This is a genomic window from Glaciimonas immobilis (assembly GCF_011947285.1).
GTDB lineage: Bacteria > Pseudomonadota > Gammaproteobacteria > Burkholderiales > Burkholderiaceae_D > Glaciimonas > Glaciimonas immobilis.
The window spans coordinates 402,547-501,746 of sequence record NZ_JAAOZT010000001.1; the positions used below are offsets into that span (position 1 = coordinate 402,547).

A 99,200-nucleotide genomic window follows, 5' to 3' on the forward strand; every position below is an offset into this window, starting at 1 on the left:
TGCGGCACAATGTTCGATGGATGAATTGCGTACCTTGACCAGCCAATTACAAAGGCTACGCGCCGCGATGGCGGAGAACGTTTAATCTCCTGCGACTTGCGTGGAACGGTGGTTTATGTTGCAATAAAACAGTTATTTTAATTGCACACAATTTTATTGTGTAAAACAAATTTATTTGGAAGCATGTGGTTTTGTCATTGTAATGTAACGAATTTAGACTATTTTTATCCGAGCTATTCAGTAAGGCCGACTGATCGGTTCAGCAGGATTCTTAGGCGGCCATTTATTAATTTATATAGAGGAACTCACCATGTCAGTCGAAACCATTCTGTTTACAGCATCAGCCACAGCAACCGGCGGTCGTGACGGTCGTGCAACATCAGCCGACGGCATTATTGACGTAAAACTAACCACACCAAAAGAACTCGGCGGCGCAGGCGCAGCCGGTAGCAATCCAGAGCAATTGTTCGCAGCTGGCTATTCAGCTTGCTTTATCGGCGCAATGAAATTCGTTGCATCGCAAGACAAAATTACTTTGCCAGCAGACACTTCCATTACCGGCCTGGTCGGTATCGGCCAAATCCCAGGCGGCTTCGGAATTGAAGTAGAACTGAAAATTTCACTCCCCGGCATGGACAAAGCGGCAGCACAGACTCTAGTCAACAAAGCGCACCAAGTGTGTCCATATTCAAACGCGACGCGCGGCAACGTTGACGTTACGTTGACGCTGGTTTAAACAATCCCCAATAATTTGTTGTGATGTCGCGGCGCGGGCCGACTTTTTCCGGCGTTGCCCGCCACACGCACTGCGTAGCAACGGGCGCCATGCATTGCATCCGGCCAAGTGCGCCGTCTATTCACTATAAATTGTTGAGGGCTAACTAATGTTGTAATGTAGTTTTTGTTTAAGGCCAATTATTTATTTAAAAATGGTCTGAGGCGGAAACAAAATGAAGCGCGCTACGGAATCCGTGACGCGCTTTTTCTCATGGAGTCGAGGATATAAAGCGCGGAATCCATGACGGATTTTTGAAAAAAATACAAGAAATATGACGATAATGAATTTTTCAAAGAGTATCTTCTAAAAATAATTTAGCGCCTGCATCAACACAGATTCTTTTGACCATCGTTGGCACCGTTTAGAAAAATACGCTGGCCCGAACATTAAAGCGGTGCGACAAAGCTTTAATCTGATGCATATGCATATTCAATGCGTGCTTGCCTTGTAATGCACCGCATCCTCTGAGCACCGGTCTTTGGCAGGGTAGATGGGCGCAACCGATGGTGCGCTGATCATTCGGTACTTGTTACCGCAGATACGCAACTGACGCCCGCTCGTTGCAGATGGTGAACGGATTTTAATGGGTATCAGGTCTCAAAGCGCTGATCCAGTAGCGCATCAACAAGTGTGCACCCGAGTACCGACTTAATGGCTTCGAGCGGGGTATCGCCATAGCCGCGCAAGCCTACTTTTTTAGCTTGCAGCCACTTAATGGCCGCTTCCTTATTTCCAAATTCAATAACAGTTCGACGTACAATCGCCTCCGTCCGATTCCGGTCCTCGAATTTGACCTCTCTTATTGCCGAACTGGTTGCCGAACTGGTTGCAGAACTGATTGCAGAATCGATTTTGCAATCGCTCGGCTCGGCCGCAGAAACAGTATCACCGATAGAATCACGATCATAATTTGCACGCGTTTTGGTGTGGCATCTCCTGGATGAGCATCGCCAAAAAGCTTCCCCGGTACGCGCATTGTTACGATTTGGCATATGGCATCCACAATCGCACCTGACGGCCGTTTCAGCCACAGAATCCCGTGTTCTTTTGGGCGCAACGATAAAACGAATAAGCGCGTTCGGGACATCACCATTTACACCCCATCCGCCCTTTATAAGGTCAAGCGTCGCCCCATGGGCCTTAGCAAACGCCATCATGGCAGGAGGAAAAATTAATGCAGTTCGCTGTATTGTCATCACTAATTCTCATCCGCCTCGAAGATTGAAATGCTCTTCACGAAAGCTTAATAATTAATAACAAGTTCAGCATTCATATTTCGAACAAGGAAAATTCAACAATATATTTTTCGTATTCTGGTAGCTTTGGGGCGCTGCCCACAGAAGGCTATCTATAAGGGTTTTGCGAAAGTTGTGCATCCTCGTTTACTTTTATTAATGAAGTTTATTTCCGATTTGCCGCGCTACATTCCTGCCTTGATCGTCGCTGGCCAAAGCAAACAGGAACAAACAGGAACAAACAGCGCCCGTCGCTGGATTGCTCCCAACGATGTCCGACCTGTTTTTTTCGTGCGAATCATCGTTAGATTCGTATGGCTGCCTTTACATTCGATGGCCAATACTGGGCCCTCAGCTAGCTCTGCGACAAAGTCCGGACAGAAGTAATCGGCGGAGGTGGGTAACTCAAATGAAAATTTCCCCTGCCGTTCTATGTTGCGCACCCATTGCTTGACCCGGCGTTGGCGTGGAGGGTCGCACCATGCAGATAGTACTTAAAACGTACTTACTATGTAAGTACATTAATGTTAGGGTAGATCATGCTAAAAGAAGTAGTTTTCACTACGAAACTGGAGTGGGATTTACGCGCCGATTTTATGGCCGAAGCGGATGCTGCCCACCGCTCAGCATCGCAGGTTCTTCGGGAGCTGATGCGTGAATTTATTCAACGGCAACGCGTAGCGCGGGATTACGATGAATTTCTGCGCACTAAGGTGGAGGCCGGCCGTGCTTCGAAGCGTGCCAGCGTTGGTCGATCAATTGAAGAGGTTGAAGCCGAATTCGCCGCACGACGCGCGCTAAAGAGGGGGCCTGAATGCGAATGTCAATTGGACACCAGAAGCAGTGCAAGACCGGACTGATATATGGAATAACATTTCGGAAGACAGCCCACGTGCGGCAGCTCGAATGAATGAACTCTTCAGTGACGCAGGCAGCAGACTTGTCACCCATCCACAACTAGGAAAGTCGGGAGCTATACGAGGAACGCGCGAGCTAATCGCTCATGAGAATAATCAATTGCCATTGAGCAATGCGATTTGCTATCTATTAAAGTTGCCATATCCAGTGCCGGTGCTTTTTCCGGAATGCTTCGTTGGCATCTAAAAACGCGTTCTCAGACGTTTTTACCGACGTTTTGTGCAATCTCAATACTCCAGCGGTTGAATCCCAACCCTCGTCCAGCGTTTAAGCATTCGCAATGCATCGATGCTAACAAAGGGGCAAATGTTTACTTGATCGCAGTTCGCACTATTAACATAGTCCGCTCTGCGGCGATTTTGTGCTTCTAAGTTCTTCAAGTTCCATACTCGATAACATTCTTGCTACGCCTCTCTGCGTTAAAGCGCTCTTAACAAATAAAATCAAACGTGAATGTTTCAGATTATTATCGGTCAAGATATTCTTCGATACTTTGCCTGATTCTTTTGCTTGTCTCAGTCTTGATAAGGTATCTTGTTTACGACTTGTGAGACATTCGAAGCCAAAGCCGAATTGCTCAGTCCACCACTGTTCGATGTTTCCATGTTTCCTAATTCGTTTAAATGCGCGACATTCTGGGTCAGGAACACAAAATAGGGCTTTCCTGTTAACGCGGTTGGCCAATGACATTTCCGCCTTGAGCCAGAATATGTCCACGTAAATTTGCAACGGTACCACCTTGTCCGATAAAATCATCAACGATGACGTATGCGTTTCCGGGCTGGATTGTTCCTTCAAATACAGCCTGCCTTGCAAGTCGAGAAAATTCTGATGCCCCAGTGTGATTTACCACATTGGCTTGAACAACCAGGCGCTCTATTTCCCATTCTAAACTGTAAGACAGAATATCAGCCATAATCTCTGGTATTGCATTTACCCCTATCGCCTCTTCCGCGTGCACACTAATCAGTATGGGTGATTCGGAACCGGAACCGAAATGCTCTAGCATTGACAGCACAACTTGATCATCAAGTGTTTCAAGCACTAATTCCGCTGCTGACTCGACATCCCCTGTCTTTGCTGCCAAATAGGCTGGATGCTTTTTCACAGTTTCTTCGCTGGCATGAATGAAGACATCTGGGAATCCATCCCAAGCAAACCTGAAAGGTTTCACCATACTATTGCCATCGTTGTAATCTTTCGTATTACCTGCGAGGCAGTAACTATCGCTAGTTACTCTACGATATACCGCCAAAGAGGCGAGTATATCAATCATTCATTTTTTGCTGACATGCACCAAAAGCAAAAAAATGATGTTGGAAAAGAAGGTTTAGGGAAGGTTTGCACCTTACTTATGGCATTCTTCAATTTCAGCTCTAATGTTGGCCTATTTCGTTGGCTCCACTTACTTGCCACGCTGTTGACGCACGTAGTGCGTGGTCATTGTCGGCGTTACGCGACCAAGTTGATCTTGCGCAGCGGAAATGCCGCCGCTCTCTTCTTTGTCGGTCCCTGCATTGGCACGAAGATCGCGGAACTGAAACCCTTTTATCTTTTCCGCAAGAGCGGGTAGGTGACGATAGCCATTTCTCTTGCCCGGCCAAATGCACCTCATAATTTTCCTGCGCTCATGGGATAACCGTGTTTATTGTTGAGTAAATTAAGGTTGGTCACTTTACAGTTATCCAATAAAAAAAGGGTCACAAGCCGCAGCCCGTAACCCTTTGATTTTCCAACCTAGCGCCAGAGAGAAAAGTTAAATCGTTCAACCAATGGATTTTTTACGTAAATGGCATGTCATTATCAAAGGATTAATTTTAGAGCAGGCTGAAATCGACTTTGTTCCCGAGCAATCAGGTTTTCGTATGATAAAAGGTTGATTGGTGTTGATGCGCGTAACGTTACGCACTACAATAGCGTATGATTAAGACATTCCAGCACAAGGGCTTGAAGGCCTTTTTCGAAACCGGGAGCATGGCTTGCATTCAAGCGACGCACGCCCCGCGACTGGCCGCCATGCTGCGCCGTCTGAATGAATTGCCCGATGCGTCAGGTATGAATTTGCCGGGCTGGGGATTGCACCCATTACGAGGCGACCTTAAGGGCCATTTTTCGGTAAAGGTTAACGCAAACTGGCGCATGACATTCAAGTTTGATGGGACGGACGCCGTACTGGTCGATTATCAAGACTATCACTGAGGAGAATTTACTATGGCACGCATGTTTAATCCGCCACATCCCGGACTAACTTTACGCGATGACGTATTACCGGCGCTGGGTTTGTCGGTGACTGAGGCCGCGCAACAACTCGACGTAAACCGCGTCTCACTCTCCCGCGTGCTCAATGGGCGCGCTGCAATTTCGCCAGAGATGGCCTTACGTATTGAGGCATGGCTTGGAGTGGACCGTGGTGGTGATGCCCGCATATGGCTGGCAGAACAAAGCGCCTATGACATGTGGCAAGCTGAGCAGCGGTTTAAGGCTGTACCGATGCATGTTCAGCCTGCACCGGCGATAAGCATGCCTGACGCCGCCTGACGGTAGGCAAACAGTTTAAAGCGCCCGACTATCCTGAAAGAGAGAAAAACAGTGAGCCTTCAGCAGCCCGTCTGGTGTCCCACTTTATGAAGACTGACACCAGAAGGGGTGTGAATGGAACTTCCAACAAGTGCGTCTGTAAGCGCGGTGCCTTAGCCGAAAAACTATGGCATGTTGTTGGGCGGCTTAGGGCTGATAGGCCTTATGGTTCGTCGTGGCGAGTTCTCATAGATCTCAGCCTAGAATGGTAACGTCATGTTTCAAAATATACGCCCCGTAAGGGGCTTTTTCACGCCTAGCGCTACGACGTTGAAAAATAGGGGTAGATTAAAAGAGTAACGAATGTTAATTCAGCCACTTTGTTAGAAAAACTCCTGCGGCTGCGGCTATAAGTGCCACAAATATTGCGCTTATAATTTTCTTAAAATAATTTCCCCGGTCCATTTTCTCCGTTACGGACATCTTTCCAGCGATGTTGTCTATGGCTACGAAGTTACTGATATTTGTTACTATCGCCATTTTTTCTTCACTCGTCTTATTTTCTTTTAGAGTAACGTCGTTTGAGTCTTTTATTTCGAACATAGCCATATCATAATTTCTTTATTTTGCAAAGCGTAGTCGCAGCAAGATAACGAGTGGTTTTAAGTTTAAATTGTGATCTAACGATTTAAAGTGATTATTTCCAAGAGCTTTCAATCCATTAACTCTAGCTGCTTGTACAGGAAGACGCACATTTCTGAAATTGTTGTCGGCTATAGTTGCTCCCTCTACATTTTCTAACTGTATTCCAATGTCGGCTCCAATTATGGTTACGTCATTTACTTTAACATTTAGGCAGTGACTGAAGCAAATCGCTGACGACATTTCTTCTCCTTAATATTTACATAATGGAAATCCGTTGATTCTACTCATAATTTTGTTTTGTTAAGCAATTCATTAGGAGGATCAGGGGGGCAATTGTTGGCATGGACACGAGTCCTCTGTGATTAGGCGAAGTCGTTGCAGTTTGCGGAGCAAGTTGTTAAATGCGTAGCATGAATTAAAAAAGGGTTACAGGAATAATCCTGTAACCCTTTGATTTTCCTACCTAATTCTGGTGGCCCCCCGCAGAGTCGAACTGCGCACCAACGGATTATGAGTCCGCTGCTCTAACCAAGCATGAGCTAGGGGGCCATTTCCTGCATAAACAAATTTTGCCGCCGATGTTTTATGGCAACACAGTTATGTAAGTGGATCAGCATTGTAGAAGAAATTGGCCCTTGAAAGCAACTATTGTCGTAGTTTGCTTCGCAAGAGCCTTAATGCAGGCCCGTTAAAGAATATTAGTTTCCCTCAAGGAAACTTTTTAGCTTGTCGGAGCGTGATGGATGACGCAGTTTGCGCAATGCCTTGGCTTCTATTTGGCGTATGCGCTCGCGCGTTACGTCAAACTGTTTGCCGACTTCTTCTAAGGTGTGATCTGTTGACATTTCGATACCGAAACGCATGCGCAGCACTTTGGCTTCGCGCGGTGTCAGTGAGTCAAGGATGTCTTTGACCACGCCGCGCATTGATGCGTGCAGCGCAGCGTCGGCAGGTGCCAGCGTGTTGTTATCCTCGATAAAGTCGCCTAAATGGGAGTCGTCGTCGTCACCGATCGGCGTTTCCATTGAAATTGGCTCTTTGGCGATCTTCATGATCTTGCGGATCTTGTCTTCTGGCATTTCCATCTTGATCGCCAAGGTTGCCGGATCTGGTTCTGCGCCGGTTTCCTGCAAAATCTGACGAGAAATACGGTTCATTTTGTTGATCGTTTCGATCATGTGAACCGGAATTCGGATGGTGCGCGCCTGGTCGGCGATCGAACGTGTGATAGCCTGACGTATCCACCATGTGGCGTACGTCGAGAATTTATAGCCGCGACGGTATTCAAACTTGTCGACTGCCTTCATCAGGCCAATATTGCCTTCCTGAATCAGATCCAAAAATTGCAGACCGCGATTGGTGTATTTCTTCGCGATAGAAATGACCAGACGCAGGTTGGCCTCGGTCATCTCACGCTTGGCCATACGCGCTTTTTTCTCTCCTGCACCCATCTTTTTGTTGATACCGCGCAGATCAGGCAACGGCAATACGACGCGCGCTTGCAGGTCTATCAGACGTTGCTGCAGTTCTTTGACGGCAGGAACGTTACGGCTCAGTACAACACTGTAAGGATGGTTGCCGTTAACTTCGCCATCGACCCAGTCAAGATTGGTTTCGTTGCCAGGGAATACTTTGATGAAGTGCAGACGTGGCATGTCGCATTTATTGACTGCAACGTCCAGAATTTGACGCTCAATCTTGCGGACCTCATCTACCTGACCACGCAACGTATCGCACAATTTCTCAACAACTTTAGCAGTGAAGCGAATCCCGAGCAGTTCATTCGAGATGATTTCTTGCGCTTTGGTGTAGGATTTTGAGCTGTAGCCTTCTTTTTCAAAGGCTTTACGCATTTTGTCGAATTGGGTCGAGATTGTTTCGAACTTGACCAGCGCATCGCGTTTTAATTGCTCAAGCTGCTCCGCCGAGAATCCTGCAGCACCGGAGTTGCTGTTGGCTTCTTCCTCTTCCGCTTCTTCTTCCTCTTCTTCTTCTTCGTCCTCTTCGCTGTCGTCTTCCGACGCGGCTGCGACGCTGGTATTTACCGCTTCGTCAGTGGCGTTCAAGTCGACTAAACCGTCAACTATTTCGTCGATCTTGATTTCGTCTTTGGAGATTCTCTCTGCGGCAAGGATGATCTCGGCGATCGTTGTTGGGCATGCCGAAATTGCCTGAATCATGTCTTTCAGGCCATCTTCGATGCGTTTGGCGATTTCGATTTCGCCTTCGCGAGTGAGCAACTCAACCGAACCCATTTCACGCATGTACATGCGGACCGGGTCAGTGGTACGACCAAAGTCGGAGTCAACGGTGGAGAGGGCGGCTTCGGCCGCTGCTTCTGCCTCATCATCGCTGGTGACGGTCGCGACGTTATCGGACAAGAGCAACGTTTCTGCATCGGGTGCATGTTCGGACACGGCGATACCCATGTCGCTGAACGTGCCGATGATGCCTTCGATCGCTTCTGGATCGATGATATTTTCGGGCAAGTGATCGTTGATTTCAGAATAGGTCAGGAAGCCACGTTCCTTACCCATTTTAATCAGTGTCTTGAGCTTTTGACGACGTGCTTCGAGTTCTTCTTCGGATGCTTCCGTGTCAGAAGAGAATGCGTCTTTGAGCAAGGCTTTTTCTTTGGCTTTACGATCTTTGGCCTTGGCCTTGTCGACAGCTTTTAGTTCGGCGCGCTCAACCGCGTTCAACGCAGCGATTTCGTCATTCTCTGGCTGAAATTCTTTCGGCTTGCGACCACGCCGACCTGGCACTTTAACCGAAGGCAAAATGTAGCTGGAGGTATCGATCGCTGCAAGAGTCGCGGCATCGGTAGTCTGGCTGACGCCGGACCCGATCATCACGCTCATGTCCTTGGGGACCACTACTTCAGCAGCGATATTTTTAGGCGACTTGACGACTTTGAGTAAAGGTTTCTTGTTTGTCACAGGGGCTTTCGATTTCACAGATACTGGCTTCGCAACAGTACTTGATGCACTTTTTTTCGTGGGCGTTGCAGCCGCCTTGGAAACTGCCTTGGGAGCAGCGTTGACGGCTACTTTAGGCGCTAATTTTGTAGTACCGGGCCTGATAACATTCGGGCTCGGCGTTTTTCCTGCCGTTTTACTAAGCGACTGGATAGCGGTCGTTTCGGTGGGCTGGACAGTTGAAGAGTGTGCGGACAATTTCGTCGCCGTCGGCTTCACTTTTTTGGTTGAACTTGTCTGGGGTTTCGCGGGTTTCTTCATTGCGGTCGCCATGGAATCATTTACCAAACTGGTTACACTACACTACACTGCGCGATGCTCTATGATGCCTTGCTTGGTTCCAGTCAACATTCAACTTATACGCATCTGTCAGCTTCAAATAAGTTGCTATTGAATTTCCCGTAGGCAACCTGCGCATTATCTTTTAACTTTGGTTTAACTTTTTCTTAATCCCTTAAAGCGGTTTCAAAACGCTTCGTCTTTATAGATCCGTGTCTGCTATTATCCGCTAAGACACTGAATACAAAGCCTTCTAGTATAACATATGGTGGGTCAGTTCTCCATTTCAAGAGTAACTTCACGTCATTAGAGTTTTGATGGTTTTTGGTGCATAACGTTCCATCCAGCGTATCGGGGGCAGTGGGCTAGCATCGCTAGCGTTGCGCCATTTCTGCTTCGGCCTGCCTTCTTAGGTATTCTTGTTGCGATATGAGCTCGCGATAACGATTGCGGGCGTCATCGGTGCCCATCCCGGTGGCTGCCAGTTGGGCTAACTCTACCTTCAGGCTTTCCATTTTGGTCTTGCGTATAGCGTCGGTTAATTCCATTCTGGCAGTCTCAATGTCCGACTCTGCCTGCGCGGCAATTTCGGCAATTAAAGATTCAAACTCTGCGCCACCTTCTCTTAAATGCTCTGCCAGTGAGGCAAAATTGGCTTGCGCACCCATGGTTCGGCTGGCTTCAATCAATTGCGCCAACATTTCCGCACGGTCCGGGGCAAAATTAGCCACTGCCGCCAATGCCGCGTCATCGAGCTCGGAGGTCAATGACGGATGCGCCACCATCAATCGAATAATCTGCCTTTCAATCCCCACCGGGGCAGGGCGATTACCGCGCGGTGGTGCTAAACGGGCACGGGCAATCGGCTTAACCAGTTCAAATAACGATTCGATTTCTGCTGCGGTTGACTGCGTTAATTGTGCAAGACCCCGGACAATCTGGAGTCGTAACGACGATGGCGGCATGATTTGCAGCAACGGCTTGGCATCGAACTGTGCCCGTGCGCGCCCCTCGGATGTGTTCAAATCCGCTTCAGCGGTGACCTCGTTGAGCAAAAATTGGGATAAAGGCATGGCGTCATGAATCTGGCGTTCAAATGCTTCTGCACCAAGTTCGCGCACAAAACTGTCGGGGTCGTGCTCTTTGGGCAAAAATAAAAATTTGATGATCTTATTGTCGCCAGCATGCGGCAGGCAGGCGTCCAGTGCGCGTCGCGCTGCCCGACGACCAGCGCCATCGCCGTCGAAACTAAAGATGACCTGATCGGTTTGACGCAGCAATTTGTGAACATGGGTCGCCGTACAGGCAGTACCCAAAGTAGCGACCGCTTGCGGAAACCCTAGTTGCGCTAATGCCACAACGTCCATATATCCTTCTGTTACCAGCACATAACCGGCGTCACGAATCGCCTGTCGCGCCTCGAATAAGCCATATAACTCGTTACCCTTTTGAAATAAGGGTGTTTCTGGCGAATTCAAGTATTTAGGCTCGCCGTTACCCATGACCCGCCCCCCAAAGCCGATTACCTGACCTTTGGTATTGCGAATAGGAAACATGATCCGATCGCGAAAGCGGTCGTAGCGTTTGCGGTTGTTGCCCTCTTCATCGGTGCGGTCAATGACAAGGCCAGATTCAACCAGCGCTGTGGCTTCATAATCAGGAAAAACAGTGCGCAAGCTATCCCAGTTGTCGACTGAATAGCCTAGGCCGAACTTCGCGGCCACTTCGCCCGTGAGTCCGCGACTTTTTAAATAGGCGACTGCGTCGGGAGCATTGCGCAAGTTCTGGCGATAAAAGTCGCAGGCAATGGTCATTGCCTCGGACAAGGCCAGGCTTTGCGCCTGGTAGGCTGCGCGTTGTGCGGGCGGAATTTTGTCGTCGTTTTCAGGGACGACCATACCCACATTTTGAGCAAGATCTTTGACTGCTTCGACGAATCCGACTCCGGAATACTCGATCAAAAATCCAATCGCTGTCCCGTGTGCGCCACAGCCAAAGCAGTGATAAAACTGTTTGGTCGGACTGACGGTAAAACTAGGGGACTTTTCGTTATGAAACGGACACAAACCCATGAAGTTTGCGCCGCCCTTTTTCAGGGGTACATAGCGACCCACCACGTCGACAATGTCAACGCGGGTGAGTAGATCCTGGATAAAAGATTGTGGAATCACAATGTATTTGCTGAGCGGGTCAGTGGGTTATCGAAGTTGATCAGGGTCGATTATACCTTTGGCGCTAAGGCGACCTTTACCAATACGGACACTGCTGTGAGATCGGCGCGTCCTGCCAGTTTTGGCTTAAGAATGGCCATTACTTTGCCCATGTCTTGTGGTCCAAGAGCGCCACTTGCGCTAACTGCGGCAGTGATCTCTGCGTTAATTTCTGCGTCGGACAATCCTGCTGGCATGTAAGCCGTCAGAACGACTAGTTCTGCTTTTTCGATATCGGCGAGGTCCTGGCGATTTCCGGCTTCAAACTGCGTGATTGAATCTTTACGCTGTTTGATCATTTTTTCAATGATGGCGAGGACTTGCGTGTCGGTGACTGTAATCCGCTCATCGACTTCTTTTTGCTTGATTGCGGACGTGATCAGACGAATAGTGTTTAATTTCGCCGCTTCTTTGGCGCGCATTGCGCTCTTCATGTCTTCGGTTATTTGATCTTTAAGGCTCATGTGATTCTCCGTGATGAAGTCGATAGACTTTGTTTTAGAATCTGCCGCGTATCATGTCATGCCCACTGCGGTGCACGCTGTATGCATCTTCCGGGCGGCGGCGCTACGAGCGCTTGCCTTCAAGACGCTTGCTGCGACTCCGAAAAATGGATAAACAATGTCTAATGAGTAGCTTATTAAATAAAAAAGCTTAGAAATGGGAAAACCCGCTGCGGAACAACACCGGAGCGGGTTTGTAATTCTTATCTTTCACCGCAATAAGCGCGGCGTAGAATTAGTACAGCTTTTTCGGCAATTGCTGGCTGCGGATGCGTTTGTAATGACGCTTCACTGCAGCTGCTAGCTTACGCTTACGTTCAGCTGTCGGCTTCTCGTAAAACTCGCGCGCGCGCAACTCGGTCAACAGACCTGTTTTTTCGATGGTGCGCTTGAAGCGACGCATTGCGACTTCGAACGGCTCGTTTTCTTTAAGACGAATTGTGGTCATGTAAATTCAAACCATGGTTAAATTGGGAAGAGAGCGATTATAGCAGGCGAAAACAATAAAGGGAAGCTATCTGATTGGCCGAGATGAAATGTTGCGGCAAATGGATCACATTCATACTCAACCCACACAGATACCAATTACTTTACGCGGCTTTTCTCGCGTCGATCAGCCAGTAGGGCAAGCATCCCCCCAAGTATTGCACCCGTAAATATCCCCAGTGCAAGAAACAGCGACAGTTTAGGGAAGTACGCATTATTCGGCACGTAGATGTTATCAATCACAGAGGTCGGATAGGTGTTGGAGGACAACAAAATATCTGCTAATACTGTGCGCTCGACCGTCAAAATGTGGATTTGCTCATCTTGCTTGGCTAATAAATCTAGAGCGACCACATGAGGGGCAAATGGGCTTGCCGGAGACTCGCCAATTGTTTTTAGTGTTCCTTGCAAACGGCTACGTTGTGCTTTTGCCTCGTTTAGTTCTGCTGCGTTGGTCTGGGCTTGTGCATTAATGTTTTTAAGTGCCGGTGCCATACGCTGGTTGTGTGCAGCAATTAGCGACAATATGACGGCGTTCAGAAATTTCTTGCCCTCTTCACGTGAGTAGGCGGCAAGGCTGATTTCAACGAAATTGGTGTTTTTGACCACAGTCCCTTTGAGGGATTTACGAAACAACAAAATGCTTTTGTTTTCTTCGTCTTGTGTCGGTAGCCCCACTGATACCAGTGCCTTATCTTCAAGGTCGCGTTGATTCAACCGTTCAACGGTTTGCGCTGGTGGTTCGATTAATGCGATCTGAAACCCTTGCGTGTTGATTGGCATCTGGCCAATTTGCAGGATCGCGGTCGCGTGCCATTTTTTCGGGAAAATCGACCATAGTACAACTGCGCCTGCAATCCCAAGCAAAATGCAGATAGATACAATCATCCGATAGCGCTTAATAGTGCTCCAGATCTGGGCCAGGTCGATAAACTCAGCTTCCGGGATTTTGGCGGATGTCTGGGTTACGGCAGGCTCAGGCTTTAATAGGGTATTCGACATAAATGCGGATCCTTCACATGCGATAAGAGTAATAGCGTAAACGGTAGCGATAATAATGGCTACCAAAATGTTTTATTTTTGACATCAATTTAGAAGGACATGGCCGCAGCAGTGCCAGACGCCCATGCCCATTGAAAGTTGTAACCTCCGAGCCAGCCTGTGACGTCTACCGCTTCGCCGATAAAATGCAAACCCGGCACTTTATTGACCATCATGCTTTGCTGCGACAGTTCGCGGGTATCGACGCCACCAAGCGTTACTTCGGCTTTGCGATAGCCTTCTGAGCCGCTGGGTGCGATGGCCCATCGATTGATCGCGTCGCTTAAGGTACGCAAAACGCGATCAGGCGTATCAGCTACGCGTGCGGCTGGATCAATTCCGTTGGCTTCGAGAAGTCCGAGCGCCAGACGATTCGGTAGCCATTGGGAAAATAGATTACCGAAATTTTTCTTAATAGAAGTTTTGCCTTCAATTAATGTTTGCGCGATATCGATTTCTGGCAGTAAGTTTACGCTAAGTGGTTGGCCCGGCTGCCAAAAACTTGAAATCTGTAAAATGGCAGGGCCGGACAACCCCCTGTGAGTAAACAATAAATCTTCTTTGAAAAACCCACGCAATTTCTTCTCGCCAGCCTCCACCTCAACCGGCAAGGCAATTCCGGCTAACGGCAAGAATGGTTGCCAGCCAGCGGCATCGAAGGTCAGAGGGACTAATCCCGCCCGTGGCGCGATCATTTTGAGACCGAATTGTTGTGCAATACGGTAGGCAAAATCGGTCGCACCAATTTTTGGGATAGATAAACCGCCGGTGGCGATAACCACATTTTCGGCTATGACCTCACCCGCGTTGGTATCAATCCGGAACAAATTTCCTTCCTTGCCGACACTTGCCACGCTGCAAGGCATGCGCCATTGTACGTTACCCAGTTCGCACTCAGCCTTCAGCATGTTGATAATTTGCTCAGCGGAGTCATCGCAAAATAGCTGGCCTTTATGTTTTTCGTGAAAGCTAATTCGGTAGCGTTTGACCAAATTTATAAAGTCTTGAGGGCTGTAGCGTGACAACGCACTCTTACAGAAATGCGGATTTTGGGAAAGATAATGTTGTGGTGCGGCGGCTGCGTTCGTAAAGTTGCAGCGGCCGCCTCCTGAAATACGAATTTTTTCTGCTAGCTTGGTGGCGTGATCAATGAGGATGACTTTTTTGCCTCGTTGACCGGCTACCGCAGCGCACATCATGCCAGCGGCACCCGCGCCGATGACTGCGACATCAAATTGTTTGGCCATTACTGTTATGTTGGTTGGATAGAATAATTGTGAATCAAATCGTAGTTAAGAATCTTTAGGCATGCCCTTGCGAACATCTTTGCTAATACTTTTACGCACTGACGCCATAGTGAGGCATTTGGACCAGAGCAGTTGGCTAAATATGCATTGCGATGGCTCTAGGGAGAGACCAGCGCCGCGTAGCGGATGAATACCGGAGTGTAGTGAATAAACAGGCTTGGTATAAATGCTCAGACGTTATTGAAAATACGGCGGAGGTGCCTGCCCCATCCACAATTCTGAGGAGAGTCGCATCATGTCATTTAACGTGCCACGCTCGGCGAATGTTTTGCGCAACCATCCTGCATCGCTCAGGCGTTCGTTCGCTATGTTATTCAAACGTTTAAGGGATGTGCGTTCGGCGTCGTTCTGCGTATAGCGCTCCAGATCTTTTAGGTGCGTCAACAAATGGGAATGAATCGATTGTTTGGAAGAGCCGGCCACCGTATCGCCATGGATGGCATAGGAACCGTGCAAACCATAGCGACTTGCCTCAAAGCGATTGAATTGGTAGAGTAAATAAAAATCCTCACTGATGACAAAGGGGCGTTCCGTTAATATCCAGCGCGCCAGTAATTGCGCGTAACAGCCCAAATGTGCGGCGTGTTCGATGGTCAGCGGCGTGTCGCACACGCGAATTTCAACCGTGCCATATTCCGGCTTGGGACGGATATCCCAATAAAAATCTTTGATGCTGTCAACAATGCCCATTTGTAGCAGCTCATCATAATATTTCTCAAATTCCGCCCAGCGATGCGTAACCGGTGCGGTTCCTGATAACGGGAAGGCCCTGACCACGTTGCTACGTGAAGACTCAAACTGTGTGTCTGCGCCCTGATAAAACGGCGATGCGGCTGACAGTGCAATAAAATGCGGGACAAAGCGAGAAAAAGCATGTGTCAAATACATGGCATCATCGCCATTTGGAACGCCGATGTGGATATGCTGACCAAAGACCGTAAAAGACTTGGCTAAATAGCCATATTTTTCGTGCACGTGATTAAAGCGTTCGCTGGGCGTGATGCGTTGCTCGTTCCAATGCTGGAAGGGATGCACACCGCCACCGGAAATATCGATATTCAGATATTGCGCGCCCTTGTTGAGCGCAGCGCGCAGGACCTTGAGTTCTTCAATCAGCGTATCGACGCTGGTATGTATGTCGGAATTAAGCTCAATCATGCCCTGCGTCATTTCCAGCTTGATTTGTTTTTGTAAGTTGCGCGGCTCAATCCAGGTCAGCAGGTCAACTGCATCACTCGCCAGATTATAGTTACGGCGATTAACTAGTTGCAGCTCAAGTTCAATGCCCATCGTAAATGGTTTCGACGGGGTGAAAGGCAAAATTTCTAGGCTTGCCGGGGTGCCTTTAGTGTCGGATTCAGCCATGTAAATTCTCCATTGGCCATTGACGGCCAACCATTGTTTAATATGTCGCTAGGGGCACTAATTAGTTGTTATGTGGTTGAAAACCAATTTAAGTCAGTGTGCGGCGCAGTGTTAAGCGCAGTATTCAACGTAGTATTCATGCAGTATTCATGCAGTATTCAACTCTCTCGCCCACTTTCCCCTGATTTGATTAATGCAAATTGGGTCGCTATCGGGCCGAATAACTCAAGCACAATCAGGCAGCCAGCCAGCAGCGGCAGAACGTCTGCAGTGGTGTGAGGATATAGATAGGAAATTGTTTGCATTAAGCCCAGTCCCGCTTCGGTCATCGGCAAAGTGGCGAGAGTAATTAGCCCGGCTTGCTTCCATTTCATTTTAGCGAAATGGGCAAACGTGAACACACCGCAAGCCATTGCCACAAAGCGCGCGCCGATTAATACCGCTACCGAGGCGCCAACCATCGACAGGTCGGTCAGGCGGATTGAAGCACCCACGGTGACGAATAACATTACGATAAATAATTCGTTGGCGATACCGAATTCCAACTCCATCAAATCGTATTGATGGTCTAGATTTTTAGACATAATGGCGAAAGCCAGCATGGTTAGCAAAACCGGCAACTGAAACGCGTGGGCGGCACCGATGGCCAGCGAAATCACCGCGATGACCAAAACAAACTGCCGACTAGGCTGGCGTCCCAATAAGCGCGCCAAAGGAATCATCAAACGGTAAGTCACATAGGCCAACAGTATTGAGCCGATAAGTGAATAACCGGTATGCGCAAATAACGTAAAGAATGGGGTGGATCCTTCATGCGCAATGATCGGCAGTAAAGCGTACGCGACCAGAATGGCAACAAAGTTATTCAGTGCGGTCATTGCTGCGAGACGCCGCGTTACCTGTCCTTCAGCCTTCAGGTCCCTGAGCACCACGATGATGACCGCGGGCGCAGTAGCAATGGCGAGGACGCCGCCCAACATCGCGACGACAGTCGATGTGCCAATCCAGATAAGCGCGCTACTGACAAATGTAAAACATAGCGTCGCGCTCAGCAGGACAGTTGCCAGCAGCCATTTTTCGCGACGAAGCCAGCCTATATCAACGTAGCGGCCAAGTTGATATACCACCAGTGCAACCGCGATATCGGCAAAAATGCTGGCAAGTTTAAGAACATCTCCAGAGAGAAGATTTAGTCCGCCGACGCCAAGGATAAAGCCCACTACCAAATAGCCGGTAATGCGAGGAACCCACGAGGTTTTTGTTGCAATATAACCGCCCAGCAACCCGAATAGCAGCAAGCTGCCAAACAGCAACAGTGCATTCCACTGTATCGGGTCTGCTAAGGCAAAGGACGGTAGAGCCCAATCCATAGATACTCCCGTAGTTAATTTGACTTCTTTCGGCATCTGAGGCGTCTGGCGGACAGTGCAAACCGCAGCGCATCTGCACTGCTGCACTCCTTTACCTGCCGTTCACAGTCTTCATCCTCTGAAAAGCATCCCATTTGCTGCCGATCGTGCACCTGTACTGCGCGTTGTAACGACGCTCGCATCGGTTCAGAAAGAAGTCTGTTGTGTTGAACCTGCTGTCCCGCGGACGGTCATTGCCGTTGCCGCCTTAACGGTGGCACAAGAAGCAGATTTGAGAAGAAAATAATTTAAGTACAATCAAACTCCATTCGGATCTTGCCATGGTTGCTTGCCGCACGCACTGTCTGCGGCGTCTGCGGCGGTACGCTTAACCTGAAACGCTTTTTGTTCGCACCTGGCAAAAAAGAAATGAGAATTTACTATGAGATGAACTTATCGGGGGGCTTGGAAATAATGGGGGAGCTCCAGATGTTCCCCGCGATGGCAGAGGTAATCGGGGTAAGTCTTGGGGTGGATTTTTGTTGAATGCGCCGCATCGGCTTGCTCCTTAGATCGTACAAAAGACCCCCCATAATTGACACTGCATGACAGACTATATCCGTTAAATTAATGAATGTAGGCAGTTTTCGGCCCATTAAGTTCCACAGTCAAAAAGTTTGGCTGGTGATAAAGCCTGAAGAGACCCTGAAGTTTGCCTGAGTTTAAGCATTTTGCAAACCTCTTTACAATGCGCTACCTGTTCTACTATGGGTTTGGGTATGGCGACATGACCTTTCAATACTTGCTTTACCCAGCGTGCGGTGACGTCGGCATCACGGTCTTCCGGTAACGCAGGAATTGCTTCGGCGACATTTTGTTTCTCTACCAAAGTGGTATGGTTGCCCAGATGAAACCACTCTATTTGTTGCGCTCGTTTGGCATTGGCAACGGTTTCGCCTTCTGTGCCGCGCATCAGAAAGACGTCTCCGCGTTCGGCCGCAGCAGTAGTTTTAAAATAGGTGCCGAGCATAGCCAGATATTCGGGGTGCGTATAGGAACACAAACGTAGCGCGGGGACACTGAACGGTTGCATAATTTTAACCAAAGTGTGGGTCGAATTTCGCACCCCCAGAATCCGCCGCATTGCCAGCAAGCGCGCCATCTTCGGTGCCAGCGCCGCAATCGGCATGAAAGCAGGCTGAAGCAGGCCGAATTGTTGCCGGGCTTGCTCGACGCTGTTGCAGTGCGCGTGTCCAAGTGCGGTAAAAATTTCTGCGGTGGTGACTCTGCCCGGATCCGTCAGCACACCATGCACCAACACCGGAATGCCTTCGCGGGCCAGCAATAACGCAAGTAACGGTGTCAAATTAGCCATGTGACGCGCGCCGTTGTAACTAGGGATCACCACTGGTGCGTAAATGGAGGATCCAGCCAGGTCGTCGCGTTGTTCGGCATGACTGGACGCCGGAAGTGGTGTAAACGATGCTTCGGCGGCCTCCAGAAAGCCGGCGATTTCTTCCACTGACTCTCCTTTTATGCGCATTGCCAGCAAAATACCGCCCAATTCAAGGTCGGAAACCCGACCATCGAGCATCGCGGCGTATAAATCGCGTGCGTCGCCGCGCGAGAGGCTACGAGCGCCATCTTTGCCGCGCCCGATTTCCTTAATAAAACGTGCCGCTTTAAACGGTTCTTCCGATGGGATATTTTGCATGTGGCAGTGTGGTGAGGAATTGATAAATACTTTGGTTATTAACAGTTGTAGCCCAGAGTGGCAGCGACTAAGGTTCGTCATCTTAGCGTCTTAGCGGTATTATCATGGTGATATTATCGCGGTGTGAGGTCTTTTGCTGCGGGTGAATCTGGTGAATCGGGCGGATCGTGAGGATAAGCATAGCGCCATTCGCCACAAGGCGGTGTGTCGATTTTTATTAATTGCGGACTGATTAGCGCAACTTTAACGTATCATTTCTGGACCAGACATGGCAATTGACCCTCGCGATCTTAACGCGCTACGCACCCCCTTGTTACGATTCGCGCATTTACAGTTACGCAACACGAGTTTGGCAGAAGATGCGGTTTCCGAGACTATACTCGCCGTGATGGAACACCCAGATCGATTCCATCAGCAATCCTCTCTTAAGACATACGTTATTGGTATCCTCAAGCACAAGTTAATTGATCAATTGCGACGAGGGAAGCGCGAGATGCGCCTTACCGACGATCCGTATGATGAGCGCAGCGACGCCGCTATGGTGGAGGCGTTGTTTGATAGCAAAGATCATGCGATTGGCGTACAACCCGACTGGGGTGATCCCGTCCAAACGCTTGAACGCAAAGAGTTTTTTGATGTTTTGCAATTATGTATCGATAAGCTGCCAGCGAAGACCGGACGTATTTTTATGATGCGCGAATGGCTAGAAATGGATACAGACGCGATCTGTAAAGAATTGGACATCACCAGCGCTAACGCCTGGGTGATGTTGTATCGGGCGCGCACCCGTCTCCGCGAGTGTTTGCAAATAAGTTGGTTTGCGCAGGTGCCTTCGTAGACGTTTTTAGTATTAATGCATAGCGGTGGCGGTAGTTGCTGAACGGATAGCAGGAAACGGACTTCGCAAAGAATGGATTACACGTATCAACCTGTTAACTTAAAAGAACGCAAAATCACGATTTTTAAGCGATCACGGCGATCAGGATGTAGCAGACCGACTTTTCTACAATTTCTTTAATTTCTTAGATATTAGGTGGAATAACAAATATATGCCGCGTCAACGCCTGTTTCCCACCTGCCGAGAAACCCAGAGCCTGCTGTCTGAAGCCCAGGATCATACGTTGCCGCCGCTGCATCGCGCGCGGGTAAAAGTACATCTGTGGACATGTACTGCATGTAGCCGTTTTTCGCGTCAGATACACCTCATCAGAGATGCGATGCGACAACTTGGGAAAGACTAAAGATCGTATGTATGCTGAACATTCGCGGTAGTCAACATATCTCACTTTCTCACTTTGGTTGCCTGCCCAAGTATCCAAGCGAAGTATTCAAACAGTCGCATTCATCGCACCACAGGCCAATTCTCATTGTCCCAGATTATAATTAGCGCCCGTTAATATAATTAGCGCCCGTTAACATCCTGTCGTATAGCGCTGCTGGCGCTTTCCATTACAATGCAACATTGTAAAATTTACCCTTAATTTACTATTATCATGATTGTTCTCGGCATTGAATCATCCTGTGATGAAACCGGCATTGCGCTATATGATACGCAACGCGGATTGCTCTCTCACGCCTTGTACTCGCAAGTCGCGATGCATGAGCAATACGGCGGTGTCGTGCCAGAACTAGCGTCGCGGGACCACATTCGCCGCGCGATTCCCTTACTGCAGCAGGTAATGACAGAGGGCAACACGCAACTCAATGCTATCGATGCGATCGCTTATACTCAGGGGCCTGGCCTCGCTGGCGCTTTGCTGGTCGGGGCGTCCGTCGCCTGCGGCTTGGGATTGGCGTTGGATAAGCCGATGCTGGGTGTGCACCATTTAGAAGGTCATCTGTTATCCCCGTTGTTGGCGAGCAACCCACCGAATTTTCCCTTTGTAGCGTTGCTGGTATCGGGCGGCCATACCCAGTTAATGCGGGTAGACGGGGTTGGGCAATATGAATTGTTGGGTGAAACGCTGGATGACGCTGCGGGGGAGGCATTCGACAAATCAGCAAAATTGCTCGGTCTGGGGTATCCGGGCGGCCCCGCAATCTCCCGTCTTGCCGAGTTTGGCGATCCTTCAGTGTATTTGTTGCCAAGACCGATGCTGCACTCCAAAAATCTGAATTTCAGCTTTTCAGGGCTTAAAACAGCAGTGTTGACCTTGGTAAAAAAGCAGACAACGAATATTTGCGAGCAGGATAAAGCGAATATCGCGCGCGCATTTGTGGATGCATTGGTAGAGGTGCTGTTGGTCAAATGTTTGGCGGCACTAAAACAAACTGGTCTCAATCGTTTAGTGATCGCGGGGGGCGTCGGTGCCAACCAACAATTGCGGGCGGCCTTAAATGCGGCGGCGACCAAAAGGCGCTTTAAGGTGTTTTATCCCGAGTTAGAGTTCTGCACCGACAATGGCGCCATGATTGCCTTCGCCGGCGCCATGCGGCTACAACTCAAACCAGAGGCGGCGCAACGTGACTATGCGTTCACTGTACGACCGCGTTGGCCGCTAGATCAGCTAGGGATATGAACAGACGTGAAGAAAACGGGCGGCTAGGCGTATAATGCTGGACTGTAACGCAAAAGTGTGCTGATCTTAAGACAGTTACACACCCTTATCGCATCATCTTGGAAACAGTCAAACGGTTGTTTGCAGCACCTTTGGCGTGATATAAAAGTTGACACGAAATCACGAATTCATTGAAAGCAATAGTGCCTTGGGACGAACGTAAATTCGTCATCACCGCGTCTATATTCTCAACAGAGTTCTTTAGGAACCGTAGCCAAGCGTCGTGGATTCAAAACGCACAAGACGCAGATGGTGTACACACCGCAGCAACCGGAATGGTCTTTAAACCTGACGATTGTTAGCGCCGCCTGTTTAATGTCTGCGACAGTATTCCCAAGGCGCAGCAGGTTCCAAAAGAAGTCAGATAGCGATATAGCGTGGAAGGCCGCAAATAAATATGCCTGACACTCAGTCTGAAAAGCAAGAAATTATTATCGTAGCCGATGCTGAAGCATTGGCGCCATCTATCCGTTTTTCGGATTTTGGATTATCGCCCGACATCCTGCGCGCGCTCAACGATCAGGGGTATATCAATCCGACGCCGATTCAGGCGGAGGCGATCCCGATCGTCCTGCAAGGCCGCGATGTCATGGGCGCTGCCCAAACTGGAACCGGCAAAACGGCCGGTTTTGCGCTACCGATTATTCAGTTGCTACTGGCGCATGCCAACACCAGCGCGTCGCCTGCGCGGCATCCGGTGCGCGCCCTGATTCTGACGCCCACCCGTGAGTTGGCAGATCAGGTCGCTGAAAACGTTAAAGCCTATTGTCGTCACACGGCACTGCGCGCTACGGTAGTTTTTGGCGGTATCGATATGGCACCGCAAACGGCAGCATTGCGATCAGGTATTGAGATCGTGATCGCAACGCCCGGTCGTTTGCTGGATCATGTGCAGCAAAAAACCATCAGCTTGTCCCAGACCCAGATTCTGGTAATGGACGAAGCTGACCGTATGCTGGACATGGGCTTTCTGCCTGATCTGCAGCGGATTCTCAATCTTCTGCCTAAAGAACGTCAAAGCCTGATGTTCTCCGCGACCTTCTCGGCCGAGATTAAAAAGCTCGCAGGTAGCTTCCTTAAAAATCCCGTCACCATCGAAGTTGCGCGTAGCAATGCGACGGCTGATAACGTCACGCAGACGATGTATCGGATTGATGATCAGGCCAAGCTGGACGCGGTTTCTTTTATCATCCGCGAACGCAATCTAAAGCAGGTCATTGTGTTTTCAAACACGAAAATCGGTGCTTCACGTTTGGCCAAGCATCTGGAAAGTGAAGGCGTTAATGCTTCAGCGATTCATGGTGACAAGAGCCAGAATGAGCGGATGGCCGCCCTGGAGGCTTTTAAACAAGGCGCGATTGAAGTGTTGGTCGCGACCGATGTAGCCGCACGTGGTCTTGATATCGCTGAGTTGCCGTGCGTGATTAATTTCGACTTGCCGTATAACGCCGAGGATTATGTCCATCGGATTGGGCGTACTGGCCGTGCCGGTGCGTCAGGCGACGCCATTTCTCTGTGCACAGAGAAAGATGAGCGCCTGCTGGTCGATATCGAAAAAATGATCAAGCACAAGTTTGTTCGGGCTGAACTGGTTGGTTTTGTAGCGAAAGTGCGGACTTCAGAGCGTGAACGCGCACCTCGCCGCGAGGACGGCGAAAATCGCGCTGAAGCACGCGGCGGGCGTACGGAATCTCGCTCAGATTCAAGAAGTGATTCGCGTAGCGCATCATCAGATCGCAGCAATCAACATACCCGTAGCGCGTACGCATCGTTGCCGCGTAAGGAAAAAATTGATCCGTGGTTTTTGAAGCCTTACGAACCCACGCCATCGGCGATCGAGAGCGCACAAAATAGCCAGACCGCGCAAACCAAACCGAAGGGCAAGCTTGCCGCCTTGCTGGGTGGTATGCCTAAGCGTTAAGGGTTAGGTATTAGGCATCAAGAGTATCAAGAGTATTAAGCATAAACGCTAACTTTGCGCCCGTTGGCTTGCAGCATCGCAGATATTCAATCAGGCCAATTATGGCAGCCAGCGCTCCGGTCTTTCAACGGCGATCCAGCCGTTGATTGGCCCAAGCCGCGATCGCAAGCGGCCAAAACGCTTCAACAGAATCAATCTTCCCGATTTCCAGTCCCAAAAACCAGGCGGCTTTAACCAGCGTTTGGTATGGTTGCGTTAAATCTAGCGGCGGTGCATCGTTCTGTTTCGATAACTTTTCACCATTGGCGTTGGTGATAACCGGCACATGCAAGTAACTTGGGGTGAGGTACTGAAGCTGGCGTTGCAGATAAATTTGTCTTGGAGTGGAATCTAACAGGTCCGCGCCGCGTACAACATGCGTGACGCCCTGATTTGCATCATCGACTATTACGGCAAGCTGATAAGTCCAAAAACCGTCCACACGTTTCAAGACAAAATCCCCGACTTCGATAGCTAGATGTTGTTGCGTCATCCCTTGCCATCTATCTTCAAACCGTATCAGTTCTGCTGCTTGTCCGATTTCTGGAACCAGCAATCTGTAAGAGCGGGTCGGCTTGCCTACTGGCAGTCCGTTTCTGCAAGTGCCGGGATAGACGGCGGCACCGTCGGACGCCACGCCAATGTGAGAGTCAACGATTTCGCGCCGGGTACAGCCGCAGGGATAGGCCAGTCGTCCCAGCCTGTCAAATGCCGCCTGATACAAATCGCCGCGATGACTTTGGTATACCACCTTGCCGTCCCAATGCATCTGTAGCGCCGACAATGCATGTAAAATTGCCTCGGCCGCCCCGTGCGCCGTGCGTGCCTCATCTACATCTTCCATGCGTACCAGCCAGCTGCCGTGATGCGCTTTGGCATCCAGATAACTTGCCATCGCAGCAACCAGCGCACCATCATGCAATGGGCCGGTCGGGGAGGGGGCGAAACGTCCGATGTAATGCGTTGCGTCAGGCATAATTAGGCATATTTAGGCAACTTGATAAAGTGATGATCTGTTCAACATCAACTGGGCGTTGGGGTTAAGGCCATTGAATTAAATGACGCGCGGTTTCCGGATCGTTTAATTGTTGAATAACCCATTTGAGCGATTTCCCTAACGCTGGCGCACGCCAGGCAATCTTCATCTTCACTCCCGGCTTTTCTTCAAGCGTTTGTTTTTCTATTAATGCACCGGACAAAAAATAAGGTTCTGCGGTACGCCGCGGTAAATGCCCGCACCCCAATCCATTAAGCTGGGCCTGCAACTTTGCAGACATTGTAGGCACCGTTAAAATATCCTGTCCTATGAGTAATCCGGAGGTGATGCTGGGCAGTACGCGTCCGGTGTCGCCGACCGCGATAGCGCGGTATTGCTGAATGATATTGGCAGTTAGTGGCTCCGCCGCAAGTGCGAGTGGATGCTGGGGGGCCACGGCGAAGGCCCATTCAGTCGTACCCAGATGACGCGTCTGAAAATCACCGCTCATGCGGATGTAATCGGGACCGTCGTGCGGCGCGCCAATCGCCAGATCGGCACGATCATTGATCAGTGCCTCCCATACGCCGGAAAGCGCCTCGTGAAAGATGCGTAATCGTGTCCCTGCATTCTCACGATCAAAGGCGGCAATCAGCGGCATCAATGCTTCGAATGGGACAATACTGTCTAAAACAATGCGCAGCTCAACTTCCCAGCCTGTGGCGGTGCGTTTTACCCGCCGTTCCAACTCTTGTGCCGCTTGCAGCAAATGCCTGCCTTCGGTCAATAACTCCAGACCGGCACCTGTCAATCTGGCGCGATGACCGGTGCGATCAAACAGCAATACATCGAGGTCTTCTTCAAGCTTGCGGATGCTGTATGTGAGCGCCGATGGCACCCGATCCAATGCAATAGCTGCTGCGCCAAAGCTCCCCTTACGGTCGATGGTATCGAGGATTTGTAATGCCTCCAGCGTTAAATTCATAGTCTTAGTGTTGCGAAAATAATAAAATTTAACGACTTATAACATCATATAGCGAAAATCGTGGCTGATATAAATGATTGTTAAAAAAATCATATTATTTCCCTGCGAGGGCTGACATTGCCTTCTTCGTAACATCTATGTAACTTGCTTATTAACGATATCACTCAAGGGTTTGCAAAAAAATAAGTCACGGAACTGGCGTCGGTTCCTGCGGTGCAACATCCAGCGAGGAGGCCTTTTTTACGCGATTCACCGCGCAATGCGGGCAAGATATACCGATCACGTATTCGGGCGATAGCTGTTCACGGGGAGTGACAACCGTGCGACAAATGAAACACTGCGAAGTTGCGGTTTCCTGTAGTTGCGGATTGAGCGACGTTCTATAGTCGAAAACAAAGCAATCGCCTTTGTAATGCGCACCGCCGCACTCTTCAAAATACTTGAGTATTCCACCGTCAAGTTGGTAGACGCTATCAAAGCCGATTTCTTGCATATGAATCGCGGCTTTTTCGCAGCGGATGCCGCCGGTGCAGAATGTGACGACGGTTTTATCGATCAGTGCGTCCTTATTGGCAGCGATCACTTCCGGAAATTCACTAAACTTGTCGATCCGATAATCCACCGTATTGGCAAACGTGCCAACATCCACTTCGAATCCATTCCGCGTGTCGACCATCACAACTGGACGACCGTTATCGTCATGTCCCTGATCTAGCCAGCGCTTCAGGGTTTTAGGCGCAACCGATGGCGCGCGACCTAGCTCCGGCTTGATCAGTGGGTGTTTCATGGTGATGATTTCGGCCTTCAGCTTGACCAGCATGCGGGTGAAGGGCTGCTTTTCGGAATAGCTTTCTTTTACTTCCATATCAGCGAAGCGCGTATCGGACCGAAGCCAGATCAAAAATTGATCGATTTGCTCACGAAGGCCCGCCAAAAACATGTTAATGCCTTCGGGGCTAAGAAGTATCGTACCTTTTAACTGGAGTTGGATACACGTTGTGAGGAATTCCGCACGTTTGTCGGCGGTATCGTCAAAAGTGATAAATTTATAGGCTGCAATATTAACGTAAGTAGGTGTGGACGACATAAGCGTGATTTTCTGAGGGGGTTCTCTACCGTGAGGGCAGATTCTGTAAGTCATTGATTTAACAGTATTATAAACGCCGCAGGACTTTTCATCGTGATTTGCGCTGCGAAAGCTGATTCCGGGGAGGTAGCGGGGTAAAATACGGGCTATGACGACACCGCAATTTACACATCTCCGCCTGCATTCCGAATACTCGATCGTCGATGGCTTAGTGCGCATCGATGACGTAATTAAAGCTGCTGCCGATGACCAGCAAGCGGCTTTAGGTATATCCGATCTTGCCAATCTGTTTGGAATGGTCAAATTTTATAAGGCTGCACGCAGTAAAGGCGTCAAGCCGATTATCGGCTGCGACGTCTGGATTACCAATACCGACGCACGCGATAAACCGTCACGTTTATTATTACTGGCCAAGGATCGGGTTGGCTATCTCCAGTTGTGCGAATTGTTATCCAAGGCATGGATCGAAAATCTGCACCGCGGTCGTGCCGAGATTCGCCCAGAGTGGTTAGAAGATCTTCAGCACCAAAGCGGTGGTAACGGTCTGATCGCCCTTTCCGGCGCCCATTTTGGTGATGTCGGTATAGCAATTGATAATGGCAATGTGGCAGCGGCCAAGCGTTGTGCGCAACGCTGGATGACAATCTTTCCGGATAGCTTTTACATTGAAGTTCAGCGCGCCGACCAGCCCAACATGGAGGCAAACGTGCGCCATGCGGTGGCTCTGGCTGCGGAGCTGCAACTACCGGTGGTGGCAACCCATCCGATTCAATTTCTTAACAAAGAAGAATTTATTGCCCATGAGGCGCGCACTTGTATTTCTGAAGGCGAGATGCTGGCAAACGCGCGCCGGGTTCGTCGCTTCAATGATCAGCAGTGTTTTAAAACCCAGGCCGAGATGGCGGCATTGTTTGCCGACATGCCCGCGGCTTTACAAAACTCGGTAGAAATCGCCAAACGCTGCAATTTATCGCTACAACTAGGCAAGCCGCAACTGCCGGATTTTCCGACGCCGAATGGTATGTCGATTGGCGAGTTTCTGGACGAGCAGTCGAAGGAAGGGCTGGCGATGCGCATGGTGCATCTGTTTCCGGATGAAGAAAAGCGCGAACAGAATCGTCAGCGTTATCAGGATCGGTTGAAGTTTGAAATCGATACGATCGTCAAGATGGGCTTTCCCGGTTATTTTTTGATCGTTGCGGAATTTATCCGATGGGCCAAAGAGAATGGCGTACCTGTTGGGCCGGGTCGTGGCTCTGGCGCAGGCTCACTGGTGGCGTATTCGCTCCAGATTACCGATTTGGATCCGCTGCGATACAACCTCCTGTTCGAGCGGTTTCTCAATCCTGAACGGGTATCAATGCCCGATTTCGATATCGATTTTTGTCAGGAAGGCCGTGACCGCGTCATTCAACACGTGAAGGATTTGTACGGCAAAGAGGCGGTGTCGCAGATTGCTACCTTCGGTACCATGGCCGCTAAAGGAGCGATTCGCGATGTCGGTCGGGTCCTCGATTTTGGCTATAACTTCTGCGACGGTATTTCCAAACTGATTCCGTTCAAGCCCGGTAAACACGTGACGATTGCCGATGCAATCAAAGAAGAACCGATGCTGGCCGAGCGACTGGAGAACGAAGAAGAGGTCAAGCAGTTATTAAACCTTGCGCAGCAGGTCGAAGGTATTGCCCGCAACATCGGTATGCATGCGGGTGGTGTTTTGATCGCACCGGGCAAGCTCACCGATTTTTGCCCACTCTACACGCAAGGCGGCGATGCTGGTGTTGTGTCGCAATACGACAAAGACGATGTAGAGGCCGTCGGTCTGGTGAAGTTCGACTTTTTGGGTTTGACCACGCTGACCATTCTCGACCGTGCAGTGCGTTACATCAAACAACTTGATCCGGCGATGGCAGATTTTAGTCTGGAAAAACTGCCGCTCAACGACCGCGCGTCTTATCAATTGCTGACCGCGGCTAAAACAGTCGCCGTATTCCAGCTCGAAAGCCGCGGCATGCAAGGCATGTTGAAAGATGCGCGTCCCGATCGTTTTGAAGACATCATCGCACTGGTGGCGCTGTATCGTCCGGGTCCGATGGATTTGATTCCTGACTTTTGCAAACGTAAGCACGGCGAACGTTTCGATTATCCCGATCCGCGTACCGAAGGCATTTTGTCCGAAACCTACGGCATCATGGTCTATCAGGAGCAGGTAATGCAGATGGCGCAGGTCGTCGGCGGTTACTCGCTCGGTGGTGCCGATTTGCTACGTCGTGCGATGGGTAAGAAAAAAGCGGAAGAGATGGCGGAACATCGTCAGATATTCCGTGATGGTGCTGCCAAGGATGGACTGAGCCAAGCTAAAGCTGACGAAATTTTCGATTTGATGGAAAAGTTCGCAGGCTATGGTTTTAATAAATCGCATGCTGCGGCATACGCGTTGTTGTCGTACCACACCGCTTATTTAAAAGCGCATCATCCGGCGGCATTCATGGCTGCCAACTTGTCGCTGGCGATGGATGACACCGAAAAAGTCAAAATTCTGGTCGAAGACTCGCTGGATATTTGCAAGCTGACCTTGTTGCCGCCGAATATTAATTTGTCCGATTATCGGTTCACGCCAGAAGCCGAGCCGGGCAAAAAAGCGACCTTCATTCGTTATGGACTAGGCGCAGTAAAGGGCTCCGGTCAGAATGCCATTGAGGCCATCGTGGCCGCACGCAACGTTAAGCCTTTCGTTGATTTATTCGATTTCTGTGTACGGGTGGACAAGCGCCAGATTAACCGCCGCACGATCGAATCGCTGATCAGGGCAGGGGCGTTCGATTGCTTTAACGTGGATCGTGGCATCTTGTTGGCCTCCGTTCCGCTAGCGATGGAAGCCGCCGATCAGAAACTGGCAGCAGTCAACCAGGTCAGCCTGTTTGGCGGCGATGACAGCGATCTGGAGCCACCTCCCGAGTATGTCAAGGCGACCCCGTGGACCGACAAGCAAAAACTGACAGAAGAAAAATTGGCACTGGGCTTTTATTTATCCGGCCATCTGTTCGAAGCTTACGCGCCAGAAGCACGGCGTTTTGCGAGGACGCCTTTAGGCAATCTGGAGCCGTCGCGCGACCCGCGTACCTTGGCGGGGATCATCACCGGCTTGCGGACTCAAATGACGCAGCGCGGCAAAATGATTATTGTGACGCTCGATGACGGTAGTGCCACGGTAGACGTCACGGTTTACAGTGAACAATTTGAACCTAATAAAGCATTCTTCAAAGAAGACGAATTTCTGGTCGTTCAGGGCAAGGTCTCGGAGGATCGCTTTAACGGCGGATTGCGCGTATCGGCCGAGAAGGTCATGGACATTGCCACGGCACGGATTCATTATGGCCGTCAGTTTGTGTTGTCACTGACAACGCCTAAACAGCAAATTGGTGTCAAAGAACTGAAAGACCTGTTGTCGTCGCATCGTTCTGACGCGGGTTTGCCGCTGACCGTACGCTACATGGGTGGCGGCATCGGTTGTGAGATATTGCTGGGCAACGCCTGGCGTGTATCGCCTAGTGATGGTTTGCAGAGCGGTCTGGCGGCCCGATTAGGTGAAGATGCGGTGGCGATAGAGTACTAACACCGCGTGATGATGTGGCTAGTCAACTGCCGCCTCCGACTTTACATGAAGAGGCGGAATCCTTTCTTCCCAGGACCAATTAATAAAACGTGCGCCGCTGATCGTGATCAGATAGCGCCATCCGCATACTTTTAATGTGCGCATTACGGAGCAATAATTTGTCTTATAAAACATGGCCGATATTCGTGGTCATTATGCTTTTTCCTGTCTTATCTTTAGCACTTCATAACGCTGGGAATATTTGTCTTTTTCTGTTGTTGATTTTTAGTATCGTCGCAGCGGTGACGCGCTTTAAACCGATGCAGCTAAGTTTTGCACAGGTTGTCAAAGATTATTGGCCATTTCATCTGGCAATGGTGTCGCAGGTTATCGCGGTCGTGCTAAATCAGATTTCTTCGGGCGACTTCGCCTTTAAATATTATGATTCGGCGTTGCGTATTGCGCTATTTGTGCCGGTCTTCTGGATCCTGATGGCGGTGCCACTGGACTATATCAAAAAGATTCAGTGGGCTTTTCTGGCGGGGGCGTTTATCGCCTTAGGTAAGGTGTATTACCTTACTCAGGGCGGCAGTATTCGTCCTCCGAACATGGGTTTTTTGGCGACGATACCTTTTTCCGCGATGGCGTTAATATTTAGCGCAGTGATTGTTGTCTCCATCGGCTGGACGGAGCGCCAAGCAAAATGGATCAACGGACTTAAAATCGCGGCCGGTTTAGCTGGGATATATGTCACTGTTTTGACTCAGACCAGAGGTAGTTGGGTCGCCATCCCATTTTTTATCACGGGCGTCTTCTTTTTTGCACAGAGTATTCGTTGGCGATACCGCTTAATTATAGGTATCCTTGCTTTGGCTGGATTAGTGCTTGCTGGTACATATAGTAGCGTTGTTGAAGATAGGGTGGCCGCGGCCAAATCGGACATAGCGCTGTATGTCAATGGCGAGAACGAAGATACCTCGGTCGGCGTCAGATTGCAGCTTTGGGAGGCATCGTGGAAATTGTTTGCGGCGCACCCCGTTTTTGGTGTCGGCAGAGAGAATTTCAAACGCGAACTAGGAGCGCTTTCTGAGCGGAAGGTGATAACGCCGTTGACCGCCTCATTTTCGCATTCTCATAACGAGATTTTATTCAATATGGCGATTCTCGGAGTGTTTGGATTGCTGGGGATACTGGCCATTTATTTTGTCCCGGCATATTACTTTGCCCGCGAACTTCGCCATTCTGACCGGGCGTTGAGAGCCGCAGCCGGAATGGGATTAAGCGTATGCATGGGATTTTTTCTTATGGGTCTCACGGATATGATGTTTTTTTGGAATGTGACTGGCGGCATTTATAGTATGAGCCTGGCGACATTTTTGGTCTGTGTCGTTAAACGAAAAAAAGAACTTGAACGGATTGTGTCATGACAGCTTCATCGTATTCAGGCTATTTCCGGCGGCTGGCAGTCCTGCATCGCCCTTATAAAAAACGGCTGGCGCTGGCCTTTTTTGGGATGGCAGTTACCGCCGCGACGGAACCGCTGGTTGCTTACATCTTCAAGGTGCTGCTGGACCACGGCTTTGTTGAAAAGCCTACGTTCCCGTTATGGCTGGTCCCGGTGGCAGTGATCGGGGCTTTTGTGGCCCGCGGCGCTTCAACCTTTTTGACCACGTATATGATGAACTGGGTATCGACGCGCGTGCTAAATACTTTGCGGCGACAAATGTTTAGCAGGATGTTAGGCGTATCGATCGACTTTCACGCGACCCATACCGTCGGGCGCGTCATCAATTCGATTATGTTCGAGGTCCAGCAGATCATTGAAATGATCACCAAATTATTTACCTCTATCGTCCGGTGTTCATTGACCGTAATGGGATTACTCGGATATATGTTGTATATCAGCTGGAAATTGACGCTGGTGGCTTTTGTCCTGATGCCCCTGATGATGATTGTGGTGCGCCTGACCGCCAAACGCCTGAAGAAGCTGAACAAGGATGCACTCGCCGTCAATGCGGAACTGACGCAGGTTATTGAAGAAACTACGCGGGCGCAGCAGGTCGTCAAAATTTTTGGCGGTCAGGATTACGAGAAGAGCCGGTTTGAAGATCGGGCCGACCACATCCGCAGTTACAGCATGCGTTTGACCAGCACCTTCGCCGCCACTGTTCCCGTGACGCAAATCATGACCGCGTGTGCGATGTCTGTAATGATTGTGATGGCGCTGATTCAATCCAGTCACAATCAAATCACGGTTGGCGGTTTTATTTCATTCTTCACGGCCATGATCGCTTTACTCGCGCCATTAAAGCAATTAGCCGAGGTCAACGGTCCGCTACAACGCGGAATGGCCGCCGCCGAAGCCGTATTTGCGCTGATCGACACACCGGTCGAACGCACCACCGGTAAACAACTAGATCAGCGTGCGCGCGGGAAAATAACCTTTGAAGGCGTAAATTTTACTTATCCAGGTGCAGACAAACCTGCGCTCCAGAATATTAACCTGGCCGTAGAACCAGGTGAAACCATTGCGTTCGTAGGCATGTCGGGCGGCGGAAAATCGACACTGGTGAACTTGATCCCCGATTTTTACTCGGCTACCAGCGGTCGTATTTTGTTAGATGACCAGCCCATTGAAGACATTGCGCTAACCAGCCTGCGAGCGCAAATAGCGATGGTGAGTCAGCATGTCGTTTTGTTTAATGACACGATTGCCGCGAATATTGCGTACGGTGACAAGTTTCCGGATCGCCAGCGAATCGCAGCGGCGGCCAGCGCAGCGTACCTGACCGAGATGATCGCGGGCTTGCCCGGAGGTTTGGACGCGCCCGTCGGCGACAATGGATCGCGTTTATCTGGCGGTCAACGTCAGCGTCTGGCGATGGCCCGCGCCATCTATAAGGACGCGCCGGTACTGATCCTCGACGAGGCGACATCCGCTCTGGATAGCGAGTCGGAACGCGCCGTGCAAGCAGCGCTAGACACGTTGATGCAAGGCCGGACCACGTTTGTGATTGCGCACAGGCTTTCCACCATTGAACGCGCGAGCCGGATCGCCGTCCTGTCTAACGGCAAGATCGTTGAAATCGGGACCCATCATCAATTGCTCGAGAAAAATGGCGCGTATGCGAACCTATATCACCTGCAGTTTTCCAAAAATACGTTTAACGTGGAATTGTAAAGACAAATCATCGCCATCTATTTGCGAGATGGCAGTCTCTTTATCGTATAGCGCCATTTACGGTCTGGACTGCGGTATTAGTTTGTTGCATTATTCTCCAGCCTTGCCCACTTATCTTTTTAAATATTGCTCATGGCGACACAACTCGTTCCTGCTGATGTTCTAAAAAAAGCCGATAAAATACTATTTATCGCCCATCTTGCTCTAGGTGATTTTACTTACCTTCAAAATTGTTTTAAGGCGTTTTCCGAGGCCTATCCGTCTATAAAAATTCACATTTGGGTGGACGAGGTGCGCCGCACCACCAACGCTGCTAATTGGGTACATCTTAAAAAATATGCGCTATATGACTGGCTTGCCGAGTGTCCGTTTATCGAAAAGGTTTATAACCAAACCTATAGTCCGGCACTTTTTCAGCAATCGATAGGCGAGGCGCAACAGCAAAATTATCCGTTAGTCGTTTCTTTGTCGACGTTAAGGCCGCCGATGTATGCGGCGCTTGCGCGGCAGATATCGCCACACGGCTTTGTCGTCGGTATGAAAAAATCGGCCGGGCTGCTAGCGTTCAAAAAGCGTTCCGACTATCGTAAGTTAGACGCCGACCTGAATCCTGACGGGAACTTAAAGCCGGGCATGCACATCAGCGATGTTTATGCTGGCTGGTTTGAGCAATTGTTTGGGACTGTCGGCGATGCGCCTTCAAGATTTCCATTTGTAACAATTCCCCCGGATTGGCAGCGAGAGGCTAAAGCGCAGTTACAGTTATGGGGTTTTGACGACCGCTCGCCAGTGCGATCGTCCTCTGGCAAGCTATTGTTCATTAATCCGTATGCCAAAAATAATAAACGTTGCTGGCCGTTAGAGCGCGTAGTGGAACTGGTCGAGGCATTACAAAGCAGTGATAAATGGCGCGGAACCCGTTGTATTGTCAATGTGGTGCCAGAAGAAATGGCGGTCGCAAAGCAGTTTTTTGCCAGATACGCGATGGAGCAGGTGCGCTTGTTTAGCGCCGAAGAAAACTTTTTTGAGTTACCCGCAATGTTAAAAGAATGTGATCTGATTGTGTCCGTGGAGACTGCGGTGATGCATTTGGCAAACGCGGTGCATGTGCCGGTTGTTGCTTTAATGCGTCAAAAAAATCCGGAATGGATTCCTATCGATAAGGAGAATAGTATCGTTATAACTACATCCAACAGGCGCCATTGGGTTAAGGCAATAACCGTTGCACAGGTGATGACAGTACTGATAAACCGATAGGGTATTTATGATTACACGCGTAATGGACAATACTGGTCCTGTCGATGCCGGTCCTATTTTTCATGTCGCGTTCGGGGTTGACGCTAACTATTTTCTTGGTATGGGCGTGGCGATTGTTTCGGTGTTGGAAAACAACCGTTCTCAGTCGTTTGTGTTTCATATTTTTACCGCGTCGATCATGGATGATCACAGCGCGCAGTTACGTGAAATCGAAAAAAAGTACCGGACCGTCATTCTGGTGAAATTGATCGACCCGACCATCTTCGACGAGTTCGCTGATTTTACGAGTATTTCCCAATACTCCGCGGCGATATTCATGCGACTTTTAATCGCGGGCAGTCTGAAGGGCATCGCCGATAGGGTCCTTTATCTCGATGCCGATATCGTCTGTCAAGGCGATCTCACGGAGCTAATGTCAATTGAGCTAGGGGATAATATTGCCGCTGTTGTCGGGGACGTGGGCAGCATTGCAGAAATGCAGGTTGCCAAGCTCGGTCTCACAGGTGGACGGTATTTCAATTCAGGGATGCTTTATATCGATGTTAATAGGTGGTGTGCCGAGAATATCTGGCACAAAGCGGTTCAGGCCATTTTATCCAGCGATAAAAGTTTTTTATTCCCCGATCAGGACGCGCTCAACAAAGTCATGGATGGCAGGGTCAAGTTTATCGACGCCAAATTTAATTGGCTGTACGACCTGTTTGCAGAGACCGCCAGCAAAAATAACCCCCCCCCAAATGCGGTTTTCATACACTTTGTGGGTCGACTCAAGCCTTGGCATAGCTGGTGCTGCAATAGTGCAAAGGATATCTTCTTGAAATATCAAGCACTGTCGCCTTGGGCGAACGCGCCCCTATATGGCCCGAAAAACTATAAAGAAATACGCATGTTTGCGCAGGGGTTATTGAGAACTGGCAACAGGATGCAAGGAATCTTATGGTACATTAAATTTATTATTAATAAATTTTTCCACATCTAGCCAAAAAATTTTGGCCCCTGGGACGAGCAATCAACTGTACTGTAAATACGCGTCCCAATTATCACCCCCGTAGTCTGCCCGGCCTTCCTTGAATTACCTTGTCATTGATCTTTCTTATCATTGATCCAGCCTAGTACATACTTCGCTACCGTCGTTGCAAGTATTTTGCGCATGCAATCGCAGGTCAATGCATTTTTGGTTTTGCAGCCCGGACATTCTTTTTCGGGTGAAATTGAGCGCGCACGCGTGCCTAATGCGCCCCAACGATTTGGATTCATTGGACGGGCAGCCGGAAACAGGCCTATTGTTCGCTGCCCAAATGCGGCAGACATATGTAGCGGTCCGGTCCCACTGGCGATTAGCCCGTCAGCGGCCTGAATAAAAGAGGCTAACTGCTGAAGGGTGAATTTGCCGCAGACGTTGTGCACGTTCGGCATGCCCAATAATCCGGGTGCATGTTCAGTGATCCAGTCTCCTTCCCCTGCACTTCCGGTGATCCACAGCGCAATTTGCGGATTGATGCTCAGTAGTTCGGCTAGCGCGGTATAGTTTGAAATGGGCCATTCCCGACCGTGGCCGTTTGATTTGGGATGGAGGATCAAATTGAATTGATCGGGGCGTAATAGTCGCCGTACGGATTGATCGTCGGGAATGTTGAATTGATATAGCGCGGCAATGGCACTGCGCTCTGGACTGTAACGTATTCCCAGCGGGCTAAGATATTTAAAATTGGACTGCGCTTCGTGTACTTCTGACCGGCCTTTTGTAAAGTGCAAACGCCGATTGCAATGGATCCAGTTGAACAGTCCCCGATGGACATTACCAATCCGGTTGGGGACCCCGGCTTTGTGTGCCGCAATTGCCAGCGCTTTTTCCGGCTGGGCAAAGATGACCGTGTCGATATCAGCGCTTTTAAAAAATGCGACCGGATCGGTCAAACTTTCAAGTTCGATAACTTGATCCACCGTGCTGCAATAGGCGACTACCGGCGCGGCGTATGCGCGGCATAAAAAACTGATCTTGATGCCCGGGAACTGCTGCTTCAGATAGGCGGTCACCGGTAACGTCAATATGACATCTCCGATGTTATCCGTGCGACTTATCAATACGTGAGAGCTATTTGATACCATTATTTACCGTAAAAGGTGTAAAGCATGCGCCCATAATCTACAGGTAATGCAACAATTATCAGCATTGACGCGCTTTTGAATAATTTGTTACATTGCTTTGGTTGGGCTATTTTGTGGAACAAATTTTTCGGCTTGGGCTTCATTAGCCAAAGTCGCAAGACCGCATATCTCAACGCGCGGCAAGATATTTCATGTACCACCGGAAGCTGTTGAAGACTTCACCGCGTTTCATTAAAAACCGCGAAAACATACGCATCTCTTTATAATTTCTAGGTGCCGGATCGAGCGCGATATCGGCCCACGGAGAGCGCTTGTGATATTTGATGAACAGGTCTGTAGACGCGTGCAGACACCAATCGTTCCATGGTTTAACTGCACCCGCAAAGTGAATGAAGCCCACCGGACCAATATCGCGCATTTGCCTGTGGTCTTTTTCCAGATCGTGGATCAAGTCGTATAGAAAATTCCATTTTCTATTGATGTACTGTATTTTGCCCTCCAGTACGACGTTTAGCGCATCCTGATCCGGAAATCTGTAATTTTTCCCGTTCTCCAAAATGGAGAGGATGGTCTTTTCAGTTATTTCCTGCGCCATCCAGCTAGTAACATTCATGTACATCACGCCGGAATTAAAATAGCGTTGCGATGACAATTGCAGCGCCGCACAACGTCGGCGCGTGGTCTCATCCGCGTCCGGTACGACAATCGCCGCACTGCCGCCAAAATCCAGTTGCATCAACTCAGCGATGCTGCCCATGCAGAGGATGTCTGCATCCAGATAAAGTACTTTGTCGGTAATCCCTTGTAAGGTCGATGGGATCAAAAGACGCGTGAAGATGGTCGGCGAATAGTATGAAAATTGCGAGATATGTGCAAATGGCTTGAAGATCGCAGGATCGATAATATGGAGTTGCGTCGTTACGCCGTACTGAATGGATAACTGATCGAAGCGGCGACGGTTATCGTCCGAAATAGCAAACGCAAATACATGAAACGTGAATGCAACGCCAGGATTATGGTCGATGATCGACGTGATCGTCGCCCCCATGCTGCGGCAATAATGGTCATCGACACAAAACGCAATGTGAAAAGATGGGTCGTGTATCGATGATGAAGTAAAGTCTTTTAAAGAGGATTGCATTGAACTGTCCTGATCAACTACATCAAAATAATATCGTACTGCTCTTGCGGATACATCGTTTCAACCTGCAATGAAATTGGCTTGGAAATGAAATCGCCCAGCATCGCAAGATGTTGTGATTCTTCCTCCAGAAACAAGTCGACCACTGCTTGCGACGCCAGAATTCTGAACTCTCGCGGGTTAAATTGTTTGGCTTCGCGCAGAACTTCGCGCAGGATTTCGTAGCAAAGTGTGCGGGCAGTTTTGACCTGACCTTTGCCATCGCATACGGCGCAGGTTTCACACAAAATGTGTGCCAGCGATTCACGCGTGCGTTTGCGGGTCATCTCGACCAGACCGAGTGCAGAAAATTCTGATACTGATTTTTTGGTCCGGTCGCGCAACAGTGCTTTATTCAGCTCGGATAGTACTGCTGTCTTGTGTTCGACATTTTCCATGTCGATGAAGTCCAGAATAATAATACCGCCAAGATTACGCAATCTAAGCTGGCGGGCGATAGCGTGCGCGGCCTCCAGGTTAGTCTTGAAAATAGTGTCGTCAAAATTACGGCCATTCACAAAACTGCCGGTATTGACGTCGATGGTCGTCATGGCTTCGGTCTGATCGACGATTAAATAGCCGCCAGATTTTAGCGGCACACGCCGACTCAATGCGTTGAGGATTTCCGCCTCCACACCATACAGATCGAATAGTGGCCGCTCGCCAGTGTAGTGCAGTAAGCGCGCGTTGACGGATGGCGTGTAGGTGGCGGCAAACTCCTGAAGCTTCTGGAAGTTCTCGCGTGAGTCCACCTGAATACTGGTGGTTTTGTCGTCTACAAAGTCACGTAACACGCGTTGCGCCAGATTCAGATCCTGATGCAATAAGGTCGGTGCAGGGCGACTTTTGGCTAGCAGCGTTATCGAAGACCAGGTTTTGCGCAGGTATTCGATATCCATTTGCAGATCGGTGTCAGAGGCATCTTCTGCCATTGTCCGGATGATGAAGCCGCCTTTTTCTTCCGGTGGAAGCAGTTGCTGTACTTTTGACCGTAATAACTCCCGCTCGGCTTCGTTTTCGATTCTCTGCGAGATACCAATATGGTTATCTTGCGGTAAATATACGAGCATCCGGCCAGCAATAGAAATTTGGGTGGACAGTCGCGCGCCTTTGGTGCCGATGGGGTCTTTAACCACTTGCACCATCAACGGTTGTCCGTCGAACAGTAATTTTTCAATCGGCGTCGGAATCGCTTGCTGATTTTCGGCCGCGGACAGTCCACGCACACGGGCTTCCCATATATCTGCGACGTGCAAAAAAGCTGCTCGTTCAAGTCCGATATCGATAAACGCCGATTGCATGCCGGGCAACACCCGCACGACTTTACCGAGATAGACGTTACCTGCCAGGCCGCGCGATAAGGTCCGTTCGATGTGTAATTCTTGCACTGCGCCCTGAAAAATCAATGCGACGCGCGTTTCTTGCGGGGTGATGTTGACGAGAATGTCTTCGCTCATAGAATATCTATCCCTGCCTGTTGTAGTAGTTGAGCGGTTTCATAGAGGGGCAAGCCCATAATGCCGGAATGGCTTCCATTAATACATTTGACGAATAGCGCGGCGACGCCTTGAATGCCATAACCACCGGCTTTGTCATACGGTTCGGTTGAGGCGCAGTAGGCACGTACCATGTTTTCGCTCAGGGTTTGAAACACTACTTCTGAGGTTTGGGTAATTTGCCAGGACTGTCCTTGATACACGACAACAACGCTGGTTAGTACGTGATGGGTGCGGCCTGATAATCGTAGTAACATGTCGCGAGCTTGCGCACGGTCCGCGGGCTTGCCCAGTATCTGGCCGTCAATGGTGACTGTGGTGTCGGCTGCAAGAATAGGGCGAACCGGTAATTTGCGCCATTGCATGGTATCGAAAGCGAAAGCGGCTTTCTCCAGCGTTACGCGCTCTACATAGGCGACCGGGTGCTCGTGCGGCAATGCCGCTTCGCTGACATCGGGGCCGCGCGGGGCCTGGTCACGCAATAAAAGCAGTTCAAAATCGACACCGATTTGCCGTAGCAGCTCGCGTCGGCGAGAACTTTTCGATGCGAGATAAATTTTCTGATTCCAGATTTTCATTGCTCGAACATGTGAGGGTTACCAGGTTAACTGCCAGGTTATCGACAAGTTCTCGGCAAGTTAAGGTGGTCTAATTTACCTCAATTTGAGCCGATTCGATACACGGCGAATTATAGACGGGGAATGCTATCAGAGGACTTTATACGGTGCATTATATTCATTTGAATATCGCCTGCTGTCAGGCTTTGCAAGCTGCGCCTTGCGGATAGCGTTCTATTGATGAAACCGGCGACTATATACGATGATAAGGATGATTCTGGGTGATGGACCAGGCGCGATAAAGTTGTTCTGCGAGAAGCACCCGTACCATGCCATGCGGTAGCGTTAAGCTTGAAATTCGCAGTAATGTGTCGGCCTTAGCCTTAAAGGCCGGATCAAGTCCGTCCGCACCACCGATGATAAAGGCTACGTCGCGACCATCCTGCTGCCATTGGGTCAGATGCTGCGATAGCTGCACCGACGTGAGGTCTTTGCCATGCTCATCCAGCGCAACGATGCGTACGCCTTTTGGCAAGACGGCTTCTATGCGCCCTCGTTCGAGTGCCATAGCAGTTTCTGCGGTCTTGCTACTGGAACGTTCTACGGGCTTGATTTCTTTGAGGACGATCCTGCAATCCGGCGGCATGCGCTTGGCATACTCGCCGAATCCAGTCTCAATCCAGGCCGGCATCTTGTGGCCGACCGCAGCGATAATGAGCTGCACGATAACCTTAAGTTACGCTTCTTCTTTAGGTTTGGCTGGCGCGCGCTTGGTTGTGGCCGGCGCTTTTCTGACTGGCGCTTTTTTCGGCGTCGTAGCAGCTTTATGCGCCGCATTCTTGGTCGTCACGCTTTTAGAAGAGGCGACCTTGATGGTTTTGCCGACTGCTTTTTTAGTGCCATCGGATTTTACCCGCGGTTTACGCAGCGCTTTTATTGGCGCATCGACTTCCGGTGCCAACGCTTGCGATGTCGTCAGATGGCGGGATACTTTTTTGGCAGCAGCGCCTTCTTCGGCGTCCGGTGCCGTACGAGAAACCCGTTTGGCAGCGCCCAGCTTGACTTCTTTTTCGCCCCAGATTTCTTCCAGACGGTAATAAGCGCGAATCGCCGGTTGCATGATGTGTACGACCATATCGCCCAAATCGACCAGTACCCACTCGCCCGTGCCTTCGCCTTCGACGCTCAGAATATTGCCGCCGTTTTCTTTGACCTTGTCGCGTACCGATGCGGCCAGCGCTTTGGTTTGACGATTTGAGGTACCGGAGGCGACCACAATGCGATCAAACAGGCTGGTCAGATGAGATGTATCAAAGACGCGGATTTCTTGCGCTTTAACGTCTTCGAGAGCGTCAATCACGAGGCTTTGCAGTTTTTTAATTTCCATTTAATTCTTATAAAGATGGTGTTGTTCAATATAGTCTAGCACTACCGCCGGTATCAGCGAATCTGGTCTGTTGCCAGAGTGCAATGCAGCACGAATTTTTGTTGCTGATATGTCTACAAATAAGTTTTCCGCCAGATAGGTCAACCCGTGCGGACTCTGGCGAATCTGCTCCGGGGTCGCTGCGCGGCGCGTAAATTCGCGCGTGACTTCGGGCGGTACCTGTGATGCATCCAGCGCAAAGCCGGGCCGGGAAGCTACTCCCAGATGCGCATAATTGAACAGTTTGTCCCAACCCTGCCAAGTATTCAGATGTTGCAACTGGTCAGCGCCCATTAAAAAGATGATAGATGCGTCTGGACCCAGTTCAGTCCGTAACGATTGCAACGTATCGATGGTAAAAGTCGCCGTTTGTCGCTCGATTTCTTGCTGGTCGATGAGGACCGCAACGGCTTGGTCGTTGAAGGCCCGGCGGACCATTTCTACCCGATCCGCTGCGCCTGCCTCCAATCCGTGCTTTTGCCAGGGGTTACCTGCGGGTATGACGCGCAACATGTCAGGTGCCAGTAACGTCACAAAATAGTGCCCCAGCGCCACATGTCCGTTGTGAACCGGATCAAAACTACCGCCTAAAACGGCGATGCAGCGGCGCGGTGGTTGTTCTGGCCGCATATCAGACCCAATCTCGATGGATCAGGAAGTCGGTATAAAGCCGGGCTTCCGGACTGCCTGCAAGGGGTTCCCAGTTGTAGCGCCATTTGACGACGGGCGGCATCGACATCAGGATGGATTCGGTACGACCACCGGATTGCAAGCCGAACAAAGTGCCGCGATCATACACTAGATTGAATTCAACATAACGTCCGCGGCGATATGCCTGAAAATCGCGTTGCTGTTCTGTAAATGGCACTTCTTTGTTTTTTGCTAAAATCGGCACATAGGCAGGAATAAATGCATTGCCGACACTTTGCATCAATGCGAAGCTTTCGTCAAATCCAAGGCGATTAAAATCGTCAAAGAAAATGCCGCCAACGCCGCGCGGTTCCTGCCGGTGCTTTAAATAAAAATAGTCGTCACACCATTTTTTGAAGCGTGGATACAACGCCTGATCGGTATTTTTTTCGGTATCGATATCAAACGGGGCCAGCGCGTCCCGGCAAGTACGATGAAAATGGCGCGTATCTTCTTCCGAGCCATAATAAGGCGTCAGGTCCAGTCCTCCGCCAAACCACCAGATTGGCTCCTGACCCTCTGCGGTCGCCGTAAAAAAGCGTACATTCATATGGATCGTCGGCGCATGCGGATTGCGCGGATGCATCACCAGCGACACCCCCATTGCTTCCCACTGGCGTCCGGCTAGTTCAGGCCGACTGGCCGATGCTGACGGGGGCAGTGTTTTGCCCGTGACGTGAGAAAATCCGACGCCGCCGCGTTCAAATACGTTGCCTTCTTCGATAACACGGGAAATACCGCCGCCGCCTTCTGCACGCTCCCAGCTATCGGTACCGAACGGTTTGCCGTCCTGTTGTTCTAATGCGGCGACAATGCGCGCCTGCAGGTCCAGCAGGAACGACTTAACCGCTGTGGCGGACGGAATATTTGATGTCATTAAATTAGCGGACAAAGAACGCACAAATTAAAAAAAAACGCGCATCGGTGCGCGCGGATCACTGAAATCACGGGATAAAGGGATTGTACATTGCCACGACGGGCAAAGGACGGTTGTCTCATGCTTTATGTCATTTTCGGATAATAGTGTGGCGGTGATCCACTGCTGAGAGGAGCAGTCGCGGTAATATCGTTATGATCAGTGGTTATTCACGGCTGATTTATTATGAATAATTATTAATATTATTAGTAAATATTGATAATAAAGCAATTTATTAAAATTTAAATAATGAATCTTCTTTTGTGAGGTCGATTCTCTCGTTTTGGGAAAGAAAATATTTTACACCTCCCACATGTGAATCTACGTGACGTTGTTTCACCGACGCATGCCACAAAACGATAAGCAATCCCGCAGTCCCATCATTACTAACTTGGTAATTCGAACGTTGTAAAAGATTGATGAAAATTAATGCGATCATTTACCCCGTTCGATCTCTGACCCCGTTAGCCCGGACGCTTGATTGCGCGCCATCCAATGTCACGCCGAAATTGCGCGCCGCTGAAATGGATAGTATCGACAATGTTGTAGGCGTGCTTTTGCGCTACCTTGACGCTGTCACCCAAGCCGACTACGCAAAGGACGCGCCCGCCGGATGTCGTGAGTCGGGTGCCTGTCAGCGTGGTGCCTGCGTGGAAGGTGATCGCGTCGGCGGTTTCGGGCGGAATGCCGGAAATCAGATCGTCGTTGCGGGGGGCATCCGGGTAACCGGCCGCGGCCATGACTACACCTAACGCGGTGCGGCGGTCCCATTCAAGTTCGATGGTGTCGAGCGTGTTGTTGACCGCATGTTCCATCACCATCAGCAAATCGGTTTTCAGGCGCGCCATGATCGGCTGCGTCTCGGGATCACCCATGCGGCAGTTGAACTCGATAGTTTTTGGATTGCCTTTTTCGTCGATCATGAGACCGGCATACAGGAAGCCGGTAAAGGGATTTCCTTCCTTCGCCATGCCCTGAATGGTGGGTGTAATAATGTCACGCATAACGCGCGCATGGACCGCCGGGGTCACGATAGGCGCGGGTGAATAAGCACCCATGCCGCCTGTATTCGGTCCCTGATCGCCGTCTTTCAGGCGTTTGTGATCCTGGCTGGTCGCCAGCGCCAGTATATTTCTACCATCCACCATGACGATAAAACTGGCTTCTTCACCAGTCAAAAAGTCTTCAATCACCACGCTCGATCCGGCTGCACCAAACTTGTTGTCGGCTAGCATCATATCGACGGCGGCGTGCGCTTCTTCGGGTGTCATCGCAACCACCACGCCTTTACCTGCAGCCAGACCATCAGCCTTGATGACGATCGGCGCACCCTTTTGGTCCAGATAGCGGTGGGCCGCGTCTACGTCGGTGAAGGTCTGGTAATCGGCGGTTGGAATGTTGTGGCGCTGCATGAAGGCTTTGGCAAAATCCTTGGAGCTTTCTAGCTGCGCGGCTTCTTTGGTTGGACCAAAAATCTTCAGGCCGCGGTCGCGGAAGACGTTCACGATACCGCCCGCAAGCGGTGTCTCCGGACCGACTACCGTCAGCGCAATGCGCTCTTTTTCAACAAAATCTGCCAGCTCCGAATAGTCGGTAATGTTGACGTTTTCTAAGCGTGAGTCAAGTGCGGTGCCACCATTGCCGGGAGCAAGATAGACGGTCTGAATACGGGGCGACTGGGCGATTTTCCATGCGAGCGCATGTTCCCGACCACCAGAGCCAACGACTAGAATTTTCATGGGATGTCCGCTCTTTTACTGAACTATGGCAATCAATATGATTGCACTGTGAGGATTGAATAAATTAGGTAACACTAGACACTATTTAGTCTTCGATAATCGCGTTGCTAAATACTTCTTGCACGTCATCCAGATTTTCGAGAGCATCCAGTAGTTTTTGCATTTTGACGGCATCTTCTCCGGCGAATACAGTTTCTGTCGCAGGCTTCATGATGATTTCAGCCACTTCAGCTTTAAAGCCGGATTTTTCAAGTGCAGACTTAACCGCTGAAAACTCGAACGGCGCGCACAATACTTCGATGCCGCCTTCATCATCGGTGACAACGTCATCTGCGCCGGCTTCCAGCGCCGCCTCCATTAACGCGTCTTCATTAGTGCCTGGGGCAAACAGCAATTGGCCGCAATGCTTGAACATAAAGGCAACAGAGCCTTCGGTGCCCATGTTGCCGCCGTTCTTTAAAAACGCATGGCGGACTTCCGCCACGGTACGGATTTTGTTGTCAGTCATACATTCAACGATGATGGCGGCGCCGTGAATGCCATAACCTTCATAGCGGACCTCTTCATAATTGACGCCATCCAACTCGCCTGCGCCGCGTTGGGTCGCGCGGATAACGTTATCCTTGGGCATATTGGCGTCACCGGCCTTATCTACAGCAAGGCGCAGGCGAGGATTGGTGTCCGGGTCGCTGCCGCCCATGCGGGCTGCAACGGTGATTTCTTTGATCAAGCGGGTCCAGATTTTGCCGCGTTTGGCATCTGTGGCAGCCTTTTTATGCTTGATATTGGCCCACTTACTATGTCCTGCCATGATGGTTCTTTCTTGCTGTAGTTAGCTATAGTCAGGTTGGCATTTTATCATAGTGCGTCCTCTCAAAAATCCGCATATCCACCTCGTCTTACCAAAAATAACGTGGTGCATACAACGCATTAACAGCATGAATGCGAAGGTTGCATCGAAACAGCGTTGTGCCGCAGGTAATCTGCGCAAGATATTTGTTATATTGACGACCGCGATGTGGATTTACGCAGGACTTTCATAAATTCTTCCATCGGCGTTGCGCTCGCGTTGCCACAATGGCGTAGGGTTTGAGTCCGCGCGCGTTGATGGGGCGGTTTTGCGTACGTTTTGGTGCATAAAATAGTAAGCCAACGTTGTCCCAGTAAAGGTTCATTGGCCTGCTGTTATGCGCAAATCACTCAATCAAAAACGTAATCCATGCATACCCTTTACAATTCTCTATGACATTTTTATCGCCGCCGTCCGTTGCACGCAAAATTTATCTCACCGGGCTGGCCATCGGGGTTGTCGGTGCCGTTCTGTTTTCTGCCAAAGCCATCGTCGCCAAGCTGATTTATCGGTACGACGTTGACGCGGTGACGCTCATCATGTTTCGCATGCTATTTTCGTTTCCTTTGTTTGCAGCAGTGGCGCTATGGAAGGCGAGAACCGAAAAGCCGCTTGAAAAGGGCGACCGTATTCGGATCGTCGTTTTAGGACTAACAGGCTATTACCTGTCAAGTTTTCTGGATTTTTTAGGCCTGCAATATATATCCGCGGGTTTGGAGCGGCTGATTTTATTTTTGACGCCATCGTTTGTTTTGGTGCTGTCGTTTTTCTTTTATGGTCGTCGCGTGACATGGCTGGAGTGGGGCGCACTGGTGCTTTCTTACTTGGGGGCCCTACTGGTTTTTATACATGACGTCCGTTTAGGTGGACCGAATATCGGATTGGGAAGTGCGCTGGTTTTAGGGGCTGCAATAAGTTATTCGTTGTATTTGCTGTTGTCCGGGTCCTTGGTAACGCGAGTGGGCGCGTTGCGGTTGGTGGCTTACGCAATGTGTATTTCGTGCGTGGCCTGTATGTCGCAATTTCTTTTTCTGCGTCCTGTATCGATGTTTGTGCAGCCTCCAGCTGTGTACGGTTTGTCATTGATTAATGCAGTTTTGTGCACAGTATTACCAGTGTATATGACCATGGTCGCGGTCGCACGGATTGGCGCTGCCAGTTCTGCACAGGCAGGCATGGTTGGGCCGGTGTCTACGCTATTTTTAGGTGCGATTATTCTCAATGAAGCGATTACCGGCATTCAACTAACCGGAACCGCGCTCGTGTTAACCGGCATTTATTTGATTTCAAAAAAGAAGGTTTAAAATGGATCTGGGAATTCGTGGCAAGCAGGCGCTAGTCTGTGGTGCAAGCAAAGGACTAGGGCGCGGATGTGCAGAAGCGCTGGCAGCAGACGGCGTTAATCTCACGCTGGTGGCGCGGACTGCGGACACTTTGGAGCAGACAGCGCAACATTTACGCGACAGCTATGGCATTAATGTTATTGCGCTTGCCTGCGACATCACCACGTCAGAAGGCCGGGCGCTTGCATTGGCCGCTTGCCCGCAACCGGATATTTTGGTGACCAACGCCGGTGGTCCGCCGATGGGTGATTTTCGTGACTGGGAGCGGGATGATTGGATCAAGGCACTTGATGCCAATATGCTGACCCCGATTGCTCTTATTAAAGCGACCGTGGACGGCATGATCGCGCGGCGCTTTGGTCGCATCGTTAATATCACATCCAGTTCCGTGAAAGCGCCAATTGATGTGCTTGGTTTATCGAACGGTGCGCGTGCAGGTCTAACCGGATTTGTTGCCGGTTTGGCGCGCAAAACGGTAGCGCATAACGTAACGATTAATAATTTGTTGCCGGGTGCGTTTGACACCGACCGTTTAAGATCGATGCAAGCCGCGGCGGCGGCGGCCAGTGGCACCAGCATTGAAAGCGTGCAACAGGCGCGTGCAGCACAAATACCGGCCCGGCGGTTTGGTAACGCTGCCGAGTTTGGCGCAATGTGTGCATTTATGTGTAGCGCTCATGCCGGTTATCTGACCGGGCAAAATATTTTGCTCGACGGCGGTGCCTATCCCGGCACTTTTTAACGGGGACCACCCTCTTTTGTGGAAGTTTTGTAAACAAGCACTTCTTTAAAGCGAGAAAATTATGGTAAAAGCAATTGTAATACGCAAGACCGGCGGCCCTGAAGTAATGGAGTATGTGGACGTTGAAGTGGGCGATCCTGGGCCGGGCGAGGTCAGAATTCGGCACGCGGCATGCGGTCTCAATTTTATCGATATTTATTTTCGCATTGGGTTGTATCCGCAGCCTTTACCTGGTGGCCTGGGCCAGGAGGCCTCAGGTGTGATTGAGGCGATTGGACCCGGCGTAGTGGGCTTTAAGGCGGGCGATCGGGTTGCCTACGCGGGACGTCCGAACGGCGCTTACTCAGAAGCGCGGGTTATGCCTGCGGCGATCCTGGTTAAACTGCCGGATGCGATTTCATTTGATACTGCGGCAGCGGCGATGTTGCAGGGCTTGACAGTTGAATACTTGTTTGGGCGGACAATTCCGCTAAAAGGCGGCGAAACCATTTTGTTTCATGCCGCGGCGGGAGGTGTAGGTTTGATCGCGGCACAATGGGCTCGCGCGCTGGGAGTGACGATGATCGGAACGGTCAGTTCGGACGAGAAGGGCGCGTTGGCATTAGCGGCAGGCTGTACGCACGTGATTAATTCGAAGACCGAAAATATAGTGGAGCGGGTCAAAGAGATCACTCACGGTAAAGGCGTACCAGCGGTATTTGATTCGATCGGTAAGGACACTTTTATCGATTCACTGGACTGCTTGTCGCCTTTAGGGACTATGGTTAGTTTTGGTAGTGCGTCCGGTCCTGTCCCGCCCTTTAGCCTGAACGAACTGGTCTCACGCGGTTCGCTATACATCACCAGACCGTCGTTACCGAACTACGTTTCAACCCGCGCCGATCTGGACGCTGCCTCAGCTAATTTGTTCGAGATGATCGCTAGCAAAAAGGTTAATATTGAGATCAATCAACGCTATGCTCTGAAAGACGTGGCGCAAGCGCACGCGGATTTAGAGGCGCGTAAAACTACCGGATCAACGATCCTGATTCCTTAATTTTTTCGGAATGATGCAAGCTATGAACGACAACAAGCAACAGCATGGGATTGAGGATAAATTTGCGGATAGCAACGTTGACAATAACACCGCCGATGAAGATAATCCAATGGGCCATCCGGAAGAGCAGCCAACCGGCACCGATGGCACACCGAAATTTGGGCGTCTGTTAATAGTCTTGATACTGATGGTAATCGTGATTGGTTTTATTACTTTCGCCAGCGAGTGGTTTTATTCCTGAACGTAACGAGATAAGCCGGAGGCGGCGCAGCGAATGACGATCCAAAAAGGGCCAATTACATGGAATAACTGTGTAATTAGCCCTTTTTTATATTCAAAAATCATATTTTTGATCGCATTTAGTCGGCATGCATATGGCTTCATTTATACCAATATCAGCAGCGCCTTGGGTCCCACCTGATCGAACGTCAACACGGGCAGCATCATTGTTGCTGCCGGTTTTTATGAGTCATCAATCGTTATTGATCATTTCTTATTTTTAGCTTGACCTGACGCGGAACGCCGCTTTTCCCGGGGAAGTCGCTAAAGGCGCTTTGTATCAGGTAGGGCATAACCATCGGCAATGAACTTATTCTTCCTTCGCTGACCACGGTTACGTCATACAATTTTTTGCCGTCGCCGGTGCGCGCGATACGTACGTTCATATGCCGGGTGAAGACCAGATAATTGAATTCGCGCTGCACAACAATTGGAGGGGCATACCAGAAAGGTCCATTGAGCGGGCCATAGAACCCTCGATAACCCAAGCCGGAGGCATAGAACGGCGAGCCGTAAATACCGGGATCTATTTCTACAGGCTCTATGGTATGGACGTCGCGTGCTCTCACACCGTACGATAAGGTGACGTTGAGCGTGGCTTTCGCATTAACGGATTGCGTGAAGCCCAACTGCTGAAGCGCGTGGCTGACCTGAGCCTCGTAGCTACGATATTCCAGATCGTTTTCTTGTTCCGCCGTGTGAATAAAGCTGAAGGATTTGTCGGGTAAATTGGCCGGCCATTCGTTGAAGGCAATAACGTCGCTACGAATGACCGACGCGCAACCTGATAACAGCAAACACAGCGCTGCAATGCAAAGTGCTAAATAGCGTTTCATGATGTTTCCTCGTTGTGACTATATGGAGATTTATTAGTCGACGACTCAGCGGCGATTAAGGGGGATTAATGGCGTCGATGCAGCATTGGAGTCGGATATGAAGCTAGAGTTCACTTGCCGCAGAGGAACTTTGTCGCGAAAATATCGTCAATCTCTGCTGCGGCTACCGGCGTGTGTTTTTGCTTGATTCTGTTCGTTTGGCGCTTTCGTTTGGTCTGTCAGACCACAAGATTCCGTTTAGTTGCTGATCGACTTCCGGGACCATGTCACCGGGGACATGGCAAACCTCTCATTTTTAAAATTGCAACCAACCATACGTGGCTTCTGGTCGTCTTCGGGCGCGATGCTGCACTAGCCCGGCGTTCAATATTCCATTGCTCATATGTATTTATTGCGTAAAAAAAATATCCGTATCAAAGTCCTGCGTATCATCATCATCGGAATTGCTCTTTTGATAATTTTTGTGACGACTAAGATATTTCTGTTTCCGACTAAGAAAATTCCTACCTATCTCACCGCGCCGGTTGTCAAAGGCGACATCCAGGACATCGTTCTGGCGAGCGGAACGCTTCAGGCGCTGAATCAGGTGAATGTCGGCGCGCAGGCAACCGGGCAGTTGAAATCTTTAAAAGTGGCGCTTGGAGACGATGTAAAAAAAGGACAACTGGTGGCAGAAATCGACTCGATGACGCAGCAAAATGCACTGCGAATCAAGAAGGCTGAGCTTGAACGGATCAGGGCAGAGTTACGCTCGCAACGTGCAACACTGCGCTTGAACCAGCTTAAGTTTGCGCGCCAGCAGCGCATATTGCTCAACGACGCCGGATCACAAGAGGACTACGAAACCGCCGATGCTGCGCTGGAAACCACGCGGGCTGACATCAGTGGTTTAGTGGCGCAAATAGCACAGGCAAAAATCGCCGTAGAAACCGCCGTGGTCAATCTGGGCTATACCAAAATCATTGCGCCGATAGACGGAAAAGTGGTGGCGATTGTGACAAAGGAAGGGCAAACCCTGAATGCATTACAAAGTGCGCCAACGATATTAATCGTGGCACAACTTGATACGATTACCGTGAAATCGCAAATTTCTGAGGCCGATGTCACCCGTGTCGCGCCCGGCCAAAACGTACACTTTACGATTCTGGGAGATCCGGATCACCGCTATCGCGCGACGTTGCGCAGCATTGAGCCGGCTCCTGATTCGATCATTGCCGATATCAACAGTAATGTCGGCAAAACAGATGCAACGTCCAAGGCGGTCTATTACAACGGCCTTTTCGATATTCCCAACCCAGGCAATAAGCTGCGGATTGGCATGACAGCGCAGGTATCGATCGTGTTACAGGATGCCCAAAATGCGTTAATTATTCCTTCGGTGGCATTGGGGAAAAAATCCGAAAATGGCAGCTATGCGGTACGGGTAGTTGCACATAAAAATCAGCTTGCGGTCATACGTCAGGTCCAGATTGGTATCAACAATAATGCGCACGCGCAAGTGCTCAAAGGCTTGCAGATCAGCCAGCAGGTGGTGGTCGGTGAAGCCCATAGTGGGGATGCGGACGCTCATGACCAAGCCGGGGCCGCGTCGTGACCGATGCGCCACAAGAAGTAAAAGCCCTGCTTGAAATTACCGGTTTGTACCGAAAATTTCCTTCTGGCGATGACAGCGTGACCGTGTTGAGTAACATTAATTTGCGCATCGATGCGGGCGAAATGGTGGCGCTGGTCGGTGCCTCGGGTTCTGGCAAATCCACCTTGATGAATATTCTCGGTTGCCTGGATCGCCCCACTGAAGGCAGCTATAAAGTCGCAGGTCGGGAGACCGGAAAAATGCTGCCGGATACGCTGGCGCAATTACGCCGCGAATATTTTGGATTCATTTTTCAGCGGTATCACTTGCTACCCGATCTGGACGCCGTTGCCAACGTTGAAATTCCGGCGATATATGCAGGAAAGGACCGGACCGCGCGTCGCCAACGCGCCTATGCGTTGCTGGCGCAGCTTGGATTGGGCGAGCGCAGCCATCATCGTCCCAGTCAGCTATCGGGCGGTCAGCAACAGCGCGTCAGTATTGCCCGCTCGTTAATGAACGGGGGCGAAGTCATTCTGGCCGATGAACCAACCGGCGCGCTGGACAGGCATAGCGGTGCGGAAGTCATCAAAATTCTGCAAGCGTTGCATGCCGAGGGCCACACCGTCATCATCGTCACGCACGACATGCACGTGGCCCAACATGCCCAGCGCATCATAGAAATCAGTGATGGCGTCATCATTTCTGACCGGCCCTCAGGCGGGGCTAGCGAAGTTCCCCCGCAGTTATCGGCCGGTATCAATCACGATTTGCCTGCCACTCCCAAGCCTCGACAGCGCCCGGAGGTGTTGCATAACATAGCTTCCTGGCGGGCCAGCAAAGATATGCTAACAGAGGCGTTTAAGATGGCGGTATTGTCGATGGTGACGCATCGTCTGCGAAGTTTTTTGACGATGCTGGGGATTATTATCGGGATTGCCTCCGTGGTCTCGGTAGTGGCTTTGGGCCAGGGTTCGCAGGTAAAAATTATTGAGGATATTAGTGCAATCGGTACTAATACCATCACTATCTATCCGGGCGACGAGAGCGGCGATGAAAAGGCGGCATTGGTACGCACTTTAGTACCCGCAGACGCGGACGCGTTAGCTAATCAGGTGTATGTAGATAGTGCCACGCCGGTGGTTACCTATAATTCTCATGCACGTTATAAAAATATTTCAGCCAGCGCAATAATTTCTGGCGTCGGTCCCCAGTTCTTCAGGGTGCATGACATGCAGATGGCCGAAGGCATGGCCTTTAATGCCGCGAGCGTACAGCATCATTTGCAGGAAGTTGTCATCGACCACAATACGCGCAAAAAATTTTTTAAAGCGCAAGACGATCCCATTGGGCAGGTGATCATGCTGAGTAATGTCCCGGTCCGCGTGATTGGCGTATCCAAAGAAAAAAAATCGCGATGGATAGCAGGCGACAGGTTGCAGTTCTGGCTTCCTTATACCACCGTAATTGCACGCATCACAGGCGCGCCCAATCTGCAATCGATTATCGTACGCATTGGCGATGCGGTGCCAAGCGCGACGGCAGAGGACAGTATCGCCAAACTGATGACGCAACGTCATGGCGTTAAAGATTTCTACCTGTTCAATTTTGACAGTATTAAGGACAGTATCGAACGCACGACAGCGACCATGACGTTGCTGGTATCGCTGATCGCACTCATTGCACTGGTCGTCGGTGGTATTGGGGTGATGAATATCATGCTGGTATCGGTGACCGAAAGGACCCAGGAAATTGGTGTCAGGATGGCCGTTGGAGCGCGTCAGGCAGATATTTTGCGGCAATTTCTACTTGAGGCGATATTAGTTTGCCTGTCAGGTGGTCTGCTTGGGGTATTACTGGCATTGGGTTTTGGCGTGGTATTCAAAATGGTAATGGGCGGAGAGGGTAGTTTTCAAATGTTGTATTCAACCGGGTCCATCGTGGCAGCATTTAGTTGCTCGACGCTGATCGGCGTGATCTTCGGATTTCTGCCTGCACGCAACGCCGCCCGGCTTAATCCAATTGATGCGTTAGCGCGCGAGTGAGGAATAGGTGAACACGACCGACCAATTAAAAGTAGCTGTGGCTAAAGCAAATCTGGCGGTGCGAGGTTTGCTGTTAAGTGTTGCGCTCACCGTGACCGGATGCGCAAATAACGCAACGCCGTATGTCCGGCCAGCCATCGTATTGCCAGACGTCTGGAAAAATTATGGTGCATCTGATGAGGTACGTAATTCTCTGAAGCCCGAAAAACAGTCGTTTAAAGCCGCCAAAATAGTATCGCAGGATCACTGGTGGCATCAGTTTCATGATCCGCAACTCGATCAGCTCATAGGGAAGGTGCTAGCGCAGAATAATAACCTGGCTATCGCCGCGCTAACTGTCCAGCGCGCGCAACTATTGGCGGGTTTGGTAGATATCAACGCTATACCGAGGCTAGGCCTGACGGCTGCGTCAATCCAGCGCAACAGGACAGGTCCATCGACTAGCGGCTCACATCGCAGCATGCAGCAGTCGCTGAATCTGTCGGCAAGTTACGAGTTGGACCTCTGGGGCAGGTTGTCGTCAGAGCGCGATGCGGCGCGTTGGGAAGCGTTGGCTACCGAGGAGGATCGTGCAAGTGCGGCGCTGGCGTTGATCGGTACTACCGCGACGCTTTATTGGAAGCTCGCTTACCTCAATCAAAGCATCCGGTTAAATAACCAAAATATTGCTACCGCAACCAGAGTCCGCGACTTGATAAAAGTGCGACATCAAGCAGGCGCCGAATCCGCGCTGGATGGTCTACAAGCCGAACAAACGCTGGCGACGCAACAAGCCGCTCAGTCACAATTGGTGCAACAACGCACAGTAGTGAGAAACGCTTTAGCGGTATTGTTCGATGGTGCTAAAGACCGCACATATACGGAACCAACCGCGCTACCGGAGGGCAAACTACCCGTGATCGATACAGGGCTGCCATTCCAGATTATCAGTCGTCGTCCCGACCTGCGTGGCGCAGAATTGCGCTTGCGTAAGTTGTTGGCGGATACAGATATCGCGCGCGCGCGCTTTTATCCAGATATAACGCTGTCTGCGGCGTTGAATGGCAGCGCCGGTGGCTGGATGCAGGTACTGCAAAATCCGGTTGGCACGCTGGCGGCAAATATGGTACTTCCTTTTGTCGAGTGGGATAAAGTAGAACGCAATAGCAAACTGTCGCAGGCTGACTATGACGCCGCAATAATCGATTTTCGTCAAAAGATTGCCGCTGCTTTAGCGGATGTCGAAAACGCTTTATCAGCCCGTCATCAGTTAAAGGTTCAGGCGAATAAGTCCGGGCGGGCGCTGACTGCTGCCCAAGCAGTCGAACGTATTTATCAGGCGCGTTATCAAGCCGGGGCAACACCGCTTAAAGCATGGCTTGATGCACAAATTATCCGGCGCTCCGCGCAGAGTGCTTTAATTGAAAGCCACTTCGATCGGTTGATCAATCAGGTCGACATTTATAAAGCATTGGGCGGCGATGCGGTCCGATAACACAGGTTTGGGAAAAGTGGGGTCTGAACGAATTAACAACTGAAGTCCCAGTTATAACGCCGGCGATCAAGGTAGCCTTGGTAACAGACAACCCGCGATACTGCCGGCATGCAATAGCGCGCAGCACTAATTTTTTTTTAAAAATCGCTGTTTCAACGCGCTGCCACGATGTTTAATGCGGACACATTCTGCGTTTAGCAACATCCCCGTAGCGCCTCTCCCTCTATAACGCCACTGTGGCAAATACATGCGGAACTGGCCTGCGCGGCAGAAACGCATGTGGTTTTTCCGGTTGCTTGGTAGAATCGAGGTTTCTATCACTTCCCAGGCGATTACATCCTATGCGTAATGATCCGGCAGCAACCCCCTCCACGATTTACCGTAAAGATTACATTGCACCTTCTTATCTGGTTGATACCGTAGAAATGGGCTTCGACCTTGATCCAGTATCCACGCGTGTTGCCACACGGATTGTGATGCGGCGTAACCCTGCCAGCCTCGCAAAGGGGATTGTATTACTGGGTGAAGAACTGGAACTGGTAACGTTGCGGCTGAACGGCAAAAGATTAAAACCTGCGCAATATCTTCTTGATGGTGGCATGTTGCGCATTCCGCTCGCTCCCGCCAAAGTGATACTGGAGATTGAAACTCTGACACAGCCAGAGAAAAATACATCCTTGATGGGACTGTATGTTTCCAATGGCAACTTTTTTACGCAATGTGAAGCGGAAGGTTTTCGTAAAATTACTTACTTCCCGGATCGGCCAGACGTGATGGCCAAGTACACAGTCATGCTGCGGGCTGACAGGAAGAAATACCCGGTCTTGTTGTCGAACGGAAATTTGATCGAAAAGGGTGATCTGGGTGATGGTCGTCATTATGCAAAATGGGAAGATCCATTCAAGAAGCCATCTTATTTATTCGCGCTGGTTGCCGGCAAACTGGTGTGCCAGCAAGAAAAATATATGCTTAAATCAGGCCGCAAAGTCTTGTTGCAAGTGTGGGTAGAAAAAGGCAACCTCGACAAAACCCAGCATGCCATGGATTCTCTGAAAAATAGTATCCGCTGGGACGAAGAGCGCTTTGGCCTGGAGTTGGATCTGGACCGTTTTATGATCGTTGCAGTTGGTGACTTTAACATGGGAGCGATGGAAAATAAGGGGTTGAATATTTTCAACACCAAATTTGTCCTCGCCAATCCAGAGCTTGCCACCGACGTTGACTATGCCAATATCGAAGCGGTAGTTGGCCACGAATATTTCCACAACTGGACCGGCAACCGCGTCACCTGCCGCGACTGGTTTCAGTTGTCGCTAAAAGAAGGTTTGACCGTATTCCGCGATCAGGAATTCTCAGCTGACATGGTCGGCACCGATAGTGGCCGCGCAGTAAAGCGTATCGATGACGTGCGGGTCTTGCGTCAGGCGCAGTTCCCCGAAGATGCCGGTCCGATGGCACATTCTGTGCGTCCGGATGCGTATGTCGAAATCAACAATTTCTACACCGTGACCATTTATGAGAAGGGTGCTGAAGTTGTTCGCATGTACCAGACGTTGTTGGGACGCGACGGGTTTAGAAAAGGCATGGATTTGTACTTCAAGCGCCACGATGGCCAAGCCGTTGCCTGCGATGATTTTCGCGCTGCGATGGTGGATGCCAATGGTCGCGATCTGTCTCAGTTTGAACGCTGGTACAGTCAAGCCGGAACGCCGAAGTTGCAAGTAACAACGCATTACGACGCGCTCAAAAAAACCTATGATGTGACGATGGTCCAGTCTTGCCAGACTACACCGGGTCAGAAGAAGAAGCTGCCATTTCATATTCCGGTTGCGGTGGGTCTGCTGGACCAGCACGGGTTCGACATGCCTTTGCGATTAAAGAGCGAGGCAATAAATCCGGCACAGGATCCGGCGCTCGGCATTACCCGCGTTTTAGAGTTGACCAAAGCCAAGCAGACCTTCCGTTTCATTGACGTTGCAGAGAAACCGGTACCATCAATTTTACGCAATTTTTCGGCCCCGGTCGTTATGGACATCGACTATACCGATGCCGAACTCGCGTTCTTGCTGGCGCACGATAGCGACCCATTTAATCGCTGGGAAGCGGGACAGCGACTGGCTACGCGTAGTTTAATCGTATTGACCAATGCCGCGAAGAATGTAATTGGAACCGCCGACGGCACTGCTAGAAAAACTGCAATGACTGCTGCCATGAACAGTGCAGTGTCTAATAGCGCTGCGCTGGCAGAAGCGTTCCGCATCATTTTGTTCGATGGGACGCTGGATGCGGCTTTTCAGGAATTAGCTGTTACCTTGCCTTCGGAGTCGGTGCTTGCAGAGCAATCCGACGTCATCGATCCTCAAGCCATTCATGCGGCACGGCATTATTTACGGTCCAAGTTGGCGCACGTGCTAAACGAAGATTTGTGGGTGGTTTACTACGCCAACGAAACGCCTGGCGACTATAGTCCCGATGCACTAGCCGCAGGCAAGCGCGCGTTAAAAAACGTTGCATTATCCTATTTGATGGATGGCGACGACGCAGACTCGCACATATTAGCGCAGCACCAATACGATGGCGCCACCAACATGACCGATCGTTTTGCCGCGTTAGTCGCGTTGACGAACAGCAGTGCGCCCGGCAAAGCTGATGCGCTGTCGCAGTTTTATGCTGATTTTGCAAAAGAACCCCTGGTCATTGATAAATGGTTTGCGTTGCAAGGCATGGCGCGCACTAGCGATGTAGCCGCCGTGCGTCAATTGATGCAGCATCCCGCATTTACGCTGAATAATCCTAATCGAGCACGCAGTCTGATTTTTAGTTTTTGTAATAATAATCCGGCTAACTTCCACGCCGCTGACGGCAGTGGCTATACATTTTGGGCCGATCAGGTGATCGCACTCGATAACGTCAATCCACAAGTCGCGGCACGCCTGGCGCGGGCGCTGGATCGGTGGCGTAAATACGGATCAGGCCTGCAAGATCAAATGCGCAGCGCATTACAGCGTGTCGCGGCAACCCCGGATTTGTCAAAAGATGTGCAGGAAGTCATCACCAAAGCGCTTGCCTATTAATATTTAACGGAAAAATCTTATGAAACGTATCAGCCTCACACAACATCTCATTGAACAACAACGTCTGCACAACAGCATTCCTTCCGAGTTGCGCCTGCTGATCGAAGTCGTTGGTCGTGCCTGCAAAACCATCAGTCATGCAGTCGGTAAAGGCGCGTTAGGGGAAGTACTTGGCAGCGCCGAAAGCGAAAACGTGCAAGGCGAAGTACAAAAAAAGCTGGATATTATTTCCAATGAAATCCTGCTTGAAGCGAATGAGTGGGGTGGCCACCTGGCTGCGATGGCCTCGGAAGAAATGGAATCGATTCATCCGATTCCCAATCGCTATCCACAAGGCGAGTACTTACTTTTGTTCGATCCGCTTGATGGCTCCAGCAATATCGATGTCAACGTTTCCATCGGCACGATATTTTCGGTGCTGAAAGCGCCGGAGGGGATGGCTGCGCCGACCGAGCAGGACTTCATGCAAGCGGGTCGCCGGCAAGTCGCTGCCGGTTATGCTGTCTATGGCCCGCAAACAATGCTGGTCCTCACTACCGGCAATGGCGTTCATTGTTTTACGCTCGACCGCGAAATGGGCGCTTGGGTATTGACGCAAGCCGACATGCAAATTCCTGCTGAGACCAAAGAGTTTTCCATCAATGCCTCAAATATGCGTCACTGGTTCCCCCCGGTGACACGCTATGTTGATGAAATGCTGGAAGGGTGTACCGGGCCATTGAAGAAGGATTTCAATATGCGTTGGGTGGCGTCGATGGTCGCTGATGTTCATCGCATCTTAAGCCGTGGCGGGATCTTTATGTACCCAGCCGATTCACGCGATCTGAGCATGCCGGGTAAATTGCGGCTGATGTACGAAGCCAACCCGATGGCAATGATCGTCGAGCAAGCGGGCGGTGCCGCCACCGACGGCAAACAGTCGATCCTGGATATTACACCGCACAAGCTGCATCAGCGTGTGCCGGTATTTCTGGGGTCAAAATCCGAAGTAGAGCGGATAACGCGCTACCATACCGAATAGCGTGGTTGAGGTGGGCGGCCCGGACGCTATTTGATAGCGTGTTGGTCCGCTTCACATTTTTTCCTCCAACCTACTGCTCGATTTAGTTTGATGCACTGCTGTGCAGGTTTGCACCGGAAGCGTCTTCAGTTACCGCTTTGGTGGCCCGTCGTGGTCTCAGACGGACCTATCCGGTTGTCTTTATTTACGCTCATATAGTGCGCGGGCGTCAGGCTGGCAGGATTAGTGCCGCGCATTTGGTTTGGTAATGCCCCGCGCCGTTTGGCTTGCTGCATTTGTTGAACCCGCCGCAAGTTCGGACACCTATCTCGAAAAAATGTAAATGAGTCATATTGATGAAATTATCCGCAGTTAAAATCGGCGGTTTAATGTAAGTTGCGCATGTTTGCTGTATTTCTGAAGTATTAGCCCAGATCAATAATGTCATTTAAGAAATTACACGCTTTTATTGGACTAGTGTTACTGATGTTGATGCATGCTGCCTTTGCGGCGCATCCTCTTGTGAGTGACGATACCAGTACGCAGGACGCCGGAAATCAGCAGTTTGAAGCCAACACCGACTGGTACACAAAGCAGGGCGTCTCTAGCCACGTTGCTGACTTTACCTATTCCTATGGCGCGCTACCAAACCTGGATGTTTTTGCGGATTTACCCTTAACCGCCTCTTCGCCGCGGGGTATCAATGATGGCGCGCTGGGACTCAAGTGGCGCTATTACGAGCGCGGCGCGACCAGTTTTGCTATCAAGCCTGCCATCGTTGTCGCTACCGGTAATCAAAACCGGGCATTAGGCACCGGACGCACTGGTGCCGCGGTCACATTGATAGGGACTTATGATGCGTCATCCTGGCTACTTGTGGGAGACGTCGGTATGGATATGAAGCGCTATGCTTTGTCCGCGGATCGACAAAGCAATCGCGGCAATTTGTGGCGAGCGTCTGTCGCGGTTACCTATATCGTGAACGCGCAGTGGCGCGTTGTTACTGACATCGGGATTGCGCGTAATCCCGATGTCAACAGTAGCATCAATCCAGCGTTTCTGGTTGCAGGTGTCGTCTACTCTTCTGGCAAGGATGTCGATCTCGACGTCGGGCTGCGGTTTGGATTGAATCGCGCAGAAGTCAGTCATCAGGCCGGGGCCGGGGTTACCTTGCATTTTTGATCGTACTTTTCGACATCTCACGTTATGTACCCTTCTAGAACAATTCCCATAATAGCCACCGCGAGTGCAGGGATACCGTACGCGCATATAGCACCGTAAGCAGACTACCCTGTTAATTTGACCCGCTTCCACGCGCCAATTGACTGGCACTACGCGATATTTTCCTGGTGTAGACGAAAGCCCTTTCGATATTCTGTAGGCGAAGGCCACATTTGTTTACGAAATAGTTTTGCCACGTTAGCGCCGCTGAACAGGCCGCAACGTCGGGCGATTTTATCGATCGGCAAGTCGGTTTCCGATAATTGCTGGCGGACCGCTTCCAGCCGAAGATTGATCAGAAAGTCATGCGGTGTCTGACCTGTCTCGCGTTTGAATTGACGTATGAAGTTGCGTTCACTCATGGAGACGAAATTAGCGGCATCTATTACCGAAACGGGATCGCTCAGATGCTCGACGAACCAAAGCGACGCCTTGTGAATTTTGCTGTTTCGAATCGATTCCACTGGACGCGCAAGCGTGTTGGGTGACGTATCGCGCCGACGTTGACAAACGACCAGGTTTTGCGCAACCCGTTGTGCCACTGCTGGCCCGAGGTCCTTTTCGAGGAGTCGTAGCGCAAGATCAGTCGCCATACCTACGTCGCACGACGTAAAAATATTGTCGTCTTCAACGATCTGCGACTCGCGGTCAATAATAACTGTGGAAAATTCACGCGAAAGTTTGTCTACCAGCGCCCAGTGGGTTGTGGCGCGCCGACCAGCCAGAAAACCCGCTGCGCCGATGACAAATACGCCCGTACAGATGGCGGCCAGACGACGCACCTGAGTGCGTTTTTTTTGTAGCCACGCGATTAAAGTCGGATCGCGGTAGGCATCAAAATTACCTGTGCCGCTAGCAATCAAAAGTGTGTCAAATTGCTGATCGTCAAATTGCGAGATCGGTGCCGTCATAATTTGAACGGCCGCCGAAGAGGCGACCATGCCGCCAGAAATGGACATGATGGACACCTGATAACGCGTAGTGCCGGGAAAAGCAGTTGAAATCAGTTTGTCGCCGACGCCGAATACGTCTGCGGCACCAACTACATCAGCCAATATAACGCCATCGAAGACTATGATGCCGATGTGCTTTAGAGAGGAGCGATCAGACGCCGCCTCAACTTTGTTTAAGCTCCCAATATTCATGTAGCGCCCCTTACGACGAGTAATTATCAGTGTTGTTAATTAGTAACCTATAGTTGTTAAATAATCATCACTGATACTCCTATAAATTGAAATGTGATCATTGACGTAGATCAAACAATGCGCATAATATTTGTAAATAAATATTAATTTGATAATTTCCGGGCGGCATTTCACTGTCCAGAATTACTTTTTCTGCTTACACTTGAGCGGGAATTTTCATTATTTGATAGAGAAAACAACACAATTTGACACGGGAAAGCAGTAACACAAATAAGCTATGCGGACAGCGAATCTATGTCCTTTCCGCGCGAGTGCGGGTGGGGTTTTATATTAAATCGTTTTTGTTTGTGTAATAAATTATGTTCCATGGGTACATGGATGTCAGCTTTGGCACGTTACGTTGGCGGTGAAACCGCGCGTCAGGACTGAAATGCGTGTTGGTTTGCGCGGCATCAATGAATGTAGTGTTTTTTCTTCCACACATCTTCGAGCCGTGAATTTTGTAGAGTTAGCTCGACAACAATTTGTTTTAGTTGGGCATTCTCCTCCTGCAGGCATGTTAAGTGCTGCGGCTCATCCGATAAGCTACCGTAGAGTTTCTTCCACTGCTGGAAGGTGCGCTCGGTAATCCCCGCTTGTCGAATCACATCAGCGACCGGCATACCAAGCTCTTCCTGCTTAAGGGCTTCAGCAATCCGATCGCGGGAAAGTGGCGTGCGCTTCATGGCATGTCCTTTACCTTCTAGTTATGTATTCACAGTAATGTTTAGATTACGATTATTTTGCGGCAGAACTGGCTTGCAGCGGTTCCAGGCCGAGGCGACGGCGAATTAGCGGATCGCGAAATTCGTTGCTATCCGCATTGCTGGCGCTAGTGACGCTGCTAACGGTCACGGCAGCCTGGACAGTATCCGTAGTCGTATCCGCGGCGACTAATTCGTTGTTTGGCGCTTGCTTTTGTACAGTTGCGTTACTGGCTACGGCAATTGCTGGTCTGACCGAACCAGGGCAATCGTGACCCGTTGCTTCTACAGCTTTACGATTTGCATCGCTCTGGCATAATAATGCTAGCGCTACATCGTTTAGACCCATTGCGCGGAATTCTCTTGAATCCAAGCGACGTACGCACGCCTGGTCAACCATGGTGGAGGCAGCAGTTGCGCCGAAACCGGTAAGTGACAAGCCAAATGAAACAGAACCCATGCAGGTATCGGACAACGTGGTGGTCAACGAAGGTGCAGTAACGGGAGGTGCGCTCTTGACTGTGTAGGTTCCACCATAATCCACGTGGGCAATGGTCGCTACCGGATCTGCCGCTGCACTAGTAGCAGTGCTCTTTGAGCCTGTACCGGAGCCGCCATTGCTTGATGATTCCGCCCCTGATCCTGAGCCGGACAATCCGTTACTATATTGGTCACCGTTCCCCCTGCTTGGCAGGCTGACCGAAATGCTGACCGTCGATGAATTGCCGTTGGCAGTTGTACCAGAGACCGTATTCAGAGCGCTACCACCGGTAGCCGCTCCGCCCGTGGCTGCCCCACCATTGGCTGCCCCACCGACTCCCCCCGCGCCGCCATTTGCGGTAGATGTCGATGACGAGGTGGGTGATATCGGCGTAACCGGCGCGGGCGCACTGGCTGCTTTCGCGACGACTGGTATAGTGAAGAGCGAGGCTACCAGAATACCTAGAAGTTGTTGTTTCATGGATTCTCCGATTTTCTTTATTTTTCAAAGGAAAGGGAAAGTTTCCTTTCCCTCTTCCCCTTCTTTTTATACTAAATACATCCTGGAGCCCGTATACGACCTGCCATGAGCGGGCGTCAGTGGGTGATAAATGGCGGGGAAAACCGGGTGGTCTTGAGACCACGAGGATTTTGAGCGCCATTTATTACATTACGTCAGCGCAGTAAGATCGTGAGTAGGTTCTTGCAGCGTTGGCGTGTACTTAAAACGTATTACTTGTTGCCAACGGCTGAGGCTGCAATTGCAGCGCCACCTGCACCACCAGCACCGCCGATAGCGGGACCGCTTTCGCTATTGCCACCGCTTACATAAGAGACTGCGGAGCCGGCTTTGTTGATGTTGCCGCTAACTGAGCTATTTGCTGGGCCGGTGCTGGAAGCCGCAAAGCCGCCGATTCCAAGTGCATTGCCGTTTGCCAGTTGGGACGAACCCTCTGTGCTGTTATAAGCGCTGCCGCCTTTTGCGCCCCCGCCAATCGCGGCCGAATCGCCACCGTTGCCACCCTTGGCGGTAGTAGTGGCTGCCGACGGCATAGGCATAGCGGGGGTGCTTGATGCACCGTGGCCATACATTTTTGAGCCCCAGCCCTGGGCGTGACCCCAGCCGTTAGAAGCGCTGGAGCCGGTCCCCGCACCAGAGGCAGTGTTACTCGAACTACCAGTTGCACCACCGCCGTTACCACCGGCAGAGTAAGCATCGCCACCAGCAGCAGGGCCGCCTTTAGCAACACCACTAGTTGGGGCAGCAGTAGTTGCGCCGCCGATTGCAGTACCCGCACCACCAGCAGTCCAGTTACCGCCTGTGCTAGCCATGCCACTCATGTTGTATTGCAGTGCATTGCCAGCTGTTACCGCTCCGCCATTAGCCGTGCCGCCTGTCGAAGCACCGCTTGTACCGGCACCACCGTTACCACCCCAGCCTCCATTTGCAGTAGTCTTTGCAATATTTGAGATATCTGAGGTGGTTGTAGTTGTTGATGTTGTTGTAGTGGTAGTAGTTGGAGTGCTAGGTGGCTTCACTGGTGGCGACGGATGATGTGATCCATAATCACCAGCATAGGCTGCGACCATAAACATTGAGGCTACGGATGCGGCGATAATGTGCTTTTTCATTATTATTACTCCTGAAAGTGTGGGGTCTGGTTGTTGATGGTCTTGTCTGTATGCCCCTAAGTAACAGACAAGAATTCCGTAAAAAGCAACAGCAATCAAATAAGCGTCCAACAAGACGTCCGCCGCGGTGGTTAATATAATTGTCGACACCATCGTTTAGGACATAAAAATTGCTGCAAAAAATAGGGTTAATTCGTTGCAGCAGTTAGAAACATCGCCTCACTTGCGCCAATCATTTTCTCCCAAATAAAACGCTGATCGGTCTTAGCCATTCGTGTGATGGCAAGAAAGCTGTGTCTTGCGATGTAGGGATAATATGTCGGCCAACAAAAGTGTTTATGCCAAAATTTTGTCAAACCAAGACAGCAGAGTTGGCAGTTTTGGATGGCTTTCTGTAGGGCACTTAAGGCACACTTTTAGTTGGTCCAGATACGTTCTGCATAGGCGAATTTAGTTTTAACCAATTTTTGGCTGAGAAAAGGTCAGTGCAGTTTATTTTTTCGCGGGGCAAGGCATTTCGCCCTGATGATCCAAAAGAGCCAAATCAATTGGTGTTTTTATGGGCTACCGCAGGAAACCTGAGTAATTACGCGCGCAAAAATCTTTGGAGGCGCGGGGGCCACCAGGCGGATGCAGTGATGGACAAGAAAAAACGACTCGGACACTTGGGGTGTGCGAGTCGTCTATTTAAGGTCGCCAGCTGTTGAGCAGGGCGGGGGACACTAAAAACTTAAACAACGTATGCGTGGTTCAGGCCAGATCGCGCTGGCTATGTAGTGCCGGTCAAAAATGCCTGAGACTACATGGTGGCGACGCCCGCCCTTACCACTTTGTTGCCGCCACTACGTGCGCTTGACCAGTCGCAGGATAACCAGCAAAACGATAGCGCCGATAGTCGCGGTGATAATAGAAGCAACCATACTGCCGCCGACACCAACGCCTAAAAGTCCGGCTAACCAGCCGCCAATGAATGCACCGACGATACCAACTAAAATGTCAACCAATACGCCAAAGCCGCCGCCTTTAACCAGTACACCGGCGAGCCAACCTGCGATAGCCCCAATAATCAGCCAGGCGAGAATTCCGTGTTCCATAATATTTCCTTTCAGAGTTAATGGTGGATAAAGTATGTTGCCGTGGGATGGTTCTGTAAGTGTGTTTTAAAGTCAAACTATACGGCCGAACGTTTCACTCGATCGTGCGTTGCGTCATGCGGTTAGCTAATTTATTCGTGAAATTTGTCTCGCCACAATTTATTTTCTGTCGCGTTTGATCATGCAATTTCTACTGTCTTACAGGCGATTGTCTATAAGCTGCTCCCCCCGTTTAACCCCTTCCAAACCCACTTCTTCAAGGGATCCAACGAAGGTGTCAGTATCGGTCCATTCAATTCCATTCTCCAGGTTGACTTTAATTAACCACCCTTTGCCTTCAAATCTGGTAAAGATAACTATTTTTTGGCCCTTGTATTCTCTAATGATTGTCATGTTCATGATTTTTTTTACATCCATCTTTGATTATTTAGGTCATCATAGTGGAAAGGTTGCTTTCCCCATGTCAGGCGTTGTCACTTTTGCGTGTAGGACGACAGGAAGCGCTAAGCGCTATTGCCTCTAAAACCCGGCATTGAAAGATCATCCGGTTCTGCATCCTTTCTGCCAAATCAAATGAAATATTGTGGGCTGCTATTGGAGAAAAGCAGGGCAATGTAAAGGATTCGGCTGGAATAAGCCCGCATACATAAGGCCGCGTAAAATTTAATTAAAGGTCTTGTTCTGCGCGGCTAACCGGAGGAGTAATGGCGCGACCTTCCAGGCCTCGCCATGCAGACCTCGCGCATATTTTTCGATCGCTGCGGCCACGTTTGATAAACCTGTCGTATCGGCATAAAACAAAGGACCGCCGCGGAATAACGGAAATCCGTAACCGGTCAGATACACTATGTCAACGTCCGAGGCCTTTTGAGCGATGCCTTCATCAAGGATCTGCGCAGCCTCATTAATCAGGGCGAACACCAACCGTTCGACGATTTCCAGATCATCTACAGGGCGGCGTACGATGCCGATATTCGCCGAGTGTTTGACGATCAGATTATCGACCACCGCGGCGGGATACGCCGTGCGATCACCGGTTTTATAGTCGTACCATCCAGCCCCGGTTTTTTGTCCGAAACGGCCCATTTCACACAGTAAATCCGCGGTCTTCGAATACGTCATATCGGGCGCTTTAATGGCACGCCGCTTGCGGATAGTCCAGCCGATGTCATTCCCCGCAAGATCGCTCATGCGGAACGGCCCCATCGCCCAACCAAACTGTTCCATCGCCTTATCGACTTGCTGCGGCAGGCAACCTTCATCCAGCAAAAAGCCAGCCTGGCGAATCAGTTGCTCAATCATGCGGTTGCCGATAAAACCGTCACAAACGCCTGCCACCACAGCGGTCTTGCGTATTTTTTTGGCCAACGCCATGATGGTTGCAAGTACATCGTCCGCGGTTTTTTTGCCACGCACGACTTCGAGTAACTGCATCACATTGGCAGGGCTAAAAAAATGCATCCCGATGACATCTCGCGGTCGATTAATGGCGGCTGCGATCTCATCGAGGTTGAGGGTGGATGTGTTGGAGGCCAGTATCGCGCCAGGCTTCATGACTGCATCGAGCGATTTGAAGACCGCCTTTTTTACCGCCAACTCTTCGAATACCGCTTCAATCACAAGGTCGGCCTGGCTGATCGCTGCAAACTCCAGCGCACCGCTAATTAACGCAATACGTTGATCGCATTGGTCTTGCGTTAGCTTGCCTTTTTTTAATGTGTTCTCGTAGTTTTTACGTATAATCGAAAGTCCTTTTTCCAGTGCTGCGGTTGACGTCTCCACTATCGTGACCGCAATGCCCGCATTGGCAAAATTCATCGCGATACCACCGCCCATCGTGCCCGCGCCGATTACCGCCACCGATGCTATATGGCGCTGTGGCGTAGCTGCAGAAAGACCTGCGATTTTACTGGCGGCACGCTCACCAAAAAATGCATGGCGCATGGCTTTGGAAGTAGTTGTTTCTAACAGCGCCATAAATAGGTCTCTCTCGTATTGCAGTCCCTCCTCAAATTCTTTGGTGATCGCAGCCTCAATCGCATCGATACATTTTAGCGGTGCAGGGAAATGTTCCGAGGACGCTTTTACCGACAGGCGGGCGGACTGCAAGAATGCTTTATAGTCAGGGTAATCGACTTTCATATTACGTATTTTAGGAAGCGGTCGCAGAGCGGTCACCTTATTGGCAAAAGCGAGGACGTGCTTAAGCCATTCATCCTCTGTCGTGTGATGAATGATCGCATCAAAAAGAGCGGTGGCGGAAAGCTTTTCCGCTGCTATCGGATTTCCGGTAACGATCATTTTTACGGCTAATTCAAGTCCCACGGCGCGCGGCAAGCGCTGGGTGCCGCCTGCGCCGGGTAACAGCCCCAGTTTGACTTCTGGAAGAGCGATTTGGGCAGTCGGCGTCGCGACCCGATAATGACAGGCTAGCGACAACTCCAGACCTCCACCCATGCAGATCGTATGGATAGCGGCGATCACGGGTTTGCTCGCGGATTCAACGGTGAGGATCACCGTGTGTAACGACGGCTCCGCTAGCGCTTTGGGGGAATTGAATTCTTTTATATCCGCACCGCCGGAAAAAGCTTTTCCCGCGCCGATGATAACGATCGCTGTGACGGCGTCATCGTTGAGCGCCTTATTGATGCCATCGACCAGCGCTGTGCGTGTCACCAGACCCATGCCATTGACCGGCGGGTTATTCAAGGTAATGAGCGCTACGGTGCCGTGGCGTTGATATTCTGCGGTCATGTCTCTTCCTTTTTATGGGTGTTGGGGTATTTAATGTGCGTTAAGGCGATTGGCGAGATAGACGATGGATACAAACGACTGATAGAAACGACTAATACAAACGACTAATACAAACGACTAATACAAACCGACAATTGGGGTGATGAAATTGCCGTTGGGGTCGTACAACCAATAGCCGGGACCACGGCAACTCGACAAATATCCTGCCGCCTGTTTTGCGGCAGTTCTTAGTGTTATAGAAAAAGTCTTTTTACCTATCGTATTCCGCAATGTCCCCAATGTTAGTCCAGCATCGCTGCTAAGTTGTTGATTCATTCCTGAAGGACTCCTTCTAATTTTGCGTTCCCCTATTTTCATGAAGAATAATGTTCGGAAACGAACATTATTATCCATTTTTATACCGATACGGTGGTATATTTCCATTGGGAAATTGTTTTCTGTGAGCATTGTCTCTCGAACTTGTCCTTCAGCTTAATTCATTAACAACTTCAGACGCGTAGCGCTATACAAGTGAGCGGGCGTTGCCGCGTGAATGGCATCGCGTTCTACTTCCACGGCCAGATAATGGCGCAAACGTTCACCGTATCGGAGACCATAACCTAATGTTAAATATTTTTCGCCCTGCGTTACATCAACCACGGTTATCAAAAGAAAAAATCGACCCTACTTATCGCCGCCTTCGCTGGCAGATTTTTATCGGGATTTTTGTTGGTTACGCCGGATACTATTTAGTCCGCAAGAATTTCTCTCTGGCAATGCCAGCGTTGATCGAGCAAGGTTACTCCAGAGCTGAGCTTGGCCTGGCGATGTCAGGTGTAGCGATCGCGTATGGCCTGTCTAAATTTTTAATGGGTATGGTCTCGGACCGCTCGAATCCACGATTTTTCCTCCCGTTCGGCCTTCTCGTGTCGGCGGCTGTCATGTTCCTGATGGGCTTTAGCCATTGGGCTACTTCCAGCGTGACGATCATGTTCAGCCTGTTATTTATTAATGGTTGGGTGCAGGGTATGGGATGGCCGCCATCTGGCCGCACGATGGTACATTGGTGGTCGCAGAAAGAACGTGGCCGCGTCGTATCGGTATGGAACATCGCGCATAACGTTGGCGGCGGGATGATCGGACCGCTATTTATTCTCGGTATGGGCATGTTTAACGACTGGCGCTCTGCATTCTATGTGCCCGCAGCGGTGGCGGTTGGTGTCGCTGTCTTTGCGTTTTTCATGATGCGCGATACGCCGCAATCATGCGGGCTTCCAGCGGTGGAAGAATACAAAAACGACTACCCTGAAGGTTATGACAAGTCGCATGAGGAAGAACTGACGACCAAAGAAATTCTTCTGCGCTACGTCTTGAACAACAAGCTTTTATGGTACATCGCGTTCGCCAACGTATTTGTCTATTTGCTGCGCTATGGCGTACTGGATTGGGCACCTACTTATTTACGCGAGGTCAAGCATTTCAGCGTCGCGGATTCATCCTGGGCCTACTCCATGTATGAATGGGCGGGCATCCCCGGCACATTATTGTGCGGCTGGATGTCAGACAAAATTTTTAGGGGTAATCGTGCGCTAACCGGCATCGTCTTCATGATGCTGGTCACTGTTGCAACGTTAGTGTATTGGCTTAATCCTGCGGGCAATCCCGTGATCGATCTGGTGGCGTTGTCCGCCATTGGCTTCTTGATTTATGGCCCCGTCATGTTAATTGGTCTGTACGCGCTAGAACTGGCCCCAAAAAAGGCGGCCGGAACGGCGGCGGGCTTTACTGGCTTGTTTGGCTATCTGGGCGGCTCCGTAGCAGCTAGCGCATTATTAGGCGCAACGGTAGATCATTGGGGCTGGAACGGCGGTTTCATTCTTTTGTTCGGCGCATGCGTCTTGTCAATCTTGTTTTTTGTGATGGCATGGTATGGGGCGCGGTCCCATAAAATTAATGTGATAAACATCCAAAATTAATAATAGAGCGCACAGCGATCGTCGGTCATAGTGAAGTCAAACGACAATCTAAATAGGCAAACGAACATGCGCTGAAGCCAATCAACTTCAGCGTATGTGGCGTTTCGCTTGACGTTTGCGCCAAATCCGCAGTACCAAATAAGCCACCACAAAGATATTTCCAGCCAGCACGGCAGCGTTCGTTATTGACGGATGTAAAGCAAGATGGCGAATTTCGATAGGGACATAAATTGCGCCCGACACCGCGCCGAGCCATGTCGCCCACGACCGGTTATTCCACAATCCGTAACTTTCCGTAAAGCGCAGCGAAACGTAGGCCAACCCAATCAGTGCCACATTGCGACGGCTTTGGTCACTTAACACGTCTGCGTAATGCAGAAATATCGAGGGATAATGCGCGACGGGGTCGAAACCAAAATGGCCCATCAACGCCAGTGCCAGATGGCGAATATCGTGGTGCAGAAGACTGAGCAAGCCGAGAGTAGCCGCAACGGCAGCAATGCCTTTGACTCCCTCAAAAGTGGCTATCGCCCTCAGTGTCCGCAATTTCTTCGGAGAATCGGAGACGGTGCGTGCGTCAAATTGGGTTGTAGGGAGAATAGTGGGTTCCAATTAGTGGCTTCATCCTGATTCAGGTTGTCGGCTGTAATAAGCATAATTATAGATATCATTATGTTGATGTCGAAATAATACCGTTATTTTATGCTTTCGATGAATCCATCGAATTTATCCTCCGGTCTTCGATTATCCAAAAGGAATATTGTTAACCGAGGAGTTACCTCTGCCTGTGCTTTCCTTCCCAAAAATGGTTGCCATTAATGGCCCGACTAACACTTAAATTTTTGCCCACCTGGTAGTCGCCGCCCAGTTCTCCTGTTGCAGCGCACAACTTTAAAAATGCCAAAATGGTGCTACTTCATTTTTTAAATTAAGTGTTTTGTCTTGCCTCATAGAACAATTTTGCATTATTTTTTGGTGTTCGCGCGGAATGCAAAAGTAGTATTGTAGTGTTACCCCAGCAGTCGCGCGGAGGAGAATAATAAGGTTCCTCTACTACAATTATCAATCCTGCGATGCCAAAAATTGTCCATACGATGATTCGGGTCCTTGAACCCGAGCGCTCCAAAAAGTTTTACCGCGATGGTTTCGGATTCGAGGTATCGCATCAACTTGATTTTCCTGACTTTACGTTAATTTATTTACGCAACCCGGAGAACGATTTCGAACTCGAATTGACGCACAATCACGACCGTAAGGAACCTTACACCCATGGCGACGGTTATGGGCATTATGCGTTTGTATCAGAAGAGTTGGGGGCGTTCCATGAAAAATTGGTAACGTTAGGTTATGCACCAGCGGCGATTAAAGAATTCAAGCAAGATGATGCGTTACTCGCCCGGTTTTTTTTCGTCGTTGATCCAGACGGATACAAAATCGAGGTGTTAGAAAAGTGGGGCCACTATCGTTAGAGTGTTAGATTGCCAAATATTGCTCTTACAGTAGGCACATATAAAATTACAGGAGACAAACATGCACATACCTGATCAGCCGAAACGTCGCAAATTTCTTAAAATCGCCTCTGCAGGATCTATCGCTAGCGCCGCTGGCGGCTTTCCGAGTTTGTTCGTATCCAATCAAGCAGCTGCACAAGAATTGCTTGGAGGCGAGACTTTCTCTACTCTGACAAAAATCGCGCGCGATATCTTTCCGCACGACGATTTCAATGACGAGTTGTACGCTAAGGCGGTAGCTATTTATGGCGACCAGATAAAAGAGAACCCTGATTTGGGCAAGTTGCTAATAAACGGCGTGGCCTCTGCAAACGCAGCCGGGATGAAACAGTTCGGCAAACCGTACGCGCAAATACCGGATGAAAAATCCCGTTTGGTGATCCTGACCGCGATGACGTCTACCCCTTTTTTTGCCAAGGTCCGTGGTGACCTTGTGGTCAGCCTGTATAACCAGCCGGTAGTGTGGGGCAAGTTGGGCTATCAAGGCCCTTCTGCGGAATTCGGCGGTTATATCAGTCGGGGCTTCAACGATCAGAACTGGATGAATTTAGTTTAGAAAAAGTCGAACATAAATTTCTGCACTCTTAAAAAAATAACGAGGAGATGGTTGTGGCCGCAAAATTTAATCTGAATGAAGAAGTAGTCGTCATAGTCGGTTCCGGTGCAGGCGGCGGTACGCTTGGTAACGAGCTGGCCCAAAAAGGTATCAATGTCGTTATTCTGGAAGCGGGCAAACGCCATGAAATCAGCGACTTTGAAAACGATGAATGGCCAATGTTTGACAAAATTTCATGGCTTGACAAGCGCACTACATCCGGCACCTGGCGCATCGCTAAGGATTTTCCCAATTTGCCAACCTGGATAGTCAAGGCAGTGGGCGGTTCTACTGTGCATTGGGCCGGTGCGTCGTTACGCTTTCAGGAGCACGAATTCAAGACGCGAACAGTTTACGGCGCGATTAAAGACGCTAATCTGCTCGACTGGCCGATCACGCTGGCAGACCTCACGCCTTACTATGAGCGCGCCGAATTCAAAATGGGTGTTACCGGCACTAACGATATTCCACGTTTGCCAGGTAATAACAATTACAAGGTGCTGGCGGCAGGTGCCAAGAAGATGGGATACAAGGATTTCCATAGCGGTAATATGGCGATCAACTCTCAACCGCGCGATGGGCGCGGTTCGTGCCAGCAAATTGGATTTTGCTTTCAGGGTTGCAAGTCGGGCGCTAAATGGTCGACGCTGTATACCGAGATTCCTAAAGGCGAACGTACCGGGCACCTTGAGGTTCGCTCCGATGCGCAGGTGCTGAAAATTGAACATAATGCAGCCGGTCTGGTGACTGGCGTGTTGTATAGCGACGCCAAAGGTAACCGCAGCTTTCAAAAGGCGCGCATCGTGTGTGTAGCCGGTAATTCGATCGAATCGCCGCGTTTATTGCTTAATTCCGCGTCGGCTATGTTTCCTGACGGCATGGCAAATTCTTCGCATCAGGTCGGAAAAAATTACATGCGCCATATGACCGGTTCCGTGTACGGGGTCTTTGATAAGCCAGTGCATATGTTCCGCGGTACCACCATGGCAGGAATTGTGCGGGATGAGTCACGGCACGATACCAAGCGTGGTTTTGCCGGTGGTTACGAGATGGAAACCGTGTCATTAGGCGTGCCATTTTTGGCTGCGTTTATGGACCCGGGCGCATGGGGTCGTGACTTTTCCTCTGCAATGTCTGCGTACGACAATATGGCTGGCATGTGGGTTATAGGAGAAGATTTAGCGCAAGAGTCGAACGGCGTCACTTTACACGCGACTGAGAAGGATCAGTTCGGCTTGCCGATCCCGAACGTTCAGTTTAGCGACCATGCGAACGATCTGGCAATGCGCAAACATGCCTTTCAGCAAGGTGCTGCGTTGTACACATCGATTGGTGCCTCACGCACCATCTTGACGCCACCGTATCCGTCTACGCATAACTTGGGTACCAACCGGATGAGCGCCAAGGCCAAGGATGGCGTTGTCAATAAATGGGGGCAGTCACACGACATCAAGAATCTTTTCGTTTCTGATGGCAGTCAGTTCACCAGTGGGGCGTCGGAGAATCCGACTTTAACTATTGTTGCGCTGGCAATTCGTCAGGCTGAATTTATTTCCCAATCGATGGCTAGAAAGGAACTGTGATGACGTGTCGCGCAAGCAACCACCTTTTACTTGTCGCGACACTGACCATTTTCTTGTGCGGTCAGCCAGTGGCCGCGGAGCCTTTGTCGGGCGAGAAACTATTTAAGTCGCAATGTGCCGCTTGCCACTCTGCGGCAGAGGGTAGCGCAAATCGTCAGGGTCCAAATCTCTGGGGTGTGTTTGGCCGGGGTGCAGGACTGGTGCCGGGGATGGCCTACTCCGCAGCGTTTAGAAAGCAACTTGATGGCAAAGTATGGACTGAAGCAATGCTGAATAGTTGGCTGGAAGATCCGCAGAACGTAGTGCCAGATACCCTGATGATGTATCGGCAGGATGATGCAGAAAAGAGACTCGCCATAATTGCTTACCTTAAAACCTTACATTAGGATTAAAGTATCACTGCGTTTAAATATTGCACGATCGGCACCGCAGCGGCGCAATACCATACAACGACAGTACGACAATAATTAGAAGGAGACCAAGCATGTGCGAAATCTATCTGAAGGCGGATCCGATTCAGTATGAATTACGGACCCGGTCAATCCGGATTCATGGCGTTGTCACGAGTGTCAGGCTTGAAAATCTTTGTTGGGATATTTTGGCCCGCATTGCACGTAAAGATGATATGACCACCAATCAACTGATCAGTCAGTTGTACGGCGAGGTCATCCAGCAGCAAGGGAAAATCGGCAACTTTTGCGCTTTTCTTAGGGTGAGTTGCATGCGCTATCTTTCGAGCGTTGCTTTGCAACAGGACAAAGAGTCATTGTTACTAGGCAGACGTGATGCGCATAGTGGTACGTTGACCGATCAACCTAAAGCCCGGCGCAAGGCGGGTCAAGCGGACGCGGTCGTTCTGCAAATGGTACCAAAACGGGCCAGTGCCGACGGAGCGCATAACCTTTGAGACGCGTACATAACAATGGTTCAACGGTTGGCAGCATCGGTTAGCAGCATTGATGATGTATTCTTGGTTGTCGCCAATAGCAATGAAAGCGGTCGCTTTTCTACTCAAAATACGTCATCGTTATGATCGATGTAAGGTCGATTTTTTTGACTGGCAGGCATTTTTATAAATAAAAAAATAAAGTACTTGGCGTTGGGTAAGAATTATTGCATCATAAGCAACTATAATTTTATAATAAATAGAGAGACTGAGACATTATGATACTGAAAAATCGGACAGCGGTAACCTTGATGACGTTGGCTGTAGCTTCTGCAACTTATTCGTTGGGCGCCGCAGCGGCAGACGACGCAGTAACCCGTCTGGAAAATGCACAAACTACAGGTGCTTCCTTAAAACTGGAGTCGATAGCGCAGACAGGCTCCAAGGCCGACGCGATAAGAGCCAATTTAAAAAGTGTCAAACTACCGCCGGGCTTTAAGATCGCGCTGTACGCGATCGTCCCTGATGCACGCCACATGGCCGTCGGCCCTTCTACCGGTGTTGTGTTTGTCGGTACGCGCAAGACACGTGTTTGGGCCGTCACCGATCGTACCAAAACACGGGTCGCTGATGAAGTGACTATCTTCGCGCCTTCAGTCAATCAAAAAGTGCCAAATGGCGTTTGTTTTTCACCAGACGGCATTTTGTACGTGGTCGAGCAAAACCGGGTGATGAGCTATCCGGCCGCCGAGTTTTTCTATGAAGGCCCAGATGTCGCTGCGGGTCAGGTTGTCCCGCAGGGTCAGTTGATTCCCGTAGAAGAAGAAAGTTACAACCACGGCGCCCGTACTTGCCGTATTGGACCCGATAATAAACTCTACATTACGCTGGGGAATCCGTTTAACGTTCCGCCCAAGGAAAAGGTTGCGCTATACGACAAGAGCGGCATGATGGGTATTATTCGCATGGATCGGGATGGTAAAAACCGTGAAGTGTATGCACGCGGTGTGCGCAATTCAGTTGGAATGGATTTCAGTCCGAAGGATAAGACACTCTGGTTTACCGATAACCAGGTGGATGGCATGGGTGATGATATCCCACCGGGTGAACTCAATCGTGCGACCAAGATTGGCCAAAACTTCGGCTTCCCATGGTACGGCGGTGGTAACGTTCGCACTGCTGAATATAAAACCGACACAGTGCCTAAAGATGTCGTGTTTCCACAGGTCGAAATGGCCGCGCATGCTGCCGATCTCGGTATGAGCTTTTATTCCGGCAAGATGTTTCCAGCAAAATATCAAGGCGGTATTTTTAGTGCGCAACATGGTTCATGGAACCGCACTACGCCGGTTGGCGCGCGCGTGATGTTTACAGCGGTAAAAGCGGATGGCAATGCCGGTAAGTCCGAGGTCTTCGCTGATGGATGGTTGACATCAAATCACGAGTATTTGGGTCGCCCGGTTGATATTGCTACGTTACCAGATGGCTCGTTGCTGGTGTCGGATGATTACGCCGGGGCTATTTACCGCGTGTCCTATGCGGCGCAATAAGTTACTGTTAGCGACGAGCGTTGCGTTGCTAGGATTCTTTGCCAGCACAGCGGTGCTGGCAGCAGATATCCGTGCCGTCCCGGCGAAAGCCGGGCAATGTTTCGCCTGTCATGGCAGCGACGGTTTGTCCAAAGCACCGGACGCGCCCAACCTTGCGGGTCAAAATGAGATGTATCTCGTGTCAGCGCTCAAGGCTTATCGATCCGGCGCAAGGGTGCACGAAGTGATGTCGTTGATGGCTAAGAATCTGTCGGATGCAGAAATTGATCAATTGGCGGCTTATTTCAGCGGCATTGCGATCACTGTCAAAACCCCGTGAGGTCACGCTCAATACGTAACGGAAAGTGTGTGTGTATCGGCGCATGAATCAGTTCTATCTTAACAAGGCAGCGGCACGCCAATTGGGGCGTTGCTGCCTTTTAGTATTATTTATGTGTACGTTCACCGGTGCCACCGCTGCTGATATCAAGGATGTGGCTTGTAGGCAAACCGGCGCGCAAGCGCATGCAATTGCCGCGGAGCGGGATCAGGGAAAATCGTTGGAAGAGGCGATTGCCATTGTGCGCAAGGCGGGCGCGAAGGTGAACGCGAACGCGAACGTTGCCGCGCACGTAGGCGATGCCTCAGACGAAAAGCCGATCAGAGAAATGGCTGTTTTATTATTTCGTCAGTTCCGCCAGATGTCGCCCGATGATGCGGCATTTGAATTCTATATGGATTGTTTGGATAACGTTTAACCGTTAGCCTTACAGTTTTTCCGTAGTGAGTATAGTGTAGATTGTATTGAGTAGTTGAATGGCGGTCGTCTAGCGACCGCCATTTTTACGCCTGTATCAACCTAGCGTGCCGCCTCAGCCAAATTATGCGCCAGCTTGTTATGCCGTTCCAATACATTGCCCAAGTCAACCGTAGTCAATTGGCCCTGACGCACAACCACCCGCCCGTTAACCACGCTGTAAGCGACATTTGACGGCGTACAGAATACGAGGGCGGCGACCGGATCATGCAACGCACCAGCATAGCTAACTTGATTGAGGTTAAATATCACAAGGTCGGCTGACATACCGGGTTTGAGCGCACCGATATCGTCACGATTGAGAACTTTGGCGCCGCCGAGAGTCGCTATTTCCAGTGCCTGTCGGGCAGTCATGGCGTCCGGACCAAAACCTACCCGTTGCAGCAACATTGCCTGACGTGTTTCGCCCAGCATGTGCGCGCCGTCATTGGATGCAGAACCATCCACGCCGAGGCCAACTGAAACCCCAGCATCGATCATCTTACGAATGGGTGCAATGCCGGATGCAAGCCGCATATTGGAGCACGGACAATGCGCTACGCCGGTGCCGGTACGGGCAAACATATAAATTCCGTTGTCATCAAGCTGCACGCAATGGGCATGCCAGACATCAGGTCCGACCCAGCCGGAATCTTCCGCATACTCCGCTGGCGCCATGTTGAATTTTTCACGGCTATAAGCGATGTCGTTGGCGTTTTCTGCCAAATGGGTATGGAGCGAGACGCCATGATGACGCGCCAGCACCGCCGACTCGCGCATCAGATCGCGTGACACCGAGAAGGGCGAGCAGGGCGCGACGACAATGCGTTGCATCGCATGGCGTCGATGATCGTGATAGGTCTCGATCAAGCGTTGCGTGTCGTTCAAAATGGCGTTTTCATCTTCAACCACGCAGTCGGGCGGCAGACCGCCTTTGGATTGACCGACGCTCATCGCGCCGCGCGCCGCATGAAAGCGCATGCCGATCTGACTGGCCGCTTCGATGCTGTCGTCGAGCTTGCAGCCGTTGGGATAAATATACAAATGATCGCTACTGGTGGTGCAGCCCGAAAGGAGCAATTCCGCCATCGCCGTGAGCGTGGAGACCTGCACCATTTCTGGCGTCAGATTGGCCCAGATCGGATACAGATTGGTGAGCCAGTTAAATAATTCGCCATTTTGCGCCGCCGGGATGACGCGCGTCAGGCTTTGGTACATGTGATGATGGGTATTGACCAGACCCGGGATCACGACATGATCGGTGGCATCAATGACCTCATCCGCGCTTTGCGGCAGATCGCCGCTATTGCCTACTTGTTCGATGACATTATCGCGAATAAAGACAGCACCGTCGTTGATCTCGCGGCGCTGGTCATCCATGGTGACTAAAACACGGGCATTTTTTATCAATAAAGTTGTGGTCATGGTAATTGAAATAAAAGGTACGACGTCAGTGTCATTGATTGACATCGGCACTGGCACCACACCGGACTCTGGTTCAGGACTTTGGCGTAAAGTTGCGCAGGAAATCCAGCAAGATTTGCGCGGATACTTCAGCGTCGTCGGCGGTCATTGTTTCCAATGGATTATGGCTAATTCCGCCATTGCCGCAACGGGTAAATAACATGGCTACATCGGTCGCCTTGGCCATAGCCATGGCATCGTGACCTGCGCCAGATGCCAGTTTGAAGGCGCGCACGCCTGCACGTTCGGTCGCTGCGGTTAGTTGTTCCATTAACCACGGCGCGCATGGCACGGCCGGTGCGGAAACCATTTTTTCGACCGCGCTTTCTATATTGCGACGTTGGCAGGTGGTCTCGATAAACCGCAGCACATCGTTGACCGCGGCATCGCGGATGGCATCGTCCGCAGCGCGGATATCCAGTGAAAATATGCATGCACCGGGAATAACATTAGTCGAACCGTTTGGTACCTGCAATTGCCCGACGGTACCGACCAGCGATGCCTGTTGATCTTGTGCGCAGCGTTGCTCAACATATAGCACGATCTCAGCGGCAGCGGTGGCGGCATCTTTGCGCATCGTCATGGGGGTGGTACCGGAATGACTGGCGACACCTTTTAACTGCACCATGTAGCGGCAACTGCCAGCGATAGAGGTGACTATGCCGACGGGCAGGTCGCGTTGCAGCAATACCGGGCCTTGTTCGATGTGGACTTCGACGTAGCCTAATAAGTCATCAGGATTACGCGCCAGAGACGGGATCAGGGCCGCGTCATGACCGGCGCTTTTTAACGCATCGCGCATGCTGATGCCATCGCGGTCGATATTGTCCAGTAAGGCCATGTCGAACTGCCCGATGACGGCGTTACTGCCAAGGAAAGTGCTTTTAAAGCGTACGCCTTCCTCTTCTGAAAAGCCAATTACTTCAAAGTGAAATGGCAGTTTTTCGCCGCGCTCATGCAGGTGCTTAATGATCGCGATGGGCAACAGGATGCCTTCACGCCCGTCATACTTGCCACCATTGCGGACGGTGTCGTAATGCGAGCCAGTGATGAGGGTTTTAGCATCTGGTTTATCGGACAAATAGCGACCGACTACATTGCCGACGGCATCGATTTCGGCCAGCATGCCAGCCTCGCGCATCCACGCGGCGAGTTGCGCGGCAGTGCGGCGGTGGGCATCGGTCATGTATGCGCACGTAAGGCCGCTCTCGTCATCGCTCCACGCACCGATTACTTGCGCCCAGCGCATGATGGTTTCACCCAGTTGCGGCGTGTAACCGAGCAAGTCGTTGAGGCGCATTTCGGCGATACGTCCGATTTGACGCAGTGCTTCTGCCTGTTCATCGCTCAACTGATTTTTCAGGCGGCGACTAAAGGCTGCAATGATTGCCTCGCGCGATAAGCCCTGACCATCGGCACCTTTGACGGCGAGAATAAAGGGAAACGTAAATTTGGTGTTGTAAGCGGCGTTTAACCTTTGCAGCGTAGCGAACTCTTCCGGGGTGCAATTATTGAGTCCCGCTTTGGCTTGCTCACCGGTGGACTCTGCTGTCAACTGTCCTGAGATAGCGGCCTTGCCAGCCAGCTCGGGATGTGCGCGGATCAGGCCAAGCTGTTCGTCATTGGTGGCGTTGCGTACGGTATTTTCCAGCGCCAGTTTGAGCGCGGTAATGTTGAGAAAAGGCCGTTGCGCAGCGGTGCGCTCAGGTATCCATGGCGAGTGCTCATAGATGCCTTGCAGGGTTGATACAAAGGCGTTGGCGTCGCAGCCGTTGAGTTGTTCCAAGGTGGTGGTCATGTATTGTATCGGCGGGTCCCACCCGCGTACTCCTTAAAGTTTTTTGTGACGGGTGGGACCCGTTTGGACTTAAATGTTAATGGTCGGAGCTTTGTGCCGCAGCCACTGCGTACTCACGTGCGTTATGGGACTCGCCTTTGCCATTAAAAAACAGATTCAGTAATACCGCCATCGCCGATGCCAACAAAATGCCGCTATGCAAAATGGTCGACAGGAACGCGGGCATTTGGTCGAAGAAGCTAGGCGCAACGATAGGAATCATACCCGCGCCGATACTGACTGCTACGATGAAAAGATTATTACGGTTGCCAACAAAATCGACTTTTGCGAGTATTTTGATACCGGTGGCAGCGACCATCCCAAACATGACCAGCCCGGCACCGCCAAGGACGAACTGCGGAATCGAGGCCGCAACGTTTGCCATTTTTGGAAACAGGCCAAAGGCCATCAAAATCACGCCAGCAGTAGCGCAAACATAACGACTGCGCACGCCAGTGACGCCGACCAGACCAATGTTTTGCGAGAACGAGGTGTAGGGGAAGGTGTTAAAGATACCGCCAATAATTGATCCCAATCCATCCACACGCAGACCACGTGCCAACGTTTTGTCATCGACTTTTTTGCCAACGATCTCGCCTAGCGCAATAAACATTCCGGTAGACTCAATCATGGTCACGATCATGACCAGACACAGGCTGATAATGGAGCCGAGATCAAACTTCGGCCAACCGTAATGAAATGGTTTAATGAGGGCAAACCAGTCGGCATCGGCAAGGCCAAAGAAGCTGATCTTCCCCATCGCCAAAGCAATGAGAAAACCGATAATCATGCCGACCAATACCGAAATGTTAGCAATGAAACCTTTAACATATTTGGTGATTAATAATATCGATACCAGAACAACCAGGGCAATCCCGAGGCTAGTAGGGGAGCCGTAGTCGGGGTTTGGTATTTTGATGAAGACGCCATCGACTAGTTTGCCGATGATCGGCTGGCCGCCTGCGGCCCAGTTAATACCTATTCCCATCAATGAAATACCAATGACGGTAATCACGGTCCCGGTCACGACCGGCGGGAAAAATCGCATCATGCGGCTCATGTAGGGTGCCGCCAGCATACAGAAAATACCCGCGACTATTACGGCGCCGTAGATGTGCACAATAGTCAGTTCAGGATTGCCCGCCATGGCGACCATCGGCCCGACGGCGGCAAAGGTAACGCCCATCATCACCGGCATTCTGATACCGAAGTGCCAAAAGCCCAGACTTTGGATCAGGGTGACCAGTCCGCAGCAGAATAAGTCCGCGCTGATGAGGAAGGCGATATCACTTTTGGCCAGATGGAGGGCGCCTCCCACAATGAGTGGCACCGCGATGGCGCCCGCGTACATAACTAGCACGTGCTGCATCCCCAGCGCGGTGAGTTTGCCTATCGGCAATTTTTCGTCTACAGGATCGGTTATAGGTGTGGTGCTCATACTGTGTCTCCAGGGTCTGGGAATTTATTTTAGGACTCACGCAAAATCGCCCTGGCAGCGTTGTGCTCTCTTTGCCGCACTAGCGTGCCGCCTGCGTCGGCAGGGTTGACAAGTCCGTTGCTGGGACGGTTTTGCGTGAGTCCTATTTTGTGCACGTATCTTGTACGTGTCTTGCAACATTCATGCCACTGATATTGAGCAACTATGCGATTACTATGCGATTACTATTTTCGAACCAAGCGGCAGGAATGGTGTGAGGTCCGATACTATAGGCATCTGGCTATGGCGATATACGTATAAGTTGATAGTTGATTTCAGTATGTCAATATAACGTGTCTTACTTGATGAGCATCGCTTTTGCAATCTGGCTGACCTGATCGCGGAGCCATTTGTGCTCCGTTGCCTGATGCACGCGTTCATGCCAGAGTTGATAAAATCGCATCGGCGGAAACTTGATGGGCAGCGTAAAGCTTTTTAGCGCCAGTGTCTTTTCGTAAAATTGTGCGAACTGTCGACCCGTGGTGAGCACCAGATCCGTTTGTGCCGCCATGTAAGGAAGCATGCCAAAGTAGGCTGACTCGACCACCACGTTGCGCCGCATATTTTGGCGATCCAGAAACGAATCAATGATGCCATGGTAACCGGGCAGCACTTGCCACGGTGCGAGGTGCGGCAGGCTCAGATAATCTTCGACGGTCATCGCGTCGGGCGCGGTGCGTTTGGCGTACGCACTATCGGCGCGCATCAGGCAAACGATCGGGTCGTCAAACAATTTAGACAAATGCAAGTGTTGAGGCGGTTCGTCCCAGTTGGCAATGACCAGATCAAGGTCGCCATCGGACAGTTGACGCACATAATCGGTTTCTGGTCCTAGCGCATGTATTACCACGCGGCTTTTGGGTGACTCGCGACGCATGCGCGCAACCAGTTCCAAAAAGAAAGGCGTATTCATGTAATCGGGCGCAGCAATATGAAACGTCCGTGCTTCAGCCTGGGGCATAAAGGGTGTTTTATGGACGAATAAACGTTCTGTATCGTCCAAAATCCGTTTGGCTGGCTTAAGCAGACTTTCACCATGTTGGGTCGGTACCATGCCGCGCGCACCGCGCACCAAAAGGGGATCTCCGGTCAGCTCGCGCAATTTACGTAACGAGGCAGAAATCGACGGCTGAGGTTGATTTAGCTTCAGAGCGACGCGCGATACATTCTTTTCGCACAGTAAAAGGTACAGTATGCGGATCAAATGAATGTCGAGATGATCGGGTAATTTGGACATGATGGTTGTCTCTTAGTGAAATGGGCGCGGGAAATCTGCTATACCGCCCCGGAATGGTCGGGGTGTCTCAACGTTTTGTCGGGCAAAATCGCGGCGCGACATTAGCCACGCGTTGCGTTGCGGGAGGGAACTTAGGTAGACTCTCTGGTCAATTATCAATAACTTTTATGTGATTTTTATATATCAATAGTCATATGTCAAATATACTCGAATTTCAATATTTTTAAAGCCAAACGCGCTTATCTTCCATGAATCTTTGTTTTTTCTTTTTTTGAATTGTGTTTGGGTAGCCCTTAAAGCTACAAACCTTGCATTAAAAGTAAGTGCTGCCGGAAAGCGCTACATGGATTGACCGGCGCAGTGGTGGTTTAAACGCTCAATCGGTGTGAAACACTGAAAACGTCAGCGAATGGTCAGGCAATAGATCATGCAGTTATAAAGTGTGACTTTTTAAGTGATAGTGGTCGTAGCGGAGCTGTAAATTGTAGACTTTTTTGAAGTTCTCAAAGAAGTCTTTCAAGTTCGCGACTTTGTTTTGAGGGGGTGGCCCTCTCTCGTCTGCAGTGCCCGCAGTGGCGGACGAGTGTAAATCGTGAGGAAGACATGGATTCAATGTTAGTGTCGTATGGCGTCGAATGGCTCAATTTGCTGGTACGCTGGCTTCACCTGATTGTGGGGATTGCCTGGATTGGTGCATCGTTTTATTTCGTCTGGCTGGACAATTCTATCCGTCCGCCAAAACCCGGTTCCGACCTCGCCAATAAAGGCGTTTCTGGCGAGCTGTGGGCGGTGCATGGCGGCGGCTTCTACAACCCGCAAAAATATCTGGTAGCCCCTGCGGAATTGCCCGCAGAGTTACATTGGTTTAAATGGGAGGCTTACGCGACCTGGTTGAGCGGCTTCGCGATGCTCTTCATTGTTTATTATTTCAACGCCTCGGCGATGATGATTAATAAAGACGTTGCCGATCTGAGTACCTGGCAGGCGATCGGTGTGGGCCTTGGCACATTAGTAATCGGCTGGACTGTCTACGACTTGCTGTGTCGTTCGCCCCTAGGCAAACGTGACGGCCTGTTGGGTCTGGTCATGTATCTGTTTATCGTCGCTGCGGCGTACGTATTAAGTCATTTGCTTAGCGGTCGTGCTGCGTATATTCACGTCGGTGCGATGATCGGCACCATGATGGTAGGTAATGTGTTGATGGTCATTATTCCGGGACAGCGCAAACTGGTGGAAGCCATGCGAATCGGTCAATCGCCGGATCCAAAGTATGGCAAACAAGCCAAACAACGTAGCGTACACAATAACTACTTCACGTTGCCAGTGCTGTTCATCATGATCAGCAATCATTACGCAATGACCTATAGTCACGCGTATAACTGGTTAGTGCTGGCAGCGATTATTGCCGCCGGCGCGTTGATTCGTCACTTTTTTAATCTGCGTCACGCAGGGCGTGTTTCGTGGGGTTTTCCGGCGGCTGGTGTGGCAATTCTAGTCGTGGTAGCGATTGTTATTGCGCCACGTCCGATCCCAGCTCCGGTAGCATCTGTAACGCAAGCGGCCACTGGATCAGTGAACGCCACGGCAGCAAACGAGCCGGTCGCCGACATGGCCCACGTGCAGGCGATTATTACCCAGCGTTGTGTAGAGTGTCATGCCGCGCAGCCGACGCAGCCGGGCTTCGCTACCGCACCCGCCGGAGTCATGCTGCAAACGCCTGAGTTAATACGTCAACATGCGGACAAAATCTACCAGCAAGCAGTGCAGCTAAAAGCCATGCCGCTTGGGAATATGACGAATATCACCGATGCCGAGCGGGCGGTGATTGGGGCATGGTATCAAGCTGGGGCGAAATAATCGGCGTTGCATGGCTTGAGTGGCGCTCGTCAGTGGTGCGCAAACAGGCGCTGATTCAAAGCTGTATTAATGTGGTCAACAGCCAGTGGAGTGGTAATAAGTGCCCGAAAACAAGGGCCTGAATAGTTGGCTGCACTTTTTACCGGATTATCACAGGATCAACTGCAAGTGGTACACAGCAGGCGCATAGCGACGGTGACTTCGCTGGCTTCCTGCTGTCCGCTACCATCATTGCGGCTGGATTTTGTGCCGGGTTAAACACTTTACTGAAAGTTACTATGACATCAATCACTATTGACGGTTTCACCCTCACCGCCGCCCAAGTCGTGAGCGTAGCGCGTGCGCCGCATCTTACAGTCACGTTGGCGCAATCGTCCCGTGACGCGTTAAAAGAAAGCCGCGATTTTATCGAAGCGACATGGATGCATGATGATGCGCCGATGATGTACAGCTTCAACACTGGTGTTGGTTTGCTAAAAGACACCCGCATTAAGGTCGAACATATTGCATTGTTTCAGACTCAGTTGATCAAGGCCCATTGCGCCGGGATCGGCGAGCCATTTTCAGAAGAAGTCAGCCGCGCTACGATGCTGCTGCGCGCCAATGCTTTTGCAAGTAATTATTCGGCCCCTCGGGTAGAGGTGGTGGACCGTCTGCTGGCGTTTTTGAACGCGGGGATTCATCCGATCATGCCGCAAAAAGGATCGGTCGGTGCTTCCGGTGATCTCGCTCCCCTGTCGTATCTGGCGGCAGCGATTGCTGGTTTCGATGAAGCGGAAGTGATGTATCAGGGCGAACGCATGCGTGCCCCGCAAGCGATTACCGCAGCGGGCATCGCTCCAATAAAATTTGATTTGCAGGCAAAGGACGCGTCGGCGCTAATCAATGGCTGCACGGCATCGCTGGCATTGGCAGTATTGGTCGCGCACGACGCCCGTCATTTGCTGACCGATGCGTGTCTGTCATTAGGCCTGACATTGGAGGCAATGCGCGCCGAAATGGCCGCGTTCGATCCCCGTATCCAGCAAGCACGTCCGCACGCGGGTCAGATCAAAACCGCCGCTGTCGTTCGCAAGTTGCTTAAGGGATCCACCCGCACTACGCATGAAGCCCGCGCAGTGCAGTTTCCCGAAGAGTCGCGCCGTACCGATATTCCGTACTCAGCACGGATTCAGGATGTGTATTCACTGCGTTGTGCGCCGCAAGTCTATGGACCGGTATTCGATGCGCTCGATTACATCGATACCATCGTCGATAAAGAAATCAATTCGGCGACCGACAATCCATTGATCTTCGGTAAGGATGGCGGTGGCTTTGAGATTATTTCCGGCGGCAACTTCCACGGTCAATACTTGGCGCAGGCGATGGATTTGATGGCGATGATCATGACCGATCTGGGCAGTATTTGCGAGCGTCGGGTCGCGCGCCTGATTGATCCGACCTTGTCCTGGGGTTTGCCACGCAATCTGATGAGCGGCGTACGCGGCGTTAATACCGGTTATCCGGTGGTGCAATGTTCGTTAAGCTCTCTGGTAATGGAAAACCGTACGCTGTGCATGCCGGGAAGTGTCGATAGCATTCCGGCCAAGGGCAATAGTGAAGACCACGTATCCAACTCGACCTGGTGCGCGCGCAAGGCCGCGACGGTGGTCGCCAATACGCAATATATTATTGGCGTCGAAATGTTATTGGCGGCGCAGGCCTTGACCATGACCGAAGACCTGTTGCCCGACTTTGTGCTGGGTCAGGGAACGCAAGCTGCCTATGCCGAAATCCGCCGCCAGATTCCAGCCTGTCTGGAGGGTGACCGCTGGTTTCATGACGATATTTTGATGGCGCAATCGTTTGTCGTTAGCGGATCGGTGCGCAATGCGGTGGTGAAGGAAATTGGCGAGTTCGTCTAACGATCATTGATCGCATAAAAAAACGCGCAACGTGCTCAACGTTGCGCGTTTTTTGTATTGAGCGCTGGGGCAGAAGTAAAAATACCAAGCGAGGCCAGCGGGCCAGAATTGGTATTCAAATATTTTGGGAAGCCTCTGCAGGTTTCTAGCCTGCAGGCGGCAGGCGTATCAAGATAGCGCTTAAAACGGATGGGTAGCGCGCCAATGATCGGCGATGTCAATCCGACGCGCAATCCAGACACGTTCGTGTGCTTGCACATAGTCCAGAAATCGCGCCAAAGCCGCGGCCCGGCCCGGGCGTCCTACCATGCGGCAGTGCAATCCTATTGACAACATTTTTGGCTGATTTAAGCCGTGCGGATCGCCTTCCTGATATAGCACGTCGAACGCATCTTTCAGATAATCGAAAAACTGCGTGCCAGAGTTAAATCCCTGTGCCGCAGCGAAACGCATGTCATTGGTGTCCAGCGTATAAGGAATGATGAGCTGCGGCTTGCTGCCAGGTTGACCGTCAGGACTGCTGATGGACACTTCTTCCCAGAAGGGAAGATCGTCGCCATAGTTGTCTGCATCATAACTAAAACCACCATGTTCCAGGACCAGCCTACGGGTATTGGGGGAGTCGCGACCGGTGTACCAGCCTAGTGGTGCGGTACCGGTTAAATCCTTGATAATCGCAACGGCTTCAGCGATATGCGCGCGTTCGGTAGTCTCATCCATGTTTTGGTAGCTGATCCAGCGCAAGCCGTGACAGGCGATTTCGTGACCTAATTCCTGAAAAGCAGCGGTGGCTTCCAGATTGCGCTGTAGCGCACGGGCCACGCCAAATACCGTCAGAGGTAACTTGCGCTCCTCAAACAGCCGCAGCAAACGCCACAAACCGGCGCGGGACCCGTATTCATATAACGACTCCATACTCATGTGGCGCGCCGCGAAACTTTGGGCACCTATCATTTCTGACAGGAAGGTTTCGGAGCCAGCGTCACCGTCGAGTACGCAGTTTTCGCTGCCTTCTTCGTAATTCAGTACAAATTGCAGGGTAACGCGTGCGTCACCGGGCCATTGCGGATGCGGAGGAGTGCGGCCGTATCCGACCAGATCACGAGGATAATTGTTAGGGATATTCATAGCGTTATTTTCGCAAAATTTATTTTTGGATTGGCTTGGAATAAGCTGTGTAAATAAGTTGGGTGGTCAGCTGGACAGATAAGCTGTATGAATTTTGTGGCGCACTTGGGCAGGGTCCGCGATGGCAACTTCTCCTAGGGCTGGTCCTCCATGAAGGATTTTCTACTGAAGTGAAGTATGGTGCCTGATCACATGATTAATATATCCAGAATAGTATAGCGACCTGCATCCTGCGGTATATCATTTACGTGGAATTTACTTTCATCGCTGGATCTGAGGAAAAAGAATAATGGGTAAGTTAAGTACGCACGTCCTCGACATCACGCAGGGCAAGCCGGGCGCTGGGGTGCAGATTGCGCTGTATGCGGTGCATGCCGCCGGTAAAACATTACTAAAAAATGTCGTAACCAACGCCGATGGTCGTTGCGATGCGCCATTGTTGCAGGGCGATGAAATGGTGGCGGGTGAATATGAGCTGATTTTTTCTGCGGGCGACTATTTCGCAGCGCAAGGGGTGGATGTGCCAACTCCGCGGTTTGTAGATCGCGTGACGCTGGCGTTCGGGATTGCCGAGCCTGATCAAAATTATCATGTGCCGTTGGTTGTATCCCCCTGGGCTTACTCCACCTATCGCGGCAGCTAGGGTTCGGACTTACGTAAACGCGCCCCAGCTGCGTTGTGCTTTCCTTGCCGCACTAGCGTGCTGTCTGCGTCGGCACGCCTTGCTGGGGCGTGTTTGCGTAAGTCCTTTGAATGTTATGGACTTACGTAAACGCGCCCCAGCTGCGTTGTGCTTTCCTTGCCGCACTAGCGTGCTGTCTGCGTTGGCACGCCTTGCTGGGGCGTGTTTGCGTAAGTCCTTTGGATATTTAATAATTTAAAAGAAATCGGAGAGATTGCACCTTTCCATCTTTACACCGTTACATTATCAAAGAAACCGGAAAGCGTAACGCAGGCGATCTCGGACCGCCGCGCCCGGCATAATTTACGAATATCCAACACATTGACAATTCAATCCCTTCCTGCGAGAGCTTGTGTTAAACTTCGTCTAATATCTTTGGACAAATAGTTTGGCCGTTCTCGAAATGGTCCACTACTCCGATAGAAAAGAGTAAACTGACGGCAGACGCGTGGTTATTTCGTTCTCCATCAAGTTTTCTGGTCCCGCCCAATTATGTACCTCCTCACGGGCGCCGGACGGCAGTATCAACAAGTTTCTATTTGACAGGTCGCAGACGGCAATCATCGTCTTTGAACCTTCTTTCTGCACATTTATTAATAAAAATTTTAACTAATACGTCGTACATGGATATTGTTGAGGCCAAGAAAGTCCTCGAGACAGCGCTACTTTGTGCCCATGAGCCATTGTCAATTAATGACCTGAAAAAGCTCTATATGGTGCACGACGACGGTGACAGTGAAGTCGATGCAAATACAATCAAACTGATGCTGGAAGAATTGCGCTCAGACTGGTCTGATAAAGGTATTGAGGTGGTTTCCCTTTCAACGGGCTGGCGGTTTCAGAGCCGCCCGGAAATGAAAATGTATCTGGAACGCATGAATCCAGAAAAGCCCCCGAAATATTCTCGCGCGGCCCTTGAAACTCTGGCTATTATTGCCTATCGTCAGCCTGTGACCCGCGGTGATATAGAAGAAATTCGTGGCGTCACAGTTAACTCGCAAACGATCAAAATGCTTGAGGAGCGGGGCTGGATAGAACCTATCGGTTACCGCGACGTACCGGGTCGACCAGGTTTGTTTGCCACGACTAAGCAGTTTTTAGATGATCTCAGTCTGACCTCGCTGGATCAGCTACCACCTTTGCAGCAAGTTGCGAAAAATGACATGCAAGAAGGTACGCTATTAGAGCTTCAGGCGCTCGAAGCGGATCTTGAGGCAAATATAGCGGCTAATGCGTTATCCCATGCGCCAGCTAACGCTACAGAGAACGCAGCGGCGGACAGCGGTGCATTTGAGAATGGCAAAATGTTTTTAAAAAGCGTGATTGATCCGGCTCAGCACGTAGCTATCAATAATGTGGAAGATCAAAACGACAAAGTCACACTTCAGGGCAACAGTACTGACCTTATGCAGGATGATATCAGTGACGGCGAGCAAAGCACGATGCCAGCAAACGCCGACCATCTTAACGTAGCGACTTGTACCGAGATTGCAGTAGTAACAGAAATACGAGAAATACCAGAAGCAACTCCTGAGCTTGCAGTAGCGACGGGCGACATGGATGACATGTCAGGCCAGCCCGCGCACACACAGCGGGCTGAATTATCAGTTGCACCCAATGAAGTTTTTACCAACGACCCAACGCCTGAGTCAGCTGATGATGTCAAGCCCGGTCGGCACAACTACGATCTGAATAATGAATCCACCTAGTTCCAATGATGCGCCGAAAATCGACGCTACTGCTAACACCCCTGAGTCTACGCCGGCTAAAAAGCCGAGAGCGCGGAAGGTCGCGCCAGTTGAGGCTCCGGCGGCGGTACCGGCAAGCGTCAAAGCTCCTCGCGCTGCCAAATTGCCTACTGTGAAGACGCCAGTTGTGAAGGCGGCGGTTGCCAAGGTGCCGGTTGTGAAGGTACCCGTTGTAAGGGCGCCCACTGTAAAAGCGCCAATTGCTAAAGTATCCCCTGCGGAGTCGCCGGTTGCGAAGCCGGTAGCCGCAAAAGCCCCGGCTGCAAAAGATGATGTTGAGAGTGCGCCGGTCAAACGTGCGCCCCGCAAAAAACCGGCGCCTAAAGAGCTGGTGATAGAAGTTGCTCCTGAAGCCGCTCCTATTCCTGCAAAACGGCCGCGCAAGCCAGCGGTTAAGAAAATTTTGACTATTGAGGCTATCGCGCCCGCACCTGTATTAAGTGCGCCAGTAGCGAGCGATATACCGGTGTTTGTGCCGGTTGCTGCGCCTTTGGATGTCAATCATTCAGACAAACCCGCACGCCGCGGCGTGCGAGGTCCGCGTGCGTTGCGTAGTAATCGTGCAGCACGCGCTCAAGAGTTGGCCGCGCAAGCGCCAGCGGTTCCCTACGTTCGGGGGGCTGCCGAAGCTACGGATGCAGATGCGTCTGCGCCGAACGGTAACCGCGACGTGCAAACGGTTTCTGCGAATACGCCGCGTACTGAGCGCAGTGTGGAGTCGGGTAGTGAGCGTGGTGAGCGTGGCCCGCGCGCCGGTGGGCGCAGCGAAGGCCGTACGCCAGGGCGCGATGGCCGAAATGGTAACAGTCTTACAAGTACCAATTCGCGTGATCGTCAGCAAGCTAAAAAGCCGCACAATCAAACCGGTCGTCCGGGACAAAAGGGACCGCAAGGCGCTCCTAAGGTCGCGGATGCTGATGAAGTATTTTCGTTCGTCACTTCCGAAGACTTTGATGATTTGGTGTCTGAAGACGATTCCGCCGAACGTGCGGGTCGCAATGCGCCGGTAAAAAATGTGCGTCGTGACCTGACCGCAGAAGACGATGCACCAAAATTGCACAAGGTCCTCGCAGAGGTTGGTTTAGGTTCGCGCCGCGATATGGAGGAATTGATTATTGCCGGTCGCGTCTCGGTCAATGGTGAGCCTGCGCATATCGGGCAGCGTATTTTACCGACTGATCAAGTGCGTATTAACGGCAAGTTGCTGCAACGTAAAGTATCCAAGCGCCCGCCACGTGTGCTGGTTTATCACAAGCCATCCGGTGAAATCGTCAGCCATAATGACCCTGATGGTCGTCCATCGGTATTTGATCGTTTGCCAAACATGAAGGCCGCCAAGTGGCTGGCAGTTGGTCGACTGGACTTTAATACCGAAGGATTACTGCTTTTTACAACGTCTGGCGATTTAGCCAATAAACTGATGCACCCACGCTACAACATTGATCGTGAGTACGCAGTACGTACCCTCGGCGAATTAGAGCAGGGCATGCGTCAAAAGTTGCTGGCTGGCGTCGAACTGGACGACGGTACTGCGCAATTTTCTAAAATTGCGGATGGCGGTGGTGAGGGAATTAATAAGTGGTATCGCGTCACGATCGGCGAAGGTCGGAACCGCGAAGTACGTCGAATGTTCGAGGCGATCGGTTTAACTGTTTCGCGCCTGATTCGTACTCGTTATGGCGCCATGACATTGCCGCGCGGACTTAAACGTGGTCGTTGGGAAGAGTTGGACGAGCACGCAGTACGCGCAATGATGGCTGCCAATGGGCTAGAAAAAACAGTGGCACCGGGCGCTGGTGGCAATAAAGGCCGTGATGAAAGCCGGGAGCGTGATCGCGAACCGAACGGTAATCGCGCCAGCAGCAGCTACCCGACCAACCCGCCGCAAGGTTCCGGATTTGGCAGAGGACCAAATCAGGGTCAAGGTCCGGGTCAAGGTTATGGATCAGTGCGCCAGAATCAGCAGCGCGGCCCGTATCAGGGGCAGGGATCAGGTCAGGGAGGGCAGGGTTCAGGCTCGGGCGGACGTCCTCAAGGACAGCGCCCGCGTCAGCCTGACCCGATGCAAACCGCACTGGGTTTCCCCGATGCCGGACGACGTAATAACAATAATCGTCCAGCACGTCAGGGTGGCAGAACGCCAGGTGCGGATCACCAGGGCGGGCTTCCGGGTTCTCCGCGGCGTCGCCCGCGTTAAATGTATGGGAGCCTGGTGAAAGCGATGTAGCGTTAAATACTAAACTATGCTGAGATATGCACAACAGCGCCGGGGCAGGTGAGCGCGGCGTCGCTGTTGATACTAACGGCGACAAACCAGACGATGCCTTGCGGGTTGAAGTGATATCGAGATTGGCGGTTGAAGTTTCGTTTTGACAACGGACCAGGCGTTATAAAAATTTGCGGTAGCAACAAAAGACGGTTTCCACATTGCAGAAATCGTGCTAATCGCTTATAATTTATAAGTTAACAGAAGTCATTGCGCATCGATTGCCATGGAAGTCTGCGCTAAATAACAAGTAATTAGAGGATGGGCTGATGCCCATTTTTTTTTTGCTAAACGTTTGTGCACGTTTTGGCTCGATGGTATGTGTAGCTATTTAATGGAGAGTCGCCTTGCAGTTGCTGGAACTGATTGAAAAGACCGTTGTAGGCATGGACTACGAATTGGTAGAGCTTGAAAAAGCCGCAGGTGGTTTATTGCGAGTTTTCATCGACGTCACCCCCGAAAACGCCGAGCTGGGTGCAATTACGGTCGAAGACTGCGAAAAAGTCACGCATCAATTACTGCACGTTCTGACGGTTGAAAATATTGTCTACGAACGACTGGAAGTGTCATCTCCCGGCTTGGACCGTCCGTTAAAAAAACATACAGACTATCTGCGCTTTACAGGCAAAGAAGTGATTATCAAGCTGTGTTTACCGATGCCGGGTGCTGCGCATCGCAAAACATTTCAGGGCATTCTGCTAGCCCCGGACGGCGATAATCTGAAACTCGAATTTGAAGCAAACGATGGGTCGTCAGCGCTGCTGGAGTTTACGCTCGCTGATGTGGAGAAGGCACGCTTGGTGCCGCAGGTGAATTTTAGGAGTCGCAAAGCATGAGTCGCGAAATTTTATTGTTGGTCGATGCGCTCGCGCATGAAAAAAACGTCGACCGAGACGTGGTGTTCGGCGCGCTCGAGCATGCACTTGGTCAGGCGACTAAAAAACGTTACGAAGGTGACGTTGATATCCGTGTATCCATCGATCGTGAGACTGGCGAATTCGAATCATTCCGTCGTTGGCACGTTGTGCCGGATGCAGCTGGTTTACAGTTGCCCGATCAGGAAATCTTGCTTTTTGAAGCAAAAGAGCAAATCGAAGACGTCGAAGTCGATGACCATATTGAAGAGCCGATTGAGTCGGTTGATTTCGGTCGTCGTTTCGCGCAGGATACCAAGCAAGTTGTTTTGCAACGTATTCGTGACGCTGAGCGCGAACAAATTCTGACCGATTTCCTTGAGCGTGGCGATTCACTGGTCACCGGCACCATCAAGCGTATGGAACGTGGCGATGCGATTGTTGAGTCAGGCAAGATTGAAGCACGTCTGCCACGTGACCAGACTATCCCTAAGGAAAACCTGCGTATCGGTGACCGGGTTCGTGCGTTCATATTGCGCATTGATCGCAATGCGCGTGGCCCACAAGTCATCCTGTCGCGGACTTCGCCTGATTTCATCAAGAAATTGTTTGAACTCGAAGTACCCGAGATTGAGCAAGGTTCGCTTGAAGTCAAGTCGGCCGCACGTGACCCTGGCGTTCGCGCCAAGATCGCGGTATTCACCAGCGACAGCCGGATTGATCCAATTGGCACCTGCGTCGGTATGCGTGGTTCACGCGTGCAAGCCGTCACCGGTGAGCTGGGTGGCGAGCGTGTTGATATCGTGTTGTGGTCCGAAGATCCGGCGCAATTTGTCATTGGCGCACTGGCTCCGGCTAACGTGTCGTCGATCGTGGTTGATGAAGAAAAGCACGCGATGGACGTTGTTGTAGACGCAGAAAATCTGGCAATCGCAATTGGTCGCGGCGGTCAGAACGTACGTCTCGCTGCAGAGTTGACCGGTTGGCAGATCAACATTATGACGGCGGAAGAGTCAGCGGATAAGTCAGCGGTTGAAACCGCAGCAGTCCGTGCACTCTTCATGGAAAAACTGGATGTCGATCAGGAAGTCGCCGACATTCTGGTAGAAGAAGGTTTCGCCAGTCTTGAAGAAATCGCTTACGTACCGATTACCGAAATGCTGGAAATCGAATCGTTTGATGAAGAGACCGTCAATGAGTTGCGTACCCGTGCACGCGATGCGTTGGTGACCGAAGCCATTGCCTCGGAAGAAGGCCTTGAAGGCATGGAAGATGCGTTGGCTAATTTTGATGGCATGGACCGGATTGTGGCTGGAAAATTGGGCTTGGCAGGTATCAAGACCCTGGCTGGCTTCACTGGTCTTGCGTATGACGAATTTGGCGCGATTTTGGCTCTGCCTACCGACCGCGCCCGTCAATTGATTAAAGAAGAATTTAAAGATGTGACCGACGATGAGATGAAACTCATCGATGCCAAGTATGATGATCGTGCCAAGGCCTTACAGGCCAAAGCATGGAATACCGCGGAAGCCAAGTGATCCGCGAGGTTCCAATGTCGTCTACCGCGCCACATAGAAAAGAGGACTGAATGGCGAGTAACAATGTAGCCCAATTTGCCACCGAACTAAAGATGCCTGCAGATTTGTTGTTGACGCAATTGCGTTCAGCAGGTGTCTCTAAAGATTCGACGGATGATTCCCTGTCAAAAGAAGACAAAGATCGTTTGCTGGAACACCTGCGCCGTTCGCACGGCGCAGTGACGGATGGTGAGAAAAAGAAGATCACGCTGACCCGCAAGGAAACTACCGAAATCAAGCAGGCTGATGCGACAGGAAAATCGCGCACCATCCAGGTTGAAGTCCGGAAGAAGCGTACCTTCGTCCAACGCGATGAACCAGTGGCAGAAACGCCTGAAGTTTCAGCTGAGCCTGTAGCGGTAGTTATTGATGAAGCAGAACTCGCGCGTCGTGCAGACGAAGCGCGCCGCCATGCTGAGTTAATGGCCCGACAAGAAGCAGAACTGCGTGAAAAGCAGGAGCATCTGGCAAAACTGGAAGCCGAGAAAGAAGCGCAGGCAAAAGCTGCGCAAAAAGCCGAAAGTGATGCCAAAAAAGTGGAAAGCGAAGCCAAAAAGGCAAAAATCGATGCGAAGAAAGCCGCTGTTGCTGCCGCACCTGTTGCCTCTGCAACCCCTGCTCCAGTGCCAGTGAAAACTGCCGACGATGCTGATATGGAAGAGAAGAAGCGCGTTGCCGCCGATGAAGCCAAGAAAAAAGTAGCAGAAGCTGCTAAAGAAGCTGCGGAAAAATCTGCTGCGACCGAGCGTGCCCGTAAAGCGGTGCAGGACGAAGTTGCGCAGATTAAAGCGATGATGAATGCGCCGCGTCGCGTCATCAAAGCACCGGAGCCAGTTCCACCGCCAGTTGTCGTCAAAGCGGCACCGGCAGGAACATTGCACAAGCCAGCGGACAAAAAACCGGGCGAGAAAAAAGACGACAAGAAAGTTGTCGTTGATAAGAAATCTATCAAGTCAGCTAATGTATCCTCGACCTGGTCCGACGACGCGAAAAAACGCGGCGCTGGCATCAAGACGCGTGGCAATACTGGCGGTGGTCGCGATGGTTGGCGCAGTGGTGGTAAGGGACGTCGTAATTCACATAGTGATGATCACGAAACGAACTTCCAGGTACCGACTGAAGCAGTGGTCAAGGACGTGTATGTTCCTGAAACCATTACCGTAGCTGAACTGGCCCACAAAATGGCAGTGAAAGCATCGGAAGTGATTAAGCATCTGATGAAGCTTGGTCAAATGGTTACCATTAACCAGGTGCTGGACCAGGAAACTTCCATGATTTTGGTGGAAGAAATGGGCCACACGGCGCATGCCGCTAAAGAAGACGATCCAGAAGCATTGCTGGTGGATGGTGAAGAGCAGGCTGATGCCGAACTGGTATCGCGTGCGCCGGTGGTGACAGTCATGGGTCACGTCGACCATGGTAAAACTTCATTGCTGGATTACATCCGTCGCTCTAAAGTGGCGTCTGGCGAAGCGGGCGGAATTACGCAGCATATCGGTGCGTATCACGTTGAAACACCGGGCGGTATGATTACCTTCTTGGACACGCCGGGCCATGAAGCATTTACGGCAATGCGTGCACGTGGTGCTAAAGCAACCGATATCGTCATTTTGGTGGTTGCCGGTGATGATGGCGTGATGCCGCAAACGAAAGAAGCGATTGCGCATGCAAAAGCTGCTGGCGTACCGCTCGTCGTAGCCGTCACCAAGATCGACAAGCCGGGTGCCAACATGGACCGGGTCAAGCAAGAATTGATCGCCGAACAAGTTGTGCCGGAAGAATACGGTGGAGACGCGCCTTTTGTTGGCGTTTCAGCTAAAACCGGCGAAGGTATTGAAGCCTTGCTGGAGCAGGTTCTGCTGCAGGCCGAAGTACTGGAACTGAAAGCACCGATTACCACAGCAGCACGTGGTCTGGTGGTTGAAGCACGACTCGATAAAGGTCGCGGCCCAGTGGCAACTATCCTGGTGCAATCCGGTACATTGAAGCGTGGCGATGTCGTTCTGGCGGGTTCAGCCTATGGACGTGTTCGCGCCATGCTGGATGAAAACGGTAAGGCAATTAACGAAGCCGGTCCTTCGATCCCTGTAGAAATTCAGGGTTTGACTGAAGTGCCGGTTGCGGGTGAAGAAGTGATGGTCATGGTCGATGAACGCAAAGCGCGTGAAATCGGTCTGTTCCGTCAAGGTAAATTCCGCGATGTTAAGTTGGCTAAGCAACAAGCTGCCAAGCTGGAAAACATGTTCGATCAGATGGCCGAAGGCGAAGTCAAAAATCTGCCGATGATCATCAAGACCGACGTGCAAGGTTCGCAAGAAGCTTTGGTGCAGTCGCTGCAAAAACTGTCAACCAGCGAAGTCCGGGTGCAGGTTGTCCACGCTGCTGTGGGTGGAATTACCGAGTCCGACGTCAATCTGGCATTGGCATCGAAAGCAGTCATCATCGGCTTTAACGTCCGTGCTGATGCGCAAGCGCGCAAAATGGCAGAAGCCAATGGCGTTGATCTGCGTTACTACAACATCATTTATGATGCGGTAGACGAGATCAAAGCGGCGATGTCTGGCATGTTGTCACCTGAGAAACGTGAGCAATCACTGGGTCTGGTTGAAATTCGCCAGGTTCTGCTGGTCAGCAAAGTCGGCGCGATCGCGGGTTGTTATGTACTTGAAGGTCTGGTCAAGCGTGGTGCATCGGTACGATTGTTGCGCGACAGCGTGGTCTTGTGGACTGGCGAGCTGGATTCATTGAAGCGCTTCAAAGATGACGTTAAAGAAGTCAAGTTTGGCTTCGAATGCGGTCTGACCCTGAAAAACTTCAACGATATCAAAGAAGGCGATCAACTCGAAATCTTTGAAGTCGAAGAAATCGCACGGACGCTGTAATCGTCTGACGCATTTTAGGCGCGTTGCATTGATGCCTCAGCTCCCTGCACATGTTTAACCGCATGAGCATGCAGGGACGTGAGGGGCGAAAAGCATAATTAGGGAAATCGGGCTTTATGCCCGATTTCCTTTTGGTGTATTCTGGAAGTTAAACAATTTTAAGTAGTCAATTAGTGAGAGTCGGCTAAGTAGAGATATGGCTAAACATAGTAAATCCATCCCAGGACGCGGGTTGCGCGTTGCTGATCAGATTCAGCGCGATCTGTCGGAAATCATCGTATTTGAATTAAAAGATCCACGCGTCGGCATGATTACCATCACTGAAGTGCAGGTGACCGCGGATTATGCACATGCGAAAGTTTTCTTCACGATGCTCAATGATGATCTTGAGGCGATTCGTAATACGGTGGCGGGGTTGACGCAGGCGGCGGGGTTTTTGCGCAATCAGTTAGGGCGGCGGCTAACGATTCATACGTTGCCGGCGTTGCACTTTCATCATGATAATTCTACTGCGCGTGGTGCGCAGATGTCGCAGTTGATTGATTTGGCTAATGCTACGCGGGCTAAGGATGATGGCGAGTAATGTCTTTGGTGTTGATCTGGATCGAGCGTAGGTTATTCGTGCAGAATGGTGGAGGCGGCGTTAACTGAAACGGTTAGTGCTCCGTGGATGCTGATCGGGGGTGGCCCGATAGCCAGTCACTTTTTTTTGCTTGGCTAGGCGCCCCCCCGCAAAATAAAGTAACCAAAAAAAGGCGACCGCAGAGGTGCCGCCCTCCCGTTGGTCGGGTCCCCGATTATTTCGACTATCAGTCGGGTCGAAATACCAACTCGCTAACGCTCAAACATGTATTCCGACAATTCCCGACTGACAGCCGAAATAACCGGCATCACCTATGACGGGGCAGGTCAACCGCAACCGCAACTACCGCAGCCTTGTTAATTGGAGGGTTGATTGTCTTGGCCATTGAGCGCCTGATAGATTAGTACCTTTCTCTCATTTTAGTGGTGGCGGTCCTTGACGTTGCTGTTGCTGTTGCTGTTGCTGTTGCTGTTGCTGTTGCTGTTGCTGTT

86 protein-coding genes and 1 tRNA gene (1 of these 87 running past the window's edge) are annotated in these 99,200 nt (G+C 50.8%); 44 read left to right on the top strand and 43 right to left on the bottom strand.

Annotation, left to right across the window (positions count from 1 at the left end; all coding sequences use genetic code 11):
• Positions 1 to 85: the 3' end of a MarR family winged helix-turn-helix transcriptional regulator gene (locus HAV38_RS01775; RefSeq protein WP_168051797.1), read on the top strand. 404 nt of this gene lie to the left of the window's left edge; the window shows 85 of its 489 coding nt (coding positions 405-489); its start codon lies beyond the left edge, outside the window; its stop codon occupies positions 83 to 85.
• 225 nt (positions 86 to 310) lie between these two features.
• The gene (locus HAV38_RS01780; RefSeq protein WP_168051799.1) at positions 311 to 736 is read left to right on the top strand and encodes an organic hydroperoxide resistance protein; all 426 of its coding nucleotides are present in this window, start codon (positions 311 to 313) and stop codon (positions 734 to 736) included.
• Positions 737 to 1,368: 632 nt separating this feature from the next.
• On the opposite strand, the gene HAV38_RS01785 is transcribed toward HAV38_RS01780, so the two are convergent.
• Positions 1,369 to 1,770 carry an MbcA/ParS/Xre antitoxin family protein gene (locus HAV38_RS01785; protein WP_168051801.1) on the bottom strand — a complete coding sequence of 134 codons (402 nt, stop codon included), beginning with the start codon at positions 1,768 to 1,770 and terminating at the stop codon, positions 1,369 to 1,371.
• Between the two features lie 782 nt (positions 1,771 to 2,552).
• Between HAV38_RS01785 and HAV38_RS01790 the strand changes: the two genes are divergently transcribed.
• Positions 2,553 to 2,873, top strand: a complete 321-nt coding sequence (locus tag HAV38_RS01790) for an antitoxin of toxin-antitoxin stability system (protein WP_168051803.1) — start codon at positions 2,553 to 2,555, stop codon at positions 2,871 to 2,873.
• Positions 2,857 to 3,117, top strand: a complete 261-nt coding sequence (locus HAV38_RS01795; RefSeq protein ID WP_245182136.1) for a type II toxin-antitoxin system RelE/ParE family toxin — start codon at positions 2,857 to 2,859, stop codon at positions 3,115 to 3,117. Before HAV38_RS01790 ends, HAV38_RS01795 begins: the two co-directional genes overlap by 17 nt.
• Positions 3,118 to 3,598: 481 nt before the next feature.
• Here the strand turns inward: HAV38_RS01795 and HAV38_RS01800 are convergent, their stop codons facing one another.
• The gene (locus HAV38_RS01800; RefSeq protein WP_168051805.1) at positions 3,599 to 4,207 is read right to left on the bottom strand and encodes a phosphoribosyltransferase; all 609 of its coding nucleotides are present in this window, start codon (positions 4,205 to 4,207) and stop codon (positions 3,599 to 3,601) included.
• Between the two features lie 129 nt (positions 4,208 to 4,336).
• On the bottom strand, positions 4,337 to 4,546 hold the full coding sequence (locus HAV38_RS01805; protein ID WP_168051807.1) for a site-specific integrase: 210 nt from the start codon (positions 4,544 to 4,546) through the stop codon (positions 4,337 to 4,339).
• Between the two features lie 305 nt (positions 4,547 to 4,851).
• On the opposite strand from HAV38_RS01805, the gene HAV38_RS01810 reads away from it, so the two are divergent.
• On the top strand, positions 4,852 to 5,130 hold the full coding sequence (locus HAV38_RS01810; RefSeq protein ID WP_168051809.1) for a type II toxin-antitoxin system RelE/ParE family toxin: 279 nt from the start codon (positions 4,852 to 4,854) through the stop codon (positions 5,128 to 5,130).
• A gap of 12 nt (positions 5,131 to 5,142) precedes the next feature.
• Positions 5,143 to 5,469: a HigA family addiction module antitoxin gene (locus HAV38_RS01815; protein ID WP_168051811.1), complete on the top strand. Its 327-nt coding sequence runs from the start codon at positions 5,143 to 5,145 to the stop codon at positions 5,467 to 5,469.
• 345 nt (positions 5,470 to 5,814) lie between these two features.
• On the opposite strand, the gene HAV38_RS01820 is transcribed toward HAV38_RS01815, so the two are convergent.
• The 4 genes from HAV38_RS01820 to rpoD form a co-directional block, all read right to left on the bottom strand.
• Positions 5,815 to 6,057, bottom strand: a complete 243-nt coding sequence (locus HAV38_RS01820) for a hypothetical protein (RefSeq protein WP_168051813.1) — start codon at positions 6,055 to 6,057, stop codon at positions 5,815 to 5,817.
• Positions 6,058 to 6,069: 12 nt separating this feature from the next.
• Positions 6,070 to 6,333 (bottom strand): hypothetical protein, encoded by a 264-nt coding sequence (locus HAV38_RS01825; protein ID WP_168051815.1) that lies wholly within the window; start codon positions 6,331 to 6,333, stop codon positions 6,070 to 6,072.
• Between the two features lie 230 nt (positions 6,334 to 6,563).
• A tRNA-Ile gene (locus HAV38_RS01830) sits at positions 6,564 to 6,642 on the bottom strand.
• 149 nt (positions 6,643 to 6,791) lie between these two features.
• The gene (gene rpoD, locus HAV38_RS01835) at positions 6,792 to 9,032 is read right to left on the bottom strand and encodes an RNA polymerase sigma factor RpoD (protein WP_375791676.1); all 2,241 of its coding nucleotides are present in this window, start codon (positions 9,030 to 9,032) and stop codon (positions 6,792 to 6,794) included.
• On the opposite strand from rpoD, the gene HAV38_RS21770 reads away from it, so the two are divergent.
• Positions 9,007 to 9,465 (top strand): hypothetical protein, encoded by a 459-nt coding sequence (locus HAV38_RS21770; RefSeq protein WP_245182151.1) that lies wholly within the window; start codon positions 9,007 to 9,009, stop codon positions 9,463 to 9,465. The two genes, rpoD and HAV38_RS21770, sit on opposite strands and share 26 nt — an antisense overlap.
• A 259-nt stretch (positions 9,466 to 9,724) precedes the next feature.
• Here the strand turns inward: HAV38_RS21770 and dnaG are convergent, their stop codons facing one another.
• The 8 genes from dnaG to ybiB form a co-directional block, all read right to left on the bottom strand.
• On the bottom strand, positions 9,725 to 11,521 hold the full coding sequence (gene dnaG, locus HAV38_RS01840; protein ID WP_168051819.1) for a DNA primase: 1,797 nt from the start codon (positions 11,519 to 11,521) through the stop codon (positions 9,725 to 9,727).
• Between the two features lie 50 nt (positions 11,522 to 11,571).
• Positions 11,572 to 12,024, bottom strand: a complete 453-nt coding sequence (locus tag HAV38_RS01845) for a GatB/YqeY domain-containing protein (protein ID WP_168051821.1) — start codon at positions 12,022 to 12,024, stop codon at positions 11,572 to 11,574.
• Between the two features lie 274 nt (positions 12,025 to 12,298).
• Positions 12,299 to 12,511, bottom strand: a complete 213-nt coding sequence (rpsU, locus tag HAV38_RS01850; RefSeq protein ID WP_005665410.1) for a 30S ribosomal protein S21 — start codon at positions 12,509 to 12,511, stop codon at positions 12,299 to 12,301.
• Positions 12,512 to 12,648: 137 nt separating this feature from the next.
• Entirely contained in the window at positions 12,649 to 13,551 is a 903-nt protein-coding gene (locus HAV38_RS01855) for a Wzz/FepE/Etk N-terminal domain-containing protein (protein ID WP_168051823.1), read from the bottom strand.
• 89 nt (positions 13,552 to 13,640) lie between these two features.
• Complete coding sequence (locus tag HAV38_RS01860) at positions 13,641 to 14,837, bottom strand: BaiN/RdsA family NAD(P)/FAD-dependent oxidoreductase (RefSeq protein WP_168051825.1); 1,197 nt, start codon at positions 14,835 to 14,837, stop codon at positions 13,641 to 13,643.
• 237 nt (positions 14,838 to 15,074) lie between these two features.
• The gene (locus HAV38_RS01865) at positions 15,075 to 16,262 is read right to left on the bottom strand and encodes a YbdK family carboxylate-amine ligase (RefSeq protein WP_168051827.1); all 1,188 of its coding nucleotides are present in this window, start codon (positions 16,260 to 16,262) and stop codon (positions 15,075 to 15,077) included.
• A 158-nt stretch (positions 16,263 to 16,420) separates the two neighbouring features.
• The gene (locus HAV38_RS01870; RefSeq protein WP_168051829.1) at positions 16,421 to 17,632 is read right to left on the bottom strand and encodes a cation:proton antiporter; all 1,212 of its coding nucleotides are present in this window, start codon (positions 17,630 to 17,632) and stop codon (positions 16,421 to 16,423) included.
• Between the two features lie 634 nt (positions 17,633 to 18,266).
• Complete coding sequence (ybiB, locus tag HAV38_RS01875; RefSeq protein ID WP_168051831.1) at positions 18,267 to 19,325, bottom strand: DNA-binding protein YbiB; 1,059 nt, start codon at positions 19,323 to 19,325, stop codon at positions 18,267 to 18,269.
• Positions 19,326 to 19,593: 268 nt separating this feature from the next.
• Here ybiB and HAV38_RS01880 point away from each other — a divergent pair, with 268 nt between their 5' ends.
• From HAV38_RS01880 to HAV38_RS01895, 4 genes are all read left to right on the top strand, one after another.
• Complete coding sequence (locus tag HAV38_RS01880; protein WP_168051833.1) at positions 19,594 to 20,163, top strand: sigma-70 family RNA polymerase sigma factor; 570 nt, start codon at positions 19,594 to 19,596, stop codon at positions 20,161 to 20,163.
• A 211-nt stretch (positions 20,164 to 20,374) separates the two neighbouring features.
• Positions 20,375 to 20,566: a zf-HC2 domain-containing protein gene (locus tag HAV38_RS22220; RefSeq protein ID WP_168051835.1), complete on the top strand. Its 192-nt coding sequence runs from the start codon at positions 20,375 to 20,377 to the stop codon at positions 20,564 to 20,566.
• A 252-nt stretch (positions 20,567 to 20,818) separates the two neighbouring features.
• On the top strand, positions 20,819 to 21,844 hold the full coding sequence (gene tsaD / locus HAV38_RS01890; RefSeq protein ID WP_168051837.1) for a tRNA (adenosine(37)-N6)-threonylcarbamoyltransferase complex transferase subunit TsaD: 1,026 nt from the start codon (positions 20,819 to 20,821) through the stop codon (positions 21,842 to 21,844).
• A gap of 436 nt (positions 21,845 to 22,280) precedes the next feature.
• Complete coding sequence (locus HAV38_RS01895; RefSeq protein ID WP_168051839.1) at positions 22,281 to 23,804, top strand: DEAD/DEAH box helicase; 1,524 nt, start codon at positions 22,281 to 22,283, stop codon at positions 23,802 to 23,804.
• 124 nt (positions 23,805 to 23,928) lie between these two features.
• Here the strand turns inward: HAV38_RS01895 and gluQRS are convergent, their stop codons facing one another.
• From gluQRS to HAV38_RS01910, 3 genes are all read right to left on the bottom strand, one after another.
• Positions 23,929 to 24,819, bottom strand: coding sequence for a tRNA glutamyl-Q(34) synthetase GluQRS (gluQRS, locus tag HAV38_RS01900; RefSeq protein ID WP_168051841.1), 891 nt, complete (start codon positions 24,817 to 24,819; stop codon positions 23,929 to 23,931).
• Between the two features lie 64 nt (positions 24,820 to 24,883).
• Positions 24,884 to 25,804 carry a LysR family transcriptional regulator gene (locus HAV38_RS01905; RefSeq protein WP_168051843.1) on the bottom strand — a complete coding sequence of 307 codons (921 nt, stop codon included), beginning with the start codon at positions 25,802 to 25,804 and terminating at the stop codon, positions 24,884 to 24,886.
• Positions 25,805 to 25,991: 187 nt separating this feature from the next.
• Entirely contained in the window at positions 25,992 to 26,891 is a 900-nt protein-coding gene (locus tag HAV38_RS01910) for a sulfurtransferase (protein ID WP_168051845.1), read from the bottom strand.
• Between the two features lie 148 nt (positions 26,892 to 27,039).
• On the opposite strand from HAV38_RS01910, the gene dnaE reads away from it, so the two are divergent.
• The 5 genes from dnaE to HAV38_RS01935 all read left to right on the top strand — a co-directional run bounded on the left by dnaE (position 27,040) and on the right by HAV38_RS01935 (position 35,903).
• Complete coding sequence (gene dnaE, locus HAV38_RS01915; protein ID WP_168051847.1) at positions 27,040 to 30,507, top strand: DNA polymerase III subunit alpha; 3,468 nt, start codon at positions 27,040 to 27,042, stop codon at positions 30,505 to 30,507.
• A gap of 158 nt (positions 30,508 to 30,665) precedes the next feature.
• On the top strand, positions 30,666 to 31,913 hold the full coding sequence (locus HAV38_RS01920; protein WP_168051849.1) for an O-antigen ligase family protein: 1,248 nt from the start codon (positions 30,666 to 30,668) through the stop codon (positions 31,911 to 31,913).
• Positions 31,910 to 33,667: a lipid A export permease/ATP-binding protein MsbA gene (msbA, locus tag HAV38_RS01925; RefSeq protein ID WP_168051851.1), complete on the top strand. Its 1,758-nt coding sequence runs from the start codon at positions 31,910 to 31,912 to the stop codon at positions 33,665 to 33,667. The genes HAV38_RS01920 and msbA overlap by 4 nt, the downstream gene beginning before the upstream one ends.
• A 132-nt stretch (positions 33,668 to 33,799) precedes the next feature.
• Entirely contained in the window at positions 33,800 to 34,924 is a 1,125-nt protein-coding gene (locus HAV38_RS01930; protein ID WP_168051853.1) for a glycosyltransferase family 9 protein, read from the top strand.
• Positions 34,925 to 34,931: 7 nt separating this feature from the next.
• On the top strand, positions 34,932 to 35,903 hold the full coding sequence (locus HAV38_RS01935) for a glycosyltransferase family 8 protein (protein WP_168051855.1): 972 nt from the start codon (positions 34,932 to 34,934) through the stop codon (positions 35,901 to 35,903).
• Positions 35,904 to 36,004: 101 nt separating this feature from the next.
• Here HAV38_RS01935 and HAV38_RS01940 read toward each other — a convergent pair whose 3' ends face one another.
• The 10 genes from HAV38_RS01940 to HAV38_RS01985 form a co-directional block, all read right to left on the bottom strand.
• On the bottom strand, positions 36,005 to 37,033 hold the full coding sequence (locus tag HAV38_RS01940; protein ID WP_168051857.1) for a glycosyltransferase family 9 protein: 1,029 nt from the start codon (positions 37,031 to 37,033) through the stop codon (positions 36,005 to 36,007).
• A gap of 169 nt (positions 37,034 to 37,202) precedes the next feature.
• Positions 37,203 to 38,174, bottom strand: coding sequence for a glycosyltransferase family 8 protein (locus HAV38_RS01945; RefSeq protein WP_168051859.1), 972 nt, complete (start codon positions 38,172 to 38,174; stop codon positions 37,203 to 37,205).
• 17 nt (positions 38,175 to 38,191) lie between these two features.
• Entirely contained in the window at positions 38,192 to 39,670 is a 1,479-nt protein-coding gene (gene rng / locus HAV38_RS01950; RefSeq protein WP_168051861.1) for a ribonuclease G, read from the bottom strand.
• The gene (locus tag HAV38_RS01955; protein ID WP_168051863.1) at positions 39,667 to 40,287 is read right to left on the bottom strand and encodes a Maf family protein; all 621 of its coding nucleotides are present in this window, start codon (positions 40,285 to 40,287) and stop codon (positions 39,667 to 39,669) included. The genes rng and HAV38_RS01955 overlap by 4 nt, the downstream gene beginning before the upstream one ends.
• A gap of 232 nt (positions 40,288 to 40,519) precedes the next feature.
• Positions 40,520 to 40,990, bottom strand: coding sequence for a 23S rRNA (pseudouridine(1915)-N(3))-methyltransferase RlmH (gene rlmH, locus HAV38_RS01960; protein ID WP_168051865.1), 471 nt, complete (start codon positions 40,988 to 40,990; stop codon positions 40,520 to 40,522).
• A 12-nt stretch (positions 40,991 to 41,002) separates the two neighbouring features.
• Positions 41,003 to 41,653, bottom strand: coding sequence for a ribosome silencing factor (rsfS, locus tag HAV38_RS01965; protein ID WP_168051867.1), 651 nt, complete (start codon positions 41,651 to 41,653; stop codon positions 41,003 to 41,005).
• Positions 41,654 to 42,322 (bottom strand): nicotinate-nucleotide adenylyltransferase, encoded by a 669-nt coding sequence (locus HAV38_RS01970; protein WP_168051869.1) that lies wholly within the window; start codon positions 42,320 to 42,322, stop codon positions 41,654 to 41,656.
• A gap of 1 nt (position 42,323) precedes the next feature.
• Positions 42,324 to 43,259, bottom strand: coding sequence for an oxygen-dependent coproporphyrinogen oxidase (gene hemF / locus HAV38_RS01975; RefSeq protein WP_168051871.1), 936 nt, complete (start codon positions 43,257 to 43,259; stop codon positions 42,324 to 42,326).
• 503 nt (positions 43,260 to 43,762) lie between these two features.
• Positions 43,763 to 45,037 carry a phosphoribosylamine--glycine ligase gene (gene purD, locus HAV38_RS01980; protein WP_168051873.1) on the bottom strand — a complete coding sequence of 425 codons (1,275 nt, stop codon included), beginning with the start codon at positions 45,035 to 45,037 and terminating at the stop codon, positions 43,763 to 43,765.
• Between the two features lie 85 nt (positions 45,038 to 45,122).
• The gene (locus HAV38_RS01985; protein ID WP_168051875.1) at positions 45,123 to 45,848 is read right to left on the bottom strand and encodes a YebC/PmpR family DNA-binding transcriptional regulator; all 726 of its coding nucleotides are present in this window, start codon (positions 45,846 to 45,848) and stop codon (positions 45,123 to 45,125) included.
• Positions 45,849 to 46,279: 431 nt separating this feature from the next.
• Between HAV38_RS01985 and HAV38_RS01990 the strand changes: the two genes are divergently transcribed.
• The 4 genes from HAV38_RS01990 to HAV38_RS02005 all read left to right on the top strand — a co-directional run bounded on the left by HAV38_RS01990 (position 46,280) and on the right by HAV38_RS02005 (position 49,249).
• On the top strand, positions 46,280 to 47,191 hold the full coding sequence (locus HAV38_RS01990; protein ID WP_168051877.1) for a DMT family transporter: 912 nt from the start codon (positions 46,280 to 46,282) through the stop codon (positions 47,189 to 47,191).
• 1 nt (position 47,192) lies between these two features.
• The gene (locus HAV38_RS01995; protein ID WP_168051879.1) at positions 47,193 to 47,972 is read left to right on the top strand and encodes an SDR family oxidoreductase; all 780 of its coding nucleotides are present in this window, start codon (positions 47,193 to 47,195) and stop codon (positions 47,970 to 47,972) included.
• Between the two features lie 61 nt (positions 47,973 to 48,033).
• The gene (locus HAV38_RS02000) at positions 48,034 to 49,008 is read left to right on the top strand and encodes a quinone oxidoreductase family protein (RefSeq protein WP_168051881.1); all 975 of its coding nucleotides are present in this window, start codon (positions 48,034 to 48,036) and stop codon (positions 49,006 to 49,008) included.
• A gap of 22 nt (positions 49,009 to 49,030) precedes the next feature.
• A complete protein-coding gene (locus tag HAV38_RS02005; RefSeq protein WP_168051192.1) occupies positions 49,031 to 49,249 on the top strand; it encodes a hypothetical protein in 219 nt (72 codons plus the stop codon).
• Positions 49,250 to 49,487: 238 nt separating this feature from the next.
• On the opposite strand, the gene HAV38_RS02010 is transcribed toward HAV38_RS02005, so the two are convergent.
• Complete coding sequence (locus HAV38_RS02010; protein WP_168051883.1) at positions 49,488 to 50,123, bottom strand: DUF4136 domain-containing protein; 636 nt, start codon at positions 50,121 to 50,123, stop codon at positions 49,488 to 49,490.
• 382 nt (positions 50,124 to 50,505) lie between these two features.
• Between HAV38_RS02010 and HAV38_RS02015 the strand changes: the two genes are divergently transcribed.
• From HAV38_RS02015 to HAV38_RS02040, 6 genes are all read left to right on the top strand, one after another.
• Positions 50,506 to 51,717, top strand: coding sequence for an efflux RND transporter periplasmic adaptor subunit (locus tag HAV38_RS02015; RefSeq protein WP_168051885.1), 1,212 nt, complete (start codon positions 50,506 to 50,508; stop codon positions 51,715 to 51,717).
• Entirely contained in the window at positions 51,714 to 53,741 is a 2,028-nt protein-coding gene (locus HAV38_RS02020; RefSeq protein ID WP_184013414.1) for a MacB family efflux pump subunit, read from the top strand. The genes HAV38_RS02015 and HAV38_RS02020 overlap by 4 nt, the downstream gene beginning before the upstream one ends.
• Before the next feature lie 7 nt (positions 53,742 to 53,748).
• Positions 53,749 to 55,215 (top strand): efflux transporter outer membrane subunit, encoded by a 1,467-nt coding sequence (locus HAV38_RS02025; protein ID WP_168051887.1) that lies wholly within the window; start codon positions 53,749 to 53,751, stop codon positions 55,213 to 55,215.
• Between the two features lie 341 nt (positions 55,216 to 55,556).
• Positions 55,557 to 58,289 (top strand): aminopeptidase N, encoded by a 2,733-nt coding sequence (gene pepN / locus HAV38_RS02030; protein WP_168051889.1) that lies wholly within the window; start codon positions 55,557 to 55,559, stop codon positions 58,287 to 58,289.
• Positions 58,290 to 58,308: 19 nt separating this feature from the next.
• Complete coding sequence (locus tag HAV38_RS02035; RefSeq protein ID WP_168051890.1) at positions 58,309 to 59,310, top strand: class 1 fructose-bisphosphatase; 1,002 nt, start codon at positions 58,309 to 58,311, stop codon at positions 59,308 to 59,310.
• A gap of 420 nt (positions 59,311 to 59,730) precedes the next feature.
• Positions 59,731 to 60,471, top strand: a complete 741-nt coding sequence (locus HAV38_RS02040) for a transporter (RefSeq protein WP_168051891.1) — start codon at positions 59,731 to 59,733, stop codon at positions 60,469 to 60,471.
• A 149-nt stretch (positions 60,472 to 60,620) separates the two neighbouring features.
• On the opposite strand, the gene HAV38_RS02045 is transcribed toward HAV38_RS02040, so the two are convergent.
• From HAV38_RS02045 to HAV38_RS02080, 8 genes are all read right to left on the bottom strand, one after another.
• Positions 60,621 to 61,655, bottom strand: coding sequence for a GlxA family transcriptional regulator (locus tag HAV38_RS02045; RefSeq protein ID WP_168051893.1), 1,035 nt, complete (start codon positions 61,653 to 61,655; stop codon positions 60,621 to 60,623).
• A 452-nt stretch (positions 61,656 to 62,107) separates the two neighbouring features.
• Complete coding sequence (locus HAV38_RS02050) at positions 62,108 to 62,380, bottom strand: transposase (RefSeq protein ID WP_168051895.1); 273 nt, start codon at positions 62,378 to 62,380, stop codon at positions 62,108 to 62,110.
• 52 nt (positions 62,381 to 62,432) lie between these two features.
• Complete coding sequence (locus HAV38_RS02055) at positions 62,433 to 63,359, bottom strand: histidine kinase (RefSeq protein ID WP_168051897.1); 927 nt, start codon at positions 63,357 to 63,359, stop codon at positions 62,433 to 62,435.
• Between the two features lie 251 nt (positions 63,360 to 63,610).
• Positions 63,611 to 64,510 carry a hypothetical protein gene (locus HAV38_RS02060; RefSeq protein ID WP_168051899.1) on the bottom strand — a complete coding sequence of 300 codons (900 nt, stop codon included), beginning with the start codon at positions 64,508 to 64,510 and terminating at the stop codon, positions 63,611 to 63,613.
• 842 nt (positions 64,511 to 65,352) lie between these two features.
• Positions 65,353 to 65,604 carry a GlsB/YeaQ/YmgE family stress response membrane protein gene (locus HAV38_RS02065; RefSeq protein WP_168051901.1) on the bottom strand — a complete coding sequence of 84 codons (252 nt, stop codon included), beginning with the start codon at positions 65,602 to 65,604 and terminating at the stop codon, positions 65,353 to 65,355.
• A 198-nt stretch (positions 65,605 to 65,802) separates the two neighbouring features.
• Complete coding sequence (locus tag HAV38_RS02070; protein ID WP_168051903.1) at positions 65,803 to 66,003, bottom strand: hypothetical protein; 201 nt, start codon at positions 66,001 to 66,003, stop codon at positions 65,803 to 65,805.
• A 264-nt stretch (positions 66,004 to 66,267) separates the two neighbouring features.
• Positions 66,268 to 68,358 (bottom strand): 3-hydroxyacyl-CoA dehydrogenase NAD-binding domain-containing protein, encoded by a 2,091-nt coding sequence (locus HAV38_RS02075; protein ID WP_168051905.1) that lies wholly within the window; start codon positions 68,356 to 68,358, stop codon positions 66,268 to 66,270.
• Positions 68,359 to 68,475: 117 nt separating this feature from the next.
• Entirely contained in the window at positions 68,476 to 68,805 is a 330-nt protein-coding gene (locus tag HAV38_RS02080) for a hypothetical protein (RefSeq protein WP_168051907.1), read from the bottom strand.
• 155 nt (positions 68,806 to 68,960) lie between these two features.
• On the opposite strand from HAV38_RS02080, the gene glpT reads away from it, so the two are divergent.
• Positions 68,961 to 70,313, top strand: a complete 1,353-nt coding sequence (gene glpT / locus HAV38_RS02085; protein ID WP_168051909.1) for a glycerol-3-phosphate transporter — start codon at positions 68,961 to 68,963, stop codon at positions 70,311 to 70,313.
• Positions 70,314 to 70,400: 87 nt separating this feature from the next.
• Here the strand turns inward: glpT and HAV38_RS02090 are convergent, their stop codons facing one another.
• Positions 70,401 to 70,925 carry a DUF2127 domain-containing protein gene (locus HAV38_RS02090; protein ID WP_221313808.1) on the bottom strand — a complete coding sequence of 175 codons (525 nt, stop codon included), beginning with the start codon at positions 70,923 to 70,925 and terminating at the stop codon, positions 70,401 to 70,403.
• Between the two features lie 461 nt (positions 70,926 to 71,386).
• Here HAV38_RS02090 and HAV38_RS02095 point away from each other — a divergent pair, with 461 nt between their 5' ends.
• The 8 genes from HAV38_RS02095 (at position 71,387) to HAV38_RS02130 (ending at position 77,175) form a co-directional block, all read left to right on the top strand.
• Positions 71,387 to 71,782 carry a VOC family protein gene (locus HAV38_RS02095; protein ID WP_168051911.1) on the top strand — a complete coding sequence of 132 codons (396 nt, stop codon included), beginning with the start codon at positions 71,387 to 71,389 and terminating at the stop codon, positions 71,780 to 71,782.
• A 61-nt stretch (positions 71,783 to 71,843) separates the two neighbouring features.
• The gene (locus HAV38_RS02100; RefSeq protein ID WP_168051913.1) at positions 71,844 to 72,380 is read left to right on the top strand and encodes a gluconate 2-dehydrogenase subunit 3 family protein; all 537 of its coding nucleotides are present in this window, start codon (positions 71,844 to 71,846) and stop codon (positions 72,378 to 72,380) included.
• A gap of 47 nt (positions 72,381 to 72,427) precedes the next feature.
• A complete protein-coding gene (locus HAV38_RS02105; RefSeq protein WP_209216585.1) occupies positions 72,428 to 74,002 on the top strand; it encodes a GMC family oxidoreductase in 1,575 nt (524 codons plus the stop codon).
• A complete protein-coding gene (locus HAV38_RS02110; protein ID WP_168051917.1) occupies positions 74,002 to 74,388 on the top strand; it encodes a c-type cytochrome in 387 nt (128 codons plus the stop codon). Before HAV38_RS02105 ends, HAV38_RS02110 begins: the two co-directional genes overlap by 1 nt.
• Before the next feature lie 98 nt (positions 74,389 to 74,486).
• Positions 74,487 to 74,909, top strand: coding sequence for a ribbon-helix-helix domain-containing protein (locus HAV38_RS02115; protein WP_168051919.1), 423 nt, complete (start codon positions 74,487 to 74,489; stop codon positions 74,907 to 74,909).
• A 290-nt stretch (positions 74,910 to 75,199) separates the two neighbouring features.
• A complete protein-coding gene (locus tag HAV38_RS02120; RefSeq protein WP_209216591.1) occupies positions 75,200 to 76,438 on the top strand; it encodes a PQQ-dependent sugar dehydrogenase in 1,239 nt (412 codons plus the stop codon).
• A complete protein-coding gene (locus HAV38_RS02125; RefSeq protein ID WP_168051923.1) occupies positions 76,425 to 76,757 on the top strand; it encodes a c-type cytochrome in 333 nt (110 codons plus the stop codon). The genes HAV38_RS02120 and HAV38_RS02125 overlap by 14 nt, the downstream gene beginning before the upstream one ends.
• Before the next feature lie 43 nt (positions 76,758 to 76,800).
• Positions 76,801 to 77,175 carry a hypothetical protein gene (locus HAV38_RS02130; RefSeq protein WP_209216587.1) on the top strand — a complete coding sequence of 125 codons (375 nt, stop codon included), beginning with the start codon at positions 76,801 to 76,803 and terminating at the stop codon, positions 77,173 to 77,175.
• A 101-nt stretch (positions 77,176 to 77,276) separates the two neighbouring features.
• Here the strand turns inward: HAV38_RS02130 and HAV38_RS02135 are convergent, their stop codons facing one another.
• From HAV38_RS02135 to HAV38_RS02150, 4 genes are all read right to left on the bottom strand, one after another.
• Positions 77,277 to 78,638, bottom strand: a complete 1,362-nt coding sequence (locus HAV38_RS02135; RefSeq protein WP_168052030.1) for an 8-oxoguanine deaminase — start codon at positions 78,636 to 78,638, stop codon at positions 77,277 to 77,279.
• Between the two features lie 73 nt (positions 78,639 to 78,711).
• On the bottom strand, positions 78,712 to 80,475 hold the full coding sequence (locus HAV38_RS02140; RefSeq protein ID WP_168051927.1) for an allantoate amidohydrolase: 1,764 nt from the start codon (positions 80,473 to 80,475) through the stop codon (positions 78,712 to 78,714).
• A gap of 76 nt (positions 80,476 to 80,551) precedes the next feature.
• Positions 80,552 to 81,952 (bottom strand): nucleobase:cation symporter-2 family protein, encoded by a 1,401-nt coding sequence (locus HAV38_RS02145; RefSeq protein WP_168051929.1) that lies wholly within the window; start codon positions 81,950 to 81,952, stop codon positions 80,552 to 80,554.
• Positions 81,953 to 82,289: 337 nt separating this feature from the next.
• A complete protein-coding gene (locus tag HAV38_RS02150; RefSeq protein WP_168051931.1) occupies positions 82,290 to 83,228 on the bottom strand; it encodes a LysR substrate-binding domain-containing protein in 939 nt (312 codons plus the stop codon).
• Between the two features lie 603 nt (positions 83,229 to 83,831).
• Between HAV38_RS02150 and HAV38_RS02155 the strand changes: the two genes are divergently transcribed.
• Both HAV38_RS02155 and HAV38_RS02160 read left to right on the top strand, forming a co-directional pair.
• A complete protein-coding gene (locus HAV38_RS02155; RefSeq protein ID WP_168051933.1) occupies positions 83,832 to 85,085 on the top strand; it encodes a urate hydroxylase PuuD in 1,254 nt (417 codons plus the stop codon).
• A gap of 278 nt (positions 85,086 to 85,363) precedes the next feature.
• Positions 85,364 to 86,989 (top strand): HAL/PAL/TAL family ammonia-lyase, encoded by a 1,626-nt coding sequence (locus HAV38_RS02160; RefSeq protein ID WP_168051935.1) that lies wholly within the window; start codon positions 85,364 to 85,366, stop codon positions 86,987 to 86,989.
• A gap of 180 nt (positions 86,990 to 87,169) precedes the next feature.
• Here the strand turns inward: HAV38_RS02160 and puuE are convergent, their stop codons facing one another.
• A complete protein-coding gene (gene puuE, locus HAV38_RS02165) occupies positions 87,170 to 88,117 on the bottom strand; it encodes an allantoinase PuuE (RefSeq protein ID WP_168051937.1) in 948 nt (315 codons plus the stop codon).
• A 289-nt stretch (positions 88,118 to 88,406) separates the two neighbouring features.
• Between puuE and uraH the strand changes: the two genes are divergently transcribed.
• The 7 genes from uraH to rbfA all read left to right on the top strand — a co-directional run bounded on the left by uraH (position 88,407) and on the right by rbfA (position 98,709).
• Positions 88,407 to 88,760, top strand: coding sequence for a hydroxyisourate hydrolase (gene uraH, locus HAV38_RS02170; RefSeq protein WP_168051939.1), 354 nt, complete (start codon positions 88,407 to 88,409; stop codon positions 88,758 to 88,760).
• Positions 88,761 to 89,422: 662 nt separating this feature from the next.
• The gene (gene scpB / locus HAV38_RS21775; protein WP_245182138.1) at positions 89,423 to 90,508 is read left to right on the top strand and encodes an SMC-Scp complex subunit ScpB; all 1,086 of its coding nucleotides are present in this window, start codon (positions 89,423 to 89,425) and stop codon (positions 90,506 to 90,508) included.
• Positions 90,495 to 92,744 carry a 23S rRNA pseudouridine(2605) synthase RluB gene (gene rluB / locus HAV38_RS02180; RefSeq protein ID WP_168051941.1) on the top strand — a complete coding sequence of 750 codons (2,250 nt, stop codon included), beginning with the start codon at positions 90,495 to 90,497 and terminating at the stop codon, positions 92,742 to 92,744. The genes scpB and rluB overlap by 14 nt, the downstream gene beginning before the upstream one ends.
• A 416-nt stretch (positions 92,745 to 93,160) precedes the next feature.
• The gene (rimP, locus tag HAV38_RS02185) at positions 93,161 to 93,649 is read left to right on the top strand and encodes a ribosome maturation factor RimP (RefSeq protein ID WP_168051943.1); all 489 of its coding nucleotides are present in this window, start codon (positions 93,161 to 93,163) and stop codon (positions 93,647 to 93,649) included.
• The gene (gene nusA / locus HAV38_RS02190; RefSeq protein WP_168051945.1) at positions 93,646 to 95,205 is read left to right on the top strand and encodes a transcription termination factor NusA; all 1,560 of its coding nucleotides are present in this window, start codon (positions 93,646 to 93,648) and stop codon (positions 95,203 to 95,205) included. Before rimP ends, nusA begins: the two co-directional genes overlap by 4 nt.
• Positions 95,206 to 95,255: 50 nt before the next feature.
• Positions 95,256 to 98,126 (top strand): translation initiation factor IF-2, encoded by a 2,871-nt coding sequence (infB, locus tag HAV38_RS02195; protein WP_168051947.1) that lies wholly within the window; start codon positions 95,256 to 95,258, stop codon positions 98,124 to 98,126.
• 196 nt (positions 98,127 to 98,322) lie between these two features.
• A complete protein-coding gene (rbfA, locus tag HAV38_RS02200; protein WP_168051949.1) occupies positions 98,323 to 98,709 on the top strand; it encodes a 30S ribosome-binding factor RbfA in 387 nt (128 codons plus the stop codon).
• Positions 98,710 to 99,200 lie beyond the last annotated feature (491 nt).

Bases quoted from the DNA above. Each gene is read 5' to 3' on its own strand.
- HAV38_RS02065 (WP_168051901.1), bottom strand. From the start codon at position 65,604: ATGGAACACGGAATTCTCGCCTGGCTGATTATTGGGGCTATCGCAGGT.
- puuE (WP_168051937.1), bottom strand. From the start codon at position 88,117: ATGAATATCCCTAACAATTATCCTCGTGATCTGGTCGGATACGGCCGC.
- HAV38_RS01970 (WP_168051869.1), bottom strand. From the start codon at position 42,322: ATGCGGCCAGAACAACCACCGCGCCGCTGCATCGCCGTTTTAGGCGGT.
- HAV38_RS02015 (WP_168051885.1), top strand. From the start codon at position 50,506: ATGTATTTATTGCGTAAAAAAAATATCCGTATCAAAGTCCTGCGTATC.
- HAV38_RS01930 (WP_168051853.1), top strand. From the start codon at position 33,800: ATGGCGACACAACTCGTTCCTGCTGATGTTCTAAAAAAAGCCGATAAA.
- infB (WP_168051947.1), top strand. From the start codon at position 95,256: ATGGCGAGTAACAATGTAGCCCAATTTGCCACCGAACTAAAGATGCCT.
- HAV38_RS02150 (WP_168051931.1), bottom strand. From the start codon at position 83,228: ATGTCCAAATTACCCGATCATCTCGACATTCATTTGATCCGCATACTG.
- HAV38_RS01895 (WP_168051839.1), top strand. From the start codon at position 22,281: ATGCCTGACACTCAGTCTGAAAAGCAAGAAATTATTATCGTAGCCGAT.
- HAV38_RS02130 (WP_209216587.1), top strand. From the start codon at position 76,801: ATGAATCAGTTCTATCTTAACAAGGCAGCGGCACGCCAATTGGGGCGT.
- HAV38_RS01880 (WP_168051833.1), top strand. From the start codon at position 19,594: ATGGCAATTGACCCTCGCGATCTTAACGCGCTACGCACCCCCTTGTTA.
- dnaE (WP_168051847.1), top strand. From the start codon at position 27,040: ATGACGACACCGCAATTTACACATCTCCGCCTGCATTCCGAATACTCG.
- HAV38_RS02045 (WP_168051893.1), bottom strand. From the start codon at position 61,655: ATGAATATTGGGAGCTTAAACAAAGTTGAGGCGGCGTCTGATCGCTCC.
- HAV38_RS02040 (WP_168051891.1), top strand. From the start codon at position 59,731: ATGTCATTTAAGAAATTACACGCTTTTATTGGACTAGTGTTACTGATG.
- HAV38_RS02140 (WP_168051927.1), bottom strand. From the start codon at position 80,475: ATGACCACCACCTTGGAACAACTCAACGGCTGCGACGCCAACGCCTTT.
- HAV38_RS02145 (WP_168051929.1), bottom strand. From the start codon at position 81,952: ATGAGCACCACACCTATAACCGATCCTGTAGACGAAAAATTGCCGATA.
- msbA (WP_168051851.1), top strand. From the start codon at position 31,910: ATGACAGCTTCATCGTATTCAGGCTATTTCCGGCGGCTGGCAGTCCTG.
- HAV38_RS01995 (WP_168051879.1), top strand. From the start codon at position 47,193: ATGGATCTGGGAATTCGTGGCAAGCAGGCGCTAGTCTGTGGTGCAAGC.
- rng (WP_168051861.1), bottom strand. From the start codon at position 39,670: ATGAGCGAAGACATTCTCGTCAACATCACCCCGCAAGAAACGCGCGTC.
- HAV38_RS02050 (WP_168051895.1), bottom strand. From the start codon at position 62,380: ATGAAGCGCACGCCACTTTCCCGCGATCGGATTGCTGAAGCCCTTAAG.
- HAV38_RS02080 (WP_168051907.1), bottom strand. From the start codon at position 68,805: ATGCTCACAGAAAACAATTTCCCAATGGAAATATACCACCGTATCGGT.
- HAV38_RS02005 (WP_168051192.1), top strand. From the start codon at position 49,031: ATGAACGACAACAAGCAACAGCATGGGATTGAGGATAAATTTGCGGAT.
- HAV38_RS02115 (WP_168051919.1), top strand. From the start codon at position 74,487: ATGTGCGAAATCTATCTGAAGGCGGATCCGATTCAGTATGAATTACGG.
- HAV38_RS01825 (WP_168051815.1), bottom strand. From the start codon at position 6,333: ATGTCGTCAGCGATTTGCTTCAGTCACTGCCTAAATGTTAAAGTAAAT.
- HAV38_RS01860 (WP_168051825.1), bottom strand. From the start codon at position 14,837: ATGGCCAAACAATTTGATGTCGCAGTCATCGGCGCGGGTGCCGCTGGC.
- HAV38_RS01800 (WP_168051805.1), bottom strand. From the start codon at position 4,207: ATGATTGATATACTCGCCTCTTTGGCGGTATATCGTAGAGTAACTAGC.
- HAV38_RS02155 (WP_168051933.1), top strand. From the start codon at position 83,832: ATGGATTCAATGTTAGTGTCGTATGGCGTCGAATGGCTCAATTTGCTG.
- HAV38_RS01870 (WP_168051829.1), bottom strand. From the start codon at position 17,632: ATGGATTGGGCTCTACCGTCCTTTGCCTTAGCAGACCCGATACAGTGG.
- HAV38_RS01845 (WP_168051821.1), bottom strand. From the start codon at position 12,024: ATGAGCCTTAAAGATCAAATAACCGAAGACATGAAGAGCGCAATGCGC.
- HAV38_RS02095 (WP_168051911.1), top strand. From the start codon at position 71,387: ATGCCAAAAATTGTCCATACGATGATTCGGGTCCTTGAACCCGAGCGC.
- pepN (WP_168051889.1), top strand. From the start codon at position 55,557: ATGCGTAATGATCCGGCAGCAACCCCCTCCACGATTTACCGTAAAGAT.
- glpT (WP_168051909.1), top strand. From the start codon at position 68,961: ATGTTAAATATTTTTCGCCCTGCGTTACATCAACCACGGTTATCAAAA.
- ybiB (WP_168051831.1), bottom strand. From the start codon at position 19,325: ATGCAAAATATCCCATCGGAAGAACCGTTTAAAGCGGCACGTTTTATT.
- HAV38_RS01815 (WP_168051811.1), top strand. From the start codon at position 5,143: ATGGCACGCATGTTTAATCCGCCACATCCCGGACTAACTTTACGCGAT.
- nusA (WP_168051945.1), top strand. From the start codon at position 93,646: ATGAGTCGCGAAATTTTATTGTTGGTCGATGCGCTCGCGCATGAAAAA.
- HAV38_RS01790 (WP_168051803.1), top strand. From the start codon at position 2,553: ATGCTAAAAGAAGTAGTTTTCACTACGAAACTGGAGTGGGATTTACGC.
- HAV38_RS01810 (WP_168051809.1), top strand. From the start codon at position 4,852: ATGATTAAGACATTCCAGCACAAGGGCTTGAAGGCCTTTTTCGAAACC.
- HAV38_RS02070 (WP_168051903.1), bottom strand. From the start codon at position 66,003: ATGAACATGACAATCATTAGAGAATACAAGGGCCAAAAAATAGTTATC.
- HAV38_RS02105 (WP_209216585.1), top strand. From the start codon at position 72,428: ATGGTTGTGGCCGCAAAATTTAATCTGAATGAAGAAGTAGTCGTCATA.
- gluQRS (WP_168051841.1), bottom strand. From the start codon at position 24,819: ATGCCTGACGCAACGCATTACATCGGACGTTTCGCCCCCTCCCCGACC.
- rsfS (WP_168051867.1), bottom strand. From the start codon at position 41,653: ATGGAAATTAAAAAACTGCAAAGCCTCGTGATTGACGCTCTCGAAGAC.
- HAV38_RS01805 (WP_168051807.1), bottom strand. From the start codon at position 4,546: ATGAGGTGCATTTGGCCGGGCAAGAGAAATGGCTATCGTCACCTACCC.
- HAV38_RS02055 (WP_168051897.1), bottom strand. From the start codon at position 63,359: ATGAAACAACAACTTCTAGGTATTCTGGTAGCCTCGCTCTTCACTATA.
- HAV38_RS02000 (WP_168051881.1), top strand. From the start codon at position 48,034: ATGGTAAAAGCAATTGTAATACGCAAGACCGGCGGCCCTGAAGTAATG.
- HAV38_RS01955 (WP_168051863.1), bottom strand. From the start codon at position 40,287: ATGAAAATCTGGAATCAGAAAATTTATCTCGCATCGAAAAGTTCTCGC.
- scpB (WP_245182138.1), top strand. From the start codon at position 89,423: ATGGATATTGTTGAGGCCAAGAAAGTCCTCGAGACAGCGCTACTTTGT.
- HAV38_RS02125 (WP_168051923.1), top strand. From the start codon at position 76,425: ATGCGGCGCAATAAGTTACTGTTAGCGACGAGCGTTGCGTTGCTAGGA.
- rpsU (WP_005665410.1), bottom strand. From the start codon at position 12,511: ATGACCACAATTCGTCTTAAAGAAAACGAGCCGTTCGAAGTCGCAATG.
- HAV38_RS01865 (WP_168051827.1), bottom strand. From the start codon at position 16,262: ATGGCTGAATCCGACACTAAAGGCACCCCGGCAAGCCTAGAAATTTTG.
- rbfA (WP_168051949.1), top strand. From the start codon at position 98,323: ATGGCTAAACATAGTAAATCCATCCCAGGACGCGGGTTGCGCGTTGCT.
- HAV38_RS01820 (WP_168051813.1), bottom strand. From the start codon at position 6,057: ATGGCTATGTTCGAAATAAAAGACTCAAACGACGTTACTCTAAAAGAA.
- HAV38_RS02010 (WP_168051883.1), bottom strand. From the start codon at position 50,123: ATGAAACGCTATTTAGCACTTTGCATTGCAGCGCTGTGTTTGCTGTTA.
- purD (WP_168051873.1), bottom strand. From the start codon at position 45,037: ATGAAAATTCTAGTCGTTGGCTCTGGTGGTCGGGAACATGCGCTCGCA.
- HAV38_RS02160 (WP_168051935.1), top strand. From the start codon at position 85,364: ATGACATCAATCACTATTGACGGTTTCACCCTCACCGCCGCCCAAGTC.
- HAV38_RS01945 (WP_168051859.1), bottom strand. From the start codon at position 38,174: ATGCAATCCTCTTTAAAAGACTTTACTTCATCATCGATACACGACCCA.
- tsaD (WP_168051837.1), top strand. From the start codon at position 20,819: ATGATTGTTCTCGGCATTGAATCATCCTGTGATGAAACCGGCATTGCG.
- HAV38_RS01940 (WP_168051857.1), bottom strand. From the start codon at position 37,033: ATGGTATCAAATAGCTCTCACGTATTGATAAGTCGCACGGATAACATC.
- HAV38_RS02120 (WP_209216591.1), top strand. From the start codon at position 75,200: ATGACGTTGGCTGTAGCTTCTGCAACTTATTCGTTGGGCGCCGCAGCG.
- HAV38_RS02100 (WP_168051913.1), top strand. From the start codon at position 71,844: ATGCACATACCTGATCAGCCGAAACGTCGCAAATTTCTTAAAATCGCC.
- HAV38_RS22220 (WP_168051835.1), top strand. From the start codon at position 20,375: ATGCCGCGTCAACGCCTGTTTCCCACCTGCCGAGAAACCCAGAGCCTG.
- HAV38_RS01905 (WP_168051843.1), bottom strand. From the start codon at position 25,804: ATGAATTTAACGCTGGAGGCATTACAAATCCTCGATACCATCGACCGT.
- HAV38_RS01985 (WP_168051875.1), bottom strand. From the start codon at position 45,848: ATGGCAGGACATAGTAAGTGGGCCAATATCAAGCATAAAAAGGCTGCC.
- hemF (WP_168051871.1), bottom strand. From the start codon at position 43,259: ATGACATCAAATATTCCGTCCGCCACAGCGGTTAAGTCGTTCCTGCTG.
- HAV38_RS02035 (WP_168051890.1), top strand. From the start codon at position 58,309: ATGAAACGTATCAGCCTCACACAACATCTCATTGAACAACAACGTCTG.
- HAV38_RS02075 (WP_168051905.1), bottom strand. From the start codon at position 68,358: ATGACCGCAGAATATCAACGCCACGGCACCGTAGCGCTCATTACCTTG.
- HAV38_RS01935 (WP_168051855.1), top strand. From the start codon at position 34,932: ATGATTACACGCGTAATGGACAATACTGGTCCTGTCGATGCCGGTCCT.
- uraH (WP_168051939.1), top strand. From the start codon at position 88,407: ATGGGTAAGTTAAGTACGCACGTCCTCGACATCACGCAGGGCAAGCCG.
- HAV38_RS01785 (WP_168051801.1), bottom strand. From the start codon at position 1,770: ATGCCAAATCGTAACAATGCGCGTACCGGGGAAGCTTTTTGGCGATGC.
- HAV38_RS01780 (WP_168051799.1), top strand. From the start codon at position 311: ATGTCAGTCGAAACCATTCTGTTTACAGCATCAGCCACAGCAACCGGC.
- HAV38_RS02135 (WP_168052030.1), bottom strand. From the start codon at position 78,638: ATGACCACAACTTTATTGATAAAAAATGCCCGTGTTTTAGTCACCATG.
- HAV38_RS02110 (WP_168051917.1), top strand. From the start codon at position 74,002: ATGACGTGTCGCGCAAGCAACCACCTTTTACTTGTCGCGACACTGACC.
- HAV38_RS02060 (WP_168051899.1), bottom strand. From the start codon at position 64,510: ATGAAAAAGCACATTATCGCCGCATCCGTAGCCTCAATGTTTATGGTC.
- HAV38_RS01855 (WP_168051823.1), bottom strand. From the start codon at position 13,551: ATGTCGAATACCCTATTAAAGCCTGAGCCTGCCGTAACCCAGACATCC.
- HAV38_RS01990 (WP_168051877.1), top strand. From the start codon at position 46,280: ATGACATTTTTATCGCCGCCGTCCGTTGCACGCAAAATTTATCTCACC.
- rluB (WP_168051941.1), top strand. From the start codon at position 90,495: ATGAATCCACCTAGTTCCAATGATGCGCCGAAAATCGACGCTACTGCT.
- HAV38_RS01910 (WP_168051845.1), bottom strand. From the start codon at position 26,891: ATGTCGTCCACACCTACTTACGTTAATATTGCAGCCTATAAATTTATC.